102 protein-coding genes, 1 tRNA gene, 2 pseudogenes and 1 riboswitch (2 of these 106 cut by a window edge) are annotated in these 111,662 nt (G+C 66.2%); of the genes and pseudogenes, 48 read left to right on the forward strand and 57 right to left on the reverse strand.

The window, feature by feature from the left end; all coding sequences use genetic code 11:
- Positions 1-788, forward strand: partial view of a DUF1254 domain-containing protein gene (locus VGV58_RS14780; RefSeq protein WP_326874764.1) — the 3' portion only. It extends 112 nt beyond the left edge of the window; only the last 788 of its 900 coding nucleotides appear in the window; its start codon lies beyond the left edge, outside the window; it ends in the stop codon at positions 786-788.
- A 328-nt stretch (positions 789-1,116) separates the two neighbouring features.
- Here VGV58_RS14780 and VGV58_RS14785 read toward each other — a convergent pair whose 3' ends face one another.
- On the reverse strand, positions 1,117-4,680 hold the full coding sequence (locus VGV58_RS14785) for a hypothetical protein (protein WP_326874765.1): 3,564 nt from the start codon (positions 4,678-4,680) through the stop codon (positions 1,117-1,119).
- A 113-nt stretch (positions 4,681-4,793) separates the two neighbouring features.
- On the reverse strand, positions 4,794-6,377 hold the full coding sequence (locus VGV58_RS14790; protein WP_326874766.1) for a hypothetical protein: 1,584 nt from the start codon (positions 6,375-6,377) through the stop codon (positions 4,794-4,796).
- A gap of 312 nt (positions 6,378-6,689) precedes the next feature.
- Between VGV58_RS14790 and VGV58_RS14795 the strand changes: the two genes are divergently transcribed.
- Complete coding sequence (locus VGV58_RS14795; RefSeq protein WP_326874767.1) at positions 6,690-7,877, forward strand: sensor histidine kinase; 1,188 nt, start codon at positions 6,690-6,692, stop codon at positions 7,875-7,877.
- Positions 7,865-8,650 (forward strand): LytR/AlgR family response regulator transcription factor, encoded by a 786-nt coding sequence (locus tag VGV58_RS14800; protein ID WP_326874768.1) that lies wholly within the window; start codon positions 7,865-7,867, stop codon positions 8,648-8,650. Before VGV58_RS14795 ends, VGV58_RS14800 begins: the two co-directional genes overlap by 13 nt.
- A 290-nt stretch (positions 8,651-8,940) precedes the next feature.
- Here the strand turns inward: VGV58_RS14800 and VGV58_RS14805 are convergent, their stop codons facing one another.
- The 5 genes from VGV58_RS14805 to rfbB form a co-directional block, all read right to left on the reverse strand.
- Complete coding sequence (locus VGV58_RS14805) at positions 8,941-9,714, reverse strand: SDR family oxidoreductase (RefSeq protein ID WP_326874769.1); 774 nt, start codon at positions 9,712-9,714, stop codon at positions 8,941-8,943.
- A gap of 24 nt (positions 9,715-9,738) precedes the next feature.
- The gene (locus tag VGV58_RS14810) at positions 9,739-10,452 is read right to left on the reverse strand and encodes a PA1136 family autoinducer-binding transcriptional regulator (protein WP_326874939.1); all 714 of its coding nucleotides are present in this window, start codon (positions 10,450-10,452) and stop codon (positions 9,739-9,741) included.
- Between the two features lie 2 nt (positions 10,453-10,454).
- Entirely contained in the window at positions 10,455-11,306 is an 852-nt protein-coding gene (hchA, locus tag VGV58_RS14815) for a glyoxalase III HchA (protein ID WP_326874770.1), read from the reverse strand.
- Between the two features lie 279 nt (positions 11,307-11,585).
- Positions 11,586-12,143, reverse strand: coding sequence for a dTDP-4-dehydrorhamnose 3,5-epimerase (rfbC, locus tag VGV58_RS14820; protein ID WP_326874771.1), 558 nt, complete (start codon positions 12,141-12,143; stop codon positions 11,586-11,588).
- A 16-nt stretch (positions 12,144-12,159) separates the two neighbouring features.
- Positions 12,160-13,215 carry a dTDP-glucose 4,6-dehydratase gene (gene rfbB, locus VGV58_RS14825; RefSeq protein WP_326874772.1) on the reverse strand — a complete coding sequence of 352 codons (1,056 nt, stop codon included), beginning with the start codon at positions 13,213-13,215 and terminating at the stop codon, positions 12,160-12,162.
- Positions 13,216-13,558: 343 nt separating this feature from the next.
- Here rfbB and VGV58_RS14830 point away from each other — a divergent pair, with 343 nt between their 5' ends.
- A complete protein-coding gene (locus VGV58_RS14830; RefSeq protein ID WP_326874773.1) occupies positions 13,559-14,398 on the forward strand; it encodes a DUF6502 family protein in 840 nt (279 codons plus the stop codon).
- The gene (locus VGV58_RS14835) at positions 14,395-15,546 is read left to right on the forward strand and encodes a DUF5666 domain-containing protein (protein ID WP_326874774.1); all 1,152 of its coding nucleotides are present in this window, start codon (positions 14,395-14,397) and stop codon (positions 15,544-15,546) included. Before VGV58_RS14830 ends, VGV58_RS14835 begins: the two co-directional genes overlap by 4 nt.
- A 13-nt stretch (positions 15,547-15,559) precedes the next feature.
- Here the strand turns inward: VGV58_RS14835 and rfbA are convergent, their stop codons facing one another.
- From rfbA to VGV58_RS14860, 5 genes are read right to left on the reverse strand one after another with little or no spacing between them, the layout of a single operon-like run.
- Complete coding sequence (gene rfbA, locus VGV58_RS14840) at positions 15,560-16,432, reverse strand: glucose-1-phosphate thymidylyltransferase RfbA (protein ID WP_326874775.1); 873 nt, start codon at positions 16,430-16,432, stop codon at positions 15,560-15,562.
- Entirely contained in the window at positions 16,429-17,346 is a 918-nt protein-coding gene (rfbD, locus tag VGV58_RS14845; RefSeq protein WP_326874776.1) for a dTDP-4-dehydrorhamnose reductase, read from the reverse strand. The genes rfbA and rfbD overlap by 4 nt, the downstream gene beginning before the upstream one ends.
- Positions 17,343-18,338 (reverse strand): glycosyltransferase family protein, encoded by a 996-nt coding sequence (locus VGV58_RS14850; RefSeq protein WP_326874777.1) that lies wholly within the window; start codon positions 18,336-18,338, stop codon positions 17,343-17,345. Before VGV58_RS14850 ends, rfbD begins: the two co-directional genes overlap by 4 nt.
- Positions 18,335-19,102 (reverse strand): ABC transporter ATP-binding protein, encoded by a 768-nt coding sequence (locus VGV58_RS14855; RefSeq protein WP_326874778.1) that lies wholly within the window; start codon positions 19,100-19,102, stop codon positions 18,335-18,337. The genes VGV58_RS14850 and VGV58_RS14855 overlap by 4 nt, the downstream gene beginning before the upstream one ends.
- Positions 19,103-19,109: 7 nt before the next feature.
- Complete coding sequence (locus tag VGV58_RS14860; RefSeq protein ID WP_326874779.1) at positions 19,110-19,943, reverse strand: ABC transporter permease; 834 nt, start codon at positions 19,941-19,943, stop codon at positions 19,110-19,112.
- 347 nt (positions 19,944-20,290) lie between these two features.
- On the opposite strand from VGV58_RS14860, the gene VGV58_RS14865 reads away from it, so the two are divergent.
- From VGV58_RS14865 to VGV58_RS14875, 3 genes are read left to right on the forward strand one after another with little or no spacing between them, the layout of a single operon-like run.
- On the forward strand, positions 20,291-20,917 hold the full coding sequence (locus VGV58_RS14865; protein WP_326874780.1) for a hypothetical protein: 627 nt from the start codon (positions 20,291-20,293) through the stop codon (positions 20,915-20,917).
- A 3-nt stretch (positions 20,918-20,920) separates the two neighbouring features.
- Positions 20,921-21,727 carry an SGNH/GDSL hydrolase family protein gene (locus VGV58_RS14870; RefSeq protein ID WP_326874781.1) on the forward strand — a complete coding sequence of 269 codons (807 nt, stop codon included), beginning with the start codon at positions 20,921-20,923 and terminating at the stop codon, positions 21,725-21,727.
- Between the two features lie 49 nt (positions 21,728-21,776).
- Entirely contained in the window at positions 21,777-22,877 is a 1,101-nt protein-coding gene (locus VGV58_RS14875) for a rhamnan synthesis F family protein (RefSeq protein WP_326874782.1), read from the forward strand.
- A 197-nt stretch (positions 22,878-23,074) separates the two neighbouring features.
- Here the strand turns inward: VGV58_RS14875 and VGV58_RS14880 are convergent.
- The 3 genes and pseudogenes from VGV58_RS14880 to VGV58_RS14890 all read right to left on the reverse strand — a co-directional run.
- Positions 23,075-23,410, reverse strand: a pseudogene (locus VGV58_RS14880) (transposase); the annotation flags it as partial.
- 310 nt (positions 23,411-23,720) lie between these two features.
- Positions 23,721-23,797, reverse strand: a tRNA-Arg gene (locus VGV58_RS14885).
- A 173-nt stretch (positions 23,798-23,970) separates the two neighbouring features.
- The gene (locus tag VGV58_RS14890) at positions 23,971-25,236 is read right to left on the reverse strand and encodes an amidohydrolase family protein (RefSeq protein ID WP_326874783.1); all 1,266 of its coding nucleotides are present in this window, start codon (positions 25,234-25,236) and stop codon (positions 23,971-23,973) included.
- Between the two features lie 126 nt (positions 25,237-25,362).
- Here VGV58_RS14890 and VGV58_RS14895 point away from each other — a divergent pair.
- A pseudogene (locus tag VGV58_RS14895) lies at positions 25,363-25,752 on the forward strand (nuclear transport factor 2 family protein).
- Positions 25,753-25,757: 5 nt separating this feature from the next.
- Here VGV58_RS14895 and VGV58_RS14900 read toward each other — a convergent pair.
- Positions 25,758-26,516, reverse strand: a complete 759-nt coding sequence (locus VGV58_RS14900) for a GntR family transcriptional regulator (protein WP_326874940.1) — start codon at positions 26,514-26,516, stop codon at positions 25,758-25,760.
- A gap of 181 nt (positions 26,517-26,697) precedes the next feature.
- Here VGV58_RS14900 and VGV58_RS14905 point away from each other — a divergent pair, with 181 nt between their 5' ends.
- The 6 genes from VGV58_RS14905 (at position 26,698) to VGV58_RS14930 (ending at position 32,496) form a co-directional block, all read left to right on the forward strand.
- Positions 26,698-27,579, forward strand: a complete 882-nt coding sequence (locus VGV58_RS14905; protein ID WP_326874784.1) for an ABC transporter ATP-binding protein — start codon at positions 26,698-26,700, stop codon at positions 27,577-27,579.
- Between the two features lies 1 nt (position 27,580).
- Complete coding sequence (locus VGV58_RS14910; protein WP_326874785.1) at positions 27,581-28,354, forward strand: ABC transporter permease; 774 nt, start codon at positions 27,581-27,583, stop codon at positions 28,352-28,354.
- Between the two features lie 33 nt (positions 28,355-28,387).
- On the forward strand, positions 28,388-29,413 hold the full coding sequence (locus VGV58_RS14915) for an ABC transporter substrate-binding protein (protein WP_326874786.1): 1,026 nt from the start codon (positions 28,388-28,390) through the stop codon (positions 29,411-29,413).
- A gap of 15 nt (positions 29,414-29,428) precedes the next feature.
- Positions 29,429-30,862, forward strand: coding sequence for an amidohydrolase family protein (locus VGV58_RS14920; protein ID WP_326874787.1), 1,434 nt, complete (start codon positions 29,429-29,431; stop codon positions 30,860-30,862).
- 468 nt (positions 30,863-31,330) lie between these two features.
- On the forward strand, positions 31,331-31,819 hold the full coding sequence (locus tag VGV58_RS14925; protein WP_326874788.1) for a hypothetical protein: 489 nt from the start codon (positions 31,331-31,333) through the stop codon (positions 31,817-31,819).
- 278 nt (positions 31,820-32,097) lie between these two features.
- Positions 32,098-32,496, forward strand: a complete 399-nt coding sequence (locus VGV58_RS14930) for a hypothetical protein (protein WP_326874789.1) — start codon at positions 32,098-32,100, stop codon at positions 32,494-32,496.
- Positions 32,497-32,521: 25 nt separating this feature from the next.
- On the opposite strand, the gene VGV58_RS14935 is transcribed toward VGV58_RS14930, so the two are convergent.
- From VGV58_RS14935 to VGV58_RS14975, 9 genes are all read right to left on the reverse strand, one after another.
- Positions 32,522-35,656 carry an efflux RND transporter permease subunit gene (locus VGV58_RS14935; protein ID WP_326874790.1) on the reverse strand — a complete coding sequence of 1,045 codons (3,135 nt, stop codon included), beginning with the start codon at positions 35,654-35,656 and terminating at the stop codon, positions 32,522-32,524.
- A gap of 4 nt (positions 35,657-35,660) precedes the next feature.
- Positions 35,661-36,821, reverse strand: coding sequence for an efflux RND transporter periplasmic adaptor subunit (locus tag VGV58_RS14940; protein WP_326874792.1), 1,161 nt, complete (start codon positions 36,819-36,821; stop codon positions 35,661-35,663).
- A gap of 202 nt (positions 36,822-37,023) precedes the next feature.
- Complete coding sequence (locus VGV58_RS14945) at positions 37,024-38,631, reverse strand: FMN-binding glutamate synthase family protein (protein WP_326874793.1); 1,608 nt, start codon at positions 38,629-38,631, stop codon at positions 37,024-37,026.
- Between the two features lie 88 nt (positions 38,632-38,719).
- Positions 38,720-39,727, reverse strand: a complete 1,008-nt coding sequence (locus VGV58_RS14950) for a DUF6925 family protein (protein WP_326874794.1) — start codon at positions 39,725-39,727, stop codon at positions 38,720-38,722.
- Positions 39,724-40,515 carry an ABC transporter ATP-binding protein gene (locus tag VGV58_RS14955; protein ID WP_326874795.1) on the reverse strand — a complete coding sequence of 264 codons (792 nt, stop codon included), beginning with the start codon at positions 40,513-40,515 and terminating at the stop codon, positions 39,724-39,726. Before VGV58_RS14955 ends, VGV58_RS14950 begins: the two co-directional genes overlap by 4 nt.
- On the reverse strand, positions 40,515-41,540 hold the full coding sequence (locus VGV58_RS14960; protein ID WP_326874796.1) for a FecCD family ABC transporter permease: 1,026 nt from the start codon (positions 41,538-41,540) through the stop codon (positions 40,515-40,517). Before VGV58_RS14960 ends, VGV58_RS14955 begins: the two co-directional genes overlap by 1 nt.
- The gene (locus tag VGV58_RS14965) at positions 41,537-42,394 is read right to left on the reverse strand and encodes an ABC transporter substrate-binding protein (RefSeq protein ID WP_326874797.1); all 858 of its coding nucleotides are present in this window, start codon (positions 42,392-42,394) and stop codon (positions 41,537-41,539) included. Before VGV58_RS14965 ends, VGV58_RS14960 begins: the two co-directional genes overlap by 4 nt.
- On the reverse strand, positions 42,394-44,337 hold the full coding sequence (locus VGV58_RS14970; RefSeq protein ID WP_326874798.1) for a TonB-dependent receptor plug domain-containing protein: 1,944 nt from the start codon (positions 44,335-44,337) through the stop codon (positions 42,394-42,396). The genes VGV58_RS14965 and VGV58_RS14970 overlap by 1 nt, the downstream gene beginning before the upstream one ends.
- Before the next feature lie 120 nt (positions 44,338-44,457).
- Positions 44,458-44,655: riboswitch (cobalamin riboswitch) on the reverse strand.
- Between the two features lie 48 nt (positions 44,656-44,703).
- On the reverse strand, positions 44,704-45,459 hold the full coding sequence (locus tag VGV58_RS14975) for a GntR family transcriptional regulator (RefSeq protein ID WP_326874799.1): 756 nt from the start codon (positions 45,457-45,459) through the stop codon (positions 44,704-44,706).
- Positions 45,460-45,598: 139 nt separating this feature from the next.
- On the opposite strand from VGV58_RS14975, the gene VGV58_RS14980 reads away from it, so the two are divergent.
- Both VGV58_RS14980 and VGV58_RS14985 read left to right on the forward strand, forming a co-directional pair.
- A complete protein-coding gene (locus VGV58_RS14980) occupies positions 45,599-47,986 on the forward strand; it encodes an AI-2E family transporter (RefSeq protein ID WP_326874800.1) in 2,388 nt (795 codons plus the stop codon).
- Between the two features lie 97 nt (positions 47,987-48,083).
- The gene (locus VGV58_RS14985) at positions 48,084-49,199 is read left to right on the forward strand and encodes a PLP-dependent cysteine synthase family protein (protein WP_326874801.1); all 1,116 of its coding nucleotides are present in this window, start codon (positions 48,084-48,086) and stop codon (positions 49,197-49,199) included.
- A 3-nt stretch (positions 49,200-49,202) separates the two neighbouring features.
- Here VGV58_RS14985 and VGV58_RS14990 read toward each other — a convergent pair whose 3' ends face one another.
- The 4 genes from VGV58_RS14990 to VGV58_RS15005 form a co-directional block, all read right to left on the reverse strand.
- On the reverse strand, positions 49,203-50,099 hold the full coding sequence (locus VGV58_RS14990; protein ID WP_326874802.1) for a hypothetical protein: 897 nt from the start codon (positions 50,097-50,099) through the stop codon (positions 49,203-49,205).
- Positions 50,100-50,218: 119 nt separating this feature from the next.
- Entirely contained in the window at positions 50,219-50,794 is a 576-nt protein-coding gene (locus VGV58_RS14995) for an NUDIX hydrolase (RefSeq protein ID WP_326874803.1), read from the reverse strand.
- Positions 50,795-50,835: 41 nt separating this feature from the next.
- The gene (locus tag VGV58_RS15000; RefSeq protein ID WP_326874804.1) at positions 50,836-51,669 is read right to left on the reverse strand and encodes an outer membrane protein; all 834 of its coding nucleotides are present in this window, start codon (positions 51,667-51,669) and stop codon (positions 50,836-50,838) included.
- Between the two features lie 115 nt (positions 51,670-51,784).
- On the reverse strand, positions 51,785-52,813 hold the full coding sequence (locus VGV58_RS15005; RefSeq protein ID WP_326874805.1) for a DUF3616 domain-containing protein: 1,029 nt from the start codon (positions 52,811-52,813) through the stop codon (positions 51,785-51,787).
- Between the two features lie 284 nt (positions 52,814-53,097).
- Between VGV58_RS15005 and VGV58_RS15010 the strand changes: the two genes are divergently transcribed.
- Positions 53,098-53,601 carry a hypothetical protein gene (locus VGV58_RS15010; RefSeq protein ID WP_326874806.1) on the forward strand — a complete coding sequence of 168 codons (504 nt, stop codon included), beginning with the start codon at positions 53,098-53,100 and terminating at the stop codon, positions 53,599-53,601.
- Between the two features lie 88 nt (positions 53,602-53,689).
- On the opposite strand, the gene argC is transcribed toward VGV58_RS15010, so the two are convergent.
- Entirely contained in the window at positions 53,690-54,664 is a 975-nt protein-coding gene (argC, locus tag VGV58_RS15015) for an N-acetyl-gamma-glutamyl-phosphate reductase (protein ID WP_326874807.1), read from the reverse strand.
- 763 nt (positions 54,665-55,427) lie between these two features.
- Here argC and VGV58_RS15020 point away from each other — a divergent pair.
- A complete protein-coding gene (locus tag VGV58_RS15020) occupies positions 55,428-56,987 on the forward strand; it encodes a hypothetical protein (RefSeq protein WP_326874808.1) in 1,560 nt (519 codons plus the stop codon).
- Between the two features lie 55 nt (positions 56,988-57,042).
- On the opposite strand, the gene aceB is transcribed toward VGV58_RS15020, so the two are convergent.
- Entirely contained in the window at positions 57,043-58,650 is a 1,608-nt protein-coding gene (gene aceB, locus VGV58_RS15025) for a malate synthase A (RefSeq protein WP_326874809.1), read from the reverse strand.
- A 196-nt stretch (positions 58,651-58,846) separates the two neighbouring features.
- Between aceB and VGV58_RS15030 the strand changes: the two genes are divergently transcribed.
- Entirely contained in the window at positions 58,847-59,134 is a 288-nt protein-coding gene (locus tag VGV58_RS15030) for an SH3 domain-containing protein (RefSeq protein ID WP_326874810.1), read from the forward strand.
- Between the two features lie 128 nt (positions 59,135-59,262).
- On the opposite strand, the gene VGV58_RS15035 is transcribed toward VGV58_RS15030, so the two are convergent.
- From VGV58_RS15035 to ygfZ, 3 genes are read right to left on the reverse strand one after another with little or no spacing between them, the layout of a single operon-like run.
- Positions 59,263-59,865: an HD family hydrolase gene (locus VGV58_RS15035; protein ID WP_326874811.1), complete on the reverse strand. Its 603-nt coding sequence runs from the start codon at positions 59,863-59,865 to the stop codon at positions 59,263-59,265.
- A 16-nt stretch (positions 59,866-59,881) separates the two neighbouring features.
- Positions 59,882-60,517 (reverse strand): DNA-3-methyladenine glycosylase I, encoded by a 636-nt coding sequence (locus VGV58_RS15040; RefSeq protein ID WP_326874812.1) that lies wholly within the window; start codon positions 60,515-60,517, stop codon positions 59,882-59,884.
- Positions 60,514-61,401, reverse strand: a complete 888-nt coding sequence (gene ygfZ, locus VGV58_RS15045) for a CAF17-like 4Fe-4S cluster assembly/insertion protein YgfZ (RefSeq protein WP_326874813.1) — start codon at positions 61,399-61,401, stop codon at positions 60,514-60,516. The genes VGV58_RS15040 and ygfZ overlap by 4 nt, the downstream gene beginning before the upstream one ends.
- A 280-nt stretch (positions 61,402-61,681) precedes the next feature.
- On the opposite strand from ygfZ, the gene VGV58_RS15050 reads away from it, so the two are divergent.
- The 4 genes from VGV58_RS15050 (at position 61,682) to VGV58_RS15065 (ending at position 64,697) form a co-directional block, all read left to right on the forward strand.
- Positions 61,682-62,344, forward strand: coding sequence for a dihydrofolate reductase family protein (locus tag VGV58_RS15050; protein ID WP_326874814.1), 663 nt, complete (start codon positions 61,682-61,684; stop codon positions 62,342-62,344).
- 116 nt (positions 62,345-62,460) lie between these two features.
- Positions 62,461-62,883 (forward strand): YciI family protein, encoded by a 423-nt coding sequence (locus VGV58_RS15055; protein WP_326874815.1) that lies wholly within the window; start codon positions 62,461-62,463, stop codon positions 62,881-62,883.
- Between the two features lie 80 nt (positions 62,884-62,963).
- A complete protein-coding gene (locus VGV58_RS15060; RefSeq protein WP_326874816.1) occupies positions 62,964-63,386 on the forward strand; it encodes a YciI family protein in 423 nt (140 codons plus the stop codon).
- A gap of 42 nt (positions 63,387-63,428) precedes the next feature.
- Entirely contained in the window at positions 63,429-64,697 is a 1,269-nt protein-coding gene (locus tag VGV58_RS15065; RefSeq protein WP_326874817.1) for an RNA polymerase sigma factor, read from the forward strand.
- A gap of 30 nt (positions 64,698-64,727) precedes the next feature.
- Here the strand turns inward: VGV58_RS15065 and VGV58_RS15070 are convergent, their stop codons facing one another.
- Positions 64,728-65,678, reverse strand: a complete 951-nt coding sequence (locus VGV58_RS15070; RefSeq protein WP_326874818.1) for an NAD(P)-dependent oxidoreductase — start codon at positions 65,676-65,678, stop codon at positions 64,728-64,730.
- Positions 65,679-65,789: 111 nt separating this feature from the next.
- Between VGV58_RS15070 and VGV58_RS15075 the strand changes: the two genes are divergently transcribed.
- Positions 65,790-66,137, forward strand: coding sequence for a winged helix-turn-helix transcriptional regulator (locus VGV58_RS15075; protein WP_326874819.1), 348 nt, complete (start codon positions 65,790-65,792; stop codon positions 66,135-66,137).
- Here the strand turns inward: VGV58_RS15075 and VGV58_RS15080 are convergent, their stop codons facing one another.
- From VGV58_RS15080 to pdxH, 5 genes are all read right to left on the reverse strand, one after another.
- Positions 66,138-66,407 (reverse strand): hypothetical protein, encoded by a 270-nt coding sequence (locus tag VGV58_RS15080; protein ID WP_326874820.1) that lies wholly within the window; start codon positions 66,405-66,407, stop codon positions 66,138-66,140.
- A gap of 391 nt (positions 66,408-66,798) precedes the next feature.
- Complete coding sequence (locus VGV58_RS15085) at positions 66,799-67,248, reverse strand: TIGR02301 family protein (RefSeq protein ID WP_326874821.1); 450 nt, start codon at positions 67,246-67,248, stop codon at positions 66,799-66,801.
- Positions 67,245-67,727: an NUDIX hydrolase gene (locus VGV58_RS15090; protein WP_326874822.1), complete on the reverse strand. Its 483-nt coding sequence runs from the start codon at positions 67,725-67,727 to the stop codon at positions 67,245-67,247. Before VGV58_RS15090 ends, VGV58_RS15085 begins: the two co-directional genes overlap by 4 nt.
- Positions 67,724-68,500 (reverse strand): SDR family NAD(P)-dependent oxidoreductase, encoded by a 777-nt coding sequence (locus tag VGV58_RS15095; protein WP_326874823.1) that lies wholly within the window; start codon positions 68,498-68,500, stop codon positions 67,724-67,726. Before VGV58_RS15095 ends, VGV58_RS15090 begins: the two co-directional genes overlap by 4 nt.
- 13 nt (positions 68,501-68,513) lie before the next feature.
- Positions 68,514-69,116 carry a pyridoxamine 5'-phosphate oxidase gene (gene pdxH / locus VGV58_RS15100; RefSeq protein WP_326874824.1) on the reverse strand — a complete coding sequence of 201 codons (603 nt, stop codon included), beginning with the start codon at positions 69,114-69,116 and terminating at the stop codon, positions 68,514-68,516.
- Positions 69,117-69,277: 161 nt separating this feature from the next.
- On the opposite strand from pdxH, the gene VGV58_RS15105 reads away from it, so the two are divergent.
- The 5 genes from VGV58_RS15105 to VGV58_RS15125 all read left to right on the forward strand — a co-directional run bounded on the left by VGV58_RS15105 (position 69,278) and on the right by VGV58_RS15125 (position 72,340).
- Positions 69,278-69,718 (forward strand): RT0821/Lpp0805 family surface protein, encoded by a 441-nt coding sequence (locus VGV58_RS15105; protein WP_326874825.1) that lies wholly within the window; start codon positions 69,278-69,280, stop codon positions 69,716-69,718.
- An 82-nt stretch (positions 69,719-69,800) separates the two neighbouring features.
- Complete coding sequence (locus VGV58_RS15110) at positions 69,801-70,727, forward strand: J domain-containing protein (protein ID WP_326874826.1); 927 nt, start codon at positions 69,801-69,803, stop codon at positions 70,725-70,727.
- 97 nt (positions 70,728-70,824) lie between these two features.
- A complete protein-coding gene (gene fabI / locus VGV58_RS15115) occupies positions 70,825-71,664 on the forward strand; it encodes an enoyl-ACP reductase FabI (protein ID WP_291673947.1) in 840 nt (279 codons plus the stop codon).
- A 107-nt stretch (positions 71,665-71,771) separates the two neighbouring features.
- A complete protein-coding gene (locus tag VGV58_RS15120; RefSeq protein WP_326874827.1) occupies positions 71,772-72,026 on the forward strand; it encodes an AbrB/MazE/SpoVT family DNA-binding domain-containing protein in 255 nt (84 codons plus the stop codon).
- The gene (locus VGV58_RS15125) at positions 72,020-72,340 is read left to right on the forward strand and encodes a type II toxin-antitoxin system PemK/MazF family toxin (protein WP_326874828.1); all 321 of its coding nucleotides are present in this window, start codon (positions 72,020-72,022) and stop codon (positions 72,338-72,340) included. The genes VGV58_RS15120 and VGV58_RS15125 overlap by 7 nt, the downstream gene beginning before the upstream one ends.
- On the opposite strand, the gene folK is transcribed toward VGV58_RS15125, so the two are convergent.
- Genes folK through folP form a run of 3 tightly spaced genes read right to left on the reverse strand, consistent with a single transcriptional unit; the run spans position 72,328 to position 74,047 of the window.
- Positions 72,328-72,852, reverse strand: a complete 525-nt coding sequence (folK, locus tag VGV58_RS15130; RefSeq protein WP_326874829.1) for a 2-amino-4-hydroxy-6-hydroxymethyldihydropteridine diphosphokinase — start codon at positions 72,850-72,852, stop codon at positions 72,328-72,330. The genes VGV58_RS15125 and folK overlap by 13 nt on opposite strands.
- Positions 72,849-73,217 carry a dihydroneopterin aldolase gene (gene folB / locus VGV58_RS15135; RefSeq protein WP_326874830.1) on the reverse strand — a complete coding sequence of 123 codons (369 nt, stop codon included), beginning with the start codon at positions 73,215-73,217 and terminating at the stop codon, positions 72,849-72,851. Before folB ends, folK begins: the two co-directional genes overlap by 4 nt.
- A complete protein-coding gene (gene folP, locus VGV58_RS15140; RefSeq protein ID WP_326874831.1) occupies positions 73,214-74,047 on the reverse strand; it encodes a dihydropteroate synthase in 834 nt (277 codons plus the stop codon). The genes folB and folP overlap by 4 nt, the downstream gene beginning before the upstream one ends.
- A gap of 145 nt (positions 74,048-74,192) precedes the next feature.
- On the opposite strand from folP, the gene VGV58_RS15145 reads away from it, so the two are divergent.
- A complete protein-coding gene (locus VGV58_RS15145) occupies positions 74,193-74,801 on the forward strand; it encodes a histidine phosphatase family protein (protein WP_326874832.1) in 609 nt (202 codons plus the stop codon).
- Between the two features lie 237 nt (positions 74,802-75,038).
- Complete coding sequence (locus VGV58_RS15150) at positions 75,039-79,046, forward strand: Pls/PosA family non-ribosomal peptide synthetase (protein WP_326874833.1); 4,008 nt, start codon at positions 75,039-75,041, stop codon at positions 79,044-79,046.
- 7 nt (positions 79,047-79,053) lie between these two features.
- On the opposite strand, the gene VGV58_RS15155 is transcribed toward VGV58_RS15150, so the two are convergent.
- Positions 79,054-79,812: a pseudouridine synthase gene (locus tag VGV58_RS15155; protein WP_326874834.1), complete on the reverse strand. Its 759-nt coding sequence runs from the start codon at positions 79,810-79,812 to the stop codon at positions 79,054-79,056.
- 392 nt (positions 79,813-80,204) lie between these two features.
- On the opposite strand from VGV58_RS15155, the gene aroC reads away from it, so the two are divergent.
- The gene (gene aroC / locus VGV58_RS15160) at positions 80,205-81,323 is read left to right on the forward strand and encodes a chorismate synthase (RefSeq protein ID WP_326874835.1); all 1,119 of its coding nucleotides are present in this window, start codon (positions 80,205-80,207) and stop codon (positions 81,321-81,323) included.
- A 199-nt stretch (positions 81,324-81,522) separates the two neighbouring features.
- Positions 81,523-82,809, forward strand: a complete 1,287-nt coding sequence (gene ribB / locus VGV58_RS15165) for a 3,4-dihydroxy-2-butanone-4-phosphate synthase (RefSeq protein ID WP_326874836.1) — start codon at positions 81,523-81,525, stop codon at positions 82,807-82,809.
- A gap of 11 nt (positions 82,810-82,820) precedes the next feature.
- Here the strand turns inward: ribB and VGV58_RS15170 are convergent, their stop codons facing one another.
- The gene (locus VGV58_RS15170; protein ID WP_326874837.1) at positions 82,821-83,453 is read right to left on the reverse strand and encodes a LysE family transporter; all 633 of its coding nucleotides are present in this window, start codon (positions 83,451-83,453) and stop codon (positions 82,821-82,823) included.
- Between the two features lie 82 nt (positions 83,454-83,535).
- Positions 83,536-84,465, reverse strand: a complete 930-nt coding sequence (locus tag VGV58_RS15175; protein ID WP_326874838.1) for a histone deacetylase family protein — start codon at positions 84,463-84,465, stop codon at positions 83,536-83,538.
- A 233-nt stretch (positions 84,466-84,698) separates the two neighbouring features.
- Between VGV58_RS15175 and VGV58_RS15180 the strand changes: the two genes are divergently transcribed.
- Positions 84,699-85,295, forward strand: coding sequence for a L,D-transpeptidase (locus VGV58_RS15180; protein ID WP_326874839.1), 597 nt, complete (start codon positions 84,699-84,701; stop codon positions 85,293-85,295).
- 24 nt (positions 85,296-85,319) lie between these two features.
- On the opposite strand, the gene VGV58_RS15185 is transcribed toward VGV58_RS15180, so the two are convergent.
- From VGV58_RS15185 to VGV58_RS15195, 3 genes are all read right to left on the reverse strand, one after another.
- Positions 85,320-86,216 carry a metallophosphoesterase gene (locus tag VGV58_RS15185; protein ID WP_326874840.1) on the reverse strand — a complete coding sequence of 299 codons (897 nt, stop codon included), beginning with the start codon at positions 86,214-86,216 and terminating at the stop codon, positions 85,320-85,322.
- 27 nt (positions 86,217-86,243) lie between these two features.
- Positions 86,244-86,441 (reverse strand): hypothetical protein, encoded by a 198-nt coding sequence (locus tag VGV58_RS15190; RefSeq protein WP_326874841.1) that lies wholly within the window; start codon positions 86,439-86,441, stop codon positions 86,244-86,246.
- Between the two features lie 306 nt (positions 86,442-86,747).
- On the reverse strand, positions 86,748-88,130 hold the full coding sequence (locus tag VGV58_RS15195; RefSeq protein ID WP_326874842.1) for an aminotransferase: 1,383 nt from the start codon (positions 88,128-88,130) through the stop codon (positions 86,748-86,750).
- Positions 88,131-88,470: 340 nt separating this feature from the next.
- On the opposite strand from VGV58_RS15195, the gene VGV58_RS15200 reads away from it, so the two are divergent.
- The 3 genes from VGV58_RS15200 to VGV58_RS15210 are packed head-to-tail and all read left to right on the forward strand — an operon-like array spanning position 88,471 to position 90,469.
- On the forward strand, positions 88,471-89,001 hold the full coding sequence (locus tag VGV58_RS15200) for a hypothetical protein (RefSeq protein ID WP_326874843.1): 531 nt from the start codon (positions 88,471-88,473) through the stop codon (positions 88,999-89,001).
- A 17-nt stretch (positions 89,002-89,018) separates the two neighbouring features.
- Complete coding sequence (locus VGV58_RS15205) at positions 89,019-89,417, forward strand: VOC family protein (RefSeq protein WP_326874941.1); 399 nt, start codon at positions 89,019-89,021, stop codon at positions 89,415-89,417.
- Between the two features lie 17 nt (positions 89,418-89,434).
- Positions 89,435-90,469, forward strand: a complete 1,035-nt coding sequence (locus VGV58_RS15210; protein WP_326874942.1) for a DmpA family aminopeptidase — start codon at positions 89,435-89,437, stop codon at positions 90,467-90,469.
- Positions 90,470-90,471: 2 nt separating this feature from the next.
- On the opposite strand, the gene VGV58_RS15215 is transcribed toward VGV58_RS15210, so the two are convergent.
- From VGV58_RS15215 to VGV58_RS15225, 3 genes are all read right to left on the reverse strand, one after another.
- Positions 90,472-91,935: an amidase family protein gene (locus VGV58_RS15215; RefSeq protein ID WP_326874844.1), complete on the reverse strand. Its 1,464-nt coding sequence runs from the start codon at positions 91,933-91,935 to the stop codon at positions 90,472-90,474.
- Between the two features lie 247 nt (positions 91,936-92,182).
- A complete protein-coding gene (locus VGV58_RS15220) occupies positions 92,183-93,031 on the reverse strand; it encodes a patatin-like phospholipase family protein (protein WP_326874845.1) in 849 nt (282 codons plus the stop codon).
- Positions 93,031-93,507: a MarR family winged helix-turn-helix transcriptional regulator gene (locus tag VGV58_RS15225; protein WP_326874846.1), complete on the reverse strand. Its 477-nt coding sequence runs from the start codon at positions 93,505-93,507 to the stop codon at positions 93,031-93,033. Before VGV58_RS15225 ends, VGV58_RS15220 begins: the two co-directional genes overlap by 1 nt.
- Before the next feature lie 117 nt (positions 93,508-93,624).
- On the opposite strand from VGV58_RS15225, the gene VGV58_RS15230 reads away from it, so the two are divergent.
- The 3 genes from VGV58_RS15230 (at position 93,625) to VGV58_RS15240 (ending at position 96,950) form a co-directional block, all read left to right on the forward strand.
- Entirely contained in the window at positions 93,625-95,247 is a 1,623-nt protein-coding gene (locus tag VGV58_RS15230) for a long-chain-fatty-acid--CoA ligase (RefSeq protein ID WP_326874847.1), read from the forward strand.
- 97 nt (positions 95,248-95,344) lie between these two features.
- Positions 95,345-96,094, forward strand: coding sequence for an SDR family NAD(P)-dependent oxidoreductase (locus VGV58_RS15235; protein ID WP_326874848.1), 750 nt, complete (start codon positions 95,345-95,347; stop codon positions 96,092-96,094).
- Between the two features lie 70 nt (positions 96,095-96,164).
- Entirely contained in the window at positions 96,165-96,950 is a 786-nt protein-coding gene (locus tag VGV58_RS15240) for a bestrophin-like domain (protein ID WP_326874849.1), read from the forward strand.
- A gap of 485 nt (positions 96,951-97,435) precedes the next feature.
- Here the strand turns inward: VGV58_RS15240 and VGV58_RS15245 are convergent, their stop codons facing one another.
- From VGV58_RS15245 to VGV58_RS15255, 3 genes are all read right to left on the reverse strand, one after another.
- Positions 97,436-98,254 (reverse strand): alpha/beta fold hydrolase, encoded by an 819-nt coding sequence (locus VGV58_RS15245; RefSeq protein ID WP_326874850.1) that lies wholly within the window; start codon positions 98,252-98,254, stop codon positions 97,436-97,438.
- A gap of 103 nt (positions 98,255-98,357) precedes the next feature.
- The gene (locus VGV58_RS15250) at positions 98,358-100,565 is read right to left on the reverse strand and encodes a methyl-accepting chemotaxis protein (protein ID WP_326874851.1); all 2,208 of its coding nucleotides are present in this window, start codon (positions 100,563-100,565) and stop codon (positions 98,358-98,360) included.
- A 451-nt stretch (positions 100,566-101,016) separates the two neighbouring features.
- Positions 101,017-101,892 (reverse strand): LysR substrate-binding domain-containing protein, encoded by an 876-nt coding sequence (locus VGV58_RS15255; protein ID WP_326874852.1) that lies wholly within the window; start codon positions 101,890-101,892, stop codon positions 101,017-101,019.
- Positions 101,893-102,160: 268 nt separating this feature from the next.
- Here VGV58_RS15255 and ilvD point away from each other — a divergent pair, with 268 nt between their 5' ends.
- The 5 genes from ilvD (at position 102,161) to VGV58_RS15280 (ending at position 109,250) form a co-directional block, all read left to right on the forward strand.
- A complete protein-coding gene (ilvD, locus tag VGV58_RS15260; protein WP_326874854.1) occupies positions 102,161-104,002 on the forward strand; it encodes a dihydroxy-acid dehydratase in 1,842 nt (613 codons plus the stop codon).
- Between the two features lie 29 nt (positions 104,003-104,031).
- A complete protein-coding gene (locus tag VGV58_RS15265) occupies positions 104,032-104,925 on the forward strand; it encodes a DMT family transporter (protein ID WP_326874855.1) in 894 nt (297 codons plus the stop codon).
- Between the two features lie 108 nt (positions 104,926-105,033).
- The gene (locus VGV58_RS15270) at positions 105,034-107,082 is read left to right on the forward strand and encodes a caspase family protein (RefSeq protein WP_326874856.1); all 2,049 of its coding nucleotides are present in this window, start codon (positions 105,034-105,036) and stop codon (positions 107,080-107,082) included.
- Between the two features lie 9 nt (positions 107,083-107,091).
- The gene (locus VGV58_RS15275) at positions 107,092-108,429 is read left to right on the forward strand and encodes a hypothetical protein (protein ID WP_326874857.1); all 1,338 of its coding nucleotides are present in this window, start codon (positions 107,092-107,094) and stop codon (positions 108,427-108,429) included.
- 44 nt (positions 108,430-108,473) lie between these two features.
- Positions 108,474-109,250, forward strand: a complete 777-nt coding sequence (locus VGV58_RS15280) for a DUF1499 domain-containing protein (RefSeq protein WP_326874858.1) — start codon at positions 108,474-108,476, stop codon at positions 109,248-109,250.
- A gap of 4 nt (positions 109,251-109,254) precedes the next feature.
- Here VGV58_RS15280 and VGV58_RS15285 read toward each other — a convergent pair whose 3' ends face one another.
- A complete protein-coding gene (locus VGV58_RS15285; protein ID WP_326874859.1) occupies positions 109,255-110,190 on the reverse strand; it encodes an MBL fold metallo-hydrolase in 936 nt (311 codons plus the stop codon).
- 109 nt (positions 110,191-110,299) lie between these two features.
- Between VGV58_RS15285 and VGV58_RS15290 the strand changes: the two genes are divergently transcribed.
- Positions 110,300-110,917 carry a biotin transporter BioY gene (locus VGV58_RS15290; RefSeq protein ID WP_326874860.1) on the forward strand — a complete coding sequence of 206 codons (618 nt, stop codon included), beginning with the start codon at positions 110,300-110,302 and terminating at the stop codon, positions 110,915-110,917.
- Between the two features lie 76 nt (positions 110,918-110,993).
- Here the strand turns inward: VGV58_RS15290 and VGV58_RS15295 are convergent, their stop codons facing one another.
- Positions 110,994-111,137, reverse strand: coding sequence for a hypothetical protein (locus VGV58_RS15295; RefSeq protein ID WP_158673395.1), 144 nt, complete (start codon positions 111,135-111,137; stop codon positions 110,994-110,996).
- Positions 111,138-111,433: 296 nt separating this feature from the next.
- Here VGV58_RS15295 and VGV58_RS15300 point away from each other — a divergent pair, with 296 nt between their 5' ends.
- Positions 111,434-111,662, forward strand: partial view of a hypothetical protein gene (locus tag VGV58_RS15300; protein WP_326874861.1) — the 5' portion only. 89 nt of this gene lie beyond the right edge of the window; the window shows 229 of its 318 coding nt (coding positions 1-229); the start codon lies at positions 111,434-111,436; its stop codon lies beyond the right edge, outside the window.

A 111,662-nucleotide genomic window follows, 5' to 3' on the forward strand; every position in this document is an offset into this window, starting at 1 on the left:
AGGCGATCTTCGACCTCGACGCCGGTCCGGTGACCATCACCCTTCCCGAGGCCGGCAAGCGCTTCATTTCGATGCAGGTCATCAGCGAAGACCATTACACCCCGATGGTGGTCTACAAGCCGGGCCGCACGACGCTCACCAGGGAGAAGGTCGGCACCCGCTATGTGTTCATCGCGGTCCGCATCCTGGTCGATCCCAATGACGCCAAGGACCTCGCGCAGGTCCACGCCCTGCAGGATGCGCTGAAGGTGGAGCAGAAATCGGCCGGCAAGTTCGAGGCCCCGAACTGGGACCTGGCGCAACAGAAGAAGATCCGTGACGCGCTCGAAGCGCTGTCCGCCGCATCATCGGGCAGCTTCATCAACGCTTTCGGCCCGAAGGGAAAGGTCGATCCGGTGATGCACCTGCTCGGCACGGCAGCCGGCTGGGGCGGCAACCCTGACAAGGACGCATCCTACCCCTCGTTCACCCCGACCAGGAACGACGGCAAGACGGTCTACAAGCTCAAGCTCAAGGATGTCCCGGTCGACGCGTTCTGGTCGATCAGCGTCTACAACGACAAGGGCTTCTTCCAGAAGAACGATTACGACGCCTATTCGGTCAACAGCATCACCGGCAAGCAGAGTGCCGATGGCGCGATCGACATCCAGTTCGGCGGCTGCGACGGCAAGATCGCGAATTGCCTGCCGATCACGCAGGGGTGGAATTACACATTCCGACTCTATCGCCCGCGCGCCGTGTTCCTGAACGGCACCTGGAAGATCCCGGAGGCGCAGCCTGCATCGTAGACGGCATCAGCCTGGCTCGTCGAGGCTGCGGTTCTGTAGGGGCGGTAACCGGCGCCTTTCCTGTGCCGGGTATTTGAATGCCCTCCGTTCCGATCAACGATTCGACGCCACAAACTGACACTGAACGACCGCCTGCAACCGGACATTCGCTTGGCAAATTTCGTGACATGCCGATTGAGCCCGGTTTCGCCGCCCCCGGCGGGCGGGGCCTCCAGTCTCACGGACGTCATGCGCCATGTGGGCAGGACGTCAGCTGTTGGGTTGAGCGGGACTGCTCTCGCGACGACGGGCGAAGTCCGCCGTCGCGCAGGGCTGCCGGAGCTTGCTCTCAAATGACATCGTAGCGGACATCGTGCGTCATCGTGAGAGTCACGCGCGTGAGCCCGATTATGGCGACGACGAGTTGCAGGCCTCCAGAGATCACATAGGCCGGGATTTCGACCTCGAGGTTCTCGTCGCCCGCCATTGTCCCGATAGCGCCCGCTTCCAGCCCGACCACGTACAGAAGATTCTGCACATAGGCGATCGTCGCCAGTTCGACACCGCGGCCCTCTTCTTCTGCCCGCTTGAACTTGTCGTAGAAGGCGATCGTATAGGCGACGAGGTCGCCGATCCCCATCGATGCGTCATACGCCCCTTTGGCGAACAATCCCGCAGGCTGGCCTGCGCGCGGAACGAAGAAGAGCGCGCCTTGCAGCAGCATGTCGATGAAGTTGCAGAGATAGACGCCATTCGCCAGCTCTTGCTGGAGCTCGTCGGGCTGATCGAATGGAATCGTGCTCGCCATGTACAGCAGCTGGATCGCCATCGCCATCTTGTCGGCGATTTTCAATTGCCCTTCGCTGAGGGCGATGCTCATCGTGAGGCCAGCACCCATGAAGCCGGCCAGGACCGAGAGGGCGCCACCGACCTGCGAGTAGATTCTCGCAGCCTCGCTGCTGTCCTCCTTGGCCTCGGCCTGACCGGGAGCCATCGCCATCGAGCGAGCCTTCGGCGCCGCGCCTGCGAGAATCGCGATGATCTCGTCGAAGGAGTTCGCGCTGGCGAGGCCGAAGCTGCCGTCCGCGAACGGTGCTTCCCCGGCGACGACCTTGTAGAAGATCGTGGTCGGGATCGCAGCCAGCAGGCTGAGGCCGTCGATGAGGCTCATCTTGCTGCCGCCGGCGACGAGTTCGTAGAGCGGGGTCAGCAGCGGGATCTCGATTTCACCGAACAGGGCCTCGTCGAGCAAGGCGAGAAAGGTCCCCGCAATCGCGAACAACCCGTCGGCAATCGTCTTGAGCGCTTCGAGCACCGTTTCGACCAGGGTCTTGCTCAACAGCTTGACGATCTCGCCGAATGTCAGCGTCCCGGCCTCAAAGTCGTGGATCAGGGTCCGGGCGACCGCCGCGATCTCGTCAGCGATCGCTTTCATGGTCGGGATCAGCGTGTCCTCGACGAAGGCCTTGATGGCCTCCGGGCCGGTCCCGTAACCCGGCGCCGGGCCGTTCAGGACGCCGCCATGCAGGAGCTGGTAGCAGGCGAAACTTCCGCCGGTGCTGTAGAGCGCAGCGTTGACGCCTTGCGAGTTGGCGCTCTCGGCGGTTGTTTGCGTCACCACCTGGTTGATCGAGAGCGATGCATATTCGGGCGGCAGCACCGGATGCTCGCCGATTGAATCGATCGAGCGCAACATCCTGTTGAATGCCGCATCCATCCGCCTCTGCAGCGCCGGCAGCTCGCCCTCAAGCTGCTTCATCGTCTGCCGGGCGATGTTCGTGAACACCTTGTGCGTCTCGACGATGTCGTCCCAGTCGAAGATGAAGCCGAGCCATTGAATGAGCTTCCTCAGGCCGATCGCCAGGACATGAAGCGCCCAGTTGATCAGCTTCAGGGCCGCGGCAATCGACTTGACGACGAAATGGAACCACCGGCCGGCGATCTTGACCGCGAAGCGCAAGACACCTTTCGCCACCGAGAACACGAACTCGCCGATCGCCTCGAAACCGGATTCGAGCGCTTGCAGAATGTCGCCGGCGATATCCTCGACAGTGTCGATGACGCTGAACTCGGTCTTGCGCATCGCCCCGCCGACCGACGCAGGAGCGGATATCAGCAGCGCTTCGGGGTTGCTCGCCGGAATGTCCAGCGTGCCGCTGCTCAAGTCCCCGCCCCAGATCTGGTCCGGGAGCGAGCTGGCCGGCAGGCTGCCATCGACATTGCTGCCGTCGGCCGGAAGTCCCGCGATATAGGCCGTCAGTGTCGAGATCGTCTGCGCACCGAATTCAGCCTGCTTCTTGCTGAGCTCGGGAAACTGGGCGCGCAGATCATCGCCCGTGCGGATCTGCGACAGCCTCTGGATCGCCTTGGCGGCCGGGTTGAGGTTGCCGGGCCCCGATCCGGGTTGGGGCCGGGGCTGGACATGGTAGACCGGCGTGCCGAGGCTCAGCGTCGGCGCGACGATCGTGAGGTTGCCGTACGCATCGGTCCGGACCTCGACCGGTGCGTCCGGAGACAGCTCCCAGACATAGCCATTGATCGTGGCGTAGGTCCATTGCGACGAGGTCACCGCGACCTCCATGCCCACCATCACGTTCTGGGCTTCGTCCTCGAAATGGATGGTTGAGGTATAGGACGGGAATTCCTGGGCCGCTCCCGCGTCCTCGAGCGGGATGTCGACGTTGTGCCAGAGAGTGGTCGCCGGATCCTGCCATTGATAGCTGAGCTGGTTGTCCGAGAGCGCGCAGAGGAGCTGGTTCGCTTGTCGCTTCGGCTGGCGCAGCGCGCTGATATGCGCGACATGCTGCAGCAGGACGATCGGAGCGCTCCATTCGCCCGGTTCTTTCCCCTTCGGTTGCGGTCCGGTGGAATACCAGAGGGTCTGCTTCGAAGGGGCGAGCATCCAGATCGAGATATTGTCCGAATCCTGCGCGACCGCGATCTCGCCGATCGGATTGTCCGCGTCCGGCTCGATGATGCGCACCCCGCCCGCAGCCTTCAGGGTTTGCGTCTGATGGGGGTAGAAGTCGACGCCGGCCGCTCCGCCGACATAGAGATTGCTGTAGTGCGGCGCGACCGGGTCGGCCAGCGCGGCGAGGCACTGGGCGGCCGGGTCCACGTCCAGTTTTAAGTTATAGGGCAGCTGATCCGCCACGGGAGCAACGGCGCCGACGAAATGGAGGCTTTTCGCCCCGGCGATCTCATACAGCACATAGGTGCCGAAGACGCCGGCCCCGGCCGAAACATGGCCGAACGCGATGGAAAGGATGCGGTCGGGGTTCTCCGCCAGCGGATACACCGCCCATGACCAGAGCGTCGAGGACGTGTCGCCATTGACGAAGTAATGATTGGCGTCGCCGCCCTCCTGAACGACCACGATGATCGCGGCGGGCTTGTGCACGCTCCCCTGATTGCCCATCAGGATGCCCTTGGCGACCGCGCCCTGAACCGGCCTGGTTCCGTTTCCCGGTGCCGCGGCATCCAGCGGGATGTCGGGATCGCGCCGGGTCCAGCTGCCGGCGAAGGCCGACCAGTCGGTGCCGCAGAAATCGTTGCCTGACCAGCCGGAGACGTAGACGACGCTGCTGGTCTGGTCGCCAGACGGCGCGAGCGCCAGGGCGACGGCATATTCGCCGGTCGAGACCTGCGTCGTGTCGAAGGCGGTCACCTTCGCGTCGGAAGGCAGTCCCTCGCCGAAGGACACCTGTCGCCAGCCGGTAGGCCGTGCGGGATCGCGGAAGCAGACCCAAAGCTGATTGTCGGTGCCGATCGAGAAGACCGCCGGGTCTCCGTTCCGATCGTGAACGGCGCTGATCGGATGGGTGACCGACACCGTGCGGCTTGCGCGGTAGTTCGGCATGATGTCGGCGTCCGTCTTGGACTTGATCGCGCCGACGGGCATGGGCTTGCTCATCTGTCAAACTCCCCAAGTCTCTGTGGTCGAGCCGCGTCGCGGCGGGCCGGCGCCGGGAGGGCTGCGATGAGCGATTGCGCTTCGGCGCCGTGCGGAGGGCTGAAGCCCGTCGGTCAGTTGAGGTAGGTCACGTAGGCGACCAGGTTCTGCTGCGGATCGAAGCAGACATCCTTGTAGGCAAAGCGGTTTCCTGCCGGGAAAACGATCGCGGCCGAGATCTCTCCCATCGCGCTCTCCAGTTCATCGGAGACATTCGCGAACGCGGACTGGGAAACCGACGCGGCCTGGTCCTGGAACTGCGCCTGATAGGTGTTCAGGAACGTCGAGAAGACCTCGCTGATCGCCGCCCAGATGTCTCCGACGAAGCTGTTGCCCCAGGTCTTGCTCGACGATTCCCCCTGCTGGACCTGCGTGCTCTCGGTGACCAGGGACCCGTTGCTGCTGGCCTTCAGGCGGACGTCGAAACTCCAGGGAAGGACATAATCTCCACTGAAGCTGGAATCGGTCTTATCCCAGCCGAAGAATTCGACGGTGATCGTCGTTACCGCCGTATAGGTGACCTTCACATGATAGGTGGCGCTGGCCGGATCGAGCGTCACCGTGCAGTCCAGCTTCTCGGTGATGTTCTGATAGACCGCCTGGACGAGGCCCAGGCCCTCCAGCTTCTGGCCCTTGCCGCCGTGCTGGTTGCCGTAGAGGTTGACGGACTGGGACGTGCTCCACTGCCCCGGGCCGGTCCTGGTGAAGGTTGGAACGCCTGGGTTGCCCGTGCTCCCGCTGGCACTCGTCGTCGCCGGTTTGGTCGCGCTGACGGCAGCAGCGATCGCCGGCAGCAGCAATGGCTCGACATAGGCTCTGTCGAACAGGGGGCCGTTGATGGCGACCGCGCCCTGGTACTGCTGCGTGTTGGGCCCTGCGACCCAGTTGAAATCGAAGATTCCCGCGCTGTTCGCCGTCGGCGCCGTCTTGCCTTCGGTCATCATCAGATAGTTCAGGGTACTCAGGTCATCGTACTCGCCCGACGGGTCGTATTCCGAGACCGAGAAGTTGTAGCTCGTCGGAACCAGATCGGTCAGGAGATTGCCGGATGCGCTGCCCGATCCGTTGCTGCTGGTGACGACGTAGTTCAGAACCCATTGCTGCGCCGCAGTCTCGATGCTCTGAGCCCACCCCTGGAGCGAGGTTTCGAGTGTCGCTGTGACGATGGCGTCGGTCACCCGCTTGCCGCCGGCGTCGGTGATCGTGACATTCGCCCAGACCACCGTACTCAACTCCAGAAAGAGCTGCCCGACTGAAAGCAGCTCATTGGACAGGGCGCTCTGAACCTCTGCGGGAAGCTGGCCGGTATCGGCATTGCCGGGAACCGAGCCCTGTCCGAGCTTCGCCGCGAAGACGATCGTCCAGCCAGTGATGTCCTGGTCAAGTATCCCTCCCTTGATGACATCGACGTATTGAAGCGTCCCGTCGGTGAACTGCAGGGTCACCGCGGCCTGGTTGCCGGCCAGATCGTTTCCGGAGAGCCGAAGCGTCGGTGCCGAGATTTTTGCGTCGGAAAGACCTGGCGACTGCTCGGCGGAGACATCGGGATTGAGCTGGCAATTGATCGTCACCTTCCAGAAGTTCGCGTACGCGATGCTGCTGTTCAGTGCGCTCTCGGTGCTCGCCAGCACCAGGTCGTAGCCGGTCAGGTCAGGCATGTTCTGCTCCCAGTCGTGTGAGGGCGAGGGCTGGGGCCGGGCTCCCGTCTGCCTGCCGCATGCCGGTCGGTCGGCGTATCGTGGGCCTTGCCGTGCAGCGCCCCTCGCAGTGCCTCGATGCCGTCATGCTGGACCTCCCGCCCTGGCGCTGCGGCCTCCGCATGGATCGGCGGAAGCGCTCGCCCTCGCATCGGCGGAAACCTGTCGTCGGCCCTTTCGTGTGGGCACGAAACATTAACCGCTCGGCCAAAATCCTAGTGTCGTTGCGCCGGTCGGCGCTTGCCCAATTCGATGAAACGGCCAATCCAGCCGATGAATCGACATTTCCACGGCCGGGCGGTCACCGCATCGTGGCAGGCCACCATCGGCAAGGAATGCGATTGGATGACTGCCCCCGCCGGATATCGAAGTCCCGCTGACCGCTCCGCCTTCGCGACTGCGGATGGAGTGGCGGGCAGCGCATCGTCGGCACCGGTATCCTTCTGGCGCGCGAATGCGGCGGCCTGGAGCTTCATCGCATTCTTTGGCCTGATCTCGCGGCTTGTCGCCTTCAACGATGTCACCCTGGCCGTGACGCTGACCCTTGTGCTGGACCCTATCGGCTTCGTCCTGACGGCCGCGGCGTATAAATTCTACCTGGAGCGGACCAGCCATGGCGGGACCGCCATCGCCATCTGGGCGCTGGCCTGCGCCGTGCCCGGCGGGATCTTGCAGATGGCGATCTCCAAAGCAGTCAAGGACGGCCTGTTTCCGGACATCCCGGACGGCAACATCGCGGTCAACGATGCCGTGCCCGCAATCTTCTACACCGCGGTCTTCCTCGGCTGGTCGCTGGCCTATTTCTGGATCCGCGCGGATGTCGATGCCCGCTCGGAACGGGTGCGCCGCAGCGAAGCACAGGCAGCCGCGACACGGGCCGAGCTGCAGCGCCTGCGTTTGCAACTCGACCCGCATTTCCTGTTCAACGCGCTGAACACGGTGGCGGTCGAGATTCCGGATAATCCCGAAGCCGCGCTGGAGATGACCCTCCGCATCGCCGCCTATCTACGCTACTCGCTCGACCCGCAGACCCGGCCGGTGTGCCCCTTGAGCGACGAGATCGAAGCGGTCCGGGCCTTTATCCGCATCCAGGAGCTGCGCTTCGAAGGCCGCCTGCGCTGCACCGTGGAGATGGATCCGGCGGTGCGGGCAGTTCCCGTGCCCCATCTGGTCGTGCAGGGGCTGGTGGAGAATGCGGTGAAGCACGGCTTGCGCTCATCCGTCGAGACGCTCGACATTCGCCTGACCGCGCAGCGGATGACCGACGACGCGGTGGTGATCGAGGTCGTCAATCCTGGCCGGCTGGCCCCGCATGCCGGCGACAGGCCGGCTCTGGGTCTGGCCAACGCGCGACGGCGACTGGAACTGCACTATCCGGCACGTCACGAGCTGTCCTTGACCCAGGATGGCAACGTCATCGTGGCGCGGCTGCTGCTGAGGGGGAACGCATGCTTCGCGTGATGCTGGTGGACGATGAACCACCGGCCCGGCGGGGGTTGTGGCGGCTGCTGCGGGACTATGCCGATATCGAGGTCGTGGCAGAGGCGGGGTCTGTGTCCGAGGCCCAGGCACGGGCCTCCGTGCTGCGCCTCGATGCGATCTTCCTCGATGTCGAGCTGACCGACGGCCGCGGTTTCGATCTTGTCGCGCAGCTGCAGCCAGTGCCGGCGATCGTGTTCGTCACGGCACACGATCTCTACGCGGTGAAGGCATTCGATGTTGCAGCCGTCGACTTCCTCCTGAAACCCATCGTCCCCGCCCGGCTGGCCCTGACGGTCGAGCGGTTGCGCCGGCACCGGCAGGACGCGGGGCAAGCCGCCGCGCCCGGTCGCGAGCAACAGGACGATGTCGAGCTGGATGCCGATCCCCGGCCGGGCGATCCCAGCCAGCGCATCCATCTGCGCATCGATGGCAAGTCGGTGATCGCGCCGCTCCGTACCGTCGCCATGCTGGCCGCGGAGGCGGATTTCACCCGCGTCTTCCTGAAAGATGCACGGGATTATCTGGTCTGTCGGCTGCTGCGCCATTTCGAAGCTCAGCTGCCCACGCCGCCCTTCGTCCGCATCAGCCGATCGCTGATCGTCAACCTGGATCAGCTGGAGCGGGTGGAGTGGCAGGATGCCGGGCGCTGCAGCCTGTCGCTCGGCGGCGATATCGGGCCGGTCGCGATCGGCCGGATCGCTGCCCGGCGGCTGCGGCAATACATCGAAAACGGTCGCATGGTCCGTGTTTAGGTGTTCCGCCCTGACGCTCAGCCCGCGGAAATCGCGGCTGGGCGGCGCGTGCCGTTCTACCCAGATGACCGCACGCTGATCGACCGGCTTGGCTGCTTTGGCATCGATCCCGGGCTTCCGCCATCGGCGCCTGTCTCGTCCAGTTACCGGGCGGACCACTATCGGCGCTAAGCTTTGTCAAATTTGACTAACGGCACTGCTGCGCCAAATGCGGAGCTTGGCGCCTTGCCAAGAAGCGGACATTGCCGCAACGTCTCCATCGAGCGCGATCTCAAAGATTTTGCGGGTGTTCAGGTGCCCCGGTCCCAAATCTCCGCCTGCTCTTTGCGAACCATCTGTTCGGCGCTGGCGGGGCGGACAGTGCGATAAGGCGGGTCCGATGCCTCGATGACGCCGATCATCGCCTCGATCATCTCGGCAGGATCGTGCTGACGATCAAGCGCGCGCACAGGCCAGTGGGCGACGACGCGCTCGTCCTGACCCCACCACTGATCCATGCTTTCCATGCCCGTGTCGTTGAAACCGGTGCGGAACGCGCCGGGGTTTACCGTCACCACCTGCACGCCATAGGGCTTGAGCTCCTCGTGCATCGCCGAGCAGATGCCTTCGACCGCGTGTTTCGAGGCCGCGTAAGCGCCGTCAAAGGGAACCTTGACCAAGCCGGCGACCGAAGAGGTCCAGACGATCCGCCCGGTGCCACGCTTCACCATGGCGCGAGCGAAGCCCTGAGCCAGCTCCAGCGCGGCAAAGACATTGGTCTCAAAAACCGATCGGAATACCGTCATCGGAATCTCGACCATCGGCCCCGATTCCATGATGCCGGCATTGTTGAATAGTACGTCGATCTCGATGCTGAGCGCCTTGGTGCGGTCGATCTCGTTCAAGACGTCCAGCTTGATGACCTCCATCTCGATATGATCGGCCTTGGCCGCGTTCCGCAGCTCCCAGACCTGCGGCCAGATCTGGCAACCGGCGATGACGCGATGCCCGCGCCGGGCGAGGCCGAACGCCACGCCACGACCGAAACCGGACGCCGAACCCGTCACCAGGACTGTCTTGCCCATCGCGCCTCTCCCTGCTTCGTCGTTTCATGCGACGATGTCGCCCATTCGGATCGCGACACGGACGGCTTGGGCCGTCGTCGCAACGCCGAGGCGTTTGCGAATTCGCCGCAGGTGGTTCTCGATCGTCCGCTCGGACAATCCCAGCGTCGCGGCGATCTCGCCCTGACGGCGGCCGGCTGCCGTCCATGCCAAAATCTCGCGCTCGCGGCCGGTCAGCGTCCCGTTCGCGTTGCCGGGTGGAGCTTCGAGGAGTCTTTGCGCCGCGAGAAAGGCCGCGCCCGCGACCAGCGAGAGGGCGACCCGAGCGATGGGCGATGGGTCAATCCGTTCGCCGCCCAGGCTCATCGCCCCTTCCAGCCCCAGCGGCCCGAATATCGGGATCTGGAGGCCGTGGATGCCGCGCCCCCGCGGCGAACGGACCACGCGATAGAGTTCGCCGCTCGTTTCCGTCGTCTTGGTCCAGAAGAACGGTTCGCGGGCCTCGAGGATGTGGCGCGTCACCGGACAGCGCCGGACATAAGTATCGGCGTCGATGGATTCGCCCTCGCCGAACCAATCGCCCTCGACCCAATAGATGCGCTCGACCACCTCGTCCCGGGCCGAAGAGGCGGAGAATAGGACGAAGCGATCGTAACCGAACGATGCGGCGAAGGAGCGGACCGCCTCCTGAACGACAGGCAGGCTCTCCGCGCCTTCGAGGGCGACGGCGATCGCAACCGGAGTACTGGTCGGCGCCATCGTCACGCCGCGTCGACCTCCTTCAGAAGCGTATCGGCGGCGAGCCTCCCCAGCGCGTTGCCGGCGAGCGGGCTGTCCCCGGTCAGCAGCTTGCGGTCCCGATGCACGGCGCCAGAGATGTTCTTGTTGAGGATCTCGAAGCCGAGCGCCTTCAGCTTCTCGCCGAACTTCCAGGTCAGATGGCCCGGCATGTAACCGATTTCGGGCGTCTCGGCGTCCAGCGCGTCGGGGAAGGCACAGATCTTGTAGCCGCGGTAGATGTCACTGTCGCCGATCGCCAGGAAGGCAGCCGGTCCATGACACAGCGAAACGACGAACCTGTCCTTCGCGGCGGCCCATTCCAGGACGGCCCTGACGTCCTCGCTCTCGGGAAGGCCGATCAGGGCGCCGTGACCGCCTGGGATGAAGATCGCGGCGTAGTCGTCCAGGCCTTTCTCGATCACCTTGGACAACTTCAGCGGCTGCTTGAACTGGGCGCGGTATTTCGCGAACAGCCCCTTCACCTCCTGGTCCTCGGAGGGCATGGCCCAGAGCTCGAACTTGACGGGATTTCCCGACAATGTGACCACGTCGAAGGCGAAGCCGGCCTTGTCGAGATGATACATCGGCAGCAGCGTCTCGACCGGGTGGTTGCCGGTCGAGAAAAACGTGCCGTTGTCGGTCAGCAGATAACGCTCGTCGGCGCCGATCATCAGCACCTTCTTCTTACCCTTGTAGGAATCGGGATAGTCAGCGCCGCTGAGGTTCGACTTCGGCGCAGTGAACTGGCTCAACGAATAGGGAGAGGGAAAGTACGCGTTGTCCTCGGCGGGATCCGGGGTCGGGCGCTTGTCGTTGGTTTGCGGATGGGCCACGGCGTCCTCCATTAACGTGAATGACGATCGGACCCACCCTAAGCCGTCGACGCCAGGCGGCAATGAGGGATTTCCCTCAACATCTATGGGCACCTGGAGCGAGCCCGGCAGGCGCCAGGAGCGGACAGTGGGGAGCTGCCCGAGAGCCGACATTGCGTAGCCACGGTCAGTTGGAAGGCCCCTCAAACGCCTCCACCTGCGCAAGATCGAGACCAAGCCAACTGAAGTCACAACAGCCGTGGCGGGAGCGCTTCAGTATGGTGCGGGCACGCTTGCTCATCAGTCGAAAAAGCGCTGCATGTCGGCAAGCCGCGGATGCTCGCGATCCTTGTCCGAAAGGGTGAACTCCGAGGGCGGCAGGCCCCAGTCGATGCCAAGGACCGGGTCGTCGAAGGCGAGCCCGTGGTCGTTATCGGGCTCGTAGGGCGCCGTGACCTTGTAGAGCACCTCGGTGTTCGGCTCGAGCGTGGCGAAGCCATGTGCGAAACCGGCTGGCACCAGAAGCTGTCTCCAGTTCTCGGCCGAGAGCTCGACCGCGACATGCCTGCCGAAGGTCGGGGACGATGTCCGGATGTCCACGGCAACGTCAAGGATGCGCCCGCGTATCACGCGCACCAGCTTGTCCTGCGCAAAAGGCGGCGACTGGAAATGCAGCCCGCGCAGTGTGCCGACCTGGGCCGACAGCGATTGGTTGTCCTGGACGAAATCGAGATCGAGCCCGGCCTCGACGGAGGCCTTGCGGCTCCAGGTTTCCGAGAAGAAGCCGCGATGATCGCCGAACTTCCTTGGCGTGATGATCTTGACGGCAGGGATCGCCGTTTCCTCGACACTGAGCATCGCTTCCATATCCCGTTCAAGCCGCGCCAAGGCGTTCGCCGCGATAGATGCCGGAGCGGATATCGCCCCACCATGTCGGATTGGCGAGATACCATTCGACCGTGCGGCGCAGGCCGATCTCGAAGGTCTGCTTCGGCTTCCAGCCAAGCTCACGGCCGATCTTGCCGGCATCGATCGCATAGCGGGCGTCATGACCCGGTCGGTCGGTGACGTAGGCGATCAGGCGCTCGTGCGGTCCCGCCGGATCGGGCCTGAGCTCGTCGAGGATGGCGCAGACCGCCTTCACCACCTCGATATTGGCCTTCTCGCTATCGCCGCCGATGTTGTAGCTCTCGCCGAGCTTGCCGGCCGTGGCCACGGTCAGCAGGGCGTCGGCATGATCCTCGACATGGAGCCAGTCACGCACATTGAGGCCGTTGCCATAGACCGGTAGCGGCCTGCCCTCGAGCGCGCTGATGATCATCAGCGGGATCAGCTTCTCGGGGAAGTGATAGGGGCCGTAATTGTTCGAGCAATTGGTCATCACCACCGGCAGGCCGTAGGTGTGGTGCCAGGCGCGCACGAGATGGTCCGAGGCGGCCTTGGACGCGGAATAGGGCGAGTTCGGCCGATAGGCCGTGTCCTCCCGGAAGAAGCCTTCGGCGCCCAGAGAGCCGAAGACCTCGTCGGTCGAGACGTGGTGGAAGCGGAAACCGCCCCTGCGATTGTCCGGCAGGGCCCGGTAATGGCGCAGCGCCACCTGCAGCAGCGCGAAGGTGCCGACGACATTGGTCTCGATGAAGGCGGCTGGCCCGTCGATCGAGCGGTCGACATGGCTCTCGGCCGCCAGGTGCATCACCATGTCGGGCGCGAAATCGGCGAAGATCTCCTTCATCCGCTCGCTGTCGCCAATATCCGCCCGTTCGAAGCGGTAGCGGTCGCTGCCTGCAACAGGATCCAGCGAGGCGAGGTTGCCGGCATAGGTGAGCTTGTCGACGACGCAGACCTGATGCCCGGTCTCCCTGATAAGCTTCCGTACAACTGCCGAACCAATGAAGCCGGCTCCGCCGGTCACGAGAAAACGAAGGCTCAACTGACTGCTCCCATCAAAGCATGGCCTGCGCAGCGGGCGGATGGAATTGGCGGCGTCATTGCCTCAACGCGCCATTCAGCAGGAACATCGCGTAGGGCGTCGACAGCGCGAGGGCGCAGCAGAAGACCCGCCGCAGCATCGCAACGGTTGTCGACGACCCCGGAGCAAAAGCGAGAGGGTGGCGCATGGTGGAATGACGGTGTGGATTGGTCGATGGCACAGGATGCATGGCACAAGTCTATGTGGGAATTATTCCCACATAGACTTGTGCCGCCAATCTTGCAATAGCCTGCGGAAAATTTGTGGGATTGTGTCCCACTTGAATTGAGGCTAACTGAAGCCCATGACGGACGCCGCGCCCGCCCCAACCGCCGACAAGCTTTATCCGCCGCTGGCTCGGCTGCTGCGCCCGCTTGTCCGCCTTTGCATCCGTGCCGGCATGACCTTCCCGGCGCTGTGCCAGCTTCTTCGGGAGTTGTACGTCAACGTGGCGGAATACGATTTCGCTCTGCCTGGCAAGGAGCAGACCGACAGCCGGGTCAGCCTGCTGACCGGCATCCACCGCAAGGAGGTGAGCCGCCTGCGCGGCGCCGGCGCACCGGTCAATGCAGTGCCGGCAGCGGTGTCCCGGACCGGCGCCATCATCGCCCGCTGGCTCGCCTCGTCCCGCTTCTGCGACGAAGCCGGTGCGCCCCTGCCGTTGCAGCGCAGCACCGACGGAGCAGGCCCGTCTTTCGAGGAACTGGTCTCGTCCGTGACGCGCGACGTGCGACCACGCGCGGTGCTGGACGAATGGCTCGACCGCCGGGTCGTCACGATCGATCAGGACGACAGGATCGTGCTGGCCGAGGCCGCCTTCATCCCGCAGCAGGGCGACGACGAGAAACTGTATTATTTCGGCAGGAACCTGCACGACCACCTTGCGGCGGCGGCTGAGAACGTCCTGGGCTCCAAGCCCGCTTTCCTGGAGCGCTCGGTCCATTATGACGGCCTTTCGGCCGAGCTGGCCGAGAGGCTCGAAGCGCGCTCTCGCGAACTCGCTTTGGAGATGCTGCAACGCATCAATCGGGAAGCGCACGCCGCCAGCGAGACCGATCGCGGCGGCGAACATCGCTGGAACTGCGGGGTCTACGTCTTCCGGGAGCGGGACGACCGCGCGCGCGACGAAAGCGGACAGGAATGACCCGGCACCCCGTACTGACCCGCCGGGCGGTTCTCGCCTCGCTGGGTGCAAGCGTCGCGTCGCTGCATCCTGCGGTCGCCGCTCCGGAGAAGCCGCGCGATGTCGGCATCGGCGGCACCGGCTTTGCGCCGGAGGGACAGGGCGGCGGCGATCGCGGCATTGGCGGCACCGGCTTCGTCGGGACGATCCAGCGCTTCGGCAGTATTTTCGTGAACGACCGGCGCATCGCCTATGGGCCGGATGTGCCGGTCACGATTGACGGGCTGGAGCGCAGCGCTCGCGACTTGCGGATCGGTCACGTCGTGCGCGTCGTGGCCAGGACGGATTCCGCCGGGCTCGCCACGAATGCGATCGCGGTCGACCGTGAGGTGGTGGGGCCGATCACGGCCGTTTCCGCGGATGCGATCGAGGTCCTCGGGCAGAAGGTGCAGATCGCGGGGGCCAGGCCGCCAGGTGCCTGGCGCAAGGGCCGACGCGTCGCCATCAGCGGCCTGCGCCGGCTCGACGGCACGATCGCCGCCAGCCTGATCGAGCCGAGCGAGCGAGGTCCGTCACGGGTTCTCGGGGTGCTCGAACGGGACGCAGATGGCTTCTGGATCAGCGGACTCAAGCTGACCGGAGCTGACGAGGCTCTTGTCGGCCACCGTGTGGCTGTGACGGGCCGCATCGTGCGCTCGGGTTTCCTTCCTGCCCGCATCGAGATCGCGCCGCCGTTTCCGACAGCGGGCTCGGTCTCGATCGAGAGCTATGTCAGGGCCCGCGATGGGCATTTGCTGCTCGGTTCCGGCCTCTCCGTACGCAGCGACGCCTTCGCCTACGGTCTCTCGCCGTGGGAGGAATTCCGCGCCGTGCTCGACGGGCGCTTCGGCTTCGATGGCACGCTCAGCATCGAGACGATCCGCTTCGCCAGGACGAGCGGGGAAGGCGAGGGGCATTCTGGCGGCGCGCCTGGCCCGGGTGGTTTTGGGCCGGGCGGTTTCGGGCCCGGCCCAGGCGGGTTCGGCCCCGGACCCGGAGGGGGATTGAGCGGTCCCGGCGGCGACCTTGGTGGTCCTGGCGGCGGACCGGGCGGCGGCGGTCCCGGAGGCGGTCCCGGTGGAGGTGGCCCGGGAGGAGGAGGTTCTGGCGGTGGTGGGCCGGGCCGCTAGTCCTTAGGCGCTTTCACGCCTGCTCGGCAGCGATTGCCAGGAGCTTGCGGCCGTAATCGGTCTTGTCGAGAGCACGGCCTCGCGCGCAGAGCTCCTGGTGCGAGATGAAGCCTTGATGAAAGGCTATCTCCTCAAGCCCCGCAACGAGCTGACCCTGGCGCTTCTGGATGGTGCGGACGAATTCGCCCGCCTCCAGCAGGCTGTCATGCGTGCCCATGTCGAGCCAGGTGTACCCACGCGACATGCACTCGACATGGAGCTCGCCGGCTCGCAAATAGACCTCGTTGACGTCCGTGATTTCGAGTTCCCCGCGGGCGGAAGGCCTGATGCCGGCAGCGATGTCCACGACCCGGTTGTCATAGAAGTAAAGACCGGTGACGGCCCAGCGCGATTGCGGCGAGCTGGGCTTCTCAGCGATGTGCAGCGGCCGGCCGGACGTATCGAGCGTGACGACGCCATAGCGCTCCGGGTCGTCGACGGCATAGGCGAAGACCGTTGCGCCGGCCTGTCGCGAGCGGGCCCGCGCCAACATGTCGTTCAGGCCGGCTCCGAAGAAGATGTTGTCGCCCAGCACCAGCGCGACGCTGTCCTCGCCGATGAAGTCGCGGCCAATGATGAAGGCTTGCGCCAGGCCCTCGGGGCGCGGCTGCACGGCATAGCTCATCCTGAGGCCGAAGCCCGAGCCGTCGCCGAAGAGGGCGACGTAGTTGTCGAGATATTCCGGTGCCGAGATGATCAGGATCTCGTCGATGCCCGCCTGCATCAGGACCGAGACCGGATAGTAGATCATCGGCTTGTCGTAGACCGGGACGAGCTGCTTGTTCACGGCGAGCGTCGCGGGGTGGAGGCGCGATCCGCTGCCGCCGGCAAGAATGATGCCCTTCATGATGTCCTCGAGAGTTCAGGCTGTTGGTACTGCGTGGAGGCGGTCGGACCGAGCAGCCGATCGAGCACGATGTCGATGTCGCGCCGGAAAGGCCCGAGCGCGATGCCCCGCTTCGCGGCGAGCGAGCAGTCGAGAACGGCGTTGAGCGGCCGTCTCGCTGCCGTTGGATGGGCGCTGGAAGGGATGGGCGTAACCTTGGCCCAAGAGCCACCGCGCTTGCGTGCGAGGTCCAGGATGATCTGTGCCTGCTCGGCCCGGCTGAGGGCGGTTTCGCCGGCCAGGTGCATCAGGCCGCCGGTCTTGCTGCCGCCGATCATGCCATGCGCGAAGATGAGCAAGGCCTCGGCCAGAGCGGGTGCATAGGTTGGCTTCCCGTGCTGATCGCCAACGATCGTCAGGCTGTCGCGCCCCTGCGCCAAGGCCAGCAGCCGGGTCACGAAGCTCTCGCCCTGCGGCCCGAAGGTCCAGGAGGTCCTGACGACCAGCGCGGACGGCATCGCGTCCAGCACGGCGCGCTCGCCTGCCCGTTTGGAGGCTCCATAGATATTGATGGGGCGCGGTATGTCGGCCTCGTGATAGGCCCCATCCTTGGTCCCGTCGAAAACGCAGTCCGTCGAGACGTGGATGAGCGGAACGCCAGCACGCGAGCAGGCCTTCGCCAGGGTGGCCGGGCCGTCACGGTTCAGGGCGAAGGCGAGTTCCGGTTCGCTCTCGGCGCGATCGACCGCGGTATACGCCGCGGCGTTGATCACGGCAGCGGGGCGAAACGCTTCGAGCAGCCGTTGAGATGCATCCGGCACCGCCAGGTCGAAATCCGGGCGACCGATGCTGACGACGTTCCCGCTGCCCTGGTCGGCGAGGGCGGACGCAAGCTGGCCGCTCTTGCCCAGGACCAGAATGGTCGGGCTTGTCATGACAGCCTCTGCGGTGTCGCCGCCGCATCGCTGGCGATCCGGGGCGCCGTAGCGCGGCTGTTCCGCCCCAGTCGCCAGACGGGGATGAGAGCCCGGTCCGGTGGCCCCATGCGCCCGAGCACACCGTCCCTCAGGCCGTTCGCCAACGCCGCCACGCAATCGGATGAGAAGCGATGATGGGCGAGATAGACGGCGAGCCTGACGGGCAGCGAGACCAGGAACTTGATCTTGTGCCGGGCCGGCACGTGCCGCAGCCGGAGCATGGCGAGCTGGTTGCGGATGTAGGTGTAGAGCCGCCGCGGCGGCTGGTTGGTCAGCAGCAGGCCGAGAGGCAGCCGGATGACGCCTTGCCCGAGTCGATGCGGCATCGGCACTGCCGGATCGACCCAGATCGAATAGCCTGCGGCAACGGCGCGCAGGCACCATTCGATGTCGATGGCGTCGATGAAGTAGTCGGATCGAAAATCGCCGATGGCCGCCAGTGCGCTGAGGCGGATCAGCGAGCCCGATGAAATGACGAAACGCGTCCGCAGCGGCTCGTCCTGGCCCGCCCGGGCAGCGATTGCCAGGCGCATCTTTTTGCCTTCGGGGGCGATCGGCTGTGGACCGACGATAGCCGGCTTCTCCCCGCAGGACGCCAGACGGCGGTGGGTCGCCATCAAAGCCGCGGCCATGCCGGGCTCGGGCGTGCTGTCCTGGTCGAGCAGGAGCAGGAATTCGCTGTCGCGGGCCTTGGCCAGATGGCAAAAGGCGTTGTAGGCGGCGCCAAGGCCTCGATTGAGGCCCGGCCTCAGGATCATCAGTTCTGCGCTGCCGGCTGCCTCCTCCAGTGCCTGCTGTTGCTCTCCGCTGACCGGTGAGTTGGCATAGATGGCGACGGTCGAGACATCGTCGGCAAGGGACGAAACAAGGCTTTGCAACGCCGCGAACGGCGGATGGTAGATCACGATGCCAGCGAGGCAACGTGCCGGGTTTCCAGCAGGATTGGTCATGCCGGGATTCTCCTGGGTGTCGAAGGTGACGGGGTCTGGGACAGCAGCTCGCTCAGCGGCCCGTCGGCGACGAGGCGGCCATGTTCGAGACGCAGCGCCCGGGTGCACAGGCCGGCGAGCAGGCTGTCGCTGTGCGAGGCGAGGACGAGGATGCCGGCGCGGGCGACGAAGGCGGCCAGCCGCGCCTGCGCCTTCGCCATGAAGGCGGCGTCACCGGCGAGAATGCCTTCGTCGAGCAGCAGCACGTCGGGATCGACGCTGGTGCAGATCGCGAAGGAAAGCCGCGTCTGCATGCCGGCCGAGTAGGTCCGGATCGGCATGTCGAGGAAGCCGCCGAGCTCGGTGAAATCCGCGATCTCGTCGATACGGCTCTCGATCTGGCGCCGGCTCAGGCCGAGATAGAGGCCGCGCAGCCGGATATTGTCATAGCCGCTCGCCTCGCCATCCATGCCGAGGCCGATGTCGAAGAGCGGTGCGATCTTGCCACTCACCGCGACGCGCCCGGCCTGGGGCACATAGATGCCGGCGAGGACGCGCAGCAGCGTCGTCTTGCCGGCGCCGTTATGCCCGACGAGCGCGACGCGCTCGCCATGGGCGATGCCGACGTCGATGTTTCGCAACGCCTCGACGCAGACGCGTGAGCGGGCGTCGGAGCCGATGCGCCCGCCAGTGGCGCTGCTGACGATGCGGTTGCGCAGGGAGCGGGCGCTGCCGCCATAGAGCGGAAACTGCAGGCTGACGCCATCGAGACGGATCGAGCTCATCGACGCCTCACAGCCAATAGGCGACGCGCCAGCGCAGTCGTGCATAGAGCGCAAGCGCCACGCCGAGATTGAACACGGTGAAGGCGAGTGCGACGGCAAGGCTCGCCATCGGCACGCCGGCGCCGAGCAACGGCGCCCGTACGATCTCGATCAGGTGGAACAGCGGGTTGAACTCGGCGAGGGCCTGCCGCTGACCGAGATCCTCGGCGCGCCAGAGCACGGGCGTGACGAAGAGCAGCATCTGCGTCGCGTTGGCGACGAGCGGCATCATGTCGCGAAAGCGTGCACCGACGAGGCCGAGAGACACGCTCCAGCCGATCCCGTTGATCAGCACGATGGCGAGGCCGGGCAGTGCGGCGAACCCAGCCCAGCCCGGCTTGATCCCGCAGGCGGCGAGGACGGCAAGGACGATCACCGCGTTGTGCGCGAGGATGATCAGGTTGCGCCAGACGACGCGCAGCACATGGATACCGATCGGCGCCGGCATCTGCTTGATCGCCGCCGTCGCCGCGGTGAACGTGGCAGCGCCTTCGTTCAGCAGGGCGGTGACCAGTGACCACAGCACCATGCCGACGGTGACATAGGGCAGGTAGGTTGCGACCGGCACGCGAAAGAGCGCCGCATAGGTGATGCCCAGCCCTGCGACGAATACGGCCAGGCTTATCGTCAGCCAGAATGGTCCGAAGACCGAGCGGCTATAGCGCTGGCGTACATCGTACCAGCCCATCGTCAGCCAGAGCTCGGCCAGCCGGACTGCGCTGGCAAGGTCGATGAGCGCGCTGCGCCACGGATGGCGCCGGCGAAGCCGTGCGTCATGAACGAGCATTGCAGGGTTCGACACCCGTGAAACTCCTCGAAAGGGCGGTTCGATCACCTCGGCGCCGAAATCTCGCGTCGGGTTGACAGGCTCAATATGTGGGAATAATACCCACGTCAAGTGTGAGTGGGAAATTTTCACACACATGAAGCGCGCATTTTCCAGATCGGTGTGAGCACGGAAACGGATGTCGAAGATCAGCAAGCAAGCAGCGAGACGAGGTGCTCGTCGGTGCGGCCCCGGAAGCCGTTCTGGCGAGGAAGGGCTTGTGCTCGGCCCATGGCGCCGACGCTTCGGCTTAACCAGTCGCGACGCCGATAGCGCCGCACGTCGCAGCAATCGCTGATCCCCTGATCGAGACCACGATGCGCATGGACGACATCAAGACCGTGAAGCGGCGCGCCAGCCAGGGCGTAATTCGCAGGTTGTTGCAGGCCGTGTCCGCCCCCCTGAAACGCCGGGCGCGAATGCCTCTCCATCCCGCCGGAAATCTACGGCCGGAAGCTGCAGCCGGCCATTGGCGAAGCGAGGGGTTCGATTCCTATTTCTATGTTCCGATGCAGTGCCAGGCTGGGCCTCTGCTCGTCAGCTTCGACGCAACGCTATGCGAAGCCGGCACCGATCATCGCAATCTCTGGCGGCTTTACTTCGACATCGGCGAGGGCTTCCGGGACGAAGATTGCCTTGTCGTCAACTCCAGTGGTGCCCGAATCGAGATCGAGACGACGATCAGCCTGCCGGCGCCAGCGTTGGCTTTCCGGATCGATCCTTGCGCCCAGAGCAACCGGTTCGTGCTGCACAAGCTGGTGCTGAGTCCGCTGGCTGCGTCGCAGCCTCCGTCGGAGCAGATTCCGCGCCGGCTTGTTCAATTGCACCGCTGCTGGGCGTTGCTTCGAAAGACAGTCGCCGCGGTTCGGTTCGGGCAGCGCGGCCGTCGGCCAATGCAGCGGCAAAACACGGTTCAGCTGCCACTCACCGGTTTGGAATGTGGAGCCTGAGCCATGGGCCCAGCATCGCAGCAGCACCTCGTTGCCACGCGCCGAATGTCGACCATTGCGCTGATCGCGCTCTCCTGTTCCGGCCTCCTGTTCGCGATGGGGGTTGGCGGAGGGGTTCAGTGCTGGCGCGCGCGTGACATCGGCGCCCGCGAATTCGATGGCTTCCGGCAAGTCAGGATCAAGACGATTCAGGCACAGCTCGACCAGGTCGAGGGGCCCTATATCGTGATCATGGGCGACTCCCATGCGGAGCGGCTTTATCTGCCGAGCCTATGCGGCCTGCCGGTTGTCAATGCTGGCATGTCTGGCGCGACGGTCAGCGATGTCCTTGATCTCTCCCGCGCGATCACACCACGCCACAAGGCAGACGCGCTGCTGCTGTCCGTCGGCACCAACGATATCTGGGCGAAGCGCTTGCCCGAAACCGATCATGCCGAAGATGCCTTCCAGAAGGGCTTGGCCGCCCTGAAGTCGCGCCTGAGGATGTGGAGCGACCGCCGTGCGCTTGTCGCGATCCCGCCGGTGGCGAGCGGTGAAATAAGCCAGTTCCCACGCTCCGCGGCAGAACGCTATTCGGGCATGCTCGCCCGGTCCTGCGAGCCAGAAAGCTGCGTCTACCTCGATCTTTTTGCAGGAGCGCAGCGACCTGCCGGCGCCCGCTCGGCCTTCAGCGACGGTGTGCATCTGCGCAACTATGCCGGCTTCGTACGGTCCCGGGAGAGAGAGCTTTGCGTTGGCCTGGGCCTCAAGCCCGGAATCGCAACGCTCTCGCAGCGGCGTGGCACTTCTTCGCTCAGCGCCGAGTTTTAGGGGCCGTCCATCTTGGGTTGTCATCATAAACCGCAAGTGCAGGTGTAATATGTTTGTAAAAATCAAGTTCCTGTTGTTTCATCTTGCTAGGTTGCTGGTTAAGTTGATATATCATGATGCTGTCGTTATATATTCAAAACTAAGGTCAAGAGTCTCCAAAAAATCTTCGGTATTATTTATTGCAGATGGTGAGCGGAGCCATGAAAATAACCACTACGCCATATTTCTCATATATCAGCCCAAGCAAATCTCTTGGTATGTAAAAAATGCGCTCGATTCATTGAACTCTGCCGGGGTTAACGTCATTGTTATCGTCAATCACAGCGTAAATGATTCGCAGTTGTTATTTCTAAAAGAAAATTCAAAATCAATAATGGTAAGAAACAATTCAGGATTTGATATCGGTGCGTTTCGCGACGCAACGATATATTTAAATTCTCGAAATCATGATGTCGAACGTGTGCTTTATCTCAACGACAGTACGTATTTTTTCAAGTCAGGGCTGACAGAGTTGTTCTCAAATCTTGTCACGTCGAAAGCTGATATATGTGCCCCATTCGAGAACTGGGAGATTCACTATCACATTCAATCTTTTTGCTTTTCTATTGACGGCAGCATTTTTAGACACCCGAGCTTCCAGAAATTCTGGATAGACTACATTCCTGTTAATTCAAGGTTGTGGGCTATCAACAAAGGCGAAGTTGGCTTGTCGCGGACCATGATCCCGATCGCCAATTCGATCGATATTGTTTACAAGCCCAATAATCTTCGTGCTCACTTGAGTGAAGTTGTAACTCTGGACGACCGCATGAAACTTGCGAGATTGATCCCTATACCGATCCGAGGCCAAAGTTCTGAGCTTTGTTCGCTAACGCAATCGGAAGTCACTCAATTTTTTATCTCGAAGATCGGCGGCGGATCTCAGATTCATACAGGAGGATTCATATATAGAAGATACGAGCGATGCCCGCTGATAAAAAGGGACCTTCTATACAGGGGGCAGTTCACGATCGATGAGATAGAGGAAGCCCTGATTGAAACGGGCCACGAAGATCATTTTGATGAAATCATGACGGATTTTCGTAGAAAAGGGAAGGCAAACCAATTGCCTGTTATCAAAAAATTACAGGCAGCCAGCGGGATTATTTAGAATAAATGCTATCACGTTTTCTTATTCAGTTTTTTTTTAAATTCGCCCTATAAGCAATTTTCGGTAATTCTTTTTCAGAAGAAATATGATCGCGATCAGCAGCTTTCCGATGGCGCAGCCCAACGTTTTATGGGTCGTGTCCCTGCTGGTGGCGTAGCTTGTGGCCGCCATCACGATGACCCGCCTGGCCCGGCTGGTCAGGCGGCCAGGGCTGGCAGGCTGACGATTGGATCTCGCTGATCGGAGCGATGCTTTCCAGGGTGGTGTAGTGGGCGCGCTGAACGGCCCACTCGTCGTTCTGTTCGAGCAGGATGGCACCGACGAGCCTGGTGATGGCCGCTTCGTTGGGGAAGACGCCGACGACCTCGGTCCTGCGCTTGATCTCGCCGTTGAGGCGCTCCAGCGGGCTCGTGCTGTGTAGCTTGGCGCGTTGCTGGGTCGGGAAAGGTCATGTAGGCGAGCACGTCGGTCTCGGGGGCATCCGTCAGAGCGGCGAGCTTGGGAACCGTCGGCCTGAGCTGGTCGGCGACACGGAAGCGACCAAGTGATCCTATAGGGTATCGTTTGTGACCGGCTTGCTTCGTGTGGCCAGTAGCAATGGCGGCAGCGTCAGCGAGGTGCTGGACGAGTGGGCACTCCAACTCGCAGCCGGCGAACGGTGCTCGCGCGTTCGGCCTTATGAAGACCTGCTGCTTAGTGAGCGAAGCCGTTAGGCGAACGCAGCGCAAGCCGGTGAGCCGAACGGTCCGTCAAAGTCCGTGGGTGATTGCAGGCATACACCTAGGTATATTTGATGGTTATTGGACGTTTTTGGTCCGATTCCATCTAAGTTTCTGATTTTGTTGGCGCGCCCGACACGATTCGAACGTGTGACCTTTGCCTTCGGAGGGCAACGCTCTATCCAGCTGAGCTACGGGCGCAATCCGTGCAGGCTGGATAGCTGATTGCCGCTGCTTCGGCAATGCGGGAATTTGCGACGGAGCGAAGGGCTGTCAGGCCAGGGGCATCGGTTCCGATCGTGTCGGGTGCGCCGCGGCCGTGGCGGGACTTGCAATCTCCTCCCCACGATAGCCATCCGGCAGGCAATGCTCTCTCAACCCATTGGCCGGGCGGGCTTTCCCGCAACCGGCATGTTCAGCTTCGCCGGCGGCCTCTCGAAGCTCAGGCGGCCGCGCTTGAAGCCCATGACCGGCTCAGAAATCTCCGCTAGCGCGGCGCCCGGCGTCCCGGCATCCAGGATGGCGAGGTCGGCGGGATTGCCGACCGCGATGCCATAGTCGTCGAGACGCATCAGCCGTGCCGGCGAGAGGGTCACAAGATCAAGGCACTGCTCGAATTCGTGTGGGCCGCATTGCGCGACATTGGCGTAGAGATTGGCCAGGCGCAGCAGCGAGCCGTCGCCGAAAGGCGTGAAGGGATTGAGAACGTTGTTCGTGGCGACCGAGCAGGTCACGCCTTGAGCTGCCAGCAGGTGCGCCGGCGTGAGCCCGCGCGGCCTCGCGTGGGTCTCCTGCCGCCCCATGAGGTAGAGGTCGGTCGCCGGCAGCACGGTCAGGGCGATGCCGGTGTCGACGAGCTTTCGCCCGATGATCGCCAAGGCATCGGGGGGAACCATCGAGAGCTTGGTCACATGGCCGATCGCCACGCGCCCGCCCCAACCATGCAGCTGCGTCTGCCGACAGACCTCGTCGAGATGCATCCAGCTCGGGTCGAGGTCGAAATCGAGGTGGAAGTCGAGATCGACATCGAAGCGCCGCGCCAGTGCGAAGAGCCGCTCGATCTGGGCCGCCGGATCGGTGTCGGTGTAGGGGCAGCCGCCGAGGAGGTCGGCTCCATTCTCGAGGGCGCTGACAAGCAGCTCCTCGGTGCCGGGATCGTTGGTCAGGCCCTCCTGCGGAAAGACGCAGATCGACAGGTCGAGCCCCCAGGCATAGTCGGCCTTCAGCGCCTTGATCGCCGCAAAACTGCGCAGTCCGGCGCGCGGGTCGACCTCGACATGCGTGCGCATCCGGGTGGTGCCCTTGCCGATCGCCATTTCGATGACCCTGGCGCCGCGCTCGTAGACATCGGCCGCGGTAAAGTCGCGCTTCATCGCGGCGACGGACGCGATGGCGCCGGCGAGCCCGCCATCGCAGTGGCCGCAGCGGCCGAGCAGGCAGGCCTTGTCGAGATGGATATGGCTGTCGACGAAGCCCGGCAGTGCCAGTCGCCCGCCGACCTCGATCTCCGGCGCGTCGCAGCGCAGCCCCGCGCCTATGGCCGCGATCCGCCCGGCCCTGACGCCGATATCCTGCGGCTGGTCATGGCCGCGGACGGTGGCTCGGCGGATGACGAGATCGAGAGAGGGGGCGGCCAGCATGGTTCGATCTGTCGTTTGGTATTCAATTATCCTAAAAACATGCATGCACTTCATGTGCCAGTCGCCAGGCACATGGCTCAGGATCACCTCGTGACAGTGAACCAGGCTGTGTTGAACTGCGTGGAGATGCTCTCGTACGCCGAGATCGTGCGAGTTGATCTCGAAGCCTCGATGGCGCCGGATCCGGACGGCGTTGCAAGCTAGATGGCGCGGGAGGCGCCGATCACCTTTACCGGCGGGCGCCTGTTCGACCATCCGAGCGGATCGTCGGGCTTCAACGCCATGCGCTATCGCTGGGTGAAGAAGCGCATGGAGCGCTTCGACGTCTGTCCTGCGGAGGGCGAGACGATCGTCTACAGAGTCGGCACGCCCTGTGGTGAATGGCCCGACGGAATGGCCTTCGAGGGCAATCGCTACGTCGATCGCTTCGTCGTGCGCAACGGGATGATCGTCAAGATGGATGCCTCGAACGACAGCGCTGAACGCATCCTGCAGCAGCGCGGCATCGTCGCCTGAACCGGCTATTTGGCTGCGTCCAGCCGGCGTTTGCGCCCGGAAGGCGGGTTGGCGGGCGCTGCTTCGGCATAGGGTGCTAGAATATCCATGATATCGCGCCCAACCGGTTTTGCGTGTGCGACCAAAGCGCGTTCCGCGACCGAGTCGAGGTGATGGTGCATCAGGCTCGCCACAGCCTCTACATTCCCCGCTTCGAGCGCATCGATCAGCAGCCTGTGCTCGTTGATCCCGCATTCGGATGAATGTGGCCGGCTGAACAGGGACAGCGTCAGGCAGCAGCGATAGGCGATCTCGCTGACATAGCGGATCAGGATCGGGCTCTGCGTCATCTCAGCGAGCAGGATGTGGAATTCGGTCGCGAGCCGGATCGAGACTGCGTCCGGCCCGCTGCGTGCGGCATCCTCGGCATCGACATGAGCGCGCAGCGTCGCGACCTGGCTCTTGCTCAGCCGGCCGGCGAGTTGGCGCACGACGAGGCGCTCGAGCTCGATGCGGATGTCGAACGTGTCGCGCGCCTCCTGCCAGCTCGGGGTCGCGACCACGGCGATGCGGTTGCGGCGCAGCTCGACCAGTCCCTCGGCCGCCAGCTGACCGAGTGCGTGGCGCGCGATTGTGCGACTGACGCCGAAACGTTCACCAAGGGCATCCTCGGGCAGTTTCTCGCCCGGCTCGAGCGCCTGCTCGATGATCGCACGGCGCAGGGCCCGGCATATCTGTCCGACCTTGTCCGAGGGGCCGCTGCCCCCACCACCGTCACGCGCCATCTTCGTCGCCCACCCTGTGCGAGTCGTCTTAGCGCCGCCCCGGGGGGGCGCGCAATGCATGCAGCGCGCCTGGAACCGACTAGTAGCCACCGGCAGCGGTCGTGCCTTCGCCGCTCGATGAAGGGAGAGGTGAACAAGGGTATCGAATGCAGTTTGGCATTCATATTGCATGCACTTTCTCATGAGCCAGACCAGCCCCCTTCTCGCCATCGCGGTGGCGCCGGAACCCGAAACGCAGGCCGCGGTGCAGCCGCGGCCTGCGGCGGAACTCTCGCAGGCCTCCGTCACGTTCGGGCGGGGGGCGAACGCCGTTCCCGCCCTCTCCGAGACGACGCTACGCATCCCGGATGGCGAGTTCCTCGCGCTGGTCGGCCCGTCCGGCTGCGGCAAGTCGACCATCCTGCGCCTGGTCAGCGGCCTGGTGCAACCGAGCTCCGGCGCCGTCATCGTCGGCGGGCGCGAGGTCGCGGCCAAGGCGCTCCGGCTCGGCATGGCCTTCCAGAACCCGACCATGCTGCCCTGGATGACGATCGAGCAGAACGTCATGCTGCCCCTCAAGATCGTCGAGCCGTTCCGCTCGCAGTTCCGCAAGGAGAAGCGCGGCAGCTTCCGCGACAGGGCGCATGCGCTGCTCGCGCAAGTCGGGTTGCAGGGCTTTGCCGGCAAATATCCCTGGCAGCTTTCCGGCGGCATGCTCCAGCGCGCCAATCTCTGCCGCGCCCTGATCCATGAGCCGCGCATGCTGCTGCTGGATGAGCCGTTCGGCGCGCTCGACCAGTTCACCCGCGAGGAGCTCTGGGCGATCCTGCAGGAGCTCTGGCTGACGCATCGGCCAACCGTCCTGCTGGTGACGCACGACCTGCGCGAGGCCGGCTTCCTGGCGAGCCGCATCTGCGTGATGAGCGCCCGGCCCGGCCGGGTCATCGACGACAGCCCCGTCGCATTCGCGCGTCCGCGCAGCATCGCCATGACCTTCGAGCCCGGCTTCGTGGCGCTCAACCAGCGCCTGCGCGAGCTGATCGTCGATGCCCGTTCGGCCCAGGCAACAGCGGGGAGTCACTGACATGTCCGAGAACCTCAAGCGCAAGTTCTGGGCGGCTGCGCTGATCCTGTTGTTCTTCGCCGGTTGGGAGGTGTTCTGCATCGCGTCTGGCATGTCCGACCTGATCCTGCCGCGGCCGAGTCAGGTTTTTGCCACGCTGGTGCAGCGCTTCCCGATCCTCTGGCCGCACATCCTGCAGACGCTGGCGACGACGATGCTGGGCTTCGCGCTCGGCGTGGCGCTCGGGGTCGTGCTCGGCGCGATCATCGGCGTCTCGCGAACCGCCTACGACACGGCCTACCCGCTGCTGATCGGGTTCTCGTCGATCCCCAAGGTCGCGGTGGTGCCGATCTTCGTGCTCTGGTTCGGTTCGGGCACGGTCCCGGCGGTGCTGACCTCGCTCGCGATCTGCTTCTTCCCTATCGTCGTCAACATTGCGACGGGCCTCGCCACTACCGAGCCTGAAATGGAGGACGTGCTGAAGGCGCTCGGCGCCAGCAAGCTCGACATCCTCTGGAATGTCGGCTTGCCGCGCACGATGCCCTTCTTCTTCGCCTCGCTGAAGGTCGCCGTCACCTATGCCTTCGTCGGCACCGTGCTGGCCGAGACCGTCGCCTCAAATCGCGGCATCGGCAACGTGATGATGACGGCCTCCTCCAACTTCAACGTGCCGCTCGTGTTCGCCGGCCTCTTCATCCTCGCAGGGCTCGGCGTGGCCCTCTACGTCGCCTTCTCGCTGATCGAGATGCGCGTCACCGGCTGGGCCAACCGCAAGAGCGACTTCGCCGCCGCCTGATCTCAATCCACGCAAAACAAGAGGGGAAAGACCATGCTCAAGACACTGACTGCGGCCCTGCTCGCGAGCTTCGCGCTAGCCGGCCCCGCGCTGGCCCAGGAGACGACCATCAAGTTCACGCTGGGCTGGAAGACACAAGGATCGGACGCCGCCTTCTTCGTCGCGCGCGACAAGGGCTACTACAAGGCCGAAGGGCTGAACGTCGTGATCGACCAGGGCGAGGGCTCGGGCGCGACGGTGACCCGCATCATGGGCGGCGCCTATGATGCCGGCTTCGGCGACGTCAATGCGATCATCCAGAACGCTGCGGCCAAGCCCGGCGAAAACCCGGTCATGGTCTACATGATCTGGAACCGCCCGCCCTTCGCGATCTCCAGCAAGAAGACGACCGGCATCGCCAAGCCGAAGGATCTGGAAGGCAAGACGCTCGGCGGCTCGCAGGGCACGCCGACCACGCGCCTGCTCGAGGTCTTCGCGCGCAAGAACGGCATCGACATGGGCAAGGTCAAGCTCTCGAACATGGCGCCGAACCTGCAGGAGCCCCTGCTGATCAAGGGCGAGATCGACGGCGCGTTGATCTTCAACATCACCAGCTACTTCAATCTGCTGCTGAACCGGCAGGACCCGCAGAAGGACTTCAACTGGCTGATGTTCGGCGATTACGGCCTCGACCTCTACTCGAACGGGCTGATGGTCTCGCAGAAGCTGCTCAAGGATAACCCGAAGGCCGTCGCTGGGCTGGTCCGCGCCACCAACAAGGCCATGCTCGAGATCGGCAAGGACCAGAATCTCGGCATGAAGGGTGTGATGAATTTCGACAACCTCGTCGACGAGAAGATCGAGAAGCAGCGCCTGCAGTATTCGTTCAGCGAGCTGATCGTCTCGCCCGAGATGAAGGAAATCGGCGTCGGCGACACCAAGGACGACCGCATGGCGCGCGCCATCGGCATCATCGTCGAAGGCTACCAGCTGGCTCGCACACCGAAGCCGGAGGAAATCTTCTCCCGCCAGTTCCTGCCGCCGAAGGGCGAGCGCGAGCTGGTCTACACCGCGAACTGAGCGCCGGGGCTTGTCATGAGCAAGACGGCATTCGCGACGAGCCTGTTCACCGGCAAGGACCTCGTCGCGAATGCCGCGCTTCGATATGAGGAGGGCGTCGTCGGCGCCGTCCTGCCCGACCAGCCGGCGCAAGCGGGGCCGCGCCGCCTGATCATCCCCGCGCTGGTCAACGCGCATGACCATGCGCGCGCGAGTGCGACCTCGTTTGGCGCGTCGAACATGCCGCTGGAGACCTGGATCCTGCGCTCCGCGCTCGGAACGCCGCCCGATCCGTATCTCGCCGCGGCCGTCTCTCTCGCGCGGACCGCGCGCGCTGGCTGCGGCGCCATGATGGTCCATTACACGCGCCCGAGCGGCACCATGCCCATTGTCGAGGAGGCTCGCCAGATCGCCCGAGCTGCGCGCGATGTCGGCATCCGCATCGCCTTTGCGTTGGCGGTGCGCGATCAGAATCCGCTCGTCTATGGCGACAGCGCCGCGGTTCTCGACGCCTTGCCGGCCGAAGCCCGCCAACCGATCGAGGAGTTGTTCGTCAGGTCGCCGTCGCCGCCATCTGTCTATCTCGATCTGCTCGACGAGATTCATTCGGCAATCGCCGGCCCGCTCATCGACGTTCAGTATGGCCCGGCCGGGGTGCAATGGTGCTCGCCTGCGCTGCTCGAGGCCATCGCCGAGCGCTCCGCCGCGACCGGCCGCCGCATCCACATGCATCTGCTGGAGACGATCTACCAGCGTGCGTGGGCTGACCGGACCTTTCCGGGCGGAATGGTGCGCTACCTAAAGGATATCGGGCTCCTGTCGGAGCGCCTGACACTGGCCCACTGCGTCCATGCCCGGCCGGACGAACTCGACCTGATCGCGGAGGCTGGTGCGATCATCGTCACCAATTTCAGCTCGAACCTTCACCTGCATTCCGGCCTGGGGCCGATCGCCGACGCACATCGGCGCGGCTGCGCGATCGCTGTCGGGGTCGACGGCGCGGCGCTCGACGAGGACGACGATGCCATCCGGGAGATGCGCCTCGTCCAGCTTGCGCATGACGGGCTGGGCTTCAAGCGCAACTGGAGCCGCGCGGAGTTCCTGGAACTGGCGGTATGCAATGGCCGCCGAACGGTCGGCGCGCCAGGTCCGGGCGCGCTCGTTGCCGGCGCACCAGCCGATTTCACGGTGATCGACCTCGATCGGCTCGATCGCGATGCGCTGATGCCCGTCGATCCGCTCGACCTGTTCTTCGCACGCGGCAATGCGAGCTGCGTCCGCGACGTCGTCGTGGACGGCCACTGCATCCTGCGCGATGGGCAGCCGACAGGGATCGATCTTGAGGCGCTTCAGACGGAGCTACGCTCGCTGTTCCGGAAGAACCTACCGGCCTTCGCCGCGATGCAAGCAGCCTGGCCGACCCTGGAGGGCGCGACTGAGCGCTGGTTCGAGCATGCGGGGTGCAGTTAGACGGTGCCTCGCAAGCAGCAGAGCGCACGCGAAGGATCCCTCGGCGGGCCGGTCAACCGACCGTCGAACCAAGCACTTCCAAATGCAGCTTCGGGTGCCGCCGTGCGTCACCGTGGCGTCGTCGTGGCATTTGCTCGTGCCGGCGAGAAAGCTTCGCCACAGACAAGCGCTCTATAGCCGTGATCAAAAGATACATTCTGGCGGCGCCTGACAATAATTCCCAGCTTTGGAAGGGCAACGCTCTATCCAGGTGAGCTACGGGCGCAATCCGTGCAGGCTGGGGAGCTGATTGCCGCTGCTTCGGCAATGCGGGAATTTTGATGAGGCGCAGTTCTCCTCCGGCAAAGGTCACACGTTCGAATCGCGTTGGGCGTGCCGCGAGTGTGGTGACCAATCTTTGGTTCAGAGGCTGACGCAGGCGGCCTGATGATTATGGCAAGATAGCCGCAGGCATCCTATCGTTTGCCGATGTTGATCGATGACCGACAAACGATCATTTTTTCGCAGCGACGCTTGCCGCTTCCGCTCAGGCTTTTCAGCATGGTTCTCGGGCTGGGCATCGCGATCATCGTGCCAGCTCCGTTCATCATTCACGCGGATTGGGGAACGCCTTCGCCGGGCTTGCTGTTGGCGGCGCTCTGCATCGTGTTTCCGGTCATCGTGGGGAGCTTCTTCGTGCTCTTGGCCTTTGCAAGCTCCACCGAACTCCGGCTGGACCCGGCGACGGGCTGCGCCACACGGATGATGCGAGGGCCTCTTCTGCGACGCCACGAAACCTATCCGTTTTCGGCCCTCCAGCCGCCGACGCTGATTATGCGGGACAGCGAGGACGGGCCGTTTCCCGTCTTGCGTATGCGCCTGCCCCGATGGCCGGCGGTGGAAATGAGCGATTTTTCCGGGCGCTCCGAAGCCGAGGAATGGCAGAATCGTATCACGAAGCTTCTTGCGAGGGCTTGAGCCGATCCCCGCCGCATTCGGCAATGCGGGATTTTGGATGAGGCACTGTCCTTCGAAGGCAGAGGTCGCAGGTTCGAAGCGTGCCGGGCGTGCCGCGAGTGTGGCCGAGGCCGAACATTGATCTTCAACCTGCCCCCGGGATTTCGCGCGTTCCCCATCGCAAGATCCAATCGACCAGGTCAGCGGGATATTTCCGCTCGAGGGTCACAATGAACGTAGGCTCGGCATCCATGGCAATCCCGCGAGTCTACGGGAGGCCTGCCGACTTGGAGAGCGGAGTGGGTGGTTTCGATATCGAGGAGGTCTTCACGGAGGACGGCGACCTGCTCGTGCTCTCGCTGGGCTTTGCGTCCGCGCGTGATCCGCTGGATATCCTGCATGTCGCATGCGGCCATCAGCGCGGCGGCCACCAAGCGCCACGGGGCGAAGACCAGCTCTATCTCGAACGTACCGACCAGGACCTCGCCTGCGACGGCCGCGAGGTGATCCGGCTGGCGGCACGTCTCGACCATGTCGAACTCGCACTGAGCGAAGAAGGCGCGCGGCTGCTGCAGCTGCCGCGTCTCGTCCGGTTCCGCTTTGGTGCCCGTCCAGAGTTGTTTTCGATCGCGCTGGCTCAGCTGAAGGCCATGGCAGCCGCGGGGCAGGATTGCATCGTCATCGACGGGCCGGCCTGACGGCCCGTCGATGTCCGGATCCGGTTCAGGCCTGCTCCTCCTTGGGCCGGGTCGATGGCCGCAGGCGCTCGCGCAGCCCCTGGAAGACCACATAGAGCGCCGGGATCACGAAAATGCCGAGGAAGGACGCGAACAACATGCCGCCGAAGACCGGCGTGCCGACATCGCGCCTGGCGAGCTTCGATGGCCCTTCGGCGATGACAAGCGGCAACAGTCCGAGGATGAAGGCGAAGGAGGTCATCATCACCGGACGGAAGCGCAGGCGTGCACCCTCCGTCGCCGCATGCAGGAGCGGATGCCCCTTCTCGCGCAGCTCCTTGGCGAACTCGACGATCAGGATGCCGTTCTTGGCGGCGAGGCCGATCAGCACGACGATGCCGATCTGGGCGTAGAGATCGAGCGTCAGCTTGGCGATGACGATCGCAATGAAGGCACCGAGCACGGCGACTGCGACCGAGAGCAGCACGGGCACGGGGATCGTCCAGCTCTCATAGAGCGCGACCAGGAAGAGATAGGCGAAGAGCAGGGCGAAGGCGAGGATGATCCCCGTCTGCCCTTCGGCCCGCTTCTCCTGGAAGGAGACGTCGGTCCATTCGCCACGATAGCCCGACGTCAAGGTCTTGGCGGCGACCGCCTCCATCGCCTTCAGCGCCTGGCCGGAAGAGACGCCGGGGGCAGGCGAGCCCTGCAGCGTCACCGCCAGGCGGTTGTTGTAGCGGATCAGCGCCTGCGGGCCGACCACGACCTTGGCCTCGACGAAGGAGCGCAGCGGCACCATGTCGCCGGACTTGCTGCGGACATTGATGCGGTAGATGTCGTTGACCGAGGCGCGGTCGGTGCCCTCGGCCTGGACCTGGACCTGCCAGGTGCGGCCGAACAGGTTCATGTCGTTGACGTAGTAGCCGCCGAGCGAGGCCTGGAGCGCCTGGAAGACGTCGCTCAGGGCGACGCCGAGGATCTGGACCTTGTCACGGTCGATGTCGAGATAGATCGACGGTGCCGAATCCGAGAAGGTCGAGAACACCCGGCGCAATTGCGGGTCCTGATTGGCCGCGACGGTGAGGCCGCGTAGCGCCTGGCCGAGCGCCTTGGGATCCGAGGAACCCATGTCCATCAGGACATAGCTGAAGCCGCCGCCGCTGCCGAGGCCGATGATCGGCGGAGGCGCGACCGGAACGACGTTGCCGTCGCGCACGCTGCGGAATTTCTGGGCCAGACGGGCGATGACGGCCGAGGCCGAATCCTCCGGGCTGGTGCGCTGGTCGAACGGCTTCAGCGTCACCACGAAGAAGCCGGCATTGGGCTGGGAATAATTGTCGATGAAGTTGAGGCCGATGATCGTGGAATAGTCCGCGATCGCCGTCTCGGTCTTCAGGATGCCCTCGACCTCGGAGGCGAGCGTCGAGGTCCGCCCGATCGAGGCACCATCAGGCAACTGGGCGACGACGAAGAAGGCGCCCTGGTCGTCCTCCGGCAGGAAGCCGGTGGGCGTGATGCGCCCCATCGCGTAGATGCCGGCGCCGAAGGCCGCGGTCAGAGCGAGGCTGATGAGGGCGACGCGCACGAGCCGCGCCACGGCCGAACCATAGCGATCGCGCGTCCAGTCGATGCCGCGCATGACATAGCCGATCGGCCCACGCCGCGGTCCGTGATGTGGCTTGAGCAGGATGGCGCAGAGCGCAGGCGAGAGGGTCAGCGCATTGATCGCCGAGAGCACCATCGCGACCGCGACGGTGACGGCGAACTGCCGGAAGAGCTCGCCGGAGATGCCGGGGATGAAGGCGACCGGCACGAAGACCGAGAGCAGCACCAGCGTGATCGCGATGATCGGGGCGACGATCTCGCCCATCGCACGCTTGGTCGCCTCGGCCGGCGTCAGCTCGGGATGCTCCCCCATCACGCGCTCGACGTTCTCGATGACGACGATCGCGTCGTCGACGACGATGCCGATGGCGAGGACCACGGCGAGCAGCGAGACGGTGTTGGCGGAATAGCCGATGGCGTTGAGCACGATGAAGGCGCCGACCAGGCTCACCGGCACGGCGATGGTCGGGATCAGCGTCGCCCGGAGATTGCCGAGGAACAGGTAGACGACGAGCACGACGAGGACGAAGGCCTCGATCAGCGTCTTCTGGACCTCGTGGATCGTGGCGGTGACGAAGGCGGTCGGATCGTAGGTGACCTTCCATTCGAGACCTTCCGGGAAGGACTTCTGGAGGTCGCCGATCGTCTTCTTGACGGAGTCGAGGGCGGTGAGCGCGTTGGCGCCCGGCGCCTGGTAGACGCCGATCAGCACGGCCGGGCCGCCGTTCAGGCGGGTGTCGCGGTCGAGATTGGCGGCGCCGAGCTCCAGGCGCGCGACATCCGAGAGCCGCAGCACCGAGCCGTCGGCATTGGTGCGCAGCACGATCTTGCCGAACTCTTCCGGCGAGGTCAGGCGGCCCTTGGTCTGGATATTGAGCTGGAGCTGCTGGTCGTCGGAGATCGGGCGGGCGCCGATGCGGCCGACCGCAGCCTGCGCGTTCTGGCCCTGGATGGCGGCGATGATGTCGCCGGTGGTGATGTTGAGGCCGGTCAGGGCGTCGGTGCGGACCCAGGCGCGGATGGCGTAGTCCTGTGCGCCGAAGAGCGAGGCGTCGCCGACGCCGGCCGTGGACTTGATCGCGTCGAGCAGGTTGATCGTGACATAGTTCGAGACGAAGAGCGTGTCGTAATTGCCCTTCGGCGCATAGACGGCGATGACGCCGAGCAAGGCAGAGGACTGCTTCTTGACGACGACGCCGCTGCGCTGGACCTCCTGCGGCAGCTTCGAGAGAGCAAGCTGGACGCGGTTGTTGACGTTGACGTTGTTGATGTCGGGGTTGGTGCCGAGCTCGAACGAGACCTGCAGGGAATAGCTGCCGTCATTGCCGCTGACGCTCTTCATGTAGAGCATCTTGTCGGTGCCGACGATCTGGGCCTCGATCGGCTGGGCCACGGTCTGCTCGACCACGGCGGCGGACGCGCCTGGATAGGAAGCCCGCACCGAGATCTGCGGCGGCACGATGTCGGGATACTGCGCGACGGGAATCGCGAAAAGCGAGAGAAGCCCGGCGATCGTCGTGACGAGCGCGATGACGATCGCCAGCCGGGGCCGGTCGACGAAAACGGAGCTCAGCATCGATTCAGCTCCGGCCGACCGGCGGGGTCACGGGCGAAGCCAGAACCGGCACGCCCGGCCTCAGATTCTGCAGGCCCTGGATGACGATCTGCTCGTTGCCAACGAGCCCCTGCTCGATGACGACATAGGCGCCGGCCTCGGCCCCGACCTTGACGCGCTTCGCGACGGCCTTGCCGTCCTCGACTGCGAAGACATAGCCGCCCTGCTGGTCGGCGATCAGCGCCGATTGGGGCACCAGCACCTTTTCTTCGCTCTGAGGTGCCTGCACGCCGACACGCACCAGCGTGCCGTCGAGGAGCTTGCCGGTCGGGTTGGACAGGGTGGCGCGCACCAGCACGGTGTCGGTGGCGCGCTCGACGGAGACGTCGACGAAGTCGACGCGGCCCTTCTGGTCATAGGTCGAGCCATCCGAGAATTTCAGGCTGACGAGCGGGGCCTGGCCGTCGGCGGGCAGCCGGTTCGTCTTCAGCGCCAGGAATTCGCGCTGGCTGACCGGGAAGGTGACATACATCGGGTCGTCGCTGACGATCTGGGCGAGCACGCCGCTGTCGGGGCCGACGACATTGCCCTTGGTCACCTTGGTGCGGCCGATGCGGCCGGCGATCGGCGCCTTGATCTCGGTGTAGCCGAGATTGATCTGGGCGGTCTTCAGATTGGCGGCGGCGGTGGTCTCGTCGCCCTGCGCGCCCTTCTCCTCGGCGACACGCTGGTCGCGGATGGCGACCGAGCCGGCATTGGTCTTCAGCAGGTCTTCGGCGCGCTGGCGCTGCACGGTGGCGTTCTGAAGGGCGCCCTGGGCCTTCTCGAGCACGCCTTGCGCCTGCTCGACCGCCGCTTCGAACGGCGCGCGCTCGATGCGGAAGAGTGGCGTGCCCTCGGTGACGGTCGCGCCGTCCTTGAACAGCACGTCCTCGAGATAGCCAGTGACGCGGGCGCGGACGTCGACACGGTTGACGGCCTCGATGCGCCCGACGAAGTCGGCGGTCTGGGTGATGGCGCGCTTCTCGGCCATCACGGTACCGACGGGGACGGCGGTAGGCGCCGGCTGCTGGGCGAGGGCATTCGTTCCGAGCCCGAGCGCGACGCATGTCATAAGCGCTGCGGGAGACAGGCGCGAGGCTGCCGGGATCCGCTTGACCTGCGCCATCCAAGACCGCTCAGACATCCGATACTCCCATCGCCATCTCGCTTCGCCTGATCGACGGGCCGCAGCGAGCTATCCAAATCACGTGCCGATACTCGGCATTTTCTTGAGGGAAAGCTACGGCCTTGTGACTCGCAGCATATGACGGCTTCGCATGGAGCCCCGATTTCCTTTCAAAAGGTGAATCGCGCCCGCCTTACCCTTGGCCGTGGAGTAACCTCGTTTACGTCATCCTGTCGAAGCTGTCGGTGCGGGCAAGATCCCAGTTGCGGCGATAGAAGGCGTGTTCGCAGAGCCCGGTCAGCAATTCGCCGGGCTGCAGGAAGACGTGCAGGTCGGAGAACAGGCGGATCTCGGTGGCGCTGACGCGGCGTACGAGATGGTGCGGGCCGAGCTCCTCGGGATGGGTCAGGCCGGCGGCGGCGAGCATGTCGGCCAGCGCATGCAGCGTGTTGGCGTGGAAGCGATGGACGCGCTGCGCCTTGTCCGGCACGACCAGCGCCCGCTGGCGCACCGCATCCTGTGTCGCGACGCCGGTCGGGCAGCGGTTGGTGTTGCAGGACAAGGATTGGACGCAGCCCAAAGCGAACATGAAGCCGCGGGCTGCATTGGCCCAGTCGGCGCCGATCGCGAGGACGCTGGCGATGTCGAAGGCGCTGACGATGCGTCCGGCGGCACCGATCTTGACCTTGTCGCGCAGGCCCGCGCCGACCAGCACGTTGTGGACGAAGAGCAGGCCCTCGCGCATCGGCAGGCCGATATGGTCGCTGAACTCGACCGGAGCTGCGCCGGTGCCGCCCTCGGCGCCGTCGACGACGATGAAGTCGGGCACGACGCCGCTCTCCAGCATCGCCTTGACCATCCCCATGAGCTCCCAGGGGTGGCCGAGGCAGAGCTTGAAGCCGACAGGCTTGCCGCCCGAGAGTTCGCGCAGTTGCGCGATGAAGGCCATCATCTCCAACGGTGTCGAGAAGGCGCTATGGCTTGGGGGCGAGATGCAGTCCTGCCCGACCGGAACGCCGCGGGTCGCGGCGATCTCGGGCGTCACCTTCGGCGCCGGCAGGATGCCGCCATGGCCGGGCTTGGCGCCCTGGCTCAGCTTGATCTCGATCATCTTGACCTGGGGCGCGACCGCCTGCTCGGCGAAGCGCCCGGGATCGAAGCGGCCCTTGTCGTCGCGGCAGCCGAAATAGCCGCTGCCGAGCTCCCAGATGATGTCGCCGCCGCCCTCGCGGTGATAGGGGCTGATGCTGCCCTCGCCGGTATCGTGGCTGAAGCGGCCGAGGCGCGCGCCGGTGTTCAGCGCCCGGATCGCATTGGCCGAGAGCGAGCCGAAGCTCATCGCCGAGATGTTGAAGACGGAAGCCGAATAGGGCTGCCGGCACTGGTCGTTGCCGACGGTGATGCGGAAGCTCTCGGGATCGGAGACCGGCGCCGGCCGGGTCGAATGGCCGATGAATTCGTAGCCCTCGCGATAGACGTCGAGCAGCGTGCCGAACGGGTGATCGCCGGCGAGGTTCTTGGCGCGGCGATAGACTAAAGAGCGCTGCGAACGCGAGAACGGCGCCGCCTCCTCGTCCGCCTCGAACAGGTATTGCCTCAGTTCGGGCCGGACCAGCTCGGCGAACCAGCGGATATGGCCGATCACCGGGTAGTTGCGCCGGATCGCGTGCTCGGTCTGGGCGAGGTCCCAGAGGCCGAGCAAGGCCAATGCCGTCGCCAGCAGGCCCGGCAGCCAGAACCAGCTGTAACGGAAGGCCAGCGGAACCGTGACGAGTGCGACCAGAATGCAGACGATCAGCGTGGTGAAACGGCTCAGTCGCAACGTCATATCCGACACCTGTCCGAACGAGGTCCTTTCCTTCTAGCTTCGACAGATTCGAAAGACGATCAACCAGATGAGCGGAGGGCCTTGCCGGCTAGGCATGGCCATAGGCGTCGGCTCCGTCCTCGCTTGCTGGCTCCTGTTTGTCGAAAGCCTCGAGCCAGCGGGACAGTCCCGGCAGCGGCGAGCCGGCCCGCAATTGCCGCAGTGCGACACGCAAGGTGTGGCGCGCGAATTTGTTTGCCGGCTCGCGGAAGCCTGCGGGATCGGAGCCGGAGCGGATTGCTTCGAGGAGTTTTTGCTTCAACGCCGTGAGCTCCGGGTCGCCGGTGGCGGCAAGCAGCGCCTGGAAACGCTCATGCGCCGCGCCGTCCCAGGGCCGCGGCCGGGCCATCGCATCCTTCAGCGGGTGGGCGGGCACGAGATGGGCGAATGGCACCCAGCCGTTCGGGACCGGCTCGGTCGCCGCATGGGTGCGGCCGTTGCGCAGCAGTTGCGGCAGGACATGGGTGTGCGGCCCTTCCGGGCTCCTGCCGTCGGCCGGCGGGATCGGCTGATAGACCTCGCAGCGGCCGGCACGGCTAATGAAGACGCGATGCGGGCCCTTGGTGACGATCGCCCCCATCGCCGGATTGCCCGGCTCGAACAGGCTCTTGCCGGCAACGGAGCGCAGGGTCGCAATCAGTTCGGGATCTTCGGTGCGGATGCAGATGTCGACCTGCAGCGTGCCGAGGCCCATGTCGAACAGGATGCCGGCGCGATCCTGCGGCCGTAGCGCCGCTTCATCGGGCCCTAGCTCGGTGAGGACGCTGCGCCGGTTCATCGCGCAGGCCGCTTCCGGCAGGCAGAGCGCGATGCGATGGCTCCAGCCCGAGCCGACTGCGGTTTCCGAGGCGAAGAGCCTGACCTGCGAGAGATCATTGAAGCCGATGCCGCCGCGATCGGTGACGGCGAGGAGGCGGTCCGGGCCGTCGCTCAGATCGACCGGCTCGCCGGGATCGCGCAGGAATTCGGCGATCGCGCCGAATGTGCCGAGATTCCACTGCGTCGTTGCGGTCGCCAGTTCCTGGCGGATCAGGCTGGTCACATCATCTGCCGTCATCGGCGGGGTTCTCCAGTATCCAGGGCCTGCCAGGGCAGGATGAATTGTTCGCCGTCGCGATCGCCGCGCGCGACTGCGATGCCGAAGGCGCGGGCGAGATTGCCGTCGTCGAGCACGGCAGCCGGGGGGCCGTCCGCAAGGATCCGTCCGCCATCGAGCAGCACGAGCCGGTCGCAGAAGCGTCCGGCCAGCGCGAGATCGTGCAGCACGACGACGACGCCGGTTCCGCCTGCAGCGATGCGTCTGAACAGCGCCATCGCCTCGAGCTGATGGCGCGGATCGAGTCCGACCAATGGCTCATCGGCGAGCAGCATCTCCGCTTCGACCGCGAGTGCCCGTGCGAGCAACACGCGCATGCGCTCGCCGCCGGAGAGGCTACCCAGGCTGCGTTCACGGAAAGCGCTGGCATCGGTGGCGGCGAAGGCGTTGGCGATCGCGGCGCGATCAGCCTCGGTCAGGTCGGCGAAGGCGCGCCGATGCGGCAAGCGCCCGAGCGCAACCACGGCTTCCGCCCGCATCTGCCATTGCACGCTGCCACCTTGAGCGAGGAAGGCGAGACGCTGTGCCAGTGTCCTGCGTCCCAGCGCTCTTGCGGGCGTGCCATCATAGAGCACCGTGCCTGCTGCGGGCGGTAGCAGGTCGGTGAGGATGCGCAGCAGGGTGGTCTTGCCGGCGCCATTGGCGCCGATCAGGCCGACGAGTTCGCCGGGGCGCAAGGCAAGGTCGATCCCGGTCAGGATCGGCTTGCCGTCGAAGGCGATCGCGATGCCGTTCGCTTCGATACGCATCACGCCTCCCGCCGCAGGCGCTGGATCAGGCTGAACAGGAAGGGCGCGCCGATCAGGGCGGTGACGACGCCGAGCTTGAGCTCGGGCCGGATCGGCATCAGCCGCAGCGCGGTGTCGGCGGCGAGCAGCAGGATCGCGCCGCCGAAGCCGCTGACCAGCAGCAGCCGGCCGGGCTTGTGGCCGACCAGCGGGCGCAGGAGATGCGGCACGACGAGGCCGACGAAGCCGATTGCGCCGGTGACCGCGACGGCGCTGCCGACGGCGAGCGCCGCCCCGCCGATCAGTCGCATCCGCAGCCAGGTCAGGTCGAAGCCGAGGCTGCGCGCCGTGTCCTCGCCGAGGGTCAGGCCATCCAGCGCCGGTGCGCAGGAGAGCAGCAGGGCCCAGCCGACCAGCATCAGCGGCAGCACCAGCCAGACATGGATCAGGCTGCGGTCGGCGAGCGAGCCCATCAGCCAGAACACGATCTCCAGCGCGGCATAGGGGTTGGGCGCGAGGTTGAGGGCGAGCGAGGTCATCGCCCCGGCGAAGCTGTTGATCGCGACGCCGGCGAGGATCAGCGTCATCGTGCCGGCGCCGCGGCCGTTGAGGGCGAAGAGCAAGAGGACTGCGAGCAGCGCCCCGGCGATGCCGCCGAGCGGCAAGGCGAGCGCGAAGGCGCCGGCGAAACCGGAATAGAACATGGTGACGGCGCCGAAGGCGGCGGCGCTGGAGATGCCGACGATGCCGGGCTCGGCCAGCGGGTTGCGCAGCAGCCCCTGCATCGCCGCGCCTGCCAGCCCGAGGCTGAAGCCGACGAGCGCGCCGAGGATGGCGCGCGGCAGGCGCAGTTCGACGAGCACGAGCGCCGGCAGGCTCTGCCGCCCGGCGAGCCAGTCGCCGAGTGCGGCGAAAAGGTCGAGCCGGGCGTAGCCGACGGCGAGCGAGAGCACGGCCATGGCGAGCGTCGCGGCGGCCAGCAAAGCGACGAGCCGCCAATAGGATAGCCGATCGGACAGGGAGGAGGGCAGGGCTGCGCTGCTCATGGGCGTTTTCCGGCTGATGTCGGCGCAGCAGCGTCGAGCAGCAATTCGATCGCGTCGATCACCGCCGGGCCGGCGCAGGTCCAGAGCTTCGAGGGCAGGGCGACGAGCTTCAGCCGGTCGCCGAGCCGGGCGAGCACCGGGTGATGCAGGATCTCGTGCGCGAGCGAGGGCGGCCCGTCCGGGGTGGTGTTGAGGATCAGGATATCGGCCTTGCCGAGCGCGACAGTCTCGAGTGCGATCTGGCCGTAATTGTCGATACCGAGCTTGGCAGCGAGGTTGGCCAGCCCCGCCGCCGTCAGGATCTCGTCGACGAGCGAGCCGCGCCCGGTGGTGAAGCCGTTCGGGCGCAGCACGATGGCGCGCGGCTGGGCCGGGCGAGGGCGGGCCGCTAGCGCCGCGAGCCGGGCGTCGATACCGGCGATCAGTTCTTCGCCATTCTGCTGCTCGCCGAGGAGGTTCGCCATGTCGCGGATTTGCTGGCGCATCTCGGCAAGGTTCCCCGGGACGCCGAACTCGCGGACCGCCACGCCGACGCGCTTCAGCAGCGCGACGGTCGCGCGCGTCGTATAGGCGCCGGCGATGACGAGATCGGGCTTGTGGGCCAGTACCTCCTCGACCAGTCCGTGATTGGCCGGGATCGTCAGGGCGCGCGCGGCCATGTTGGCGTTGCGCGGATCCTGCGACAGCCAGGTCACCGAGGCGATGTGCTTGGGGGATGCGAGCCGCAGCACCAGCTCGTCAGTGCACATGTTGAGCGAGACGATGCGCTGTGGCTTCGCCGACACATCGTCCGCGAGGACGAGGCCGCCGGCCATCGCCAGCCAGAGGCCGAGCGCGAGGGCGGCCCGTCGCATCACATGCTCACCCGGATGCCGCCGAAGGCGCTGAGGCCCGGCACCAGGAAGCCGACCGGATTCTCGTAGCGCTTGTCGAACAGGTTATCGACGCGGCCGAACACGGTGAGCTTGTCGTCGACCTTGTAGTCGGCGGCGAGGTTGACGATGGCGGCGCCGGGCGCGCGCATCCGCGAGATCGAGAAGTCGCGGTTCCCGTCCATGCGCTCGCCGACATAGATCAGCGTCGCCGAGAGCGTCAGCTTCTCGATCGGCATCCAGCTCGCGGTGACACTCGCCTTGTGGCGCGGCCGGCGCAGCAGCTCCTGATGCGCGGTCTCGTCCTTGGCGAGGGTGAAGGTGTAGTCGGCGCGGATCCTGAACTGCGGCGTCAGCTCCAGTGCGGCGAAGGCCTCGACGCCCTTGGTCGTGGCGCGGCCGATGTTCGTATAGGAGGTCCGCGCGGCGTTGGTCAGGATCAGGTTGTCGATGTCGTTGTGGAAGTATGTCGCGCCGACATTGATCCGCCCGTTCAGTAGCGGCTGTTCGAAACCGGCGTCCCAGCCACGGCTCTCCTCCGGCTTGAGATTCGGATTGCCGTAGAAGTTGAAGGCCGGGCGGGAATCGCTGAAGCGCTCGCTCAGCGTCGGCGCCTTGAAGCCGGTGCCGTAGCTCGCTTTCAGCTTGGTGTCGGTGCCTGGCACGATGAAGACCGGTGCGATCCGATAGGTAGTATGGCCGCCGAACTTGTCGTCGCTGTCATAGCGGATATTGGCGACGGTGAAGAAGCGGTCGGTCCAGTTCGACTGTAATTCGACGAAGGCGCCCTTGTTGCCGTTCGAGACGGTCTTGTTGGGCGTGTCGAAGCGCTCGTTCTCATATTGCAGACCCATTACCAGTGTCTGGCTCTGGGTGAGCTTCAGGTCGCCGCGCCAGTCGTATTTGATGCGCTCGCCGAGGTTCTCGGTCGGCAGGCCGAGGATGCCTGCGGCGTTCGGCCGGCGGTCCGAGCGGTCCTGGTTGCTGTAGGAGACGCCGAAGCGGTTGACGAACTGGCCGCCCAGCGGGTCCCAGACGACCTCGCCGCGGGTGAAGGCCTGGCGATAGTTCTGGCTGTTTCGGAAGCTGTTCGGCAGGCTCGGGAAGCCGGAATCGTTGGTGAAGAGCAATTGCCCGTCGATATAACGGCCGACCCAGTTGACGCTCAGCGTGTCGGTCAGGCGAGCGCCGAGGCGGGCGGAATAGCTCCAGTTGTCATAGGAATTCGGGTTGCGCCGGCGGCCGGCGGGAACCAGGTTCGGCGGCGTCACCGGCGTCGAATCCGCACGGAAATGGCTGACATTGAAGGCGTAGTCGAAGCGATCATTGCCGCCGCTCAGCCCGACGCTCTGGTTGAAGGTGCCGTAGGAGCCGGCCTCGACCGATCCTGTCACCTTGGGCGGACCCTCGCCGCGCTTGCTGGTGATCGAGATGACGCCGCCCAGCGCATTGGCGCCGTAAAGGCCGCTCTGCGGGCCACGCAGCACCTCGATCCGCTCGATGTCGGTGGTCAGCATCTGGCCGAAATCGAAGGAGCGGTTCGGCGTCGAGGGATCGTTCACCTCGATGCCGTCGATCAGCACCTTGACGTGGTTCGAGTTGGTGCCGCGCATGAACACCGAGGTCAGCCCGCCCGGACCACCGGTCTGGACGATGTTGAGGCCGGGCACGGCGGCGAGCGCCTGCGGCAGGGTGCGGCGCTGCTGGCGCTCGATCTCCTGAGCGGTCACGACGGTGACGGCGCTGGCGATCTCCCGGGCCGGGGTCGGCACGCCGGTCGGGCTGATGACGATCTCGTCGAGCGCGATCGGCTTCTCGCCCGACTGCGCCAGTGCAGAGGGCGATATCAGCAGGGTCGAAGCGGCAAGCAAAGAGAGGGCAAGGGGCGAACGCCCGCTCCTGGCGGGGCTTGGCAAGCGGATCACGGGAAACCTCGGCGGTAACGTCAGTGGCACGTCACCGCGAACGAGATGTCCCCACCCGCTCCCGGAACCGGGTGCGCGCAGTTCTACCACCCATCAGCGCACCCCGGCCGATGTGTTCGCGTGTGACCACGGCTGACGGCAGGTCTCCTGGCTCGCGGGTCGCTGCCCTTCGCCGCCTTCCCAGGGCCGAGGTCCCAGTGGCGTATGGCGAAAGGCTCGCCGCTTACAGTTGCGGGGGCAGCCGCAGCATGAGATGGCCAGGCCATCCGCACTGCGTTCCCTTTTGATCCCGTGAGGGAACCGTCGCGTTCACGAGTAGGGCGGAAATGCGGCGGGGTCAATGCGCCCGCCGGCCCTCGTGCGAGGCTATTCGGCGGCCTTGAGCGACCGCTTGCGTGCGGTCTTCGCAGCCGGTTCCGGCGCCTGCGCATAGGGTGCGAGGATCGCCATGATATCGCGCCCGCGCGGCTTGGCCTCCGCCACCAGCGCGCGTTCCGCCACCGAGTCGAGATGGTGGTGCATCAGGCTCGTGACTTTTCCAGTGTCGCCGCTTGCGAGCGCATCGATCAGCAGGCGGTGCTCGTTGATGCCGCATTCCGAGGAATGCGGCCGGCTGTAGAGCGACAGGATCAGGCAGCAGCGATAGGCGAGTTCGCCGACATAGCGGACGAGGATCGGGCTCTCCGTCATCTCGGCGAGCAGGATGTGGAATTCGGTGGCGAGCCGGATCGAGATCGCATCGGGGCCGCCGCGCGCCGCGTCCTCGGCATCGACATGGGTGCGCAGGGTCGCAAGCTGCGCCTTGCTCAGCCGCCCCGCGAGCTGGCGCACGACCAGGCGTTCCAGCTCGATACGGATGTCGAAGGTGTCGCGCGCCTCCTGCCAGCTCGGCGTCGCCACCACGGCAGTGCGGTTGCGGCGCAGCTCGACCAGCCCTTCGGCGGCGAGCTGGGCGAGCGCATGGCGCGCGAGGGTGCGGCTGACGCCGAAGCGTTCGCCGAGCGCGTCTTCCGGCAAGGTCGCACCGGGTTCGAGCGCGCGCTCGATGATCGCACGGCGCAGCGCCCGGCAGATCATCCCGGCCTTGTCCGATGCGCCGTTTCCGGCTTCTTCCCGCGTCATCGCCGACACCAATGGTTGAAGATCGTTTCGTCTTACCGCTTGGAGCTTGCGGTTCGCAATGCGGCGTGGGGCGCAGGCGGAACCGGGCGGTCCGTCTCACGTTCTTAAGGCGACCCAATAGGGGCCGGGGGGCTTCGCCATGACAACGACACCGGCTCCGAGCCGAAGAGCAGCCCAGCCGGAGGCAGGCGGCATCGGCGCGGGCGATCTCGGGGGCGCCGACATCGTCAGGGTGGCGGCGGCGCTCGTTTCGGCGGCAGTGATCATCGCGGCGCTCTACTATGGCCAGGACATCCTGATCCCGCTCGCCTTCGCCTTCCTGATCGGCTTCGCGCTCAATCCCCCGGTGGTGTGGCTGCGCCGGCGCGGGCTGCCCAAGGTGATCGCGATCGCGGCGGTGATGACCATCGTACTCGTCCTGCTCGCCAGCCTCTTCCTCGTGCTGGGAACACAGCTCCGTTCGCTCGGCGAACAACTGCCGACCTATCAATTGACCATCCACGGCAAGCTCGACGATCTCAAGGCGCAGTTCAAGGCGCCCGGAATGCTCGACAGCGCGTTGAACGCGATCGCCTCGCTTCAGAAGGAGGTGGAGGCGGTGCAGGGCACGCAGGCGCAGCGGGTCGAGGTCGTGGCTGCGCCGGGCACCCAGCTGCAGGTCGCGCTGGTCTGGCTCGGCCGTGTGCTCGAACCGCTGGCGACGGCCGGCATCGTTCTCGTCTTCGTGGTGCTGGCGCTGCTCGACCGGACCGACCTGCGCGACCGGCTGCTGCGCATCCTCGGCGGCAACCTGCACCGCTCGACCGATGCGATCGAGGATGCCGGCCGGCGGATCAGCCGCTACCTCCTGATGCAGCTCGTGGTGAACACCAGCTTCGCCATTCCGCTGGCGCTCGGCCTGTGGCTGATCGGCGTGCCGGGCGCACTGCTCTGGGGCGTCGTCGCGGCAGTCCTGCGCTTCGTGCCCTATCTCGGCGCGCTGATTTCCGCTGTCTTCCCCTTGGCGCTGGCCTTCGCGGTCGACCCCGGCTGGCACATGCTGCTGTGGACGCTCGCGCTGATCGCGGGGCTCGAGCTCGTCAGCAACAATATCGTCGAGCCGATGCTCTACGGCACCAGCACCGGGCTCTCGGCGATCTCGCTGATCGCCGCCGCGACCTTCTGGACCGCGCTCTGGGGCCCGGTCGGCCTGATCCTGTCGACGCCGCTGACGGTTTGCCTGCTGGTGCTCGGCAAGACGCTGCCGCAATTGCAGTTCCTCGACACCCTGCTCGGCTCGGTGCCGGTGCTCAGCCCGGCCGAGCGCATCTACCAGCGCCTGCTCGCCGGCGATGCCGACGAAGCCATCGAGATCGCGGAGGGCGAGATCGAGACGCTTTCGGTGGTGCCCTTCTATGACAGCGTCGGCATTGCGGTGCTGCGCCTCGCCAGCGACGATTACGGCCGTCAGGCGACCGCGGCGCATCGGCTGCGCGTCGCCGAGGGAATGGAGGCGCTGCTCGAGGAGTTGCGCGAGGAGCACCCGGCCGTGGCGGTAGCCCGTTCGGCCCCGAAGGTGGTCTGCATCGGCGGCAAATGGGAGATCGATGCGATCGCCGCGCAGATGCTGGCCCATGCGCTCGATCTCGAAGGCATTCCAGCGCAGGCGCGCAGGATCGCCCATGTCACGACGGGCTCGGTCGCCAGGCTCGATCTCGACGGAGTGCCGCTCGTCTGTCTCAACTATTTCAGCGGCGAGCCCGACAGCGCCGCCCGGCAGTTCTGTCGGCGGCTGCGACAGCGCTGGCCGGAGCTGAAGATCGTCGTGGTGCTCTGGACGGTGTCGCCCGAGAAGCTGGCGAGCGAGGCCGGCAAGGATATCGGAGCCGACGAGATCGCGGCCTCGATCGAGGAAGCGGTCGGCCGGGTCCGGCGCCTTTTGCCTGAGATGGCGGGCGCGCCGGCGGGAGCGGAGACGCCGGCCAACGATGCCGAGCGCGTGGCGGCACTCCATGGCACGGGCTTTCTCGACGAGGCGCTGCGCGATGATCTCGATGCGATCGCCAAGCGCGCGGCTGATGCCTTCGACGTCGACGTCGCGATGATCTCGGCGATCGACGCCGAGCAGGAGATCGTCATCGGTGGCAGCAAGGACTTGTCCGGCTTTGGCCGGGACGAGGCCGGCCGCCCAACCCTGCCGCGCCGGGCGGCAATCTGCGACCATGTCGTGGCCGGCGGCGAGACGCTGGTCGTCGCCGATACCGAGCGCGATGCGCGCTTCACCGATAACCCTGTCGCCAAGAGCTGGGGTCTGCGCTTCTATGCCGGCGCGCCGCTGCGCTCCTCCGACGGCTTCGTCCTGGGAGCGCTCTGTATTCTTGATGCAGAAGCACGCAGCCTCGACCAGCGCGAGCGCGATCTGTTGGAGAAGCTCGCGGCCGATGCCGTCGAGACGATCAACCGGGCCGGCGCGGGCAGCCGGCGACAGCAGCCGGCCGCAGCAGAATCCGAGGCGAGTGCGACCGTCGGCCAGCCGGTGCCGGAGTAGGATGGGATGGCCAGCCGTCGCAAGGACGGTTCGACGCTGGCCCCGGAAGCGGGCTTGCGCATAATGGCCTATCTCCCCTTGCGCACAGGCCCTTCCTATGGATGCCGAGCTTTCCCCTTCTGTCCGGAAACCCTGCTCGCGTGACTGGACCGACCGCGCCATCGCCGCGCTCGAAGCCGACCAGCATCGTTCGGCCGACACCCACCTCTTCAAGCTCGACAGCCCGGCTCTTGCGGGCATCGACATCTATCTCAAGGATGAATCGACCCATCCGACGGGGAGCCTGAAGCATCGGCTGGCGCGCTCGCTCTTCCTCTATGCGCTGTGCAATGGCCATATCCGGCAGGATACGCCGGTGATCGAAGCCTCATCCGGCTCGACGGCGGTGTCGGAAGCCTATTTCGCCCGGATGATCGGCGTGCCCTTCTATGCGGTGATGCCGCGCTCGACCTCGGCCGAGAAGGTCGCCGCGATCGAGCATCACGGTGGCACCTGCCATTTCATCGACGACGGCCGCACGCTCTACGCCGAGGCCGAGGCGCTCGCCCGCAAGGTCGGCGGCCACTACATGGATCAGTTCACCTTCGCCGAACGGGCGACGGACTGGCGCGGCAACAATAACATCGCGGAATCGATCTTCCAGCAGATGGGCAAGGAGCCTCATCCGGTGCCGGCCTGGATGGTGATGAGCGCCGGCACGGGCGGCACCTCGGCGACGCTCGGGCGCTATCTGCGCTACAAGCGCCATGCCACCCGGCTCTGCGTCGCCGATGTCGAGCACTCCGCCTTCTTCGACGGCTACCGCACCGCCGATGCCGATTGCCGCTGCGAGCGGCCGTCGCTGATCGAGGGGATCGGGCGGCCGCGGGTCGAGCCCTCCTTCGTCCGCGGCGTGATCGACGGGATGGTGCGAGTGCCGGATGCGGCCTCGATTGCGGCGATGAACGTGCTCTCGCGCCGGCTTGGCCGCCGCGTCGGCGGCTCGACCGGGACCAATTTCTTCGCTTTGTGCTGGCTCGCCGATGCGATGCGCGCAAAGGGCGAGCAGGGCTCGCTGGTCACGCTGATCTGCGATTCCGGCGAGCGCTATCTCAGGACCTATTACGACGCCGGCTGGCTGGCCGAACGCGGGCTCGACCCCGTCCCTTACGAGCGCAGGATCGAGGCTGTCCTCGCCGGCGAGCGGCTGGAGTGCCCGCTCGAAGAGGCGTGAGCCTCAGAAGCTGTAGGCTGCCTTCACCTTCAGCAGATGCTGGCTGAAATTGGTGACGTCGAGATCGCCCGGCACACCCTTGGCCTTGCCGGCGATCTGGATGTTGTAGGCGGCCGAGATGGCGAGCTGCTTGTTCGCCTGCCAGAAGATGCCGGGGCCGGCGAAGGTGGCGTAGCCGGCCTCCTTGCCGAAGCCGAGCTCGTTGTTGCGGCGCTGATGGCGCACTTCGCCGCTGAGATAGAGCCCGTCGAGCACTTGCCAGGCGAGCGAGCCGCCGACCGTGAAGGTCGAGGAGCGCAGATAGGGGCTCGGGCCGGTCCAGGTCAGGTCGTGCGAGAGGTTGAGCGCGGCATAGAGCTTGCCGGGAACCAGCGTCTTGTCGGCGAAAATGCGCAGGCCGGTATTGTAGGTGGTGAAGTTGCCGGCGCCGGTCGGGTCGGTGCGGTTGAAGCTGGGGTCGACGATGACGGTGAGGCCGATGCCGTGCAGATCGCGGCCGAGCAGGCGGTACTTCATCTCGACGCCGGCACCGGCGCTGCGGCTGTCGGCCTTGGCGCCGGCGATGGTGGCGTCGGTGTAGCCGCCAAGGAGGTAGGGGCCGACCTCGAAGCAGGGGAAGAGCCCGTAGGAGCCCTGGAGCTGCAGGCCATGCGCCGCCTGGCGGCCATCGCGGACGCCGAAGCCGCCATTATAGGTCAGGCTGGCGCCGAAAGAGCCGGGATCGGCGACGTCCGAGCCGGTGGTGAAGCCGAAAGCATCGGTCGGAATGCCCTCGCTTTCGCTGCAGGCCGAGAGCACCGGCGGCGCGGCCGGGGCGCCCTTTCGTGAAGGCAGGTCGGCGGCGAAGGCAGGCGAGAGCAGGCTCGCGGCGGCGAGAGCGATGGTGACGGGCTTCAGCATGGCTGGTGATCCTGTTGATGCACTCACCCTACGCAAATGCGAATGAGTTGCAACATGGACTCTTTGGTCGCCGCGCTATAGCAGCGTATTGTTGCTGCGGTGCAACAGCCGCTGCCGGTTCAGCCGGGCAGGTCCACGGTGCGCAGCCGTGCGAACGCCACCGGCGCGATCTCTGCCAGAGCCGCGATGGGCTTCCAGGCGGCGGCGTGGACTTCCTCTTCCTGGGCGATCAGCGGCAAGGCCGGATCGGCGATGAAGAGATATTGCAGGTCGTGATGGATATGCGGCGGCTCGCCGCGACGTGGATTGCCCGGCACCTCATGGCTGTCGATGGCGAAAGGCAGATCGCCGCCGCGATGCCAGGGATGCAGGATGGGGCTAGCGACGCCGGTCTCCTCCACCGCCTCGCGCAGGGCCGAGTCATGGAAGCTCGCGGCCGGCTCGTAATGCCCGCCGGGCTGGAGCCAGCGGCCGATCACGACATGGTCGATCAGCAGCACCTGCGTATGATCGGGCGAGAGCACGAAGGCGCTGGTAGTGGCGTGGCCCGGCATGGTCTCGCGCCGGTCGAGGGCATGGCGCTCGCCGATCTGCCAGCGCAGCAAGGCGAGGCGCTCGCGCGGCCCAGCGACCTCAACGAGATAGCGGGAGACCGCGGAATCGAGGCGTTCGAGGAAGGCTGTGAGAATCGTCATCGCGCCGGATGGTCGGCCGCCGCGATGACCAAGTCCAGCGATCAGAAAGTCGAGAACTTCCAGTTCAGGCCGGCACGGACGATGCTGCCCTTGGTGTCGCGGCGGACAGTGGCGCCAAGGAACTCGTCATCGGGATCGGTCGAGACGCCGGCGATCTGATACTTCGCCCGTCCGAGATCGTAGTAGAGGTATTCGGCCTTGACGGTCAGATTGTCGGTGATGGCGTATTCGACGCCGGCGCCGACCGTCCAGCCGAGCCTGGTGCCGCTCTTCGAGCCGCTCCAGAGGCCGGCGAATGGACCATCGTCGTCGACGCCGATCGACGTGATGAAGGAGTTGCTCGCGCTGCGGCCGTAGGCGAGACCGCCGGTGGCATAGAGCAGGGTGCGGTTGAAGGCGTAGCCGGCGCGGGCTCGTACCGTGCCGAGCCAGTCGAGGCGGGAGCGCGTGCCGGTGAAGACGGTGGCGTTGCTGCCGTTGGCATCCTGCAGCGTGATCGAGTGGCCGGCGCTCTGGCGCGCATCGAGATATTGGAGATCGGCCTCGACGCCGAGGACGACCTGGCCGATCTGATAATTGTAGCCGATCTGCCCGCCACCGATGAAACCATCGGCATTGCGGCCGAGACGCTGCGGCACCAAGCCGAGCGCGTTGAACTCGGCAAAGTCGGCAGGGTTGCTGAGAGCGTAGCTGTAATGCGTCTTGCTCTCGTTCCACGAATAGCCGGCATTGGCGCCGACATAGAAGCCCGTCCAGGTGAAGGCCGGTACGATCGGCGGCGCGATAATCGACGTGCGGGAAGGAAGGTCGGCGGCGAAACCAGTGGAACCGGCAAGCAGCCCGACAACGGTAGACGCGATTATCGTCCTCATCATGCCCCAGCCTCGAGAGAAACAGTGCAGCAGTGATGCCCGATATACTGCGGGGTCATTTACGTTCGGTAATCAGATAACCAACAAAGTTACGGTATTTGCGGCCCGCTCTACAGAATCAGCGCAACTTGAGCCGGTATTCCTCGAAACCGCCATTCTTCTCGCTGTCATAGCCGACGAGGACGCGCAATTCGTCACGCTCCTGCGCGAGCACTGTCAGCGCTTCCGCCTTGGCGTCCTCGCGTGGGCGCAACTGGCCGAGCTCGCGGACGGCGGCGGGATCGGCCGGGTCGAGCAGCAGGATCGCATAGGGCACGTCCTGCTCCTGCGCCGGACCGACGAGGACAAGCAGGCGGCCATCGGCGAGCGGGGCGAGATCACGCACGCCGCGCTGCGCTCCGGCCGCGAAGGCGAGGAGCTGCGGCCTGGCCGTCGTCGGCTCGCTGCCCGGCTTGAACAAGTCGGCGACACTCCCGCCGACGAGGAAGGCGCGGCCACCCAGCGAGGGCGCGCGCAGGCCGAGCCAGAGCCGGTCGCCGACCACCGCGAGGCCCTCGATATTGAGCCCGTTGCTCGTTTCGTCGAGCGCCTTGCCGACAAAGGGAGCGACATCGCCGGCGGCGCCGAGCAGATCGGCGACGCGCCAGCTCAATTCGGGCGTGCCGGGCTCGCCATTGCCGGCCGCGATCCGGGCCAGCAGGAAGGAGGAAGGGCGGTATTCGCCGCTGCGCCGCGAGCAGCCGTGCGAGCCGACGACGTAGAAATGGCGATCTGCGAATGCGACGCCCTCGCCGTCGAAATCCTCGAAATCGCCCTGCTTGGGGCAGCCGATCGCCGGCTGGCGTCCGCTTGCGCCAGTGGGGGCGCTGCCCTTGATCAATGGCAGGCTGGGGCCGGGCGTGATCGTGCCCTGCTTCACCGTCGCGAACTGGGCGGCCTTGTTCTCGTCATTGATCAGGAGGCAGCGATAGTCGCCGCCGGCTGGCGGGCGGCAGGCGATGCCGCTGATGTCCTTGGCAGCCTTGCGCTTCTTGCCGGCGAAATCGGAGGTCGCCTCGATCTTGCGCTCCGGCTTCAGCGGCTCGGCGCGAGCGGGGCTGGTGGCGAGAAGGCTGAGCGCGAGAGCAGGCAGGATCGCGAGCCGCATGGTCTTGCTCCGATGAAAGTGGCGAGATAGGCGTCGCAATGCCGGTTGCAAAGGCCGGGCTGCGGATTCTTGCGCCGGGCAAGGACGTATCGTTGCAGGAATGACTGCCCCCTTCGCGGTGGTTCGAGGGACCTCGACCGGGGGCGTCGGGCATCCCTTCGCGCGGCTTGGCAGGCGCAGGCGTTGGCCGTTATCTGGAGACGGGCCGTACAATAGCGGCCAGGCGAAAGCGCTCGAGCCGCAGCCTTGCGGCGGGGCGGTGCTTGAGACCGAGCGAGGCAACGTTGGCGAACGTCGAACCCGGCGGTAGCTCGTTCTTCAGCAGGGCGGCTCGGCCGCTTCTCATCCTGTCGGCCGTGCTGGCGACCTATTTCGGACTGTCTGCGCTGCTGCTGCCGTTCTTCGGGGTGCCGAACCTCTATACGGGGATCGAGCGTTGGATCGTTCCCGCCGCAGGTGCACTCCAGCTCGCGGCCGCCGCGGTGGCCTTCGTGCTTGCCATGCGGCACGAGCTGCGCGGCGCGACTCTCGCCGTGGCCGGGTGCTGGATGCTGGGATGGCTCGAGACGCTGCCGTCCGTCGTCCGCAACGGGCTCGGCGTCGACGCAGAAGCGCGGCTCACATTGGCTTCTTTCGTGGCGTTGCCGGTGATCGCGGTCTCGGCGGCGGCGCTGGCCTGGCGGAATCGCCATCCGATCCTGGCCGCCCTGATCGTGACCGCGCCGACCGCGGCCGGCGTCCTGTTCACCCTTGCCTTTGGGATCATGATCGCGATGTACGGTTTTTGAGCCGCGACGCTGGCGCCATGACCGTCCGCTTCAGTCCGTAGGCGGACCTCCGAAGCAGATTGAACAGCTGCCCGGAGGTCCGTTTCCGTCACGGCCAGACCGGCGCGCCGTCCAACCCCGCGGTTTCCGGCAGGCCGCAGATCAGGTTCGCGTTCTGCACCGCCTGGCCCGCCGCTCCCTTGCCGAGATTGTCGACCACGCCCATCGCGATCACCAGGTTGCGCTCCGGATCGGCCGCATAGCTGACGAAGGCGAGGTTAGAGCCGGTCGCCCATTTGGTCTGCGGCGGCTTGTCGGTCACGCGCACGAAGGAGCGCCCGGCATAGAAGCGCCGCGCCGCGTCCAGGCACTGCTCGGTGGTGGCGCTGCCGCGGCAGTAGATGGTGGCGAGGATGCCGCGGGTCATGGGCACCAGATGCGGCGTGAACACCAGCCCGGCGGCGCTGCCGCCGCTCAGCCGCTCGATCGTCGTGGCGATCTCGGGCATGTGGGTGTGCTTGAGCAGGCCGTAGGGCACCAGGTTCTCGTTGCTCTCGGCATAGCCGAACTTGCTGTCGCCGCCCCGGCCGGCTCCGGAGATACCGGTCTTGGCGTCGATGACGATGTTGCCGGGCTCGATCAGCTTGTCGGCCAGCAGCGGCGCGAGCGGGGTCAGCGTCGCGGCGGGGAAGCAGCCGGGGTTGGCGACGCGGGTCTGACCCTCGATCTGAGCCGGCCAGATATCGGCCAGGCCGTAAGCCCAACCGTCGACATAGCGGTGGTCGCCGCCGATATCGACGATCTTCACGTTCCTTGGGACGCGCCCCAGCGCCTCGGCCGAGGCGCCCGTGGGCAGCGAGGCGAACAGCACGTCGAGTTTCGGCAGGGTCGCAGGGTCCCATTTCTCGATCACCAGTCCGGCCAGCTTGGACGGAACGCCGGGGAAACGATCGACCAGACGGCTGCCGGCGCTGCTCTCGCCTGCGGCATAGACCAGTTCGAAAGACGGGTGGCCCGCGACCAGGCGCAGCGCCTCGCCGCCGCCAAAGCCGCTGATGCCGACAATGCCGACGCGAATGCTCATGATGGTGTCCTTCCGGGGTTCGGGCAAAAGAAAACCCCCGAAGCCGAGGGCTGCGGGGGTTCAGGAATGCGGGCCGGGGTCACTCCGGCGGGTGGGACCTATAGTTAGGCCGTCACGCGGAAGGACGCTGATCGACGCGCAGCCAGGAAGCCGCCGCTCGGGTGAAGCGGCGTCGGCGTCGGTCGCAAATGGTCCGGTTCCTGAGCATGCCCCGGGACACTGTCGGCACCGACAGTCATCGTCAAGCGGAATGTCTGCCGACCACCAGAAGCTGCCGATCTGAAGTCTGCGGCCGAGCGCCAAAAAGCGAGCCCGCGCCGCCCATGTAAGCGGCGCGGATGGATTGAGCCACTATCCGCACGCCCCATGGCGCTCCTCCGCTAGGTGGCGATTTTCAGAACTCCGGGCCGTGCTTCCGTCACGTGGGCTTGCGCGGCTGGCGCGGTCTAGCGATCTCCTCGCGCAGAGGTCGTATTGCCTCCAGGTCGGTTTCCGAGGCTTGCCGGGAGTGAGGCGCAACCCTTGCCCGCTGGCGCCGCACCCACCCCATCCAACAACATGCCTCCGGCCGGCCGCCTCTCGGAGGGCGCGGCCGTACGGGAGGGCGGGGATAAGCCGCACAGTTTGTCTTCGCGAGAATGCGATGGATATTGCAGCGCCGGCCGATGGTCACTGTGCATAAGGCTTGTTTGAGGCTATCCACATAGCCCGTCTATGCGGGATACTCCGAGCTTGAACTCTAAGCAGGTTCATATCTGAGAAAATGCTGAAGCAGCGTCGAAAAATAGGTGATCTTGGCGAGAATAGCTTCACCGTCTGGTGTAGTCAGTTGGGAATAGATGCAGTTAAAGCGGTTCCCGACAGAAATGGTTGGGACTACCTTGTTGAGTTTGAACGCTCCGATCGGATAGGCTCGGCCCTCGATGCACAACATAATCTTGTCAAGGCGCACGTTCAGGTTAAGGCGACCGAAAAGGTTAACTCCAAAATCTCAGGCAAGCTGTCGGCCTTAAAAGCTTTGGTGAGTGTGGACGCGCCTGCTTTCGCAGTAAAGCTTGAGTTCGGAAATGGCAGTTACCCAATTAGATGCCGGCTACTGCATATAGGTGAGCCGCAGATTGCTGCTATCTTGAAGCGTGTGCGAGAGGCGCATCGCGATGGCTCTGAACTGCACAATATCAATTTTTCTTTACCAATGGAGCATGCCAGAACGGTAGATTTCGGGTCGGAAGACCTGCGATCTTATATTGACGAATGCATTGGCGAGTCACCTGCCAAATATATCCTGGAAAAAGAACGAATTAGGAAGCGAGTAGGCTACGGTAGCGATGCTTTTAAATTTAGTTTTTCCGTCGAAAAGGACGATAATAAGAAATTTGTCGACTTCCTGATAGGGAAGACACCTGAGATCGAAGTTTCAAACTTAAAAATGATTGAAAGCCGTTTTGGTATCGAATTGCCCTCTCAGAAGAGTGAGTTTTCTGACGCAAAATTGAAGATTATCGAATCTGCGTACAGGGATGTCAATGTTATTGCTAGAAGTTCAGCCAATGGGGTTGAGTGTCAAGTTAGTGCTAAGTTATATTACCCACCAATTCCAAATCTGCCGAAGGATATGGTGAAATTTAGAGTTTCTAACTATTTTCTGGAGATCGAAATATCTAGCACATCTGATAGTTTATCGTTGCGCTTATTTGTCCCTTCAGCCGAAGTTATGTCAATTTATAAATTATCAGATGCTTTGAAATTTATGTCGACAATGTCATTTTCTGATTCAAATCTAGAAATCGAATTTGAAAATGGATCGTTTGCAGGAGGGCGAAATTTAGCTTTGGAGGGAGAGTTATTTATTTATAGAAAGCTTTCTGGTTTTGCGGAAGAGATTACTCGCGCTTTTTCTTCTGCTAGGAGAGATGACCCCAAGCTTATCAGTCTGACAGAGTTGGAGGAAGTGTATCGGAAAAATCCAGAAAGCAGGGGCTATCTGGAAGATGGAGGAGAGATCACGGCGCGTGTGCAGCTAAAAGAAAATATTAGAGACCTGACTCCCTCTGGAGCTATCTTGGTTCCGTTGTGTTTTGATTTTGAGGAATTTAGTTACATTGGTGTTGCTAAATCTGATATATCAGAGGTTGAATTGAATTCAAAAAATGAACTAGTCGTTAAATCTAGATCAAACAGGGTAATTGAGCGACGAATTCTGTTGCCGTCAGATGATAATTACAAGAGGGCGAATGAGCGCGTTGCTCAGATTGCACAAATGCCAGATAATATGGGAAAGCTTGTGATCTGCCCTTCGCTTGTTCCAACTGAAGAGAAATGATTGGGTAAAGCATACTGCCCGCGCCGCCCATCCGAGCGGCGCGAGACCAGTCAACTCAACCCAACTTGCCGTAAGCCGGCACGGTCAGGAACTCCTCGAACTCCGGCGCGAGCGAGAGCTTCGAGAACAGGTCGATCGCCTCGGGGAAGCGGCCCTTGTCATAGGCCTCGGCGCCGAGCTCGCTTTTCACCCGCGCCATCTCCTCGGGCAGGCAGCGCTTGAACAGGTCGGCATCGACCTTGGCGCCGCCTTCAAGTTCTGCGCCGTACTGGACGAACTGCCAGATCTGGGCGCGGCTGATCTCGGCGGTCGCAGCGTCCTCCATCATGTTGTAGATCGGCACGGCGCCGCGGCCACGCAGCCAGGCTTCGAGATACTGTACGCCGACGCGGATATTCTCGCGGAAGCCGTCCTCGGTGCGGGTGCCCTGATGCACCTCCAGCAGGTCCGCGCGGCTGACCGAGACATCCTCGCGCAGCTTGTCGAGCTGGTTCGGCTGCGGCATCAGCCGGTCGAACACCTCGTTCGCGACGGGCACGAGATCGGGATGAGCGACCCAGGTGCCGTCATGGCCGTCGCCGGCCTCTCGCTCCTTGTCGGCCTTGACCTTGGCGAAGGCGGCGGTATTGGCCTCGGGATTGTTCTTGACCGGGATCTGCGCCGCCATGCCACCCATGGCGAAGGCGCCGCGGCGATGGCAGGTCTTGATCAGCAGCAGCGAATAAGCGCGCAGGAAGGCCTTGGTCATCACGACCTGCGAGCGGTCGGGCAGGACGAAGGCCTTGTTGCGGGCGAGCTTCTTGATGAAGGAGAAGATGTAGTCCCAGCGGCCGCAATTGAGGCCGGCCATGTGGTCGCGCAACTCGTAGAGGATCTCGTCCATCTCGAAGGCGGCCGGCAGGGTCTCGATCAGCACCGTCGCCTTGATCGTGCCGGTCTTCAGGCCGAGCGTGGTCTGGGCGGCGACGAAGACGTCGTTCCAGAGGCGTGCTTCGAGATGGCTCTCGAGCTTGGGCAGATAGAAATAGGGGCCCGAGCCTTGCGCCAGCGCCGCCTTGGCGTTGTGGAAGAGGTAGAGCCCGAAATCGACCAGCGCGCCCGAGGCGATCTCGCCGTCGATCTCGATATGGCGCTCCGGCAGGTGCCAGCCACGCGGGCGGACGATCAGGACGGCAGGCTTGTCCTTGAGCTTGTAGGACTTGCCCGAGACGGCGTCGGTGAAGTCGATCTTGCCGGCCCAGCGGTCTTTCAGATTGATCTGGCCTTCGACCATATTGGCCCAGACCGGCGAGGAGGCGTCCTCGAAATCGGCCATGAAGACCTTGGCGCCGGAGTTCAGCGCGTTGACGATCATCTTGCGGTCGACCGGGCCGGTGATCTCGACGCGGCGATCCTGCAGATCGGCCGGGATCGGCGCCACCTTCCAGTCGCCCTCGCGGATGTGCCGGGTCTCGGCCAGGAAGTCGGGAGTATCGCCGGCATCGAAGCGCTTCTGGCGCTCCTTGCGCACAGCGAGCAGGCGCTTGCGGGTCTCGTTGAAGCGGCGCTGCAGCTCGGCGACGAAGGCGAGCGCGTCATGGCTCAGGACCTCGTCATAGCGCTCGGCGAGCGCGCCCTTGACGACGACGCCGGCGGGAAGGTTCAGGCTGGTCGGGACGGTCATGGTTTTGATCTCTCACCTACATCAGGTGAGCGCAGTATGCAGCGATCCGATTTTCTCTGGAACGGCAGAGAATGACAGATGATCTGATCAAAAACGGAAATAATCTGATCCCGCCGGCGAAAGCGGCCCTGATCGCGCCATTGCAAGTGCGTGTCACGGCGCGGGGCGTGCCGGTTGACGATCGGGGGATATGTTCATGACTGCCATCCGCCTCGGCCTTTTGACCGCTGCACTCGCCGCCTGCCTGTCGGCTGCGCCGGCCTTTGCCCAGAATCGCTGCGCCGTCACCGACCCGACCGGCACGCCGCTCAACATCCGCGAGACGCCGAATGGCGAGATCATCGGCCGCGTCAGCAATGGCGTCGGCATCCGTGTGATCAACACCTCGTCCGACGAGCGCGGCCGGGCCTGGGCGCTGATCAGCCCGCGCGGCCGCAACCATGTGGTCGGCTGGGTCTACCGCGAGTTCGTGTCCTGCTATTGAGGCGGGAGCCATAGTCTTCACCACGTCATGCTCGCCCTTGTGGCGAGCATCCATGTCTCGAACACCGTAGGCGCTCATCGAGGCGAAGACGTGGATGGTCGGGACAAGCCCGACCATGGCGGAGAGGGCTATTGTCCAGCCAGTTCGGCGAACCGTTTCAAAAACGCCGCCTGCGCGTCTTCCGTCGCTTGCGGCTCGAGCAGCGCCAGCACATCGCGCGGCAGGGCCTGCGGGTGGCCGAAGAAGCGCAGGGCCTCCTCGCGCTCGAAGCCGGCGAGCTCGGTCGCCTCGAGGAAGGCCGAGATCTTGTCGGCGTCCTTGGTCTTGCGCTTGACGATCGCCGGGGTCGCCGCCGGCAAGCCGAAGCGCAGGTGGATCGCTGCCAGCAGGCGCAATTCGACGCCCTTATAGGCATCGCCCATTACCGCCTTGAACGGCGAGATCATGTCGCCGATGACGTATTCCGGCGCATCGTGCAGCAGCGCCATCAGGCGCCATTCGCGCGGCCAATCCGGGTTTAGATGGCCGGCGATCGCTTCGACGAGGAGGCTATGCTGCGCCACCGAGAAGGAGTGCGCGCCGCGGGTCTGGCCGTTCCAGCGCGCGACGCGGGCGAGGCCATGGGCGATGTCCTCGATCTCGACATCGAGCGGCGAGGGATCGAGCAGATCGAGCCGCCGGCCCGAGAGCATGCGCTGCCAGGCGCGCGGCGGGGCGGCAGGTTTCGTCATTGAAGAGTCTTGGCCATCAGGCGGCGGGGCGGGTGTCGCGGGCGAGCGCGGCGCATTCCTGCCAGCGGAAGCAGCCGGTGAGATGGTCGTTGACCATGCCGCAGGCCTGCATCACCGCATAGACGATGGTCGGGCCGCAGAAGGTGAAGCCGGCGGCCTTGAGCTCCTTGGAGATCGCCTTGGATGCGGCGGTCTCGGCGGGCACCTGCTCGTGGGTGCGGAAACTGTTTTGAACCACCCGCCCGTCGAGATGCTTCCAGAGGAAATCGTTGAAAGGCCCCTTCTCGCTCAGCTTGAGATAGGCTTGGGCATTACGGATCGTGCCTTCGATCTTGCCGCGATGGCGCACGATGCCGGCATCCGCCAGGAGGCGCTGGACATCGGCCTCGCCGAACCGGGCGACCGTTTCCGGCTCGAAGCCGGAAAAGCCGGCGCGGAAGGCGTCGCGTTTGCGCAGGATGGTGATCCAGGACAGGCCGGCCTGGAAGCCGTCGAGCATCAGCTTTTCCCAGAGTGTGCGGGAATCGTATTCCGGCACCCCCCATTCGGTGTCGTGATAGGCCAGATAGAGCGGATCGCTCCCCGGCCAGATGCAGCGATATTTGCCGTCGGGGCCTTCGACCGCCGCGCGCCCGCCGCTGACATCGCTCATGCCGCTGCTCCGAATTCTGGCTCGCCCGGATAGGGGAAGCGGATGAAGGACGGCTTGGGCGCCAGCGTGAAGGCAAGGCCGCCTGCGTCGAGCGTGTGGCCGGCGGCGAGCGCATCCGCCACGCGGTCGAGCCGGAGCAAGGCAAGGCCGCGGCCATTGGCGCAGGAGCCGACGCGGCCGAGCGTCTTGCCGCCGGCGCTGGCCTCGACGCCATCCTCCGGGATGACGCCCTCGCTGAAGATAACAGGCACGATGCGCGAGCGCGCGGTGCCGCGATGCTGCATGCGCGAGACGACCTCCTGGCCGATATAGCAGCCCTTCCTGAAGGAGACGCCGCCGAGCTGGTCGAACAGCGCCTCGTGCGGGAAGGCGTCGCCATAGAGGAAGTCGCGCCCGCCATCGGGAATGCCGAGGCCGATGCGGCGGGCGTGGTAGTCGTCGATCGCGGCATCGACGAGTTCGTCGGCGCCGTCGCGGTCGACGATGGCGCGCTCGCCGAGTTCAGGGATGCGCGGATCGGCATAGACCAGCCCGGCATCGGCCGGAAGCCTGCCGCCATCGGTCGCGGCGATCACCGTCGCGCTCTCGCTGAGATCGTCGAGCGTGACCTTGGCGCGCAGCTTGTAGAGCTTCAGCTTCTTCATCAGGTCGGGGATCTGGAGCAGGGGCGTGTCGAGCAGGAAGCCGCCGCCTTCCGCGTCCGGCACGGCGACAACCAGAAAATCGCCGATGATCTTGCCTTGCGGTGTCAGCAGCCCGCCGTATCCGGCGCGCTCGGGCGTGACGGTCTCCATCGCGTTGGTGACGATGTTGTCGAGGAAATCGCGGGCGTCGTCGCCGCTGACGCGGATGACGCTGCGGTCGACCAATCTGGTTGCCGGCATGACGGGGTTCTCTGAGCGATCGCTGTTTCGGCGTGGGCGCCGTTCGCCCCGATAGTTAGGGTGCTTCGGCGCAAGGCTCAACCGATGCGGCCCGGGAGACAGGAAACGGGTGCCGTAAGCCGCGTGATCGGCTCGGCTATTTTTTCGAGGGGCTGTCGATCTGGCGATTGGCCGTTCGACGTGAAGGCAAGGAGCAGCGGAACGGGCGGAGGGCCCGGCTGCGAGACGCTCCGGCCTTCGCGGAGCCAGTGCGCTCCTTTTCGATTGGGAGAGAGATCAGATGAGACAAGTCGTTGCCGCCACCTTCGTGTCCCTCGACGGCGTCATGCAGGCGCCGGGCGGCCCGCACGAGGATCCGCAGGGCGGGTTCAGCCATGGCGGCTGGACCTTCCATTACTGGGACGAGGCGATGGGCAAGGTCATGGACAAGGCCCTGTCCGACGAGTTCGACCTGCTGCTCGGTCGCCGGACCTACGACATCTTCGCGGCGCACTGGCCCTATGCCGGTGACGACCCGATCGCGGTCAAGTTCAACGCCATCACCAAATATGTCGCGACCTCCGAGCCGCAGACATTGAGCTGGCAGAACAGCGTCGCGCTGCGCGGCGATCCCGCCGCCGAGGTCGCGGCACTGAAGCGCCAGGACGGGCGCAAGCTCCTGCTGCAGGGCTCGAGCGAGCTGATCCAGGCGCTGCTGGCCAAGGACCTGATCGACGAGATCACGCTGCTGACCTTCCCGGTCGTGCTCGGCAAGGGCAAGCGGCTGTTCGGCAAGGGTTCGATGCCCGCCGCCTTCAAGCTGGTCGAGAGCAGCGCCTCCAGCACTGGCGTCATCATGGCGACCTATCGGCGCGAGGGCGAGGTCACCACCGGCTCCTTCGAGTTCGCCGAGCCGAGCGCCGCCGAAATCGCCCGCCGCGAAAAATATTCGGCCGAGGGCTGAAAAAATTTCGAAGGCCTGTCGATCGGGCCCGGCCTCGTTCGACGTGACAACAGAGGGCGGGAATTTCCCCGCCCGGCAGCGAAGCAAAACCAGCCGATAGGGACAGGAGAAGATCGATGCGCGTGATGGTTCTGGTCAAGGCCAACAAGGACAGCGAAGCCGGCGTGATGCCAGACGAGGACATGCTCACCAGGATGGGCGCCTACAATGAGGAGCTGGTAAAGGCCGGCGTGCTGCTGGCGATGGACGGGCTCCATCCGAGCGCGAAGGGGCTGCGCATGCGCTTCTCGGGCGCGCAGCGGACGGTTCTCGACGGACCCTTTGCCGAGACCAAGGAATTGCTCGCCGGCTTCTGGATCTGGCAGGTCCGCTCCTTCGACGAAGCGGTCGAGTGGCTGAAGCGTGCGCCCTTCGATGGCGGCACCGAGATCGAGCTGCGCCCGATCTTCGAGATGGATGATTTCGGCGAGGTGCTGACGCCGGAGCTGCGGGAGCAGGAAGAGCGCGTGCGGGCGGAGTCGGCGAAGCTCGCCGGCTGATCGAACCGAGGCTTTCAATTCCATTCAACCCGGAGGGTGTGAGGCGAGGCCTGCACTGCTCCAGACAACGGAGAAGACAGATGCGTTTCATGGTGATGGTCAAGGCGACCAAGGATAGCGAAGCCGGTGCCTCGCCGACCCGGGAGCTGGTCGATGCGATGATGGCCTATAACGAAGAGCTGGTGAAAGCCGGCATCATGAAGGGCGGCGACGGCCTGCAGCCGAGCGCGAAGGGCGCGCGCGTCCAGTTCGACGGCGCCGGGCGCGTCGTGATCGACGGGCCGTTCGCTGAGACCAAGGAGCTGGTCGCCGGCTACTGGCTCTGGGAGTGCAAGTCGCTCGACGAGGCGATCGCGTGGGTCAAGCGCTGCCCGAATCCGATGCCGGGCCCGTCCGAGATCGAGATCCGCCCGGTCGTCGACATCGCCGATTTCGGCGATGCGGTCTCGCCCGAGGCGGCCGCGACCTGGGATCGCCTCAAGAACGAGGTGGGCAACGGCTGAGCCGCTTGCCAGCCGCGATGCTGATGGTGTGTATCGCAAGCCATGACGGCAAGCGATGCACACCGCGCCATCGAGGCGGTCTTCCGGATCGAGGCTCCGAGATTGATCGCGGGCCTCGTCCGCGTCACCCGCGATGTCGGCCGGGCCGAGGAATTGGCGCAGGACGCGCTCGTCGCCGCGCTCCAGCAATGGCCAGACGAGGGCGTGCCGCGCAATCCCGGCGCCTGGCTGATGCAGGCCGCCAAGCACCGCGCGCTCGATGGCCTCAGGCGCGCCAGGATGCTGAAGCGCAAGCATGAGGAGATTGGTCGTGACCTCGACGAGGAGGCCGACCCGATCGCCGAGATCGACGACGCGCTCGACGACGAGCTTGGCGACGACCTGCTCCGCCTGATCTTCACCGCCTGCCATCCGGTTCTCTCTGTCGAGGCGCGCCTCGCGCTCACCCTGCGACTGATCGGCGGCCTCACCACCGAGGAGATCGCCCGCGCCTTCCTGGTGCCGGAACCGACCATGGCGCAGCGCCTGGTCAGGGCGAAGAAGGCGCTGGCCGAGGCCAAGGTGCCCTATGAGGTGCCGCATGGCCCCGAGCTTGGCGAACGCCTCGCCTCGGTGCTGGAGGTGGTCTACCTGATCTTCAACGAAGGCTATGCCGCGACCGGCGGTGAGGACTGGGTTCGCCCTGCCCTGTGCCAGGAGGCGATGCGGCTCGGGCGCATCCTCGCCGGCCTTGCGCCGCAGGAGCCGGAAGTGCACGGCCTCGTCGCGCTGATGGAGTTGCAGGCGTCGCGCCTGCGCGCCCGGATCGGGCCGGATGGCGAGCCGGTGCTGCTGCTCGACCAGAACCGGGCGCGCTGGGACCGGCTGCTGATCAATCACGGCCTCAAGGCGCTGGAGACGGCGCGGCGACTTTCGACCGAGCCCAGCCCTTACGTCCTGCAGGCCGAGCTCGCCGCCTGCCATGCCCGCGCCAATACCGCCGAGGAGACCGACTGGCGCAGGATCGCCGCGCTCTATGGCGCGCTCGGCGCGCTGACGCCCTCGCCGGTGATCGAGCTCAACCGGGCCGTCGCGGTCTCGATGGCGGATGGGCCGGCGGCAGGGCTGGCGCTGGTCGATGCGCTCGCTTCCGCGCCGGCACTGAAGAACTACCATCTCCTGCCGAGCGTGCGTGCCGATTTCCTGGTCAAGCTCGGCCGGCATGGCGAGGCGGAGGCCGAGTTCACCCGCGCCGCCGGCATGACCCGGAACCGGCGCGAGCGCGATCTCTTGCTCGGCCGGGCGCAGACGGCGCGAAAAGCGGCCGGCTGAACCGGGCTCGACCGCTTCGCGCGTTGTCCTTCAGCGCATGAACTGCGCGATTGCGGCGAAATCGTCCTGGCGATGGCCGGCGTCGATCGCCTTGCGGAACAGATTGTCCTGCGCCCTGGGAACGAGATCGTGCAGGCCACGCTCGCCACAGAGCTGCAGGAGCAGGCCGAAAGCGCCGTAGTGGACATCGAGCGAGGCGAGGGTCTGCGCGTCGGCGGCAAAGCGGCGGTCGCGGATGCGGGTGATCAGGTCGACCACGGCGCCCTCGACGACGGGCAGGAAGGCCTGCCGATGTTCTTCGAACAGGTCGAGCGCGATGCCCTCAGCCTGGCAGATCGCCGCCGCCTGGAACTGGCCGAAGAGCGCGCCCCACATCTGCCCGAGCAGGGAAAGGTCGAGCGCCGAGGCGTGGCCGACATCCTCGCCGACGAATTGCGGATTGCCGCCGAGCGCCGCGAAAACAGGCAGGTTCGCCTCGAACAGGGCCCGAGGTCCGGAATAGAGGACAGTGCCGCCGGGCTCGCCGATGAAGTCCGGCGTCGCCATGATCGCCCCGTCGAGATAGGCGGTGCCGTTGCCGGCTGCCCACTGCGCCTGCTCGCGCGCCTGGTTCGGCGAGCCGGAGGAGAGCTGGACGATCAGCTTGCCGCGCAGGGCGGCCGCAACCTCGGGCGACCGGAGCAGCCTGTCGGAATCGGCATAGGTGCTGACGCAGACGGCGACGATGTCGGCGGCCGCGGCGGCGGCAGCCTCCGACGGCGCGAGGACTGCCCCCCGGCCGGCGAGCGCTGACGCCTTCTCGGGCGAGCGGTTCCAGACATGGGTGGGGATGCCCGCCTTCAGGAAGGCCCGGGCAAGGGCGGATCCCATGCGGCCGAGGCCGATGACGGAAACAGTGGCATTCATCGATGGCTCTCCTGACAGGGCGCGAGCACGGCCGCGATAGAAGGCGTGCCTTCGATCGAGCGGCGTCGCGCGCATTTCTGTGTCGGTCGATGCCGGCGCATGCCGGCGGCGTCCGCAGGAGGAATTGCAGTTTTATTTTTTATTTCAATTACTTACATGCAAGTAAGTGGTCGGTTGGAGAGAGCCATGCCAGTCAGGATCAATTTGCCGGACGAATGCGGTCTCGGTCAGGCGCTGTCGGTGATCGGTGGCCGCTGGAAGTCGGCGATCCTGTGGGAGCTGCACGAACGGGCGCTGCGCTTCGGCGAATTGCGCCGGCGCCTGCCGGGCATCAGCGAGAAGGTGCTCTACGAGCAGCTGCGCGAGATGGAGCGTGACGGCGTCGTCAGGCGCGAGGCTTTCGCGGAGGCGGTGCTGCGGGTCGAGTATTCGCTGACGCCGGCCGGGACGGCGCTCAACGACGCTGCCCATGTGCTGTCGCTATGGGGCCTCGCCCATTCCGGGCGCAGTGGGCTGCCGGTGGCGGCTGAATGATCAGTGCCGGGTGCCGGTGGTGAAGTTGCCGCAGCGAATCTTCTCGGGCAGGGCCTCGGCGAAGACGGCGGTGGCCTCCTCGCCATAGGTCTCGACCAGCGTGCGCATCGCCGCGAACAGGGCGGCATGCGCGAGCGAGTCGGAATCGAGCCCGTCCTGGCGCGCCTCGGTGAAGGCGTCCTCGACATAGCAGTAGGCCACGCGGCGGGCGTCCTTGACGTCCTCGGCGAGGGTCGGGTCGAGCGGCAGGTCGTCGGAGAGAGCGGACATGAAGGCAGCGGTATCCGGCGTGGAAAGGAACCTGTCGGACGGAACGGATGCGCGCAAGTCCGCAACCGTTCCAGTGATTTGCCCCGTAAGGATACGATCCGTCGCCAGCGGACGCCATCACGGTCTTTAAGAAAGGTTAATTCGCGGGGGACAATTCTGCTTAAGAATGGCGCAAGCCCGTGCCGAAACCGGAGTGCGACGCCGTCTGCCGGGCGGGAAACGACGATCGAAGGCGTGCTCGAAGCACGGATTGTCCCGAAAAAAGGTCAGGCTGTCCTGCGGTCCCTGGGCCGTAGCGGGTGCGGATTTTGCTCGAAATCACGCCGTCATCCCGGGGCCGAGCTGCGCTCGCCCCGGATGACGACGTGGTTCCTCAGGGAACTCACACGGCCTACTCGCCGAAGCGGCTCGCCAGCGCCTTGGCGAGCTTCTCGCCCTCCAGGGCGAGGCGGGCCGAGGCCTCCTGCGTGCCGTCGCTGCAGGTGCGGTGCGTCGCCGAATAGGCGCGGTAGCCGCGGTTATAGGCGCTGGCCAGCCGCTCGCGCCGCTGCGGCGAGCGTCCTTCCGATTCGAGCAACGTCGCCATCCGCTCGCGCCAATCCTGTGCCTCGCGGGTTTCGCAGAGCGTGCGCAGATAGGCGAGCGAGCCAATGATCTCGGCGAGCTGCAGCAATTGCGGCTCATAGGGCGGGGCGGGTGATTCAGGGTCCGGCGGGGCCGGCTCGGCGGGGCGCTGCTGCTGCTGTGGTGGCGAGGCTGGCCGCCGCGCCTGCGCCAGCAGTGCCTGCGGGCTCGCGGTCAGTCCGGCGAGCATCAGGGCTGCGAGCGCGCCTTTGGTCATGCGCCAGTGTCACCAGCGACAATGGCGGCAGCGCGGCGCAGCACGTCGCCGAGTTCGCGCGTCGTCGGTAGGCCGCCTAGCTTCAGGGGATCGACCCATTTGACCGCGCCGGCCTCGGGGCCGGGCCTGGGCTCGCCGGAGAGCCATTCCCCGACGAAGGAGGCGATGACGAAATGATGAGTCACCGCGCCCTTGGGGTCGCGGCCGACAATCTCGACGTGGCGGTTGAAGCCGATGATGCGTGCGGTGACGCCGACCTCCTCCTCCAGCTCGCGCAGCGCCGCTTCCTCCAGGCTCTCGCCGGCCTCGACCTTGCCGCCGGGCAGGGACCAGAGCTGGTCGGCAGGAGGCTGGGTCCGCGTCGCCAGCAGCACCTTGCCGTCGCGGAAGACAGCGATCGAGGCGGCGAGCACCGGGCGTGCCGCGGCGCGGGCGGGATTCGGGAAACGGATGACCCGATTGTTGTCCTGGCCGCTCACACGTGCTGCCCGCCATTGATGTGGAGCTCGGCGCCGGTGACGTAGCTCGAGGCGTCGGTGCAGAGGAAATAGATCGACCTCGCGACCTCCTCGGTCCTGCCGAGGCGCTGCATCGGCAGCTTCTCGACGATCTTCTCGGTGCCGGGCGAGAGGATCGCGGTGTCGATCTCGCCCGGCGAGATCGCGTTGACGCGGATGCCAAGCGGGCCGAAATCGGCCGCCATCTCGCGGGTCAGGCTGGCGAGCGCCGCCTTCGAGGTCGCATAGGCGGCGCCGGCAAAGGGATGGACGCGCGAGCCGGCGATCGAGGTGACGTTGACGATCGCGCCCTTCGCGGCGGTCAGTTCGTCGAGCAGGCCACGCGCCAGCATGATCGGCGCGAAGAAGTTGACCTGGAAGACCTGGTGCCAGTCGTTGAACGAGGTCGAGGCGGCGCCGAGCCGCCCGCCCTTCGGCCCCTTCGGCGAGATGCCGGCATTGTTGACCAGCGCGTTGAGCTTGCCGCCCTCGGCGGCAAGGCGCTTCTTGATCTCGGCGATGCCGCGCATCGTGTCCTCGGGGTCGCCGAGGTCGATCTGGACATGGTCGTCCGCCCCCGAGGGCCAGGGGCATTTCTCCGAGAAGGCCTGGCGCGAGCAGGACAGGATGCGCCAGCCGGCCATGGCGAACTGCATCACCGTGGCATGGCCGATGCCGCGGCTGGCCCCGGTCAGCAGCATCACCGGGCGCTTGCCGGGCTCCGTCTTCGGGAAGTCGAACTTGGGCATGGCCATGGAGCGGCGATCCTCAGGGGTAGAGCCGGGTCTTCGTCCAGGCGTCGGCGGGCGTGGCGCGGCGGAAGACGATGCGGTCATGCAGGCGGAAGGCACCGTCGCGCCAGAACTCCATGTAGACCGGGGCGATGCGGAAGCCGGTCCAGTGCGGCGGGCGCGGCACCTCGCCGACGCCGAACTTCAGCGCATAGCTCGCCACCGCCTTTTCAAGCGCGAACCGGCTCTCCAGCGGCCGGGACTGCTGCGAGGCCCAGGCGCCGATGCGGCTGTCGCGCGGGCGCGACTGGAAATAGGCGTCGGCCTCGGCGTCGCTGACGCGGCTGACCGGGCCGCGGATGCGGACCTGCCGGCGCAGGCTCTTCCAGTGGAACAGCGCGGCAGCCTTGGGCTGGCCGGCGAGCTCCTCGCCCTTCTGGCTCTGGGTATTGGTGTAGAAGACGAAGCCCTCGGGGCTGCGGCCGTTGAGCAGGACCATGCGGGAATTGGGCATGCCGTCGGCATCGACCGTCGAGAGCGCCATGCCGTTGGGGTCGTTCGGCTCGGAGGCCTTGGCCTCCTCCAGCCAGCTCTCGAACAGGGCGAATGGCTCGTTCGCCTCGGTGAAGTCACCGCTCATTAACGCATTCACGTGCTTAGTCCTCGATAGGTTCAGGAAGCGTTGGGCGAGCGCGATCCGTAATGTGGTCTGAGTTGGCAGTCATATATAAGCCCCGCGGGCAGCGGAGCCAGAGGCTGCGTGAGCGCAGTCCCCTTGCATCCGGGGCATCGCTCCTCGGAGTGCTCCTGCTGGGGCTCGCCTCGGCGGGCTGCTCGATCTCCTTCCCGATCATGGGCCTCTCCAGCAAGGCAGAGGACGAGGTGGCGATGACCACCGCCTCGGTGCTGCCGGCCCGCGCCGTCGAAGGCAAGAGCCCGCTCGTCGGGCTCGCGCCCGATCTCGGCCCCGAGGACTGGCGCCGGGCGGAAGGCGCCATGGCGCTGGCGCTCGATCCGCAGGGCAATGGCGCGCCCGTCTCTTGGGACAATGCCCAGAGCGGCATGAAAGGCACGTTCACACCGGTCGGTGGGCCATTCCTGAAATCGGACGAGATCTGCCGGGCGTTCCTGGCCTCGATGAGCCTGCAGACCGGCCCGGTGAAGCTGCAGGGCACCGCCTGCCGGCCGTCCGGCGGCGAATGGGCGGTGACCGAGGCAAAGCCGTGGAAAGGCGCGGCTTAAGCCTGTTGCAACTGCGCCACAGTCTTCCCATCTAGGGGGCGGTTCCGGTACGCCGGGATACGAAGCCTCCGGGGGTGTGTGAATGCGTGATCCGTATCAGGTTCTGGGCGTGGCGAAATCGGCCGACGAGGCCGAGATCAAGAAGGCTTATCGCCGCCGCGCCAAGGACCTGCACCCCGACCGCAACCAGGGTGATCCGAAGGCGCAGGAGAAATTCTCCGAACTGAACACCGCCTATGAGGTCCTCGGCGACGCCGACAAGCGCAAGCAGTTCGACCGCGGCGAGATCGATGCCGAGGGCAAACCGCGCTTCTCCGGCTTCGAGGGCATGGGCGCCGGGCGCCGTGGCGCGCAGCATGGCGGCTTCGACTTCCATTTCGACGGTGGTGGCGGTCCCGGCCGCGGCGGCGACCCGGGCTTCGACCCGGCTGATATCTTCGGCTCGCTCTTCGGCGAGGCTGCCAGGCGCGGCGGCGGGCGTGGCCGGCAGAGCCAGCCGCAGAAGCCGCCCGAGCAGAGCTTTACCCTCGAGGTCGGGCTGGCCGAGGCGGTCAATGGCGGCACGCGCCGGGTGAAGCTGCCCGGCGGGCGCGAGGTCGAGGTGACGATCCCCGAGAGCGTCACCGACGGCAAGGTCATGCGCCTGCGCGGTCTCGGCCAGACCCATCCGCTCACCGGCGAGGCCGGCGACGTGCTGATGACGATCAAGGTGAAGCCCGATTCGCGCTTCACGATCGACGGCATCAACCTGCGCGCGCGCGTCGCCGTGCCGCTGGCGACCGCGGTGCTCGGCGGGCCGATCCATGTGCCGACTCTGTCAGGCGCCGTCGAGATGAACGTGCCGCCGCTGACGGGGACGGCGCGCCAGTTCCGGCTGCGCGGCAAGGGGCTGCCCGGCGCCAAGAAGGGCGAGCATGGCGACCTCTTCGTCTCGATCGACATCGAGATGCCCAGCGAGGATGCCGAGCTGACGGCGCTGATGAAGGCGCGGGCCGGCGGAGGCGCCTGAACAGGTTTTCGGCACAGGGCGCTTCCACCGCTTCGCCACCTCAGTTATGAGACCGTCCGGTTCTCTTTTGCCGGTTCGTCCAGTTCGAAGGTCTCAGATGCCCGAATCCAGCAGCGCCGCCCCGACCGCCAACCTCCTGCGGGGCAAGCGCGGTCTCGTCATGGGCGTCGCCAACAACCGCTCGATCGCCTGGGGTATCGCCAAGGCTGCTGCGGATGCCGGCGCCGAGCTCGCTTTCACCTATCAGGGCGATGCCTTGAAGAAGCGGGTCGAGCCGCTGGCGCAGCAGCTCGGCGGCCATGTCGTTGGCCATTGCGACGTCACCGACGGGGCGACGATCGACGCGGTCTTCGGCGAGATCGAGAAGCTCTGGGGCAAGCTCGACTTCGTCGTCCACTGCATCGCCTTTTCCGACAAGGACGAGCTGACCGGCCGCTATGTCGATACGACCGAGGCCAATTTCTCGAAGTCGCTGCTGATCTCCTGCTATTCCTTCACGGCGATCACCCAGCGCGCCGAGAAGCTGATGCCCGATGGCGGCTCGCTGCTGACGCTGACCTATTACGGCGCCGAGAAGTGGATGCCGCATTATAACGTCATGGGTGTCGCCAAGGCCGCCTTGGAATCGAGCGTGCAGTATCTCGCCGCCGATCTCGGTCCGCAGAAGATCCGCGTCAACGCGATCTCGGCCGGGCCGATCAAGACGCTGGCGGCCTCCGGCATCGGCGATTTCCGCTACATCCTGAAGTGGAACGAGTACAACTCGCCGCTGCGCCGCACCGTTACCATCGAGGAGGTCGGCGAGACCGCCGTGTTCCTGGTCTCCGACATGTCGCGCGGCATCACCGGCGAGGTGATGCATGTCGACGCCGGCTACCATGTCGTCGGCATGAAGGTGCCGACCGCGCCGGACATTTCGCTCGACAAGGGCGAGTGAGGCTGCGGCGCGCCTGCAACGGCGCGCTGCAGGTGGCTTTTCTGTAGCTACTTTGTTGTAACGGAATGGTGCATCGCCTATCTTGCTCGCGAGAGCGGGAGCGAGTGATGCTGAGTGCAGTCAAGAAATTCGGGAACTCGGCCGGCGTGCTGATCCCCAAGCCCTTGCTGGCCGAGATCGGCGCCAAGGCTGGTGACAGCGTCGAACTCAAGGTCGAGGGCGGGCGCCTCGTGATCGAGCCCGTTATCCGTCCGGCCCGCGCTGGCTGGGCCGAAGATTCACAGCGTCTCGCACGGGAGCAGGACGACGGACTCGTCTGGCCGGAATTCGGCAATAGCGAGGATGAGACTCTGACATGGTGACGCGGGGCGAGATCTGGCTGGCTGCGCTCGATCCGACAATCGGCAGCGAAATCCAGAAGACACGGCCTTGCCTCGTCATCTCGCCGCCGGAAATCCACGATCATCTGCGGACTGTCATCGTCGCACCGATGACGTCGGGCAGTCGCCCCGCCGGCTTTCGTGTGCCGGTGCAGTTTCAAGGCGTCGATGGGCTGATCCTGCTCGAGCAGAGTCGAGCGCTCGACAAGCAAAGGCTCCGAAGGAAGCTCGGCAGCGTTGCCGACGCTACCCTCGGGCAGGTGTTGCAAACCTTACGGGAGCTCTACGCGGATTGAGCCGGGGAGGCGACGCGCAGTCGGCGCGTTCCGTCTTCATCCAGGCTGACATCCTGGCTCGCGATCGCCGCCAGCAGATCAGCGACGCCGCGTTCCCCTATCGTGATCGCCGGCGCGATCTCCGCCAATGGCGCCAGCACGAAGGCCCGCTCGGCGATGCGCGGATGCGGGATTTGCAGGCCGGGCCGGTCGATGGTCTTGCCGCCATAGGTCAGGATATCGATATCGAGCGTGCGCGGCCCCCAGCGCTCGCGCCGCTCGCGGCCACTCTCGCGCTCGATCTCGAGGCAGAGCGCGAGCAGGTCGTCGGCGCTGAGCGAGGTTTCGATCAGCACCGCCATGTTGCGGAATTCCGGCTGGTCGAGCTTGCCCCAGGGCGCCGTGCGCCAGACTGAGGAAACGGCCTTCAGCTCGACGGCGGCATGGGCGCGCAGCCGTGCCAGCGCCGCGGCGAAGGCCACGACGGGATCGCCGAGATTGCCGCCGAGGCCGAGCGTCGCCTCTACGTTCACCGCGTGAAGTCCAGCTTGATGCCGACCGATTCCATCCGGCCCGGAATGGGCGGTGCCGGCTTGCGCAAGGTGACGGCGACGCGGGTCACGGTCGGGTATTCGCTCAGGATCGCGATGGCGAGGGCCCGCGCCGCCGCCTCAAGCAGCTTGAAGCGCTTGGCCGAAAAGGTGCGCGTCACCAGGCCGACGACCTCGCCATAGTCGACGGTGTCGGCGATGTCGTCGCTGAGGGAGGATGCCCGCAGGTCGCAGTCCAGCACCAGGTCCATGGAGAAGCGCTGGCCGAGCCGGCCCTCCTCGGCGAAATGGCCGTGATAGGCGTAGAGGTCGAGCGCCTCGATGAAGATCTGCCCGGTCGCGCTCATTGTGCTGCTCCGATCGCGGCCCAGATTTTCAGGGCGTCGACATGCTCGTCGACGTCATGGGCGCGGATGATGGCGGCGCCTTGGCTGACGCCGTAGAGATGTGCGGCGATGCTGGCGGCGACGCGCTGCGCCGGCACCGCCTTGCCGATGACATGGCCGAGCACCGATTTGCGGGAGGCGCCGAGCAGGACCGGGCAACCGAGCTCACTGATGCGGCGAAGCTGCTTCATCAGCAGAAGAGACTGCTCCGCGGTCTTGCCGAAGCGGCCGATGCCGGGATCGACGACGATCTGGCTGCGTGGCACGCCTGCTTCGAGCGCGATCGCGATCGAGCGTTCGAGGAAGCGCATGACGTCGGTGAGGATGTCGATGCCGGGATCGACCTCCTCGCGGTTGTGCATCAGGACGATCGGGGCGCCATGGCGGGCGGCGACGCCGGCGATGGCAGGCTCGCGCTGTGCACCCCAGACATCGTTGACGATCGCCGCGCCGGCCTTCAGCGCGGCTTCGGCGACTTCAGCCTTGTAGGTGTCGATCGAGATCGGGACGTCGCTTTGCCCGGCGATGCCGGCGATCACCGGCACGACCCGGGCGAGTTCGCTTGCTGCATCGAGGCGGACATGGTCCGGCCGCGTCGACTCGCCGCCGACATCGACGATATCGGCGCCCTGCCGCGCCAGCGTCAGTCCATGTGCGATCGCGACGGCCGGGTCGGCGAAGAGGCCGCCATCGGAAAACGAATCCGGAGTGACGTTGACCACGCCCATCAGCAAGGGCCTGGCGCCGAGGTCGAGCCTGCGGCCATCCGGCAATGTCAGCGTGGCGGTCATGCGGCGATCGTGTTGATGCTGGAGGCTGCCTCTTACACAGGCCGTCGAAGCGCGGCCACCACAAAGCTCACGAGGCGGTGAGCCTGAGCGCTGCGGTGCTTTCGCCGCTTTGACGTTGCTCATGCGAGCGTGCAAGAGGCGAGGCATGATTCCGCTGACGATTCCCGGCCGCCTCTTCCTCGTTCGCCACGGCGAAACCGACTGGAATCGCGAGGGGCGTCTCCAGGGTGGGAAGGATATCCCGCTCAACGCGCTCGGCCGCATGCAGGCCGAGGAGGCGGCGCGCCGGCTCAAGGCACTGACGCCGGACTACGCCACCGTGGACTATGTCTGCTCGCCGATGGAGCGGGCGCGCGAGACGATGACGATCCTGCGCCGCGAGCTCGGACTGCCGCCCGAAGAGTTCCGTATCGATGATCGCCTGCGCGAATTGACCTTCGGCGACTGGGAAGGCTTCACCTGGCGCGAGATCCGCAAGAGTGCGAATGCGAGCGAGCGTGAGCGCGCCCAGGCTCGCGAGCGCGACAAATGGGGCTTCGTGCCCCCTGGCGGCGAGAGCTACCGCATGCTGGCCGAGCGCATCCGGCCGGTGCTGGAAGGGCTGGCGCCGGACACGGTGATGGTCAGCCATGGCGGCGTGGCGCGGGCGGTGCTGGCGTCGATTGGCGCGGTCGGCACGGCGGATGCGGCGCGTGTCGAGATCTGGCAGGGCAAGATCCTCGTGGTCGAAGGCGGCAAGGCGACATGGATGTGACAGTGGATCGCCAAACGCCGGCGGACGCGTAACCGCACTCAAGCCTTCAGACTTGCGGGTCTTCAGGCTTGCCGTTCAGCCGCGGTTAAGCCACACCTGCTCCTATACGGCCGGCAGGCGAGCTCCCGCGCGGCTGCGGGTGTCCGGCCTAGGATCGATGGACGCGTCGTCGCGGGGAGGCGCCGTCCGGCATGAGGTGCGGTCCAGGCGTACGGCCGGGACCTGCGGCGGAGCAGGATGAACGACATCACCACAGTTTCGGCCGGCACGGCCGGCTCGGGCGTGACGGCGCTCGCGATGCTGGCCGGCGAGAAGCGGCCCGATCTGCTGCGCGACGAGGTGCTCGCCGAGATCTTCGCCGCGAGTGTGTCGGCGCGTCCCGATCACATCGCGATGATCTCCGGCGAGCGGCGGCTGAGCTATGCGCAGGTGTGGGAGCAGGCGCAGGCCCAGGCGCGCGGTCTTTCGCTCGCGGGCGTTGGCCCCGGCGACATGGTCGGCCTGTGGATGCCGCGCGGCATCGATTTGCTGGTGGCGCAGATCGCGATCACGCTGTCGGGCGCCGCCTGGCTGCCCTTCGACGCCGAGGCGCCGGTCGAGCGCATCGCCATCTGCCTCAACGACGCCAGCGCCAAGGGGCTGGTGACGCAGACCGACTGGAAGGCGCGCGCCGCGGCCACCGAGCGCACGGTCTGGTGTCCGTCGCAGCTCGCCGAGGCCAGTGATGGCAAGCCGATGCCGGCAAGGCCTGCCGGGCTGACGCCGGACCACCCTGCCTATCTGATCTACACCTCGGGCTCGACGGGTGTGCCCAAGGCGATTGTCATCAGCCAGCGCAACATCTGCCATTTCCTGCGCTCGGGGAACGCGCTCTACGGCATGGGCCCGGAGGACGTCGTCTTCCAGGGCGCTTCCGTCGCCTTCGACCTGTCGATGGAGGAGATCTGGACGCCCTATCTCGTCGGCGCGACCCTGTTCGTCGCGACGCCGCAGATGATGGGCGACGCCGAGAAGCTGCCTTCGATCCTCGACGAGGCCGGCGTCACCGTGATCGACACGGTGCCGACCCTGCTTGGCATCCTGCCCTCCGACGTGCCCTCGCTGAAACTGATCCTGCTCGGCGGCGAGGCGCTGCCGCCCTCGATCGTGCAGAAATGGTCGAAGCCCGGCCGGCGTATCTTCAACACCTACGGGCCGACGGAAGCGACGGTGGTGGCGACGGCCGCCCCGGTCGAGCCGGGCGAGACCGTGACGATCGGCCGGCCGATCCCGAACTATACCGCCTATATCGTCGACGAGGAGATGAAGCTGACCGGCGTCGGCCAGCAGGGCGAATTGCTGATCGGTGGCCCCGGTGTCGCCAAGGGCTACCATCTCAGGCCCGAGCTGACGGCCGAGAAGTTCATCGCCAACCCGTTCGGCGGCAGCGGCAGCGACCCGATCCTCTATCGCTCGGGCGACGCTGTCAGCCTCGACGAGAACGGCAATATCGTCTTCCACGGCCGCATCGACGACCAGGTCAAGATTCGCGGCTTCCGCGTCGAGCTCGGCGAGATCGAGACGGCGCTCTCGGACGAGGCCGGCATCAGCCAGGCCGCCGTGGTGCTGCGGACCGATGACGGCATCGAGCGGCTCGTCGCCTTCCTGGTCGGCGAGCCCGGTGTGCAGATCGAGGGCTCGGTGCTGCGGGCGTCGCTGCGCGAGAAGCTGCCGCCCTACATGATTCCGGCGCATTTCGAGCCGGTCGGCTCGCTGCCGCGCATGATCTCCGGCAAGGTCGACCGCAAGATGCTGAAGGCCGCGCCGCTGACGGCGCCGGCCGCGAGTGGCGAGCAGGAACCGCCGCGCAACGAGACCGAGGCCGCCCTGCTCGATGCGGCCAAGCGCGTGCTCGGCGCGCAGGCGCTGCCGCTCGAGGCCGACTTCTTCGTCGATCTCGGCGGCCATTCGCTGCTGGCGGCGCGCTTCATCTCGATCGTGCGCGAGACGCCGGCCTATGCCGGCATCACCCTGCAGGACGTCTATGGCGCGCGCACCTTGCGGGCGATGGCGGAGCTGCTCGATTCCCGCGGTATCCGGGCCGAAGAGGACCTCTCCTTCACGCCGCCGCCGCTGCGGCGCCGCTTCTTCTGCGGCCTCGCACAGGCGATCGCGCTGCCGATCATCATCAGCCTCTCGACGGCGCAATGGCTCGGCATCTTCGTCAGCTACATGCTGCTTTCGGGCGAAGAATTGTCGGCGATGGCGCAGGTTTTCGCGCTGCTCGGCATCTATGTCGCGATCACCATCATCACCGGCTTCATCGCGATCGGCCTGAAATGGCTGGTGCTCGGCAAGACCAGGCCCGGCACCTACCCGCTCTGGGGCGTCTATTATTTCCGCTGGTGGTTCGCCTCGCGCGTCGCCGGGCTGGTGCACATCAAATGGCTGCAGGGCACGCCGGTGATGCGCTTCTACTGGCGCCTGCTCGGCGCCAGGGTCGGGCGTGACGTCATCATCTCCGATTACGAAGCCGGCGCGATCGATCTCGTCGAGCTCGGCGACGGCACGACGCTGGGATCGAAGACCACCTTCGCCAATGCCGAGGCGATCGGGGCCGACTTCATCATCGGCCGCATCACCATCGGCAAGGACGTCTATGCCGGCTCTTCCGTGGTGTTCGGCCATGGCTGCACGGTCGGTGACCACGCCGAGATCGGCGACCTCACGGCGATCGCGCCGGGCGCGCAGATCGGCGCGGCCGAGATCTGGGACGGCTCGCCCGCTCGCAAGACCGGCACGGTCGATGTCGAGTCCCTGCCGCCGCAAGCCGAGGCGAGCGCCGGGCGGCGGGCGGCGATGACGCTGTTCTATGTAGTCATGCTGATCGTGCTGCCGCCGATCAGCCTCCTGCCGATCTTCCCGGCCTTCTGGCTGTTCGACAAGATCGACAACTGGGTCGCGACCTGGTCGGACGTCAGCTATCTCTGGTATCTGCCGATCCTGACCTGGCCGACGGCGATCGGCTTGATCACGGTGACGGTCTTCCTGATCTGCGCGCTGCGCTGGGCGATCCTGCCGCGCGTCTCGTCGGGCAGCTATTCGATCCATTCGGGCTTCTACGCCCGCAAATGGACGGTGGCGCTGGCGACCGAGGTCACGCTCGAGACGCTCTCCTCGCTGTTCGCGACGATCTATATGCGCTTCTGGTACCGGATGATGGGCGCAAGGATCGGGCAGGGCGCCGAGATCTCGACCAATCTCTCCGGCCGCTACGACATCACCGGGATCGGCGCCGGCAATTTCATCGCCGACGAGGTGATCTTCGGCGACGAGGACATGCGGCGCGGCTATATGCGCCTCGACATGACCCGCACCGGCGAGCAGGTCTTCGTCGGCAATGACGCGGTGGTGCCGCCGGGCGCCGTCATCCCCGACAAGGTCTTGATCGGCATCAAGTCGAAGCCCCCCGCGAACGAGCTGATGAGCCCTGGCGACACCTGGTTCGGCTCGCCGCCGATCAAGCTGCCGACGCGGCAGAAGGTCGATCTCGGCGCCGACTGGACCTACAAGCCCTCGACGGGCAAGAAGCTGGCGCGCGCCGTCTTCGAGGCGTTGCACACCTCCTTCCCGGCGATGCTGTTCATCACCTTCGGCACGCTCGCCGTCGACCTCGTGCTGCAGCAGAAGATCTTCGATCGCGACTGGATCGGCCTCGGGCTCGCCTTCATGGGCTGCGCCGTGCTGATCGCCATCACGCAGGCGCTGATCTGCGCGCTGATGAAATGGTTGCTGATGGGCGTCTACAAGCCGGTGATGAAGCCGATGTGGTCGTTCTGGGCGATGCGCACCGAGGCGATCGCCGTGCTCTATTGGGGCCTGGGCGGCAAGGTGCTGTTCGACTATCTGCGCGGCACGCCGTTCCTGCCCTGGTTCCTGCGCCTGTTCGGTGCGCAATACGGCCAGGGCGTCTGGCTGGACTCGACGGACATCACCGAGTTCGACTGTATCAAGGTCGGCGATTTCTGCACCGTCAACGCCCATTCGGCCCTGCAGACCCATCTCTATGAGGACCGGGTGATGAAGGTCGGCAAGGTCACGCTCGGCAAGGGCGTCTGCGTCGGCGCCGGGGCGACAGTGCTCTACGACACCCATGTCGGCGACTACGCCCAGATCGGCCTGCTCACCGTGATCATGAAGGGCGAGAACCTGCCGGCGAACACGCGCTGGGAAGGCGCGCCGGCGGTGCCGGCGAGCGGGCACTGACGCCCGTTCATTCAGCCGCGCGGCGCAGGACGCGCAGAGGCAGGTCGATCTCGGCCGGTTGAAGCGGGCGGACGGCCCCTTTCGGCAGCTCGCCCAGTGCCAGGGCTCCGATGCCGACACGCACGAGGCGCAGCACCTCAGCGCCCGCAGCCTCGACGATCCGCCGGATCTGGCGGTTGCGGCCTTCGTCGATCACCATCTCGATCCAGGCATTGCGCTGGCCGTGGCGCAGGAGGCTTGCCGCCTTGGTCGTCAGCCTCTCGCCGTCGTCGATGGCGCCGGCCCGCAGGCGCTGCATCAGCGCCTCGTCAGGCACCTTGTCGATCTGGACATGATAGGTCTTCTCGACGCCCGAGGCCGGGTCGAGGATGGTGTTCGCCCAGCGGCTGTCATTGCTCAGCAGCAGCAGGCCCTCGCTCGCCTGGTCGAGCCGGCCGACCGGGGCGACGAAAGGCAGGTCCATGCCATCGAGACAGGCATAGATCGTGGCGCGCCCCTGCGGATCATGCCGCGTCGTCAGCATGCCGCGCGGCTTGTTGAGCATTAGGTAGACGCGCCGCTCGGCGCTGACCGGCTCGCCGTCGACGCTGATGCGGGCGCGGCCGATCTGCAGGCGCAAGGAAGGATCGCGGGCGAGCCGCCCGTCGACGCGGACGCGGCCCTCGGCGATCAGCAGCTCGGCCTGGCTGCGCGAGCAATAGCCGAGCTTGGACAGGACGCGCGCAAGGCTGACGGGAGCGGGGCCCGGGCCGGGATGTCTGGACATGATTGGTTCCGGACGGCAGCACGGGCTGCCGGCGCCCGAAGTGGCGCAGGATGAAGAGCGAGCGGCTGCGCGCGAAGGCAAAGCCTTGCGGGTCTGTCCGGTCGGAGTTGGGTTGGACCTGTTGTGATGCCGCGAGTTGCGCGCATCGTGGCCGGGTCAGCACCACGATCCCCGAGCAGCGTTGTCGCCGGCTCGGGGTTAGATGCCCGCGATGATGGCGCTCCCGGGACGCCAGGAACGCTTGAGGATGCAGCTCTTGCGTCGCATGGGTGCCAGAAGCCGCAGCGCTGTCGGCCTGTCAATCCCGCAAGAGCCGGACTGACCCGGCAGGGCAGGGTTTCGCGCCGCGGCGATCCGGCCTATGAGCCTTTCCAGCAAGGTTCCGGGCTCCCATGTCGCACAACACTTTCGGCCATCTCTTCCGCGTCACCACCTTCGGCGAGAGCCATGGTCCTGCGATCGGCTGCGTCGTCGACGGTTGCCCCCCACTGATCCCGCTGAGCGAAGCCGAGATCCAGCGCGACCTCGACAAGCGCCGGCCCGGCCAGTCGCGCTATACGACGCAGCGCCAGGAGCCCGACCAGGTTCGCATCGTCTCCGGCGTCTTCGCGCGCGAGAGCGATGGCGAGCAGGTCACGACGGGAACCTCGATCGGGCTGCTGATCGATAATGTCGACCAGCGCTCGAAGGACTATTCCGAGATCAAGGACAAGTACCGGCCCGGCCATGCCGATTTCACCTATGACGTGAAGTACGGCATCCGCGACTATCGCGGCGGCGGCCGCTCCTCGGCGCGCGAGACGGCGATGCGGGTCGCTGCCGGGGCGATCGCCCGCAAGGTCGTGCCGGGTATGATCGTGCGCGGCGCCCTCGTCCAGATGGGGCCGCACAAGATCGATCGTGGCAACTGGGACTGGGACGAGGTCGGCAACAACCCGTTCTTTTGCCCCGATGCCAAGGCAGCCGAGCGCTTCGCCGATTATCTCGACGGCATCCGCAAGTCCGGCTCCTCGATCGGGGCGGTTCTGGAGATCGTCGCCGAGGGCGTGCCGGCGGGGCTGGGCGCGCCGATCTACGGCAAGCTCGACGCCGAGATCGCCGCGGCGCTGATGAGCATCAATGCGGTCAAGGGCGTCGAGATCGGCGACGGCTTCGCCGCAGCCGAGCTCTCCGGCGAGGAGAACGCCGACGAGATGCGCGCCGGCAATGACGGCAAGCCGCTGTTCCTGTCGAACCATGCGGGGGGCATTCTGGGCGGCATCTCGACCGGCCAGCCAATCGTGACGCGCTTTGCGGTCAAGCCGACTTCCTCGATCCTCTCGCCGCGCGCCACGGTGAACCGGACCGGCGGCGAGACCGAGATGTTCACCAAGGGCCGGCATGACCCCTGCGTCGGCATCCGCGCCGTGCCGGTCGGCGAAGCCATGGTCGCTTGCGTCCTTGCAGACCAGTTCTTGCGCCACCGTGCCCAGGTCGGCGTGATCGAGCCGCGCTGGCCGTTCGAGGGCTGAGGGGCGTTCGGATACTCTACCGTCATGCTCGCCCCTGTGGCGAGCATCCACGTCTTGAACTCGGGTCTCGATCCGTGACGTGAAGACGTGGATGGCCGGGACAAGCCCGACCATGACGGGCGAGTTAGAGATTTCAGTATCACTGAAAAACTTCACTGCATTCATTGCGAATGAAGCACCGCCGTACTAGCTTCGCTTCATGAAGCTCGACGTCTGGCTCCAGCAAACCAAGACCGCCCGCAGCGCCTTCGCGCGGCAGGTCGGCCTGTCGCCCGCCAGCGTCACGGCGCTCTGCAACGATCCTTCCGCCTGGATCTCCCGCGAGAGCGCCGAGCGTATCGCCGCCGCGACCGGCGGCGCCGTCACCCCCAACGACTTCCTGGGCCTGCAGGGCCCGCGTGAGGCTGCCATGACCGCAAGCAATGTCGCCGAGACCGTCGAAGCCTTCGCGCGCGGCGAGATCGTCATCGTCACCGATGACGACGACCGCGAGAACGAGGGCGACCTGATCGTCGCCGCCTCGCTCTGCACGTCGGAGAAGATGGCCTTCATCATCCGCAACACCTGCGGCATCGTCTGCGCGCCGCTGACCTCCGGCGAAGCGCGCCGCCTGCGGCTCGACCCGATGGTCTCCTCCAACGACGCTCCGCTCGGCACCGCCTTCACCATCACAGTCGACGTCAAGCACGGGCTGACCACCGGCATCTCGGCGGAGCAGCGCACCAACACGGTGCGTGCGCTCGCCAACGGCAATATGGGCGCCGCCGACTTCGTCCGCCCCGGCCATGTCTTCCCGCTGATCGCGAAGGATGGCGGCGTGCTGATGCGTTCGGGCCATACCGAGGCGGCCGTCGATCTCTGCAAGCTTGCCAATCTGCCGCCGGTCGGCGTGATCTGCGAGCTCGCCAATGATGACGGCACGGTGATGAAGGGCGCGCAGATCACCGCCTTCGCCCAGAAGCACAATCTCAAGCAGATCACGGTCGCCGACCTCATCGCCTATCGCCAGGCGCGCGAGAAGCTGGTCGAGCGCGTGCACTCCTTCCCGGTCAAGACCGAGTTCGGCGAGATGACCGGTCATGTCTATGTGACGCCGTTCGACGATACCCAGCATTTCGCCTTCGTCATGGGCAAGCTCGGCGACGGCGAGAAGGTGCCGGCCCGTCTGCACCGCGCCAATGTCGTCGCTGACGTGCTCGGTGGGGCGTCCTCGATCCAGTGCGTGCTGCGCCGCTTCCAGCAGGAGGGCAAGGGCGTGCTGGTCTATCTGCGCGACGGCTCGGCCGGCGTGCCGATCAAGAGCGTCGAGGACGAGGAGGGCTCGGACGCATTGCGCTCGCAGCAATGGCGCGAGGTCGGCCTGGGCGCCCAGATCCTGCGCGATCTCGGCGTCGCCTCGATCGTCAACCTGGCCTCCTCGACCCGCGCCTTCGTCGGCCTCTCCGGCTTCGGCATCGAGATCGCGGAGACCTCGCCGCTGGAGTGAGCGGCGGCGGCCTATAGCAGGCCGATGGTGGTCGTCGCGGCCCAGGCGGCATGGGCGGTGAGCAGCGCCGCGATGGCGACATGCATGCCGGCCTGCTTGCCGGTGCAGAAGCGGGCGATCCGCTGATCCGACAGTAGCAGCGCGACGCAACCGAACCAGGCCAGCGCGACCGTGAAGGCCGCGAGGAAGGCTGATGCCGGCAGGCAGCCGCTGGCGCCGCAGCGCGGCGCGGAGCTGAGGCCGAGGAAGAAGGCGAAGGTCAGCGGGTTGCTCGTCGCGGTCAGCAGGCCGAGCCGCAGGCAGCGGGCGAGGGAGGCCTCTTCGCAAGGCCGGAGCCGGGTGGCCGATGCCTGCGCCGTCCGAAGACTGCCCAAGGCGAGCCAAAGCAGGAGCAGGGTGAAGCCGAGCCCGATGGCGAGCCGCGAGGGGCCGAGCGCGAGGAGCGACGCGGCTCCGGATGCGGCCGCCATCGCCACGAGACCGGCGCCGAGAGCGACACCGAAGGCCGCGGCAGCTGCCTTGGCGCGCGAGGCCGATAGGCCGCATTGGGCAACGACTGCGAAATTCGGGCCGGGCGTAACCGCGATCAGGGCATAGGCGCCCGCCCAGGAGAAGATCACGTCGGGTTGGTCGATCGAGAACATCGAAGCACGCCGCTTGCCGGTACGATGCTCGATTTGAGCTCGTCCCGGGGCGTGCCGCGTCATTCGATCGAAGGGTGCGGACTCACCCCCGCATCAGCGCCATGACATGGGCGGCGGTCGATTTCGACAGGCCTTCGAGATCGTAGCCGCCTTCCAGGATCGAGACGAGCCGTCCGCCGGCATGGCGGTCGGCGATCTCCATCAGCTTCTGCGTCGCCCAGGTGAAGTCGGCTTCCTTCAGGTTGATGTTGGCGAGCGGGTCGCGCCAGTGGGCATCGAAACCGGCCGAGATGATCACCAGATCCGGCCGGAAGTCGTTGAGCCGCGGCAGGATCGCGCTCTCGAAGGCATCGCGGAAGGCGTCAGCGCCGTCGCCGGCGCGAAGCGGTGCGTTGACGATGGTGCCGTGCTCGCCGCGCTCCGAGGGCGCGCCGGTGCCGGGATAGAGCGGCATCTCATGGGTCGAGGCGTAGAGCACGCTGGCGTCGCCCCAGAAGATTTCCTGCGTGCCGTTGCCGTGATGGACGTCCCAGTCGACGATGGCGACGCGCTCGGCGCCATGGGCCTTCTGCGCATGGCGGGCGGCGATGGCGGCGTTGTTGAAGAAGCAGAAGCCCATCGCCTTGTCGCTCTCGGCATGGTGGCCGGGCGGGCGCATGGCGCTGAAAGCGTTGGTCGCGCGCCGGGTCATGACCTCGTCGACGGCGTGGACGGCAGCCCCGACGCCATGGAGTGCGGCCGAAAGCGTACCCGGCGACATGATGGTGTCGGCATCGACCTGGACCATGCCCTCCTGCGGTGCGGCTTCGACGATCGCCTGCGCATAGGCGGCGGGGTGGCAGAGCGCGACCTCTGCGAGCGTGCCTTCGGGGGCATCGACGCGCTGCAGCAGCGCGAATCGCTCATCCTCCAGGGCCTGCTCGACGGCGCGGATGCGGTCGGCGCGCTCGGGGTGGCCCGGCGGCGTGACATGGCGAAGGCTGGAAGGATGGCTGATCAGCAGCGTCGTCACGCGCAAGTCTCCGGTAGTCGCGAAACTTTCCAAACGGGGTAGCCCGCAAGCGTGACCATATTGTCACTGCAATGCAGCAAGACGCCAGTGCGGCGCAGGAACTTCATTGCCTGCAAGACGATTGCGCCGTAAGACCAGCTTGTGTTCGACCCGGGCCGTGTCTCGTCGGGTCACCGTTTTTTAACGATGTATTCATCATAACGAGCACCGTTTTGGTGCCGGCGGTGGACCCCATGAAGCAGACTCTCGTTACGGTGCTCGGCCTGTCGGTGCTTCTCGGCGCCTGCCAGTACAAGAGCGTCCATGCCCCGTCACTGTCGGCGCGCGATGCCGAATACATGGCGCTGGTGCCGAATTTCGAGACGCAGCTCACACATCTGCCTTACGAGATCACGGACCCGACCGGCGAAGAGCCCGGCACGATCGTGGTCGATACCACCGAGAAGTTCCTCTACTTCGTCCTGCCGAACAAGAAGGCGATCCGCTACGGCGTTGCCACCGGCGACGAGGCCTTCGGCTGGACCGGCACCGCGGTGATGCAGCGCAAGGCCGAGTGGCCGCGCTGGACCCCCCCGGCCGAGATGATCGCGCGCTGGCCGCATCTGGCGCCGCGCGCCGGTGGCATGGAAGGCGGGCCGGACAATCCGCTCGGCGCCCGTGCGCTCTATCTCTACCAGAACGGCAAGGACACGCTCTACCGCATCCACGGCACCAACGAGCCGGAGACGATCGGCCGCTCGGCCTCGTCCGGCTGCATCCGGATGCGCAACATCGATGCGATCGACCTCTACAACCGCGCTGCGGTCGGCGGAAAGGTCATCGTCCGCTGACCCGGTGACGCCAAGGCGTCATCTTCAACCCAATTCGACCAATACGATCTCCGGCGGCGCGCCCAGCCGGATCGGCAGCTTGCTGGTGCCGAGCCCGGCCGAGACCACGAGGTCGCGGCCATTTTCCCGGACATGGCCGTAGGCGTAGCGATTGCCGTAGCGCGAGGGCACGATCGGCGACCAGCCGAACAGCCTGACCTGGCCACCATGGGTATGGCCCGAGAGGGTCAACGCGACGCGGGAGGGTACCCGGGCGAAGATGTCGGGCTCGTGTGCCATCAGGATCACCGGCGCATCGTCGCCGATCATGGCGAGCGTGGCCGGCAGGTCGTCGAGGCCGTAGCGCAGCCCGCGCGGGCGGCGGCGCAGGACGAAGGCCTCCTGGTCGCCGAGCCCCGCGATCCAGAGCGGCCCGGCGCTGGTTTCGAGCCTGATCGCGCGGTTCTCCAGGACGGGGATCCCCACCGCTTCGAGCGCGATGGTGGACCGGGTCGGCCCCTTGTGTTCGCGTTGGGCGCGCTCGTCCTGCCACCAGTCGTGATTGCCGAGCACGGCGAAACGGCCGGCGGGCGCCTGCAGGCGGGCGAGCTCGGCGGCCCATTCGGCGGGCGCCGGATCGCCCGGGCGGCGGGCGCGGCTGGCGACGAAATCGCCGACCAGCAAGGCAAGGTCCGGCTTCAGCGCATTGGTCTGCGCGACGATCTCGCGGACGCGCGCGACCGGCATATGCGGGCCGCCGACATGCAGGTCGGTGATCACGGCGAGGCGCAGCTGCCGGCCTTCCGGCCAGCGCACGGGCTTCAGCCGGTAGCGGGTCACGCCCTGACGAGCGGGCTCCCAGGCATAGGCATAACTGCCGAGGCCGAAACTGGACAGAAAAAGACCGGCGAGAGTTTGAAGAACTCTGCGCCGGTCAAGCATTTGGGGTCTCAGTAGGAGGTCGTCGTATCAATCTTCGAAACCGTTGCGCAGGAGCGCCGGAACGTCCCTGTGCTGCGAGGTCAACGCGGCCGGGGTCCAGCGGGTTCCCGCCAGAATGGCAGGAATCGCGATCGGACGAAAGCGCGACGCATAGGCCTCACGTGCGCTGGCATCATGGAAGCTGGCGGAGCGGTGCGCGGGGTGGCGCGGCTTATGCGTCGACATGGTCCTCGGTTTCCAGTTGTGGCGCCGACGGTTCCTGGCCGTCAGCACCGCCAATGTCGCTGCCGATCGGGTCAGGCCGGCGGCGGCATTTTGAAATTGTCGTGACATTTTTCGTGTCACACCGAGGCTTTGGTCAGCTTTGGCACAGTTTCGCGGGGGGAAAGGCCAAAGTCAGCGTTGGCCGCCTTTTCCCGTCATGGTCGGGCTTGTCCCGACCATCCACGTCTTCCTCCATGGCATGCGGTGTCCAAGACGTGGATGCTCGCCACTAGGGCGAGCATGACGGCGTGGTTCCGGGGCTCGCCTTCAGCCCGCCAGCAGGCCTTCGGCCTTCACCCAGTCGAGCGTCTTGGCGAGCGCCCGCTCGTAGCGGTCGAACATCTCGCCGATCTCGGCCTCGGTGATCACCAGCGGCGGGCAGAAGGCGACACGGTCGCCGCCCATGGCGCGCAGGATCAGGCCTTCGTCCTGGGCGAAGGAGACCGATTTGGCGGCGACGGCCTTCTTGGCCTCGAACTGTGCCTTGCTCGCCTTGTCCTTGACGAGCTCGACGCCGCCGATCAGGCCGACGCCGCGGGCTTCGCCGACCAGCGGGTGCTCGGCGAGCTTGCCGAGGCGCTGCAGGAAGGTCGGCGCGACCTTGCGGACATGCTCGATGATCCTGTCGCGCTGGTAGATCTCCAGCGTCTTGACCGCGACGGCGCAGCCGACCGGGTGGCCGGCATAGGTGTTGCCGTGGCCGAAGGTACCGATCTTTCGGCTCTGGTCGACGAGCACCTCATAGACCGGCTCGTTGATCAGCACGGCGCTGAGCGGGAAATAGGCCGAGGTCAGCGCCTTGGCGCAGGAGAGCGTGTCGGCCTTCATCTTGTAGGTGGTGGTGCCGAACATCTCGCCGGTGCGGCCGAAGCCGGTGATGACCTCGTCGGCGATGAACAGGATGTCGTATTTGGCGAGGACCGCGTTGATCGCCTCGAAATAGCCCTCGGGCGGGGTCACCGCGCCGCCGGCGCCCATCACCGGCTCGGCGATGAAGGCGGCGACCGTGTCCGGCCCCTCGCGCTGGATCATCTCGTCGAGCTCGGCGGCGAGACGCGCCGAGAAGTCGAGCTCGCTCTCGCCGGGGTGGGCGAAGCGGTAGTGGTGCGGGCTGGAGGTGTGCAGGATGCCGGGGAGCGGCAGGTCGAAATCGGTGTGATTGGCCGGCAGGCCAGTCAGCGAGGCCGAGGCGACGGTGACGCCGTGATAACCCTTCAGCCGCGAGATGATCTTCTTCTTCTTGGGGCGGCCGAGCGCGTTGTTCATGTACCAGACCAGCTTGACCTGGGTGTCGTTCGCATCCGAGCCGGAGGCGCCGTAGAACACCTTGGAGATCGGAACCGGTGCGATTTCCTTCAGCTTTTCGGCCAGCTCGATCGCCGGGTCGTGGCTGCGGCCGGAGAAGATATGGGTGAAGGGCAGTTTCTTCAGCTGCTCATAGGCGACGTCGCAGAGCTCCTGATTGGAATAGCCGAGCGAGGTGCACCAGAGCCCGGCCATGCCCTCGATATAGTCCTTGCCGGAGACGTCGTAGACATAGACGCCCTTGCCACGCTCCAGCACCAGCGGGCCGACCTCGCGGTGGGTGGCCAGGTTGGTGTAGGGATGGACGAGGGTCTCGATGTCGCGCACGGCGAGGTTGGTCAGCATTCCCGGCTCCCGATGTTTATGCGTGATTTATGCGAGCATAGACCGCGGCCGACGCAAGCGCTGAGCGATTTTCCTGCAGATCGGGGCAGAGTCTGGCGCGGGACGGCCCTTCCTCGCCGCCTCCTGCCAAACTCTCCACCGTCATTCCGGCCGTAGCGAAGCGGAGGGCCGGAATCCATCGTAGAACGCGGCGCCCTTCGATGGATTCCGGAGCTGCGCACCTGCGGCGCTTGTCCGGAATGACGATGAGGGTCGCAGAGCGATTTTCAAACGATTCCAATCATCGCTTGCCAGCCGCCGTGGCGATGCGCATGGTTCCGCGCACTTTCGAGAGAGCCCGATGATCGACCCCGCCCGCATGGTGAACCAGCCGGCCCCCGGCCGCGACTGCGGCAGCTGCACGCTGTGCTGCAAGGTCTATGACGTGCCTGCGGTGGAGAGCGTCGCCGGCAGCTGGTGCAAGCACTGCCTGCCCGGGCGGGGCTGCGGCATCCATGCGACGCGGCCCGATCATTGCCGCGCCTTCTTCTGCCTCTGGATGACCCAGACCTTCCTCGGGCCGGAGTGGAAGCCGGACAAGGCCCGTTTCGTGCTGACCATGGACCCGGCGACGAATTGGCTGTTCGTCCAGCTCGACCCCGGCGCGCCGCAGGCCTGGCGCAAGGAGCCCTATCTCACCCAGCTGCGCCGCTGGGCTGCCGCCGGCAACCGCCCGGTCATCGTCTTCCTCAATAAGTCGGCGACGGCGGTCATGCCGACGCATGATGTGCCGCTTGGCGTGATCGCGGGGGATGAGCGGCTGGTGCTGCGCGAGGAGCTGGCGGGCGGGCGGCCGCGCGTCACCGTGGCGAAGGTCAAGGCCGCGGCGTGAGCGCGCCGGACCGGCCGATGCTGCATCACCTTTCCCTGGGAGTGGCCGATATCGAGCGCGCGACGGCATTCTACGACGCCGTGCTCGCGCCGCTCGGTTACATCCGGGTCTGGAGCGATCTTCGCCCCGGCGAGAGCAATCAGGCCGTCGGCTACGGCGTTGCAGGCGGTGGCGACGGCCTGGCCCTGAAGCATCGCCCGGATGGGCAGCGTCCGCCGGGGCCGGGTTTCCACGTCGCCTTCACAGCGCCCGACCAGGCAGCGGTCGACGAATTCCATCTGATGGGGCTGCAGCATGGCGGGCGCGACAACGGCGCGCCGGGCCTGCGGGAGCATTATGGTCCGCACTATTATGCTGCCTTCGTCATCGATCCCGATGGCCATGCCATCGAGGCCGTGTTCAACGCGGCGGTATGACCAGCCTTGAGCAGGAGATGCCCTTGAGCAAGCGGGCGCGCGATTACGGCCTGATCTGCGGCACGCTGTCGCCGGGACCGCTCAATGCGATCACCGATGTCGCCGGCGTCTCCGTCGGTCATCGCACGATCCGCGACGGCGATATCCGCACCGGCTTCACCGCGGTGCTGCCGCATGGCGGCGATCTCTTCCGCGAGAAGGTCAGGGCCGGCGTCGACGTCATCAACGGCTTCGGCAAGAGCGCCGGGCTGATGCAGCTCGCCGAGCTCGGCCAGATCGAGACGCCGCTCCTGCTCGGCAACACGTTTTCGGTCGCAACCGGGATCGAGGCGCTGGTCGGGCGCGCGCTCGCCGGCAATCCCGAGATCGGCCGCAGCACGGGAACGGTCAATTCCCTCGTGCTCGAATGCAATGACGGCTTCCTCTCCGACATCCGCGCTCGCCGCCTGACGGTCGCCGATGCGGATGCCGCGCTCGATGCGGCCAAAAGCGGGCCGGTCGGGGAGGGCGCGGTCGGCGCCGGCACCGGCATGAGCGCCTTCGGCTTCAAGGGCGGCATCGGCACGGCTTCGCGCCTGATTGAACTCGATGGCCGCAGCTTCACTGTCGGCGTGCTGGTGCAGGCGAATTTCGGCAATGCCGGCGATCTCGTCCTGCCCGACGGACGCCGTCCGGTGCCGCCGGCCGCGAGCCCGGTCCAGCCGCCGGAGCGCGGTTCGGTGATCATCATCCTGGCGACCGACCTGCCATTGGAGAGCCGGCAGCTTACCCGCATCGCGAGGCGTTGTGGCGCGGGGCTGGCGCGGCTCGGCGCCTTCTGGGGCAATGGCAGCGGCGACATCGCCATCGCCTTCTCGACCGCAGGCCGGATCGCGCATTTCGACGAGGCCGACCTCGTCCCGCTGACCGTGCTCAACGAGAACCGGATCGACTTAGCCTTCCGCGCCGCGGCCGAGGCGACGCAGGAGGCAGTACTGAATGCAATGCTGGCGGCGCCGGGGACGGTTGGCCGCGACGGCAACCGCCGGCCGTCGCTGGCGGATTGCTTGTAGGTTCAGGCCTTGGCGATCGGCGGCACGCGATAGCCGCCGCCCGACTTCTCCAGCATCGCCCCGACCGCGATCGCCGTTCGGTCCTCGCCGGACGGGGCGATGATCTGGACGCCGGTCGGCAGGCCGGCCTGCGAGCGGCCGACCGGCGCGCTCAGCGAAGGCAAATCGGCGCCGGTGGCGAGGCTCGCCCAGCACAGGAAGTCGAGATAGGGGCGCTCGACCCCGTCGATGTCGAGCCGGCGGGCGTGGAAATCGGGCAGATGGTCATGCTTTTGTGCCGCGACCGGGGCGGGCGGGCAGAGCAGCACGTCGTAGTTCTGGAAGAAGCGGGCCCATTGCCGCTTCAAAGCGAGGCGGCGCTGGTGGAGCTGCTGATAGAGGCCGGGCGTCATCCTCGCGCCGCGGGCCTGCAGCGCCTGATGCGAGAGATCGCCCGGCGCGAACTTCGCCGCTTGCGCCTGGATGCGGGCGCGCACTTTCGGCGGCAGGCCATAGGCGACGACGGCGTGGTTCAGCAGCGCATAGACCTCATAGGCCTCGCTGAAGCGGAAGCCGGGGCGGGCGGTCTCGTCGACGAGCGCGCCGGCTTCGGCGAGGCGCCGGCCGGCTTCGCGCACAGTGTCCGAGACCTCCTTCGTGACCGGCGCGAATGGCTCCTGCGCCCAGATCGCGACGCGCAGGCCCTTTGCTTCCAGCTTGCGCGGAGCGGGCAAGGCCGCTCCCAAGACGTTGGGATCGCGCGGGCCAGTGAGCACTGGCAGGATTAGCTCGAGATCCTCGGTCGCCCGCGCGATCGGACCGGCGACGACGAGGTCGGCATTGCGCAAGGTGCGCCGCTCCGGTGGCGGCGGGATCAGGCCCCAGGTCGAGACCAGGCCCCAGCTGGTCTTCAGCCCGAAGACGCCGCAGGCCTGTGCCGGCCAGCGGATCGAGGAGCCGAGATCGGAGCCGAGTTCGAAGGCACTCATGCCCGTGGCGACCGCGACCGCCGCCCCGCCCGAGGAGCCACCGGGCGAATAGTCGGGGTTCCACGGATTGTTGGTCACGCCATGGGCGGGGTTGTAGCTCTGGAAATCGCCGGAGAAGACCGGAACCATGGTCTTGCCGAGGATGACCGCGCCGGCAGCGCGCAGGCGGGCGACGGCGGCGGCATCCTCCTCAGGGACACGCTCCTTATAGGCCGGCAGACCACCGGAGGAGGGCAGGCCGGCGACATCGAAGGCGTCCTTGATCGTGATCGGGAGGCCTTCGAGTGGACGCGCCTGCCCTGCCGCGATGCGCCGGTCCGATTCTGCGGCCATCGCCCGCGCGGCGTCGCGATCCTGCGCGACGATGGCGTTGAGGGAGGGGTTCAGCACGTCGATGCGGGCGAAGGTCGCCTCGAGCAGGTCGAGGGCGCTGAAGCGGCGGGCGAGCAGATCGGCGCGCAGGCTCGTGGCGGAGGCGGTCAGGTCGATCGAGGCCATCGGGAAATCCGGCGGAAGGGACTCAAGTCGTAGACCAAGGTCGCTGGTGAGGACAATCAAGCGCGGGACCCCCTCTCCCGGATGGGAGAGGGGTAGGGGTGAGGGACCGCCGCTGATTGTTAGGGTGAAGCGGCGCCGCTGCGACCTCTATCGGATAGGACAGGCCCTCATCCCCGCCCTTCTCCCAGACGGGAGAAGGGTTCCCCGCGTCCCGGCTTTGCTGGCAGAGCCCGCCGATCCAGATCGGCTATCCCGCCTTCCGCCGCTCCATCGTTCTCAGGAAATTCTCGCCGTCCCTGACCCCGAGCTCATAGGCGAAGCGGATACCGTCCCAGTTGCGGATGGTGAACTGGCTGACCGGGATCACCTGCGAGGGCCGGACATAAGTGCGGTTCTGAACCTGCGGCACCTGCGCGAAGGGGCGGGTCAGCAGCACCAAGGTCTGTTCGCCGGCCGCCTCCATCTCGGCCAGCGCCCAGGCGGGCGCGCTGTCGACCAGGCCGCCATCCAGCGCCGCGCGGGCGCCGATGTTCCCTGCTGGCATGAAGGGCGGCACGGCGGCGCTCGCCATCAGCGCATCGACCAGCGCTTCAGGATCGGCGCAATCGGCGATGCGGATCAGATCGGGCCGGAAGCCGAGCTTGCGGCCGATGGTCGGGTGGACCGGCCGGCGCAGGCGCTTTTCGAGCTGGTAGGCGCCGATGCCGATCGTGGTGATCACTGGCAGCGGCCAAAACCGCGGCGGCCGCGAGATCGCGATCAGGAAATCGGCCTGGGCTTTCAGCGCCGCCAGCCGCTCCGGCGTGAACAGGCTCGCGAGCATGCCGCGGTACATCTGTGCGACCGGGAAGAGCCTGCCGCCGCGGCGGAAGGCGGCCCAGTCGACCTCGGACGTGCGGCCGGTGCAGGCCTCACGCAGCATCTCGCGCACGGTGGGGCCGACGCCGAGCGCATTGTAGAGCATGGCGCCAGCCCCGGCGCTGGCGCCGACGATGCGGCGCGGCTTCAGGCCGATCTCAGGCGCGACGGTTTCATAGAAACCGCCCTGCCAGTAGCAGCGATTGCCGCCGCCGGCATAGGCCAGACCGGCGAACATCAGGGCGTGTCGAGGGCGCGGGCGCGCTCGCGCCAGGCCAGCACCAGCCGGTCGAGCTCGGCGAGGTCCTGCGTCGGCAGCTTGCCGAGCGTCTGGGCGACATAATCGCGCTGCGTCGTCATGCCTGCGTCGGCGAGCCGGCGGCCTTCGGGCGTCAGGTGCATGGCATAGGAGCGCCGGTCGCCGACGATGGCGCGGCGCTCGACCAGGCCCGCCTGCACCAGCCGGTCGACCAGGCCGGAGACATTGCCCTTGGTGACGTAGAGCCGCTCGGCGAGCTCGCTCTGGCTGATGCCCTCGCGCTCGGTCAGCGTCGAGAGCAGGTCGAATTGCGGGATGGAGAGGCCGAGCTCGCGGATGCGTGCGGTCATCTGGCCGAGCATGCGCTGATGCAGGCGCATGAAACGGAACCAGACGCGATCCGGCTCGATGGGCTCCGGGGCGGGGATTGGGCGCGGCACTGACAAGGCGTTCATCCCTAGATCGTTTACTTGTAAACTAACTCATCTCCAATCGGGAGGCGAGGGCTTTCGCCCCGAGCCGTCCGCTGGCTATGCTGCCAAAAAGCGAAGCAAGACGACAGGGAGAAACGCATGCTCGGGCTGATGCAGAATTGGCCGCTGCTGATCCACCGGATCATCGATCACGCGGCGATCCAGCATGGCAGCCGCGAAGTCGTCTCCCGCAGCGTCGAAGGGCCGATCCGCCGCACCACCTATGCCGGGATCCGCCAGAGCGCGCTCAGGATCGGCAAAAGGCTGTCGCGCGAGGGCATCCGCCTCGGCGATCGTGTCGCGACGCTCGCCTGGAACACCGACCGGCATCTGGCGCTCTGGTACGGCATCAGCGGCATCGGCGCGATCACCCACACCGTCAATCCGCGGCTGTTCCCGGAGCAGATCGCCCAATTGATCGATCATGCCGAGGACCGGCTGGTCTTCCTCGACCTCACCTTCGTTGCGCTGATGGAAGGCCTGCAGGACAAGCTGCCATCGGTCGAACGCTACATCGTCCTGACCGACGCCGCGCATATGCCGGAGACCTCGCTCCGGAACGCCGTTCCTTACGAGGACTGGCTCGCCGAGACCGATGACGATTTCGCCTGGGCTGCGTTCGACGAGAACACGGCGGCCGGGCTCTGCTACACCTCGGGCACGACCGGCGGGCCCAAAGGCGTGCTTTATTCGCACCGCTCCAACGTGCTGCACGCCATGGGCTGCGCCCAGCCGGACTATATGGGCCTGTCGGCCCGGACCGTCGTCCTGCCGGTGGTGCCGCTCTTCCACGCGAACAGCTGGTCGCTCGCCTTCTCGGCGCCGATGACCGGCGCGAAGCTGGTCATGCCCGGCATGAAGCTCGACGGCGCCTCGCTGCTCGAGCTGCTCAACGGCGAGGGCGTGACGCTGACCGCGGCGGTGCCGACTGTCTGGCTCGGCCTGCTGCAGCACCTGGAAGCAACCGGCGGCAAGCTCGACACCTTGAAGCGGGTGGTGATCGGCGGCTCGGCCTGCCCGCGGGCGATGACCGAGGCGTTCGAGACGAAATACGGCGTCACCGTCGACCATGCCTGGGGAATGACTGAGATGAGCCCGATCGGCTCGTTCTGCTCGATCAAGCCTGTTTATGACGGGCTCGAAGGCGATGCGCTCTATGACCTCAAGGTCAAGCAGGGCCATCCGCAGTTCGGCGTCGAGTTCCGCCTGACCGATGATGACGGCACCGACCTGCCCTGGGACGGCAAGACCTTCGGGCGCTTGAAGGTGCGCGGGCCGGCGGTCGCCGGCGCCTATTACCGGCACGACCAGCCGATCCTGGACGAGCACGGCTTCTTCGACACCGGCGACGTCGCGACCATCGATCCCCATGGCTACATGCAGGTCACTGACCGCTCCAAGGACGTGATCAAGTCGGGCGGCGAGTGGATCTCCTCGATCGAGCTCGAAAACCTCGCCATCGGCCATCCCGATGTGGCGGAAGCGGCGGTGATCGGCGTCTCCCATCCGAAATGGGACGAGCGGCCGCTTCTGGTGATCGTGCCCAAGCCCGGCAGGACGCCAGGCCGCGAGGAGATGCTGGCGTTCATGACTGGCAAGGTCGCGAAATGGTGGCTGCCCGACGATGTCGTGCTGGTCGAGGCGATCCCACACACCGCGACGGGCAAGATCCAGAAGACGGCGCTCAGGGAGATGTTTCGGGAGTATCGGCTGCCGGGGTGAGGGGGCTGCCATGCGCAGATGGCGGGCGACGAACCTTGAAACCGGGCCTTTCGCCGCGGTTATCTAGGTTCTGATCAATCAGCAAGGAATCGTCCGCATGGCCAAGGAATTCGCCGGCAAGCGCGTGATCGTCATGGGCGGCAGCCGCGGCATCGGGCGCTCGATCGCGCTTGGGTTCGCTGCGCAAGGGGCATCGGTCTCGATCTGTGCGCGCAATCCGGGGCCGCTCGACGCGACGCGCCGGGAGATCGAAGCGCTCGGCGTAACCGCGCATGGCTCAAGCGTCGATCTCGCCGACGCCAAGGCGATCGAGGCCTATGTGCCTGAGGCCGTGAAGATCCTCGGAGGCCTGGACATCCTCGTCAACAACGCCTCCGGCTTCGGCCATTCGGATGACGAAGAGGGCTGGGCCGCCTCGCTTACTATCGACATGATGGCGATCGTCCGCGGCAGCCATGCGGCGATCCCACACATGAAGCCGGGTTCGTCGATCGTGAACATCTCCTCGATCTCGGCCCTGCGGGCGTCGTCGCGTTCGGCGCCCTATGGCGCGATCAAGGCGGCGGTGATGCACTACACCGCGAGCCAGGCGAAGATGCTGGCGAAGCAGGGCATAAGGGTGAACGGCGTCGCACCCGGCTCGATCGAGTTCCCCGGCGGGACATGGGAAGACCGGAAGACCTCGAACCCCGAACTCTATCGCTCGACCCTGGCCAGCATTGCCTTCGGCCGGATGGGCAAGCCGGAGGAGGTCGCCGAGGTCGTGCTCTTCCTGGCTTCCGACAAGGCGAGCTGGGTCACCGCTCAGACTATTGTCGTCGATGGCGGGCAGCTCGTAGGGCCCTGATCCGTTCCGGGGGAAGCCGAGGTTCATGCCGACCGCGCATCCTGGTCGTTGACCGCGCCAAGGAGATCACATGGAATTTCTCCTGGTCCTCGCATTTCTCGCGCTGTTCAGCCTGAGCGCGCTGGCAGGCATGGCTTTGCGGAAGCGCCTGCATGAGCGCCATCTGACCAGCGAGAACATGGATTCGATCAGGCTGGTGACCGGGCTGATGGTCACCTTCGCCGCGCTCATCCTCTCCTTGCAATTGTCGACGGCCCGGAATCGCTTCGACGTCACGAGCAGCCACCGTTCCACCTACGCTGCGCGTCTGGCCAATCTCGACCAGTGCCTGCGCCTGTTCAGGGAGACCGCCGATCCGGTCAGGCTGAAGCTGCGGCAATACACGGCCGCCGTGATCGCGAGCACCTGGCCTCGCGAGGCCGCGCCGACGATCGCGGGAATGCCTGACATCGTGGGCATGGCCGTTCGCGGCGAGGATCGGACGTTGTCGCGCTTGATGAGCGAGATCGGGGCCGGCGTGGACACGCTTCCGACCACGGGTCTCGAGAACTCCGCGACGCGCTGCCGTGCAGCCTATGCGGAGGTCTCATCCGCCAGATGGAATGTCATCGAAGATGCGATCGCTCCATCCGGCGACTTCTTCGTCGGCATATTGAGCTTCTGGCTCAGCCTGGTCTTCCTGAGCTTCGGCCTGCAGATTCCGCGCCGGGCGTTGAGTGCCGCGGTCCTCGCGATCGGGGTGCTCTCGGTTTCGAGCGTCATGTTCGTGATCGTCGACCTCAGCCTGCCCTATCAGGGGGTGTTCCATGTCCCGAGCACGGCGATGCGCGAGGCGCTCGCGGATATGGCGCGATAACGCGGCCCCGCCGGCCCGCGCCACGAGGGTCTGAAGACAAACGCGATCCCAAGGGAGGCGCGGGGTCCGGCTGCGGCGGCGTTCCGCCGCCATGTCGAATGTCGATGTCGAGATGTCGAAGCGGCGAAATGCTCGCCGCTGCCGAACCCCGCGCGCGGTTCTCTATAAGATGCCTCGCCGTGCTTTCAGGTCCGGCTGGACCGGGCGTACCCGGACGACGAGGCACCTCCGCCATTCCAGCCCGCAACGGCTGTTCAAGACGGACACCGCTCTCCCGCCCGGCCGCACGATGCCTCGCGACAGCCCCCTTGGTCGGACGGGACGGGGGGAGAATACGACGGGTTTCGGGAGCGGGGATCGATTGGGAATTTGTCCCCGCGGTTTCCCTTCTCCCCTCGGGGGAGAAGGTGGCAGCGCGAAGCGCTGACGGATGAGGGTCCGTCAGGCAGGGCGAGCGGTAAACGCCTCGCCCGGTCGCACTGCCCTCATCCCCCTGCCGGGACCTTCTCCCCCGAGGGGAGAAGGAGGCTTAAAAACTCCACGATCGCCGCGACCAGCGTACCTTCCGCCTCGCGATGCGGGACATGGCCTATCCCGGGCAGGATCAGCGTCTCGCCGCGTCCCTCGGCGATGCGCCAGGGGTGGCGGAGCGAACCGTATTCGTCGCGCTCGCCATGGACGGCGAGGACCGGGCAGCGCACCCCGGCCAGAGGTCCGTCGAGCGTCCAGTCGGCGAAGGCGGGCGAGAGCCAGGTTCCGATCCAGGCATCGAGCACCCAGGGCGTCTTGTCGCCGTGATAGCGCGCCAGCCGGGCGAGGTTGTCCGGGTCCTGAAAATCGTGCTGCGCCACCCTGATCCCGGCGAGCGTCCTCTCCTCGATGAAGGTCTGGGCGGCGATGGTGACGAGGGCCCGGCACCGGCCGGGCCAGTGCGCTGCCGTCTCGATCGCCATGCAGCCGCCGACGCTATGGCCGCAGGCGATGAAATCGCCGATGCCGAACTGCTCGCAGAGTTGCGGAACGACGCTCTGCGCCTCGTCGGCGATGAAATCGAGACCGAGCGCTCCGGGATGCGGATCGGAGCGGCCGAAGCCGAGACGATCATAGGCAACGACGCGCCGGCCGGTCGTCACCGCGAGCTTTTCGGGGAAACTGCGCCAGAGTTCGACTGATCCGAGCGAGTCGTGGAGGAGCAGGATCGGCGTGCGCCGGCTCGCGTCGGCCGCGAATGGCATCCAGCTTCGTGTGAAGAGATGGTTCTCGCCGAGCCGGAGCAGGGCATCCTGTTGGTCGACGGTCGTCACTCGGGCCCGCTCTGCCGGCAATTGTCGAAGGGGCTCATCCTGCCTTCGTCCTTGAGAGGTCCGCAAGGATGCCGGCCGCCCCGTGGGACGGCCGGCTGCGTGCTCAGAACTCGGCCCAGCCGCTGTCGCCGTGCTTGCCGGCATTGGCGACCTTGCGCGGGGCCGGGTTGAAGGCGGTCGCGGCGAGCTGCTGCAGGCGCTGCGGCTCGGCCGCGGGCTTGCGTGCGGTGGCCGGGCGGGCGGCCGAGCGGGCCGGCGCGGCGTGCGGCATGGAAGCGCCGGTGGCGGCATCGCCGCCGGTCTTGAAGGCGGCAACGAGATCGTTGAGCTGCGTGATGCGCTGGTTGAGCGCATTGGCGCTGGCGGCGCTCTGCTCGGAGAGCGCGGCGTTCTGCTGGGTCATCTCGTCCATATGGGCGACGGTCTGGCTCATCTCCTCGATGCCGTTGGCCTGCTCGGCCGCGGCCGAGGAGATGTCGGCGATGGTCGAGGCGACCTTCTGCGACGCCGCCAGGATCTGCGTCAGCGCATCGCCGGCCTGCCGGACCAGCTTGACGCCCTCGCCGACCTCGGCGTTCGAGGAGGAGATCAGCGTCGAGATGTCCTTGGCGGCTTCGCCCGAGCGTTGCGCCAGGGTGCGCACCTCGGAGGCGACGACGGCGAAGCCCTTGCCGGCATCACCCGCCCTGGCGGCCTCGACGGCCGCGTTGAGGGCGAGGAGGTTGGTCTGGAAGGCGATGTCGTCAATCACGCGGGTGATGTCGGAGATCTTCTTCGAGGCGTCCTCGATCCGGGCCATGGCGCTGACCGCCTTGCCGGCGATGGCGCCGCCACCCTCGGCGGCGCGCATCGCCTCCTCGGCGGTGGTTGCCGCCTGGCGCGAGGCCTGGGCGGAAGCCTTGACGGAAGCCGCCAGTTCCTCGGTCGTCGCTGCGCTTTCTTCCAACGAGGAGGCCTGTTCCTCGGTGCGCTTGGAGAGATCGTCGGCGCCGGTCGCGATCTCGCGAGCCGAGAGCCCGACATCGGCGGAGGTGAGCTGGATCGTCTTCACCGTCGAGGACAGGCGCTCGACGGTCTCGTTCACCGCAGCCTTCAGCTCGCCGAAGCGGCCGCGATACTGGGTGGCGATGTCCTGCGTCAGGTCGCCATCGGCGACGCGCTGCAGCACGGCGACGAACTCGGTCGTGGCGCCGTCGACGACGGCGTTGATCTCGTTGATGCCGGCGACCAGCTTCTGCATCTGCTCGTCGGCATCGTCGATCTGCAGCCGGGCCGAGAAATCGCCATCGGCCGCTGCGGCGACGACCTCGCCGACATCGGAGACGACGCGCGACATCGCTTCGGCACGGGCCGCGCGCGTCGCGGCTTCCGCCCGCTCCTGGGCCTCCAGCGCGCGGATCTGCACCAGCTTGTCGCGGAAGAGCAGCAGAGCGCCTGCGACGGCGCCGACCTCGTCATGCCGGCCGGTCTGCGGGATCGGGGTCTCGAGCTCGCCATTGGAGAGCCCGTCGATGCTGGCCTTGATCGCGGCGAGCGGCTTGATGACCCGCGAGACGATCAGGGCGCCGGTGGCGAGCATCAGCATGACCAGCGTGCCGAGCAGCAGGTTGAACGCCCACTGGATCTGACTGACCGTGGCGTTGGTCGCATCGAGGAGCGCGGTAGTGCGGGCCTCGACCAGCCCGAAGAACTCGTCGACCGGTTTCATGATCTCGGCCTTCATCCGGTCGTAGTCGGCCGAAAACAGCAGCTCGCGAGCGAGGTTGAGATCGCGCTCCTTCTTGACGGTGTATTGGCCGCCTGCGTCCGCGAACAGGCCCTTGGCGGCGTTCATCGCGCGTGTTTCGAGGGCGACGAGGCCCTCCGACTTGGCTGCGGCCTGGCCGAGCCTGGCGAATTCCTGGTCGGTGAAGCCAGCTTCCTTCATCGCTGTCAGCAGCGCCTTGGTCTCGCCGGGGCCGCGCGGGCGCACCGCATTGTCGAGGACGAGATCCCAGTAGATCCGGTGCGGCTCGACGGGGCGCGGCTTCTCGCCGCTGCGCATGGCGATGACTTCGAGATATTGCTGCTCGTAGCGCGGGTTGCCGGTGGCGGCGAAGGTCCGGGCCAGCCGCGTCAGGTCGTCCGAGCTCTGCCGGAATTCATCGGCGAGCAGATAGGAATTATAGGCCTGGCGATAGGCGTTGGCCCGGGCACCAACGGCCTGCTGCTGGAAATACCAGGTTGCGATGATCGCCGCGATCAGTGCGGCGAAGAGCCCTGCGATACACAGGAATACCTGCTTGATCGTGAGATTGGCTGCCAGGCGCATATGCGTGTTCCTAGACTGCGTGGGGGTGGCAGGAGCTCGCATGGACGATGGCGCGAGCGAATCCGGGATGAACTGCACGATCATCCGACGAGATGTTGGAGTGATGCTTGCTCGATCGGGCGATGCACCGCCCAATACGATAGGGCGCACGGCCGTGGGGCCATGCTGTACTGTCGGCGATAGGCACAGAGGGAATCCGGGCGCTTATTTTCTAAGCAGATCGTGTGCCAGGATAGTAAATTTTTACTAAAAAGCCGATTGGTGCTGTTGATAATTCAGTTCGATCGGCGGGTGTTGTTGCCTGTCCGATGCAGCGAGGCAGGTCGCGAGCTTGCTGGAATGCTTTTTCTGCAGCTTTAGAGATTTAATATTGATCGAATGCAACCTGACATATGTTTGGGAGCGTCGGGTGTCGCGCCCGTGATGGCGGCTGCGGGCGTAGGGACACGCTTCAGCCTGCTTCAACCTTCAACGCTTCCGAGAGGAAGCTGGCGAGAGCGCGGATCGCCGGCGTCGGCCGGCCGGGAGCGAGATGCAGCGCGATCTCGGAGGCTGGCAGGGCAGGCAGGCCCTCCGCTTCGCCGAGCAGGCGCAATCCCTCGCGCGCCGTGCCGGCCTTGACCACGGTGAGAGCCGCGCCGGCGGCGGCGATCGCCTCGACCGCGCCGATGCTGGAGGAGGAGAACAGGATGCGCCAGGGCCGGCCGGCCTCGTTCAGCGCGGCGAGCGCCCATTCCCGATACATGTTCGGCGCCTTCAGCAGGGCGAGCGGCAACGGCCCCGAGGGCGGAAAGTCATGGCGGTCGGACCAGGCCCAGGCGGTGCGTTCGCTGCGCAGCACCTCGCCGCTGCCGTCGCCGGCTTTCTGCGTCGCCAGCACGAGATCAAAGGCCTCGCCCAGGCTGCCGATCAGGTCGCGGGTGAAGCCGGTGGTGACCTCGAGCTCGACCTCGGGATGCGAGCGGGCGAAACGGGCGAGCGTCTCGGGCAGGACGATGGTGGCATAATCGTCCATCACCGCGAGCCGGACCCGGCCGGAGACGCTTTGTGCCCGGACGACGTCGAGCGCCTCGTCATGCAGGGCGACAATGCGGCGCGCATAGGACAGGAAATCCTCGCCGGCGCGGGTGAGCAGCACCTCCTGCGGCGAGCGCTGCAGCAGAGTCTGGCCGGCGATCTCCTCGAGCTTTCGCACCTGCGTTGAGATCGTCGACTGCGTGCGGTTGAGCGCCGCCGCGGCGCGGGTGAAGGAGCGCAGCTCCGCGATGGTGACGAAGGTCCGCAGCAGGTCGATGTCGATATTGCGCAGTGCGGTCACGTCCTGCATTCCCCTCAGCCCTCATCCTGAGGAGCGATCGCAGATCGCGTCTCGAAGGATGATCCAGGAAGACTCCTGAGCTTTCTGAAGCATCCTTCGAGACGCAGCCTCTGGCTGCTCCTCAGGATGAGGGCTCAGGTGTTTCAACTGTCTTCGCGCCCGCAGCATGGACAGCGCCGATGGTCAAAATCGAATAATTCAATTTTGTCTGGCCGTGCGCCGCCGCTAGCTATAGGGCGAGCCCTTCTGTTCGGATGTAGCGTCAACGAGGTCAAGCATGCCGAGGCTGAGATCCGCCACCACCACCCATGGCCGCAACATGGCCGGCGCCCGCGGCCTCTGGCGCGCCACCGGCATGAAGGACAGCGATTTCGGCAAGCCGATCATCGCGGTGGTGAACTCCTTCACCCAGTTCGTGCCGGGCCATGTCCACCTCAAGGATCTCGGCCAGCTCGTCGCGCGCGAGATCGAGAAGGCCGGCGGTGTCGCCAAGGAATTCAACACCATCGCGGTCGATGACGGCATCGCCATGGGCCATGACGGCATGCTCTATTCGCTGCCCTCGCGCGAGCTGATCGCCGACAGCGTCGAATACATGGTCAACGCCCATTGCGCCGACGCGATGGTCTGCATCTCCAATTGCGACAAGATCACGCCCGGCATGCTGATGGCGTCGATGCGCCTGAACATCCCGACCGTGTTCGTCTCGGGCGGGCCGATGGAGGCCGGCAAGTTCATCGCCGAGGGCGTACTGAAGAAGGTCGACCTGGTCGACGCCATGGTCGCCGCTGCGGACAGCAAGTACTCGGACAGCGAAGTCGAGGTGATCGAGCGCTCGGCCTGCCCGACCTGCGGCTCCTGCTCGGGCATGTTCACCGCCAACTCGATGAACTGCCTGACCGAGGCGCTCGGCCTCGCGCTCCCCGGCAACGGCTCGACGCTGGCGACCCATGCCGACCGCAAGCGCCTGTTCGTTGAGGCCGGGCACCTGATCGTCGACATCGCCAAGCGCTATTACGAGCAGGACGACGAGAGCGTGCTGCCGCGCAATGTCGCGAGCTTCAAGGCCTTCGAGAACGCGATGACGCTCGACATCTCGATGGGCGGCTCGACCAACACGGTGCTGCATCTGCTGGCGGCGGCGCATGAGGCCGAAATCGACTTCACCATGGCCGATATCGACCGGCTCTCGCGCAATGTGCCGGTGCTGTGCAAGGTCGCGCCGGCCGTCGCCAACGTCCACATGGAAGACGTCCACCGTGCCGGCGGCATCATGGCGATCCTGGGCGAGCTCGACCGTGCCGGCCTGATCGACACCTCGCTGCCGACTGTGCACAGCGCGACGATGGGCGAGGCGCTCGAGCGCTGGGACATCAGGCAGACGCAGAGCGAGGCGGTGCGCTCCTTCTACAGCGCCGCGCCCGGCGGCGTGCCGACGCAGACCGCCTTCAGCCAGGACCGGCGCTATGAGGAGCTCGACCTCGATCGCGAAAAGGGTGTCATCCGCGAGAAGGCGCATGCGCATTCGCAGGATGGCGGCCTCGCCGTGCTCTACGGCAACATCGCGCTCGACGGCTGCATCGTTAAGACCGCCGGCGTCGATGCCTCGATCCTGACCTTCTCGGGCACGGCGGTGATCTTCGAGAGCCAGGACGCGGCGGTCGAGGGCATCCTGAACCGCAAGGTCAAGGAAGGCGACATCGTCCTCATCCGCTATGAGGGGCCGCGCGGCGGGCCGGGCATGCAGGAGATGCTCTATCCGACGAGCTATCTGAAGTCGAAGGGGCTGGGCAAAGCCTGCGCGCTCGTCACCGACGGGCGCTTCTCCGGCGGTTCGTCGGGCCTCTCGATCGGCCATGTCTCGCCTGAGGCAGCGGAAGGCGGCGCGATCGGCCTGGTCGAAAGCGGCGACGTGATCGAGATCGACATCCCCAAGCGCAGCATCGTCCTCAAGGTCTCCGACGAGGAGCTGGCGCGCCGGCGCGCCGCGATGGATGCCAAGGGCAAGGATGGCTGGAAGCCGGCGGCACCGCGCAAGCGCAAGGTCTCGACGGCGCTGAAGGCCTATGCGGCGCTGGCGACCAGCGCGGCGAAGGGGGCGGTGCGCGCCATCGACTGAGCTGAGACAAAGCCAGCGGAGGCCCGGGCATGAGCGAGCTCTGGGGCGTCGTGGCCGCGGCGGCGTCGAGCGCGCTTGGCGGAACCTCCATCGCCGCGACCCGCTATCTCGTCGGCCATCTCGATCCCCTCGCGATCGGCTCCTTCCGCTTCGGCATCGGCTGCCTGATGCTCGCGCCGGTCGCCCTCCTGGGCGGCCAGCGCTGGCCGGATCGCAGCGACTGGCTCCAGACCGCCGGGCTGGGGCTGCTGTTCTTCGCGCTCTTCCCGATCCTGTTCAACGCCTCGCTGATCTATACGAGCAGCGCGCGCGGGGCGTTGGCGCTCTCGACCCTGCCGCTCTTGTCGCTGGTCGTCGGCGCGGCGCTCGGCCAGGAGCGATTGACGGTGCGGAAAACCGCCGGCGTGCTGGTCGCCATGGCAGGCGTCGGCTTTGCACTGCTTGCAGGTCTCAGCCGGGCGCCGCCGCAGGCCTGGCGCGGCGATCTCCTGATGATCACGGCGGCGCTCTGCATGGCGCTTTACGGCATCTGGTCGAAGCCGGTGATCCGCCGTTGCGGCCCGATCCCGTTCACGACCGTCGCGATGGCGGTCGGCGCTGCGGCGCTGATCCTGATCTCGGCGCTGCGGGGCAGCTTCGATGCGGTGGCGCAATTTGCCGTCCCGCAATGGTCGGCAGCGCTTTATCTCGGCGTGATCGGCGCCGCCCTGACCTTCTATCTCTGGGCCTTTGCGCTTGGACGGGCGTCGGCGACCAGCGTCGCGGTCACCGTCACCGTCAACCCGGTCACGGCCTCGCTGGTGGCCGCTCTCGTGCTGAACGAGCCGATCGGCTGGAACCTCGCGGTCGGGGTTGTCGTCGTCGGGATCGGCATTTGGCTCGCGACCACGGAGGGGCGCAGCGCCGCATCCGGCGGCGGCTGAGAGGACCCCACGTCACATCTTCGCCATGGATCGTCCGGACAAAAGCCGCATCGACAAATCGACGCCAGCGCGGCCCGGCGCTGGCGCGCGGATTCTGGAGGTGGCCCCTTGCCGGCGTTCCTGATCGCAGCCCTGCTCTGGCTCGGGCTTCTCTCGTCGTCGATCGCGCAGGCGCCGCCGGTCACCCTCTCCGACAATGCCGAATCGATCGCGGTGGTGGTCGGCAACAAGAGCTACAAGCAGACCAGTACGGTCGACTTCGCCCATAACGACGCCGAGGCGATCAGGGCTTACCTCACAGGCACGCTCGGCTTCCGCGAGCAGAACGTCTTCCTGTTGAAGGATGCGACGCTCGGCGAGCTCACGCAGATGTTCGGCAGCGAGGCCAATCCGCAAGGCGGCAAGCTCTGGCGCAGCGCGGTCGAGGGCCGCTCCAACGTCTTCGTCTATTATTCCGGCCATGGCGTGCCGGATCTCGCCACCCGCCAGCCCTTCCTGCTGCCGCAGGACGGCAATCCCAATGCCAGCGAGAGCGGCTATGCCGTGCAGACCCTCTACCGCAATCTCGAGCTCGTTCGGCAGAAGATCGGTTCGCAGCGGCAACTGATCGTGATGATCGATGCCTGCTTCACCGGCGAGACCGGCCGCAAGGGCGAAAGCCTGCTCGCGGTCTCGGCACCCGGCTTCACGCCTGCGAAGCCGCGTACCGGCGGCGGCATCGTCAAGCTGGTCGCGACCTCCGGCACGACGCCAGCGAACTGGGACGAAGGCCAGAAGCTCGGCCTGTTCACCAGCCGCTTCCTGATGGGCGCCGCCGGGCTGGCGCGGCCGGCCGGCGCGCCCGAGACCGGGCCGCTCGCCTGGTCCGACCTGCAACGCTATCTCAAGGACAGCGTCGAGGCGGCGGCGCGGCGCGACAGCGGCCGCGAGCAGGCGCCGGAGATCGACCTGGCTTCGATCGCCCTGCCGGTGGCGCAGCCGGTGCCGGCGGTGGCGCGCGCCGTTGCTTTGGCGCGGGACGAGGCCAACTGGCAGCGGGCCAAGGCGGCCGGCGAGCGCAGCGCGCTCGAGGCCTATGTGGCGCGCTGCGGCGAGGCCTGCGGCTATCGCGAGGCGGCAATGGCGCTGCTGCTCGACAAGCGCCGCAGCGGCGAAGCCGCAACCGACGAACAGAACTGGGTCAGGCTCGGCGGCTCCGGCCGCTATGAGGACTATCTCAAGGGCTGCGGCACGGTCTGCGCCTATCGCTCCCTGGCGGAAGGCTATCTCGGGCGGACCGGCGCCTCGCGCGATCCGCGCGTGCAGGAGTGCGACGAGCTCGCCGGCGACCCCGCTGATCCCGATCGGCGCGAGGGCGTTAAGGGCGTGAAATTCGCGCGGATCGATGCCCGTGCCGCGATCGCGGCCTGCAGGCAGGCGGCGGAGCAGCAGCCGCAGATCAGGCGGCTCTCCTATCAGCTCGGCCGCGCCTATGACAAAGCCGAGCGCTACAAGGATGCGCTCGCGGCTTACGACAGGGCGGCCGATGCCGGCAGCGCCGCGGCGATGAACAATCTCGGCGCGCTCTACGAGAACGGCCAGGGCAGCAAGGTCGAGCTGCAGAAGGCCTTTGCGCTCTATGAGCAGGCTGCCGGAACCGGCAACGCCATCGCGATGAGCAATGTCGGGCGCATGCTGCAATATGGCCGCGGCCGGCCGCGCGACGAGGCTGCGTCGCTACGCTGGTATCAGAAGGCGGCGGAAGCGGGCGACGCCTTCTCGATCGCCAAGCTGGTGCCGGCCTATCTCGAAGGCCGGCCGGGTTTCCCGAAGAATCCGCAGAAGGGTTTCGACCTGTTCCGCCAGGCCGCCGACAAGGGCGATCCGATCGCGATGGTCTCGATGGCGACGCTGATCGACAACGGATTCGGCTCCTTCTTTCCCGGCACGGGCTCGCTGCAGATGCTGATGAAGGCGCTGGCGAAGGGCGAGGCCGGCGCCGCCGCGATCTCTGCCAGCGACGTCTCCGAGCAGAAGCTGAAGCCGGACACGGTGCGGGCCTTGCAACGGGCGGCGCAGAAGGCCGATCATTACAGCGGCGCGATCGATGGCCGCTTCAACCCCGTCTTTGTACGGGCGCTGGATGGCTATGCGCGGTCGCTGGAGCAGGAGCATTAGAACCCGGCCGTGAGCGGTTTGCTGCGTAGCCTTCTCGTTGTCGGGCTGCTTGTCACTGGAGGCGGCGCCGCGCGCGCCGATGCGCTGTCGACCTGGCTCGACAACGTCGCCGCCTGCTCGGGCAAGCGCGACCTCTCGCTGGCCGTGGTCGGCTTCGATACCGGCCAGCAGGTCTTGTCGCGTACGCAGGCCGACGAGGTCAGGCTGGCGATCGAGAGCCGCCTGCAGAGCGAGGGGCGGGTGAGGCTGGCGGCGAGCGGCGATGTCGTCCGCATCAAGACGCTGCGCGACAGCCTCAACCTGCAGAAGCCGGGCGAGGCCGAGGCGCAGATCCGCCGAGCGTTCGACGGCGATGCCAGCGTGTTCTTCGCCGAGCCGTCGCGGCAGGAGGACAAGGCGAGCTTCCGCCTGCAGGCCATCGCCAAGACGGGCGACTGCAAGGCGACGAGCGCGCCCATCGAGATCGCGATCCGGACCAAGCCGGGCGTGGTCGATGTCGACCAGGTGATGAGCCGGGCGGTCGAGAACCTGGTGCGCGCCGCGCCCGAGCTGAAACGGGTCGACATCTGCCCCTTCGCCGCGGCGAGCGGCTACAGCGCCTGCAGCGCTGCGCTGGGGGAACGGCTGCTGCTGGCACTCGATGCCGAGTCGCGCTCGGACGACCGCGTGCTGCGCTCACGGCCGCTGGAGATCCGCAAGGCCGCGCCCGGGCAATGTGCTGCTTCCAGTGGCGAGGTGACGACGCGTGGCCGCTTCGCCAGGGATCGCGATGGCCAGAGCTGGATGGAGCTCGAATTCCGCCGCGGTGATGCCGTGCTGGCGCCGACCGGACGCAATCGCATTCCGGTCGAGGGGCTGGGCTGCGACCCGGCGGTCAGGCCTTTCCTCGAACATGTCGCCGCCACCGCCGGCTCGGACCGGGCGCGGCTTGCCCTGCTGCCGGCGGCTTCGCCCTTTATGAAAGGGCGGCGGCTCGACGTCCGCATCGAAGGCAAGGCGGGCATGAAACTCTATTGCTGGGTGCTGGATTCGGACGGCACCGCCTCCGTCGTGCTGCCGGTACGGGGCGAGGAGAACAAGAGCGTGTTGCGCGCCGGTGGCCAGTCCTACCCCTATGGTTTCGGGCTGACCGACATCGTGCTCGACGCCGCCTTCGAGAACCTGTTCGCCTGCTTCGGCATGGAGGCGGACTTGCCGGCGGCGCTGCGCCAGCGCTGGCTCAAGGCGGCGCCGAGTGCGAGCGACGATGCGGCGACGCTGTCGCCCGACGAGGTGCTCGACCTGATCGAGAAGCTGCGCGCCGTGCCGGGTGTGGTCGAGGCGACGGCGCCCATCGTCGTGCGCTAGCGCGAGCGCTTGCCTTCCTCCCTCTGCTCCGCCACCTAAGAGAGATGCACCGTCGTCTCGTCTTCGAGGAGCCGATCTCGCGCGCGGCGATCTGGAGCCGGCGGCTGGCGCTGTTCGGGTTGACGGTCGTCGTCCTCGCCGTGCTGATCTTCCGCCTCGGCCAGCCCTCGCTCGAGCGGCTGGCGCCGATCGCCGGCGCTTACGTCTTCGTTCTGCTGGCCTTCCTGCTGGCGCTCGCCGCCTTCGTGCGGATCTGGCAGGAGGGGCATCGTGGCATCGGCATTGCCGTGCAAGCCTTCCTGCTCTGCCTGCTGCTGCTGGCTCCCGTCGCCTATGGCGGCTTCCAGCTGGCGACGCTGCCGTTCCTCGCCGACGTCTCGACCGATATCGACGAGCCGCCGGCCTTCAGCCGCTCGCGCGTGGCTCTGACGGCGCGCGAAGGGCGGGTGCCACCCGATGTCCCGGCCGAGCGCCGCAAGGCGCAGCGCCAGGGCTATCCGAAGGCGGTGCCGATCGTGCTCGAACTGCCGGCCGAGGTAGCCTACGACATCGCCCGCAAGGCCTGCGTCACCCTTGGCTGGCAGGTGCTCGAAGGGGCGGCTCCGGGCGGGCGCAGCGGGGCAGGGCGCCTCGATGCGGTGGCGCGCTCGCGCGTGCTGCGTCTCGTCGACGACATCACCATCCGCATCCGGCCACGTGCCGACGGCAGCCGCATCGACATCCGCTCGGCCTCGCGGCTGGGCGGCTTCGATTTCGGTGCCAACGCCAGGCGTATCGCGGCGTTCGAGGAAGAGGTGAAGCTCCTGGTGGAGCTTCGGTAAGCGCTCACGCCAGCCGGTAGCGGCTCGCCAGCAGCGGCGCTCCGTCATCACAGAGCACGACGCCGCGCTCGACCAGATCCTCAAGCTGCGCCAGCACCGAGAGCGAGGCGGCGCCGAGCAGGCGGGGCGGGAGTTCCTGATAGATCGGCGGCACCATCTCGGCGATCGTCTCGTCGCCGGCCTGCAGGCGGCTGAGGATCGCCGCCTCGCGCAGGCGCCGATGCTGCACCAGCCCGCGCAGGAAGCGCTGCGGCTCGCGCACCGGGCCGCCATGCCCAGGCCAGTAAAGCCGGTCCTCGCGGCCGCGCAGCTTCTCGATCGAGGCCATGTAGGCGACCATCGAGCCGTCGGGCGGGGCGACGATCGTGGTCGACCAGGCCATGACATGATCGCCCGAGAACAGCGTGGTCTCCTCGGGCAGGGCGAAGGCGAGATGATTGGCGGTGTGGCCGGGCGTTTCCAGCGCCTGCAGCGTCCAGCCTGGACCGGAGACCGCGTCGCCCTCGGCCATGACGAGATCGGGTGCATAGTCCCGGTCGGCGGAGGCGTCGAGCGGGTTGATCTCGCCCAGCACCAGCTCGCGCGCCGGCCGATGCAGGCCGCAGCCGACGATGCGTGCGCCGGTCGCCGCTTTCAGGGCGCGTGCGGCCGGAGAATGGTCGCGATGGGTGTGGGTGATGACGATGTCGGTGACGGTCTCGCCGGCGATCGCGGCGAGCAGACGCTCGACATGGCCGGGATCGTCCGGGCCGGGGTCGATGATCGCGATGCGGCCACGGCCGACGATATAGCTGCAGGTGCCGGTGAAGGTCATCGGCCCGCCATTGCCGGCGATCAGGCGGCGCACCAGCGGCGAGAGTTGCACCAGTTCGCCGGAGGCAGCGCCGGGGTCGCGGTCGAAGTCGAGCGGCTCGTCGGTCTCTGGAGTGGGGCTGGTCATCTGCACATCCGGAAGCGGGCATGATCACCGGCTTGTCGGCCGGCGGGCCATTTCCTATAGACGAACGAGCCGGGCGTCGACGGCGCTCGAAGAAGAAGGACAAGATCCGATGGCCGAGACGCTGCCACTGCCTGCCACCTCCATGGTCAACGCGGCCCTGCCGGCCCCGCGCAGCCAGGTCCTGCGCAATGTCGCGCTCGCCGTCGTCGGCAGCCTGCTGATCATCGCCGCCGCCAAGGTCAAGGTGCCGTTCTGGCCGGTGCCGATGACGCTGCAGACGTTGGCCGTGCTCGGTCTCGGTGCCGCCTATGGCGCTCGCCTCGGCGCCGCGACCGTCGCGCTCTACATCGCCTATGGCCTGTTCGGCCTGCCGGTCTTCACCAACACCCCGCCGGTCGCCGTCGGCCCGCTCTATCTGCTCGGACCGACCGGCGGCTTCCTGATCGGCTTCGTCGCCGCCGCCGCGATCGCCGGCTGGGCCGGTTCGCGCGGTGCTTCGTTCCTGCGCCTTGCCGGCGGCGTGGTGCTGGCCGAAATCGTACTGATGGCACTGGGCTTCGGCTGGCTGGCGCTCGGCGCGCAGATGGCGAGCGGGGCGACCGGCATCGGCTTCGCCAAGGCCTGGGCTGCCGGCGTGCAGCCTTTCCTGCTCGGCGATCTGATCAAGGCGGCCCTGGCCGCGAGCCTGGTCGGCGCCGGCTGGTCGGTGCTGAAGCGCCGCGGCTGAGCCGAACGGCACCATAGAATCAGAAAGCCGGGGCTCTGCCCCGGCTTTTTTGTTGCCTGCGCCATCTCTTGGGAGGTCAGCCCGCCGGCTTCTGGCCGGTGCAGACCTTCTTCACCGGCTGCAGGAACATGTCGAGCTCCATCATGTTGCCGCAGCGGTCGCAGCCGGCGAGCAGCGTCGTGAGGCCGAGTACGGCAATGAGGCGGAAGGCGGATTTCATGCGAGCGCGGCTCCAGATTGCGGCGCGAGCATAGCGAAGCGGCCCGCTGCGCGCCACTGCACGGCTCCCGTGGAATAGCGCGTGACATCCTGACCGGGCGACAGGGATTTCTTGGCTTCTACCCAGACTTGCATGCGAGACGCTGCGGCGAGGTCGCTTGTTCGTGCGCATCCAGATCTGGCAAGAAAGTGAACACCTGTTCACAGTAATCGATGTTGTTTACCGATTGTAAAGCCCAGCAGCCGCACTCTTTTGGATGATTTCTCAACTGCGGATCGGTTGCCGGGGGGCACGCGATGCGTGAAATCGGCTTCGGCCTGATATTCAGCCTAGCCATGGCTTTGGCCGCTTTCCTCGTTGCGGCCTGGCCGGTTCCGGGGCAGCCGATCGCGGCCTTTTTTCCCAACGGTACCTCCCAGCCGGAGATGGCGCGCGCCGTCGCCGAGGCGGGCGGCAGCATCCTCCAGCTCGACGCCGGGGCCGCAATCGCGTTCAGCGTCGGCGACGGCCGCGACTATGCCGCCT

The sequence above is a fragment of the Allobosea sp. genome (assembly GCF_035944895.1).
In the GTDB taxonomy this organism is placed as follows: Bacteria; Pseudomonadota; Alphaproteobacteria; order Rhizobiales; family Beijerinckiaceae; genus Allobosea.

What these genes read in the sequence shown, in the direction of transcription:
- VGV58_RS15280 (WP_326874858.1), top strand. Translation starts at nt 108,474, where the DNA reads ATGCACCGTCGTCTCGTCTTCGAGGAGCCGATCTCGCGCGCGGCGATC.
- VGV58_RS15065 (WP_326874817.1), top strand. Translation starts at nt 63,429, where the DNA reads ATGACGGCAAGCGATGCACACCGCGCCATCGAGGCGGTCTTCCGGATC.
- VGV58_RS15145 (WP_326874832.1), top strand. Translation starts at nt 74,193, where the DNA reads ATGATTCCGCTGACGATTCCCGGCCGCCTCTTCCTCGTTCGCCACGGC.
- VGV58_RS15185 (WP_326874840.1), bottom strand. Translation starts at nt 86,216, where the DNA reads ATGCTTGACCGGCGCAGAGTTCTTCAAACTCTCGCCGGTCTTTTTCTG.
- VGV58_RS15285 (WP_326874859.1), bottom strand. Translation starts at nt 110,190, where the DNA reads ATGACCAGCCCCACTCCAGAGACCGACGAGCCGCTCGACTTCGACCGC.
- VGV58_RS14835 (WP_326874774.1), top strand. Translation starts at nt 14,395, where the DNA reads ATGACCCGGCACCCCGTACTGACCCGCCGGGCGGTTCTCGCCTCGCTG.
- VGV58_RS15070 (WP_326874818.1), bottom strand. Translation starts at nt 65,678, where the DNA reads ATGCGCGCGACGCCGCTCGATCGAAGGCACGCCTTCTATCGCGGCCGT.
- VGV58_RS15155 (WP_326874834.1), bottom strand. Translation starts at nt 79,812, where the DNA reads ATGTCCAGACATCCCGGCCCGGGCCCCGCTCCCGTCAGCCTTGCGCGC.
- rfbC (WP_326874771.1), bottom strand. Translation starts at nt 12,143, where the DNA reads ATGCTCAGTGTCGAGGAAACGGCGATCCCTGCCGTCAAGATCATCACG.
- VGV58_RS15020 (WP_326874808.1), top strand. Translation starts at nt 55,428, where the DNA reads ATGCTGAAGCAGCGTCGAAAAATAGGTGATCTTGGCGAGAATAGCTTC.
- folP (WP_326874831.1), bottom strand. Translation starts at nt 74,047, where the DNA reads ATGACCGCCACGCTGACATTGCCGGATGGCCGCAGGCTCGACCTCGGC.
- VGV58_RS15240 (WP_326874849.1), top strand. Translation starts at nt 96,165, where the DNA reads ATGGAATTTCTCCTGGTCCTCGCATTTCTCGCGCTGTTCAGCCTGAGC.
- VGV58_RS15050 (WP_326874814.1), top strand. Translation starts at nt 61,682, where the DNA reads ATGAGACAAGTCGTTGCCGCCACCTTCGTGTCCCTCGACGGCGTCATG.
- VGV58_RS14890 (WP_326874783.1), bottom strand. Translation starts at nt 25,236, where the DNA reads ATGCTGGCCGCCCCCTCTCTCGATCTCGTCATCCGCCGAGCCACCGTC.
- VGV58_RS14830 (WP_326874773.1), top strand. Translation starts at nt 13,559, where the DNA reads ATGACGGACGCCGCGCCCGCCCCAACCGCCGACAAGCTTTATCCGCCG.
- VGV58_RS14995 (WP_326874803.1), bottom strand. Translation starts at nt 50,794, where the DNA reads ATGACGATTCTCACAGCCTTCCTCGAACGCCTCGATTCCGCGGTCTCC.
- VGV58_RS14975 (WP_326874799.1), bottom strand. Translation starts at nt 45,459, where the DNA reads ATGACGCGGGAAGAAGCCGGAAACGGCGCATCGGACAAGGCCGGGATG.
- VGV58_RS15095 (WP_326874823.1), bottom strand. Translation starts at nt 68,500, where the DNA reads ATGGCCATGCCCAAGTTCGACTTCCCGAAGACGGAGCCCGGCAAGCGC.
- ygfZ (WP_326874813.1), bottom strand. Translation starts at nt 61,401, where the DNA reads ATGCCGGCAACCAGATTGGTCGACCGCAGCGTCATCCGCGTCAGCGGC.
- argC (WP_326874807.1), bottom strand. Translation starts at nt 54,664, where the DNA reads ATGAGCATTCGCGTCGGCATTGTCGGCATCAGCGGCTTTGGCGGCGGC.
- VGV58_RS14990 (WP_326874802.1), bottom strand. Translation starts at nt 50,099, where the DNA reads ATGCTGAAGCCCGTCACCATCGCTCTCGCCGCCGCGAGCCTGCTCTCG.
- ilvD (WP_326874854.1), top strand. Translation starts at nt 102,161, where the DNA reads ATGCCGAGGCTGAGATCCGCCACCACCACCCATGGCCGCAACATGGCC.
- VGV58_RS14850 (WP_326874777.1), bottom strand. Translation starts at nt 18,338, where the DNA reads ATGACCAATCCTGCTGGAAACCCGGCACGTTGCCTCGCTGGCATCGTG.
- VGV58_RS15295 (WP_158673395.1), bottom strand. Translation starts at nt 111,137, where the DNA reads ATGAAATCCGCCTTCCGCCTCATTGCCGTACTCGGCCTCACGACGCTG.
- VGV58_RS14935 (WP_326874790.1), bottom strand. Translation starts at nt 35,656, where the DNA reads ATGCTGAGCTCCGTTTTCGTCGACCGGCCCCGGCTGGCGATCGTCATC.
- VGV58_RS15230 (WP_326874847.1), top strand. Translation starts at nt 93,625, where the DNA reads ATGCTCGGGCTGATGCAGAATTGGCCGCTGCTGATCCACCGGATCATC.
- VGV58_RS14865 (WP_326874780.1), top strand. Translation starts at nt 20,291, where the DNA reads ATGGACGACATCAAGACCGTGAAGCGGCGCGCCAGCCAGGGCGTAATT.
- VGV58_RS15030 (WP_326874810.1), top strand. Translation starts at nt 58,847, where the DNA reads ATGACTGCCATCCGCCTCGGCCTTTTGACCGCTGCACTCGCCGCCTGC.
- VGV58_RS15005 (WP_326874805.1), bottom strand. Translation starts at nt 52,813, where the DNA reads ATGCGGCTCGCGATCCTGCCTGCTCTCGCGCTCAGCCTTCTCGCCACC.
- VGV58_RS14915 (WP_326874786.1), top strand. Translation starts at nt 28,388, where the DNA reads ATGCTCAAGACACTGACTGCGGCCCTGCTCGCGAGCTTCGCGCTAGCC.
- VGV58_RS15120 (WP_326874827.1), top strand. Translation starts at nt 71,772, where the DNA reads ATGCTGAGTGCAGTCAAGAAATTCGGGAACTCGGCCGGCGTGCTGATC.
- VGV58_RS14965 (WP_326874797.1), bottom strand. Translation starts at nt 42,394, where the DNA reads ATGCGACGGGCCGCCCTCGCGCTCGGCCTCTGGCTGGCGATGGCCGGC.
- aroC (WP_326874835.1), top strand. Translation starts at nt 80,205, where the DNA reads ATGTCGCACAACACTTTCGGCCATCTCTTCCGCGTCACCACCTTCGGC.
- VGV58_RS14985 (WP_326874801.1), top strand. Translation starts at nt 48,084, where the DNA reads ATGGATGCCGAGCTTTCCCCTTCTGTCCGGAAACCCTGCTCGCGTGAC.
- folB (WP_326874830.1), bottom strand. Translation starts at nt 73,217, where the DNA reads ATGAGCGCGACCGGGCAGATCTTCATCGAGGCGCTCGACCTCTACGCC.
- VGV58_RS15000 (WP_326874804.1), bottom strand. Translation starts at nt 51,669, where the DNA reads ATGATGAGGACGATAATCGCGTCTACCGTTGTCGGGCTGCTTGCCGGT.
- VGV58_RS14905 (WP_326874784.1), top strand. Translation starts at nt 26,698, where the DNA reads ATGAGCCAGACCAGCCCCCTTCTCGCCATCGCGGTGGCGCCGGAACCC.
- VGV58_RS15080 (WP_326874820.1), bottom strand. Translation starts at nt 66,407, where the DNA reads ATGTCCGCTCTCTCCGACGACCTGCCGCTCGACCCGACCCTCGCCGAG.
- VGV58_RS15040 (WP_326874812.1), bottom strand. Translation starts at nt 60,517, where the DNA reads ATGAGCGATGTCAGCGGCGGGCGCGCGGCGGTCGAAGGCCCCGACGGC.
- VGV58_RS14925 (WP_326874788.1), top strand. Translation starts at nt 31,331, where the DNA reads ATGTTGATCGATGACCGACAAACGATCATTTTTTCGCAGCGACGCTTG.
- VGV58_RS15195 (WP_326874842.1), bottom strand. Translation starts at nt 88,130, where the DNA reads ATGCTGACCAACCTCGCCGTGCGCGACATCGAGACCCTCGTCCATCCC.
- VGV58_RS14960 (WP_326874796.1), bottom strand. Translation starts at nt 41,540, where the DNA reads ATGAGCAGCGCAGCCCTGCCCTCCTCCCTGTCCGATCGGCTATCCTAT.
- VGV58_RS15060 (WP_326874816.1), top strand. Translation starts at nt 62,964, where the DNA reads ATGCGTTTCATGGTGATGGTCAAGGCGACCAAGGATAGCGAAGCCGGT.
- VGV58_RS14805 (WP_326874769.1), bottom strand. Translation starts at nt 9,714, where the DNA reads ATGGGCAAGACAGTCCTGGTGACGGGTTCGGCGTCCGGTTTCGGTCGT.
- VGV58_RS15255 (WP_326874852.1), bottom strand. Translation starts at nt 101,892, where the DNA reads ATGCAGGACGTGACCGCACTGCGCAATATCGACATCGACCTGCTGCGG.
- VGV58_RS15075 (WP_326874819.1), top strand. Translation starts at nt 65,790, where the DNA reads ATGCCAGTCAGGATCAATTTGCCGGACGAATGCGGTCTCGGTCAGGCG.
- VGV58_RS15235 (WP_326874848.1), top strand. Translation starts at nt 95,345, where the DNA reads ATGGCCAAGGAATTCGCCGGCAAGCGCGTGATCGTCATGGGCGGCAGC.
- VGV58_RS14800 (WP_326874768.1), top strand. Translation starts at nt 7,865, where the DNA reads ATGCTTCGCGTGATGCTGGTGGACGATGAACCACCGGCCCGGCGGGGG.
- VGV58_RS14810 (WP_326874939.1), bottom strand. Translation starts at nt 10,452, where the DNA reads ATGGCGCCGACCAGTACTCCGGTTGCGATCGCCGTCGCCCTCGAAGGC.
- VGV58_RS15125 (WP_326874828.1), top strand. Translation starts at nt 72,020, where the DNA reads ATGGTGACGCGGGGCGAGATCTGGCTGGCTGCGCTCGATCCGACAATC.
- VGV58_RS15150 (WP_326874833.1), top strand. Translation starts at nt 75,039, where the DNA reads ATGAACGACATCACCACAGTTTCGGCCGGCACGGCCGGCTCGGGCGTG.
- VGV58_RS15250 (WP_326874851.1), bottom strand. Translation starts at nt 100,565, where the DNA reads ATGCGCCTGGCAGCCAATCTCACGATCAAGCAGGTATTCCTGTGTATC.
- VGV58_RS14950 (WP_326874794.1), bottom strand. Translation starts at nt 39,727, where the DNA reads ATGACGGCAGATGATGTGACCAGCCTGATCCGCCAGGAACTGGCGACC.
- VGV58_RS15190 (WP_326874841.1), bottom strand. Translation starts at nt 86,441, where the DNA reads ATGTCGACGCATAAGCCGCGCCACCCCGCGCACCGCTCCGCCAGCTTC.
- rfbA (WP_326874775.1), bottom strand. Translation starts at nt 16,432, where the DNA reads ATGAAGGGCATCATTCTTGCCGGCGGCAGCGGATCGCGCCTCCACCCC.
- VGV58_RS14945 (WP_326874793.1), bottom strand. Translation starts at nt 38,631, where the DNA reads ATGACGTTGCGACTGAGCCGTTTCACCACGCTGATCGTCTGCATTCTG.
- VGV58_RS15170 (WP_326874837.1), bottom strand. Translation starts at nt 83,453, where the DNA reads ATGTTCTCGATCGACCAACCCGACGTGATCTTCTCCTGGGCGGGCGCC.
- VGV58_RS15225 (WP_326874846.1), bottom strand. Translation starts at nt 93,507, where the DNA reads ATGAACGCCTTGTCAGTGCCGCGCCCAATCCCCGCCCCGGAGCCCATC.
- VGV58_RS14900 (WP_326874940.1), bottom strand. Translation starts at nt 26,516, where the DNA reads ATGGCGCGTGACGGTGGTGGGGGCAGCGGCCCCTCGGACAAGGTCGGA.
- VGV58_RS14920 (WP_326874787.1), top strand. Translation starts at nt 29,429, where the DNA reads ATGAGCAAGACGGCATTCGCGACGAGCCTGTTCACCGGCAAGGACCTC.
- VGV58_RS14980 (WP_326874800.1), top strand. Translation starts at nt 45,599, where the DNA reads ATGACAACGACACCGGCTCCGAGCCGAAGAGCAGCCCAGCCGGAGGCA.
- VGV58_RS14910 (WP_326874785.1), top strand. Translation starts at nt 27,581, where the DNA reads ATGTCCGAGAACCTCAAGCGCAAGTTCTGGGCGGCTGCGCTGATCCTG.
- VGV58_RS14940 (WP_326874792.1), bottom strand. Translation starts at nt 36,821, where the DNA reads ATGTCTGAGCGGTCTTGGATGGCGCAGGTCAAGCGGATCCCGGCAGCC.
- VGV58_RS15200 (WP_326874843.1), top strand. Translation starts at nt 88,471, where the DNA reads ATGATCGACCCCGCCCGCATGGTGAACCAGCCGGCCCCCGGCCGCGAC.
- rfbD (WP_326874776.1), bottom strand. Translation starts at nt 17,346, where the DNA reads ATGACAAGCCCGACCATTCTGGTCCTGGGCAAGAGCGGCCAGCTTGCG.
- pdxH (WP_326874824.1), bottom strand. Translation starts at nt 69,116, where the DNA reads ATGAGCGGTGACTTCACCGAGGCGAACGAGCCATTCGCCCTGTTCGAG.
- VGV58_RS14955 (WP_326874795.1), bottom strand. Translation starts at nt 40,515, where the DNA reads ATGCGTATCGAAGCGAACGGCATCGCGATCGCCTTCGACGGCAAGCCG.
- aceB (WP_326874809.1), bottom strand. Translation starts at nt 58,650, where the DNA reads ATGACCGTCCCGACCAGCCTGAACCTTCCCGCCGGCGTCGTCGTCAAG.
- VGV58_RS14790 (WP_326874766.1), bottom strand. Translation starts at nt 6,377, where the DNA reads ATGCCTGACCTGACCGGCTACGACCTGGTGCTGGCGAGCACCGAGAGC.
- VGV58_RS14870 (WP_326874781.1), top strand. Translation starts at nt 20,921, where the DNA reads ATGGGCCCAGCATCGCAGCAGCACCTCGTTGCCACGCGCCGAATGTCG.
- VGV58_RS15110 (WP_326874826.1), top strand. Translation starts at nt 69,801, where the DNA reads ATGCGTGATCCGTATCAGGTTCTGGGCGTGGCGAAATCGGCCGACGAG.
- VGV58_RS15210 (WP_326874942.1), top strand. Translation starts at nt 89,435, where the DNA reads ATGCCCTTGAGCAAGCGGGCGCGCGATTACGGCCTGATCTGCGGCACG.
- VGV58_RS14785 (WP_326874765.1), bottom strand. Translation starts at nt 4,680, where the DNA reads ATGAGCAAGCCCATGCCCGTCGGCGCGATCAAGTCCAAGACGGACGCC.
- VGV58_RS15215 (WP_326874844.1), bottom strand. Translation starts at nt 91,935, where the DNA reads ATGGCCTCGATCGACCTGACCGCCTCCGCCACGAGCCTGCGCGCCGAT.
- VGV58_RS14795 (WP_326874767.1), top strand. Translation starts at nt 6,690, where the DNA reads ATGAATCGACATTTCCACGGCCGGGCGGTCACCGCATCGTGGCAGGCC.
- VGV58_RS15220 (WP_326874845.1), bottom strand. Translation starts at nt 93,031, where the DNA reads ATGTTCGCCGGTCTGGCCTATGCCGGCGGCGGCAATCGCTGCTACTGG.
- VGV58_RS15265 (WP_326874855.1), top strand. Translation starts at nt 104,032, where the DNA reads ATGAGCGAGCTCTGGGGCGTCGTGGCCGCGGCGGCGTCGAGCGCGCTT.
- VGV58_RS15205 (WP_326874941.1), top strand. Translation starts at nt 89,019, where the DNA reads ATGCTGCATCACCTTTCCCTGGGAGTGGCCGATATCGAGCGCGCGACG.
- ribB (WP_326874836.1), top strand. Translation starts at nt 81,523, where the DNA reads ATGAAGCTCGACGTCTGGCTCCAGCAAACCAAGACCGCCCGCAGCGCC.
- fabI (WP_291673947.1), top strand. Translation starts at nt 70,825, where the DNA reads ATGCCCGAATCCAGCAGCGCCGCCCCGACCGCCAACCTCCTGCGGGGC.
- VGV58_RS14855 (WP_326874778.1), bottom strand. Translation starts at nt 19,102, where the DNA reads ATGAGCTCGATCCGTCTCGATGGCGTCAGCCTGCAGTTTCCGCTCTAT.
- VGV58_RS15085 (WP_326874821.1), bottom strand. Translation starts at nt 67,248, where the DNA reads ATGACCAAAGGCGCGCTCGCAGCCCTGATGCTCGCCGGACTGACCGCG.
- VGV58_RS15055 (WP_326874815.1), top strand. Translation starts at nt 62,461, where the DNA reads ATGCGCGTGATGGTTCTGGTCAAGGCCAACAAGGACAGCGAAGCCGGC.
- VGV58_RS15290 (WP_326874860.1), top strand. Translation starts at nt 110,300, where the DNA reads ATGGCCGAGACGCTGCCACTGCCTGCCACCTCCATGGTCAACGCGGCC.
- VGV58_RS14875 (WP_326874782.1), top strand. Translation starts at nt 21,777, where the DNA reads ATGTTTGTAAAAATCAAGTTCCTGTTGTTTCATCTTGCTAGGTTGCTG.
- VGV58_RS15180 (WP_326874839.1), top strand. Translation starts at nt 84,699, where the DNA reads ATGAAGCAGACTCTCGTTACGGTGCTCGGCCTGTCGGTGCTTCTCGGC.
- VGV58_RS15035 (WP_326874811.1), bottom strand. Translation starts at nt 59,865, where the DNA reads ATGACGAAACCTGCCGCCCCGCCGCGCGCCTGGCAGCGCATGCTCTCG.